Genomic DNA, 113,416 nt, shown 5'->3' on the forward strand with positions numbered 1-113,416 from the left:
CTCTTATCGTCTCTATTCAAGGAGATGGAACGGGATGGCGCACCGCCGCTCAGCGAGCCTCGGGGCGGAACCGCTATAATAACCGGCTGAAATATCAGCGCCGTCCGCTGGCACGGGCGGCCACGGCACACCCACGTATGCAACTGCTCACGATCGGAATCAATCACCACACGGCGCCCATCGCATTGCGCGAGCGCGTGGCGTTTCCGCTCGAACAGTTGAAGCCGGCGCTCGACGCCTTCCAAGGCTTGTGGCGGGGCCGCCCCTCGCTGGCGGCTCCCGAAGCCGCGATCCTATCCACCTGCAATCGCACCGAGCTCTACTGCGCCACGGACGACCGCACCGCGCGCGAATCCGCGCTGCAATGGCTGTCGAGCTACCACGGGCTGTCCGTGGACGAACTGGCGCCGCATGTGTATGCGCTGCCGCAATCGGAAGCGGTGCGGCACGCGTTCCGGGTCGCGTCGGGCCTGGACTCGATGGTCCTCGGTGAAACGCAGATTCTCGGGCAAATGAAGGATGCGGTGCGCTCGGCCTCCGAAGCCGGCGCGCTGGGCACCTATCTGAACCAGCTGTTCCAGCGCACGTTCGCCGTGGCGAAAGAGGTGCGCGGCAATACGGCCGTCGGCGCGCAGTCGGTATCGATGGCCGCGGCGGCCGTGCGGCTCGCCCAGCGCATTTTCGACAAGATTTCCAGCCAGCGGGTGCTATTCATCGGCGCGGGCGAAATGATCGAGCTTTGCGCGACGCATTTCGCCGCGCAAAGCCCGCGCGAGCTCGTCATCGCGAACCGTACGATCGAGCGAGGCGCCAAGCTGGCCGAGCGTCTGGGCGGTCAGGCGATGCCGCTGGCCGATTTGCCCGCGCGTATGCACGAGTTCGACATCATCGTTTCGTGCACCGCCTCGACGCTGCCGATCATCGGGCTCGGCGCCGGCGAGCGCGCCGTCAAGGCGCGCCGCCGCCGCCCGATCTTCATGGTCGATTTGGCGGTGCCGCGCGACATCGAGCCGGAAGTCTCCGAGCTACAAGACGTCTTCCTCTATACGGTCGACGATCTCGGTGCGATCGTGCGTGAAGGCAATGCCTCGCGCCAGGCCGCCGTCGCACAAGCCGAGGCGATCATCGAAACGCGCGTGCAAGGCTTCATGCAATGGCTCGACGCACGCAGCGTCGTACCCGTGATTCGCCACATGCACACGCAAGCCGACGCGCTGCGCCGCGTCGAACTCGATCGCGCGATGAAGATGCTTGCGCGCGGCGACGATCCGGCCGCGGTTTTGGAAGCGATGTCGCAAGCGTTGACGAACAAGCTGATCCACGGGCCGACCCACGCGCTCAACCGGGCGGGCAGCGATGAACGAGCGACGCTCGTCGAATTGCTGAGCGGTTTCTACGGGCACGCGAAGCCGTCCGATCCCTCGGATCGTTAGCGACGCTCCCCGCGTCCGCGCGCTTCGCGCCCTCCGCAGTCCGATCCTTTCACCTCTTTCCGGGGAGCCTCGCTCCGCACATGAAAACGAGCATGCAACACAAGCTCGACCAGCTGACGACGCGGCTGGCCGAACTGAACGATCTTCTCGCACGCGGCGACGTGACGGCCAATCTCGATCAGTACCGCAAGCTCACGCGCGAGCACGCCGAAATCGGTCCCGTCGTCGAGCACTACGCGCACTGGCGCCAGGCGCGCAGCGATGCGGCGACGGCGCAAGAGCTGATGGCGGACGCGTCGATGCGCGAGTTCGCCGAAGAGGAAGTGCGCGCCTCCCGCGACAAAATGGAGCGGTTCGAGGAGGACCTGCGCAAGATGCTGCTGCCGAAGGACCCGAACGACGACCGCAACATCTTCCTCGAAATTCGAGCGGGAACCGGCGGGGACGAATCGGCGCTGTTCGCGGGCGACCTGCTGCGCATGTATCTGCGCTACGCCGAGCGGCAGCGCTGGCAGGTGGAGATGATGTCGGCGAGCGAATCCGACCTCGGCGGCTACAAGGAAGTGATCGTGCGCATCGCGGGCCAAGGCGCCTACTCCCGGCTCAAATTCGAATCGGGCGGCCACCGCGTGCAGCGCGTTCCGGCCACCGAAACGCAGGGCCGCATCCATACGTCGGCCTGCACGGTCGCGGTCATGCCCGAGGCCGACGAGATCGGCGAGGTCGAGATCAATCCGGCCGACCTGCGCATCGACACGTTCCGCGCATCGGGGGCTGGCGGTCAGCACATCAACAAGACCGATTCGGCCGTGCGCGTGACGCACTTGCCGACAGGCATCGTCGTCGAATGCCAAGACGACCGCTCGCAACACAAGAACAAGGACCGTGCGCTGAAGGTGCTCGCCGCGCGCATCAAGGACAAGCAATATCACGAGCAGCACGCGAAGGAAGCGGCGACGCGCAAGAGCTTGATCGGCTCGGGCGACCGCTCCGAACGCATCCGCACATACAACTTCCCGCAAGGCCGGCTCACCGATCACCGGATCAATCTGACGCTGTACAAGCTCGACGCGATCATGGACGGGGATCTCGACGAACTCATCGCGGCGCTCGTCAGCGAGCATCAAGCCGAGTTGCTGGCCTCTCTCGGCGACGCGGAATGACGCGCCCCCACGCTTCGGCTCCGGCTCCGGCTGCACGAACGGCATGACGCTCGGCTCGATCACCCCGCCCGTCTCGACCGCCAGCGGCTTGCTGCGCGCGTCGCCGTTGCCGGCGCTCGAAGCGCGCGTCCTGCTCGGGCACGCGCTCGGCTGGCGACGCACCGAACTCATCACGCGCGGCGAGGAGCCGATCGGCGACGCCGCGCTCGCCCGCTACCGCGCGCTCGAGGCGCGGCGCATGGCGGGCGAGCCGATCGCCCAAATCGTCGGCGCGCGCGAGTTCTACGGGCTCACGTTCGAGGTGACGCCCGACGTGCTGATCCCCCGCCCCGAAACCGAACTGCTCGTCGAAACGGTGCTCGAGGCCATCGCGCCGATTCCGCATGCGCGGGTGCTCGACCTCGGCACGGGCAGCGGCGCGATCGCTGTCGCGATCGCATCGGCCCGGCCGGACGCCCGCGTCTGGGCGGTGGACCGCTCGCGGCAGGCGCTGGACGTCGCCGCGCGAAATGCCGCCCAGCTGCTCGACCCCGCTCGTCCGGGCGGACCGGTGCAGTGCCTGCTGGGCGATTGGTACGCCGGCCTCGCACCTACGCTGGCGGGGTCGTTCGACATGATCGTGAGCAATCCGCCCTACATCGCGGCCGGCGATCCGCATCTCGATGCAGGCGACCTGCGTTTCGAGCCGAGAGGCGCCCTCACCGACGAGGCCGATGGGCTCTCGGCCATCCGCACGATCGTCGCCGGCGCCGACGCATTCCTCTGCGCACACGGGCAGATCTGGATCGAGCATGGCTACAATCAAGCTGCGGCGGTTCGAGCCCAATTGAGCGCAGCCGGCTTCGCGAACGTCCGATCCCTGCGCGATCTGGCGGGAATCGACCGTGTAACAGGCGGTTCGCGCCATTCCTGTTAGTCCGATCCGCAACTAAGATCGATTGATGCACATTCCGTACTGATATGATCTATGTTCGCTCGCCACGGGCGGGCCGGCGCCTTGCGCCCCCATTCGAGTCACTCAAACGGAGCCCACGGTGAAGCGCGTCCTGCCCCATTTCGGCAAACGTTTGGCTGTTCGCGGGACCGACCTTCGTCCGGAGGATTCGGCCGAAGCGACGCAAAGCAAGCTCGCGCGCATCGCGCTCATCGAAGCGTCGGCGTTCGTCGCCCTGCTCGGTTGCGACGGCACCGTGCTGGAGAGCAACCGCAGCACGCTCGGGCAGGTATCGCTGCCGCGCGAAGCGCTCATCGGCGGCTCGCTCGCCGGCGCGTTTTGGCGTGAGGCGGAGCATCGCGATACGCGCGAAGCGCTGGAGCAGGCCGTCGTGCGCGCTGCCGCGGGCGAAACCGTGCGATTCGACCTGGCGCTGCCCGGCGCGAGCACGGACGATCGCCGCGAGATAGCCGACGCCACGCTGCGCCCCGTGCGGGATGACGAAGGCGAGATTGCTTTCGTCCTGTTCGAAGCGCGCGAGGCCACACAGCAGCGCCGCAACGAGGCCGCGCTGCGTGCCGCGAGCCAAGCGCACGCCAATCGCGGCAACGAAGCGTCGGCTCAATTGCAGCAGACCGAGCAGCGATTCCGGCTGCTCGTCGACAGCGTCGTCGACTACGCGATCTTCATGCTCGACGCCGACGGCTACGTCACGAGCTGGAACGCCGGCGCACAGCGGATCAAGGGCTATAGCGCCGAGGAAATCGTCGGCCAGCATTTCTCGCGCTTCTATACGGAGGAAGACCGCCGCAACGGCGTGCCGGGGCAGGTGCTGAAGAGCGCCGCTCGGACGGGCAAGTTCGAGGGCGAAGGATGGCGCGTGCGCAAGGACGGATCCCGGTTCTGGGCCAACGTGCTGCTCGATCCGATCATGGGCCCCGCGGGCGAGGTCATCGGCTTTGCGAAGGTCACGCGAGACCTCACCGAAAAGCGCAACATCGAAGCGCAACTGCGCCAGTCGCAAAAGATGGAAGCGATCGGCCAACTCACGGGCGGCATCGCCCACGATTTCAACAATCTGCTCCAAGTGGTGATCGGCAGTCTCGAAGGGCTCCAGCGTCGCGGCGGCGCCCTTCTGCAATCGCCGGCCGGGGCGGACCTTCAGCGCTTCGTGGACAACGCCCTGCGCGGCGCGGACCGCGCCGCGAACTTGACGCGGCGCTTGCTCGCGTTTTCGCGGCGGCAAACGCTCGACGCCAAACCGACCGATATCGGCAAGCTCGTCTCCGGCATGTCGGATCTGCTGCGCCGCACGCTCGGCGAGGCGATCGCGATCGAGACCGTCAATGCGGCCGAGCTCTGGCGCGTGTCGATCGACAGCAACCAGCTCGAAAGCGCCTTGTTGAATCTCGCCGTGAATGCCCGGGATGCGATGCCCTCGGGCGGCAAGCTCACGATCGAGACGGCCAACTGCAAGCTCGACGAAGCCTACGTCTCGCGCTTCGACGGCGTGGAGCCGGGCCCCTACGTGATGATCGCCGTGAGCGACACGGGCATGGGCATGACGAAGGAGGTGATCGAACGCGCCTTCGAGCCGTTTTTCACGACCAAGGAGGTCGGCCACGGCACGGGGCTCGGTCTGAGCCAGGTCTATGGCTTCGTCAAGCAATCGGGCGGACACGTACGGGTCTACAGCGAGGTGAACGAGGGTACGACGGTCAAGCTGTACCTGCCTCGCCTGGCGAGCGACACCGCGCAAGCCGAACGCACGGAGCGGCGGCCGGTACCGGCCAGCCGCGTCGGCGAAACGATTCTGGTGGTCGAAGACGACGAAAGCGTGCGTGCATCGACGAGCGAAATGCTGCGCGAACTCGGCTACCGCGTGGTCGTGGCGGCCGACGGCGCGAGCGCGCTGCGTCTCGTTGGCGAGCGCCCCGACATCCGTCTGCTGTTCACGGACGTCGGCTTGCCCGGCGGCATGAACGGACGCCAGCTCGCCGACGCCGCGCGCGCGACGCGCCCCGAGCTGCCCGTACTGTTCACGACGGGCTACGCGCGCAATGCCATCGTCCACCACGGTCGGCTCGATCCGGGCATCCACTTGCTGTCCAAACCGTTTACGTACGCCGAATTGGCGAACAAGCTGAGCCAGATGCTGACGGACGGGCCGGCGGGCCCGTAGACGCGGCATCGGCCCGCGCGGGAGAAATCCGCTATCATTTCGCTCTATCTTTTCCCGTTTCGCGCATCGCGAAGACACAAGGTCAGTCATGGATACGCAACAACGCATCAAGCAAATCGTCGATGAAAACGCCGTCGTCCTTTTCATGAAGGGCAATGCGCAGTTTCCGATGTGTGGATTTTCGGGCCGCGCCGTACAGATTCTGAAGGCGTGCGGCGTCGACCAATTCAAGACCGTGAACGTGCTCGAAGACGAAGAAGTGCGTCAGGGCCTCAAGGAATTCTCGAACTGGCCCACGATCCCGCAGCTTTACGTCAAGGGCGAATTCGTCGGCGGCTCGGACATCATGATGGAGATGTACCAATCGGGCGAACTGCAGCAGCTTTTCGCAGCGGCCTGACCGTGCATACGCGGCCGGCGTTTCGCTGGCGCGCCCGCTCCTCGTACTCCCCGCCATGTCCCCTGTCAGTGCGCCCTTGCGCCGGTTGATCGTCGCGATCACGGGCGCGACGGGCGCGATCTACGGCGTACGCCTGCTCGAGACGATCCGACGCATAGGCGGCGTCGAGTCCCATCTCGTCGTGTCCAGTTCAGGCTGGCTCAATGTTCAGCATGAGCTTGGGCTGACGAAGGACGATGTCCACCCGTTGGCCGATGTCGTGCATAACGTGCGCGACGTGGGCGCCAGTATCGCTTCCGGTTCGTTCTCGACCGACGGGATGATCGTCGCGCCCTGCTCGATGAAGACGCTGGCGAGTGTCGCGCACGGCATGTCCGACAATTTAATCGCCCGCGCGGCCGATGTGACGCTCAAGGAGCGGCGGCGTCTCGTGCTGCTCGTGCGCGAAACGCCTTTGAATCTGGCGCATCTGCGCAATATGACGGCCGTCACCGAAATGGGCGGCGTCGTTTTCCCTCCATTGCCGGCGTTTTACAACCGGCCGGCGTCGATCGACGAGATGGTCGACGATACGGTGGCGCGGGTGCTCGATATGTTCTCGCTAGGACCCGCGCAGGCTGCAGCATGGCCTGGGCTGCGCGGCGAAGCATGAGTGCGCGGGCCTACCGCGGATTCGCAACTGCCGTGAGACGGTTCGTTTCCTGAAAGCCGGTTTATCCCCCAGGGCCCCCGGTGTAGATTTGCGACAGCCGTTAGCGCTTTAGCGTTTCAGCGCTGACAGAAGTCTCATGCAGCCTCACCGGCAATCACTCGTTCCGGCCCTATCCATGTCCCGCTTACCTTCGCTCTTTCTCTCCCACGGCGCGCCGACGCTGCCGATCGACCCGTCGATGCCCTCGGGGGAATTCGCCGCACTGGCGGCGCAACTACCTCGCCCGCGCGCGATCTTGATGCTTTCCGCGCACTGGGGGACCGATCAGCCGGTCGCGAGCACGGCCGAAGCGCCAGAAACCATCCACGACTTCTACGGCTTCCCCCGCGCGCTGTACGAGCTGCGCTACCCCGCTCCAGGGGCGCCGGACCTCGCCCGCGAGGCGGCCTCGCTGCTGGGCGCCGCCGGCATCCCCGCCCAGACCCAGCCGCACGGCCTCGACCATGGCGCATGGGTGCCGCTGCTGCTGATGTTCCCGCAAGCGGACGTGCCCGTTGCGCAATTGTCGATTCAGCCCCATCGCGATCCCGCTCATCATTACGCGGTGGGCCGGGCGTTGCGCCCTTTGGCCGAGGACGGCGTGCTGATCGTCGGCTCGGGCCAGATCACGCACAACTTGCGCGCGGCCGACTTCGGCGCAAAGCCCGGCGATGCCGATCCGCGCGTGGCGGAGTTCACCGCTTGGTTCGAAGCGCGACTGGCCGAACGCGATATCGACGCCCTACTCGATTATCGGCGCCGCGCTCCGAACGCCGTGCAAATGCACCCGACGGACGAGCATTTGCTGCCCATTTTTTCGGCGCTCGGCGCGGCTAACGACGATTACTCGCTCGATATCCAATCGCTCGGCACGTTCCAACGCGCGCTGGCCATGACGAACTATGTTTTCGGCGAGCACGCAGCGCACGCCTGATCGACCCTGCGGCGCCGGGCTCGTGCGTCAATCGTGCGTCAAAACAAAGGCCCGTGCAGCGAAACGCCGAACGGGCCTTTGTTCATTGAAGGCGAAGGTGAAGGCGAGCGGCCGCGTGATGCGCCGCGCCGCCCCGTGCCGCCGACGCGTTAAACGCCGACGCCTTCGAGAATGTCTTCCTCGGATTCGCGCTCATCGAGGTAGCGCGTGCGGTACCCGGTGTGGACGCCCCAGTAGTAGAAAACGAGCGCGAACACCGCCACGACGAGCATGTCCCAGCCGTAGGGCAAGACGCCCATGCCGCCGAACTGCTTGCTGCCGATGATCGACAGCACCGCCATCGTGGGCAGATACGCGACGAGCCACCACGCCGCCTTCAAATCGCCGCCCCAGCCGCTCCAGCCCGACTTGCCTTGGTAGTAGAAGTACACCGGCAGCGCGACGACCATCAAGAGAATGATCTCCCCCGTGAGCGGCCACTTCGCCCAGTACAGAACGAGCGAGGCGCAGACGAACGCAAACGGCGCGACGATGCCCATCAACGGCAAACGCAGCGGACGCTCGACGTCGAGCGCCGTGCGGCGCAGCGCCATCAGGCTGACCGGACCCGTCAGGTACGAGATGACGGTCGCGACCGAGATCACGGCGGCCAGCGAACTCCAGCCGCGGAAGAAGAACATGAAGATGAACGAGACGATGAGGTTGAACCACATCGCGTTGCGCGGCACGCCGTAGAACGGGTGCACGTTGCCGAACATCTTCGGCAGCGTGTTGTTGCGCTCCATGGCGTAGATCATGCGCGTCGTCGTGGCCATGTACGTCGTGCCGGTGCCGCTCGGGCTGACGAAGGCATCGACGTAGAGCAGGATCGCGAGCCAGTTCAGGTTCAGCGCCAGGGCCAGCTCCGCGAACGGCGATGCGAAGTTGAAGTGGCTCCAGCCCTGGGCGATGTCGGCCGGATTGACGGCGCCGATGTAGGCCACTTGCAGCAGCACGTAAATCACGAGCGCGAGCAGGATCGACCCGATAACCGCGAACGGCACGCTCTTCGAAGGGTTACGCGCCTCGCCGGCCAAGTTCACCGGGCTTTGGAAGCCGTTGAAGCTGAAGACGATACCGCTCGTCGCGACGGCGGTGAACACGGCCGACCAGCCGTATGGGGCGAACTCGCTCGCGGTGCCGAAATTTTCGCTATGGAAGCCGGCCACCAAAAGGCCTGCGATCGTCAAGCCGGGAATGATGAACTTGAACACGGTGATGGCCGTGTTCGCCCGCGCGAACACCTTCACGCCCCAGTAGTTGAGCATGAAGTAGACGATGACCAGCAGCGCCGAAAGGAACAAGCCGGGTGGCGTCAACGAACCGTTGATGAACAGGTTGTGGGCCCACTCGTAGGGCCACGTGCTCATGTACTGGATGGACGCTTCGGCTTCGATCGGGATCACCGACACGATGGCGATCCAGTTCGCCCAGGCGCTGATGAAGCCGACGAGCGCGCCGTGCGAATAGCGCGCGTAGCGAACCATGCCGCCCGACTCGGGGAACATGGCGCCGAGTTCGGCATAGGTCAGGGCGATGGCGAGGATCACGACGGCGCCGATGATCCACGCGCACAGGGCCGCGGGCCCCGCGATCTTGGCCGCCTTCCAAGCGCCGAACAGCCAGCCGGAACCAATGATGGAACCCAAGCCGGTCAGCATCAGCGCGAACGGCCCGATGTTCCGTTGAATAGAACTTTTCACAACCTCTCCTTGGGGGGTGTCCAAACCACGCGCGCATGGGGGGACGCGCGCTGTTCTGCAAGAAACGTGCAACCGCCGCGGGTACCGCGGCGAGGGGGAGCCGCAACTAGGCGCAACCGCAACGCGCGGCGCGTAGTTTACCGGCTGCGTTCACTTTAATGGTGCGAAATGATTGCGAACCAAGAAAAAAATCGTCCAAAAATGCAAGGTTTGTAAGCGGGTGACCTGACAGAACAGCGGGGCCCCCTTGCTGCGGCGCGAAATTGTGTTGACCTCGCCGCCGTTTCGCCGTATAAAGATCGCGCAGGATTTCAAGCGGCGAGTGTGGATTGGTCTTTCGTAGTTCGCCCCCATCAGGTACTCCGGTTGTCCTATTACCCCTTCCTTGATTTTCGTGCACCCCCAGGCTTCGGCCTTTTTTATCTAGTTAGGAATTTGTAATATGGAAACCGGTACCGTCAAGTGGTTCAACGACGCTAAGGGCTTTGGCTTCATCACCCCCGATGGCGGCGGCGAGGATCTCTTCGCGCATTTCTCGGAAATTCGCGTCGAAGGCTTCAAGACGCTGCAAGAAAACCAGAAGGTGTCGTTCGAAGTGAAGACGGGCCCCAAGGGCAAGCAAGCCGCGAACATCAAGCCGCTGTAAAGCGCTGATCGCGATGACGCAAGCGTAGCCGCTTCGGGCGGCGCGCTTTGCGAACCAGAAAACCCCGCTAATGGCGGGGTTTTTGTTTTAGGTTCGCCGGCGCTAGGCGAACAAGCGCTGAGCGTGGATGCCGAGGCCTGCCGCGACGCTCGCGAGCCGGTCGCCGAATACGGGTCGCGCGCCGGGAAACGCCGCGCACAGCGCGTTCGTGAGAAAGCGCAGCCCGGTGGAGCCGCCCGTGAAGTAAAGCGCATCCACGTCGGCGGGCGCCACGCCGGCCGCCCTCGCCGTCTCCCGCGCCGCATCGGCGATGCGCCGCGTTTCCTCCGCGCCAGCGTCGATCAATTGCGCCTCGTCAAACGCGACGCGCAGATCGGCTTCGACATCGTCCAAATCGATCGACGTCTGCCCGCCGGCGGCCACGCCGATTTTCGCTTCCTCGGCACGGGCCGCGAGCGCGTGCCCAAGCCGACGTTCGACCACGCGCATCAGCCGCTCATGGTGCCGGACGTCGCGGTAAAGATGCCGCATCAGCGCGAGCTCGCCCACACGCTTGCCCGAGTAGATCGTGTTGATGAGGTGCCACGTCGCCAGATCGAAGTAGATACGGTTGGGCACCTCGCGCCCCTCGGGGTCGAGCGAGCGGTATCCGAGCTCGGGCAGAATCGTTTCCAGTTCCGTGCGCCGGTCGAAATCGGTCCCGGCCACGTGCACGCCATGGTGCGCGAGCACGTCGTCCTTACGCTCGAGACGGTGCATGCGCTGCGGCCCCACGCGCACGAGCGAGAAGTCCGATGTCCCGCCGCCGATATCGGCCACCAGCACAAGCGCCTCGTCGCTCAAGCGCGACTCGTAGTCGAACGCCGCGGCGATCGGCTCGAATTGGAAGTGGATGTCTTTCAAGCCCGCCGAGCGCGCCGCCGCGGCAAGCTGATTCTCGGCAAGCCGGTCGGCCTTTGGGTCGTCGTCGACGAAAAACACCGGACGGCCCAACACCGCGCGCTCGATCGAAGTGCCCGCGCACGCTTCGGCCTGCCGCTTCAAGAAACCCACGAAGATCGATATGACCTCGGTGTACTTGATGGCCGAGCCGTCGCCGAGGTCGGTCGCGGTTTCGGCCAGCGAGGAGCCCAGAATGCTCTTGAGCGAGCGCATCAATCGGCCGTCGAATCCGTCGATGTATTCGGCCAGCGCGGCGCGCCCGAAGGTGCGCGTATGTTCGTCGGTGTTGAAGAAGACGGCTGTCGGCAACGTCGTGTGCGCACCTTCTACGGGTGCGAGCACCATCGTCTCGCCGCGTGGCAAAGCCACGGCGGAGTTGGACGTACCGAAGTCGATCGCGCAATAAGGCATCGCTTGCATCGCAACTCGCTCTTGGGGATCTGAAGGGAGCGCTTTTTATCACGAACTGAGGGCGACGAGCAATCGGTGCGCCATTCGAGTCGCGCTCCGGGGATTTTACGCTGTCGTCTCGGGCACGAGATTTGCGCCGAAGCGTGCGCCCAAGACCCGCGTCCGCCCGTATTGATCAGGAGAAATCGCCCTATGAATTCGCCGCCGCGCTCGTCGCCGACGGACTTGTCGGCCGAGGAGCTCATCGAAACCGATCTGCCCTCGCGGCTCGATCGGCTTCCGTGGGGGCGCTTTCACACGCTCATCGTCGTGGCGCTAGGCGTCACCTGGCTGCTCGATGGATTAGAGGTGACGCTGGCCGGCGCCGTGGCCGGCGCGCTCAAGGCAAGCCCGGCGCTGCGTTTGTCCGACGCCGACATCGGCCTCGCGGGCAGCGCTTACATCGCCGGCGCCGTGCTCGGCGCGCTCGGTTTCGGTTGGCTCACCGATCGGCTGGGGCGGCGCAAGCTGTTCTTCGCGACGCTGGGCTTGTACCTCGTGGCCACGGCCGCTACCGCCCTGTCGTGGAACTTCGCGAGCTTCGCGGTGCTGCGCTTCTTGACCGGCGCGGGCATCGGCGGAGAATACGCGGCCATCAATTCGACAATTCAAGAATTCACGCCGCCGCGTGTGCGTGGATGGACCGATCTGGGCATCAACGGAACGTTCTGGGTGGGCGCCGCGCTGGGAGCGGGGGGCTCATTGGTGCTGCTCGACCCCCGGTTCGTCCCGGGCGACCTCGGATGGCGCGCCTGCTTCTTCATCGGCGCGGCGCTGGCGCTCGTCATCGTTTTCATGCGTGTTTGGGTACCCGAGAGCCCTCGCTGGCTACTCACCCACAATCAGCCGCACGTCGCAGGCAGCATCGTCGAACAGATCGAGGCGCGTTTCCGGCGGGCGGGCCAAGCGCCGTTGTCCGATGAAGTGAGGACGCTGCGCTTTACGCGCAGGGAAACCACGCCGCTCGCCGAGGTGTTCGAAGCGCTGTTCGTCACGCATCGCCGACGCTCGCTGGTCGGGCTCGCCCTGATGACGGCGCAGGCATTCTTCTACAACGCGATCTTCTTTACCTACGCGCTCGTCCTGACCGACTTTTACGGCGTGCCGAGCGGCAAGGTCGGCTGGTATCTCCTGCCGTTCGCCCTCGGCAATTTTCTTGGGCCGATCGTGCTCGGCCACGCATTCGACGCGATCGGGCGCCGCGTGATGATCACGCTCACCTATGCGCTCTCCGGCCTTTTGCTGATCGGCAGCGGCTATCTGTTCGCGCGCGGCATGCTGACCGTGGAAGAACAGACGGTCGCTTGGATGGTGATTTTCTTTTTCGCATCCGCGGCCGCGAGCTCAGCCTATTTGACCGTCAGCGAATCGTTTCCGCTCGAGATTCGCGCGCTTGCCATCGCGGTGTTCTATGCGGTCGGGACGGCGCTGGGGGGCATCGCGGGGCCGGCGCTTTTCGGCAGACTCATCGATACGCAGCAGCGCGCCGCCGTATTCGAAGGTTATCTCGTCGGGTCCGCGCTGATGCTGGCCGCGGCGGCGATCGCGGCGATTTGGGGCGTGGATGCGGAGCGCAAGCCGCTCGAGCACGTCGCGCTGCCGCTGTCGGCGCTGCGCGACGAGCCTTGAACCGGGGCCGGCGGGCCGGCTCCCCCAAGACGTTCGCCGAGCTCGTTACCCGCTGCGGCCGCTCGCTCAAGTCAAACGGCCGTGGCCGACACGCCGCCCACCGCCCCGCGCCGGTGAATCCGCAGCACGAGCACCGCGCCGATCAGACATAGCCCGCCCGAGATCATCGAGGCCACCGTGTACGTGCCAAGGCTAGAGCGCAGCAACCCGGCGCCGTACGCGGCGAATGCGGCGCCGAGCTGATGGCCGGCCACGACCCAGCCGAACACGACGGGCGCCGAATCCTTGCCGAAGACGTCGGTGGTCAAGCGCACCGTAGGCGGCACCGTCGCGATCCAATCGAGCCCGTAGAACACGGCGAACAGCGGCAACCCGAAGAAGTCGAAGCCGAACGCATAAGGCAGATAGATCAGCGACAGCCCGCGCAGACCGTAATACCAGAACAGCAGCACGCGGCTGTTGAAGCGGTCGGAGAGCCAGCCCGAAAGCGTCGTGCCGAACAGATCGAAGATCCCCATGGCGGCCAGCAGCGATGCGCCCTGCACTTCGCTGAGGCCGTAATCGCCGCACATCGCGATAAGGTGAGTGCCGACGTAGCCGTTCGTGCTGGCGCCGCAGATGAAGAAGCTGAAGAAAAGCAGCCAGAAATCGCGGTTCTTGCTGGCCGAGGCCAGCGTGCCGAACGCGATCGCGAGAGGATTCTGCGCCGCCTGCGTTTCGGCGCGCGGCGCATCATCGGGCTCGCCGTACGGACGCAATCCAACGCTCGCCGGCCGCTCCGGCAACAGGAACAGCACGAGCGGCAATACGAGAGCGGCCACGACCGCGACGATCAGCACCACGGGCCGCCACCCGTGGTGCTCGGCCACCGCCGCGAGCATCGGCAGGAACACGAGCTGGCCGGTGGCCGAACTGGCCGTCAGGATGCCCATGACGAGCCCGCGCCGCTGCGAGAACCAGCGGTTGACGACGGTGGCGGAGAGCGTGAGCGCCGCCACGCCGGTGGCCCCGCCCACCATCACGCCCCAAATGAGGATCATTTGCCATGGCGCCGTCATCATCGACGAAAGCGCCACGCCGCCGCCCATGACCGCCAGCGCCGTCATCAGGGTGGGCCGTACGCCGAAGCGCTGCATCGACGCGGCCGCGAACGGACCGGTGAGGCCGTAGAGCGCGATATTGACCGAAATAGCGAGCGAAATCGTTGCACGGCTCCACCCGAATTGATGTTCGAGGGGCACCATCATCACGCTCGGCGTCGCACGCGTCCCCGCCGCGGCCAGCAGCACCAGGAATACGACCGCCGCGACGACCCACCCGTAATGCGCGCGCCCGCTTATTGTTCTTGCAATCCAGTTCATCGGCACTCCCGTTGACGCGCGCACCGCTTGCGAACGCGCGTGGTAAGCGATTATGTCGGTGCACCGAGCGCCGTTTCCGCCCAATGCCCGCCGTTGTTGTGACCAACCTGTCACAAATCAGAGTTGCAATGCTAGTTACCGGTCAGTAACATGTCAAGTCGTACACCTTCGTAGGACCGGCGGGACCGGGCGTTCGCGCGTGGTTCATCGCCGTGTGCCGTATCCGGACACTTCACCATGACTGACCGACACACCGATGTTCCGCGCGCCCGAGGCTCCAGGGCGAAAGCAGCCGCCGCACGCACGCGCACGCATACCGCCGGCGCGACAGCCCAGCAATTGCTGCTGCGCGCGGCCGGTGAACTGTTCTATCAAGAAGGGGTGCGCGCGGTCGGCGTCGATGCGGTGGTCGAGCGGGCCGGCGTCAACAAGATGAGCCTATACCGGCAGTTCGCATCGAAGGACGAGCTCATCGTCGCCTACTTGGAGCAGGCGAACGACTGCTTTTTCAGCTACTTCGACCACAGCATCGACCAGCACCCCGGCCAGCCGGTGCGCCAAATCGCGCAATATTTCGAAGATCTGAGATATCGCGCCTCGCGCGAGGGGTATCGCGGCTGCCCGTTCGTGAATGTGGCCGCGGAATTTCCCGATCCGTCGCACCCGGCACGGCAGATCGTGGCGCGCAACAAAGCGCAGCTCATCGAGCGGCTCACGGCCCTCACGACGGCCGCGGGCGCGGACGATCCGGCGGCGCTCGCCGACGCGCTCGCCTTGCTGATCGAAGGCGTCTATGCGGCCAGTCAGACCTACGGCCCCGGGTGCGGGCCGATCCAATCGGCGCCGCGCGTCGCCGCGCAACTCGTGGCGAGCGCGTGCTCGCAAAATGCAGGCGCGTAAAATGCCCCCTTTGACGTGCGCCTCTACCCGCCGCCTCGCCGCCCGAACGCCTGACCCATCGCCATGCCCCAGCCTCGCGCCTCTGAGCAGCCCGAACCGATCGATCATGAAGCCGTGCTGGCCGCGACACGCCATTGGCTTGTGCGGGCGGTGATCGGGCTCAATCTCTGCCCGTTCGCAAAAGGCGTCCATACGAAGGACCAGATCCGGTACGTCGTCAGCGAAACGAGCGATGTCGAGGGCATGCTGGCGGCGCTCGAAACGGAGTTGCGCACGCTCGTCGACACCGATCCCGACTCGGTCGATACGACGCTCTTGATCTTTCCGCGGGCGTTCGCCGACTTCCTCGAATTCAACGACACGCTGTTTTTCGCCGAACGCCTACTCGCGCAAATGCGACTCACGGGCGAGCTGCAGATCGCGAGTTTCCATCCGCATTATCAATTCGCGGATACGGAGCCTGGCGACGTCGAAAACTACACGAACCGAGCGCCCTACCCCATCTTGCACCTGCTGCGCGAATCGAGCGTCGAGCGAGCCACGCAAGCGTTCCCCGATGCGGCCGAGATCTACGAGCGCAATCAAGAGACAATGCGCCGCCTGGGCCATGAAGGCTGGCGGGCATGGATGCGGGAACAAGCGCCGCGCGACTAGGCGGCGGGCGTGAAGAATCGCTCGCGCAACGCGTCGAGGCCGAAGGTGTCGAGCACTTCGGTCAGGCGCTCGGCGGGGCGCCGTCGGGGCAAGTCTTTGTACTGCGCGACGATGAGCTCGTTCTTCATCGAGTGCTCCCAGCCAACGAGTTCGGTCACCGACACCTGATAGCCATGCGCCTCGAGTTGCAAACAGCGAAGCACGTTCGTGATTTGACTGCCGAATTCGCGCGTATGGAGCGGATGCCGATAAATTTCAGTGAGCGCGCTGGCAAGCGATTTACCCTTGTTGCGCCGTAGCACGCCCGCCACCTCGGCCTGACAACACGGCACGAGCACGATATGCCGTGCGTGCTTTTCCAGGGCGAAGCGAATGGCGTCATCGGTGGCCGTATCGCAGGCGTGCAGCGCCGTCACGACGTCCACGGTATCGGGCAGCTTCGCGGAGTCGATGGAATCGGCCACGGATACGTTCAAAAACGACATCGCCTCGAAGCCGAGCCGGGCCGCCAGCGCCGTCGACTTCTCGACCAGTTCGGCGCGTGTCTCGATCCCGAAAATTCGAGATCCGGTATCGCGCGGTAATGCCTTGAAAAAAAGATCGTAGAGGATAAAACCAAGGTAGGACTTGCCCGCGCCGTGATCGACGAGCGTGACGCCCCCGCGATCGCGCATAACGTCCTCGAGCAGCGGCTCGATGAACTGAAACAGGTGGTAGACCTGCTTGAGCTTGCGACGGCTGTCTTGGTTCATCTTGCCGTCGCGCGTCAGGATATGCAGCTCCTTGAGCAGCTCGATCGATTGGTCGGGGCGAATATCGTAAGTCTTGGCGGACATAGTGGGACGGCTCCCAGACAAGTCGCCTCCAACGTGCGACAGCCTACAGAAGCCCAAGAACAATCGCGTCAGTTTACCGAAAAGCGCAACGACGCCGAAAAAGCGCGCGCGGGAACAGTTTATGCATCGACGCCCGGACGCGTTTTTCCGACATCCGACGCGCGGCGGCAAAACCCGGCGCCACACGGCGCCGCCGGCGCGAAGGAACGCTCGCAAGACCGTCGACGTTACGTAACGTTACGCCGCACGGTCGTCCCGAGCGCCCGAGAGGGGCCCGCAGGCGAAGTGGACGAAAGGACGAGGACGACAGCAATGGCTACGATACCCAACGGAGACGCCGAGCAGAAGTTTCAAGCGATGCTCGCCAACCTCCTTACGCCGCCGACGGGCTGGTCGGAAAAGCAGCAACTCGAACTCGAGATGGCGCGCGACATTTCCGTGGAAATGCTGCGCCTAGCCGAAACGATGCGCGACTCCGACGCCGGCCTCGAAGCGCTCCTCACCCTGCTCAAGTATGCGAAGGTGATGGACTTCATCCTCACGACGCTCGCGTCGCGCCGTGAGATCCGGCCGCAAACGCTGCGCGTGATCTTCAAGCTGGCCGGATTGAAGGTGGACGAAGCCTATCCGGGTTGAGGCGCCCGACCGACGTTCGTATCATTTCACTTCGCGCCGAGCCGCCATAGCGACGTCACCTCGGCCGCACGGGCCCGGTGCAGCGGATCGGACGGGTCCACGGCCTTCGGATGTACCGGCCGGATATCGTCCCGCGCGATCACTTTCAGCCCGGCCGCATCGATCATCGCCAGCAACGCGTCGCGCGAACGCAACCCCAAATGCTCGGCAAAATCCGACAAGATCAACCACCCTTCGCCGCGCGGCTCGAGATGCGCGGCCAAGCCGTCGAGAAATCCACGTAGCATCCCGCTCGCGGGATCGTACACGGCGCGCTCGATCGGCGAACTCGGCCGCGCGGGCAGCCATGGCGGATTGCATACGACGAGCGGGGCGCGGCCGGGCGGAAAGAGATCGGCCTCGATGACCTGAACCTGGCCGCTCAAGCCGAGTCGAGCGACGTTCTCCCTTGCACAGGCAAGCGCGCGTGCATCGGTGTCGGTCGCGACCACGCGCGCCACGCCGCGCTTGGCGAGCAACGCCGCCAGCACGCCCGTGCCCGCGCCGATATCGAAAGCGAGTGTGTGCGTAGGCAGCGGCGCGCGCGCGACGAGATCGACGTATTCGCCTCGCACCGGAGAGAACACGCCATAGTGGGGATGAATGCGCGCGCCGAGCGCGCCGATCTCGACGCCCTTTTTGCGCCATTCGTGTGCGCCGATGAGCCCGAGCAGCTCCCTTAGCGAAACGACGGACGCCTGCGCGCCCTGCGCCGCTTCGCCGTACACCTCGCGGCAAGCGTCCTTGACCTCGGGCGCGCGCCGCAATGCGATCGAATAGTCGGCCTCGAGCGGAATCAACAGCATGCCCAGCGTGCGCGCGCGTTGCGCCTGCGCCTGACGATGGGCGTTGAAAGCGTCGATCGGTGACGCGGGCTGCTTGCGGGGCTTGCGCTCGATCCTTCGCGTCATGGCCTGAAGCAGCTGCCGTGCGTTTTGAAAGTCGCCGCGCCAAAGCAGCGCGGTGCCCTCAGAGGCCAATCGATAGGCCGCATCGGCGCTCGTGCGGTCGTCCGCCGGCACGATGCGCTTGGGCGCCGGCACAGCGGCCTCCGAGCGCCAGCGCGCGCTGTGCTCGCCAGCGTCGTCGCGCCAAGTAACGGTGGGAAAAACGAATTGATTGGGATCGGTGGTCACGAAACGAAATGGAAAAAGCCCGGCGAACGGCGAGCGCCCGGCGCGCTCGCCCTCTCGTATTTTCTTACTTTCGCACGGCAAGCCGACACGATACCGCGCTTTTGCGCCGGCGCGGCGCGCACGGCGCTTTGCGGGGACTGCTGCGTCCGTCGGCCAATGCACCCGTCTGATCCCGCATGGACGATGTGCTCGTGCGCTGCAGCTAAGCCGCGTGTGCCCGGGGTCAAGCCGCTACACTGCGGCGCGGACCGCTTCGCTCGGATCTAGGTGGAATCGGCAGGGTCGAGCCCTGCAGCAAGAGACGCGTTGCCGCATCGGCGTCGAGCGGCTTGCTGAATAGAAAGCCCTGGGCATCGACGCAGCCGAGCCCCATGAGAAATGCGCGTTGCGCTTGCGTCTCGACCCCTTCCGCGATGACGGAAAGTTCGAAGGCTTTGGCCAGCGTGACGATGGCCGTCGCAATGGCGCCCGAATCGCCCGAACCGATCCCCCGGACGAAGGCTCGGTCGATCTTGATCCGATCGACTGGCAACGTGCGTAATTGCCCGAGGCTCGAGTAGCCCATGCCGAAGTCGTCGATGGCCACGCGCATTCCGATCCGGCGAAACTCCGCGAGCCGGCGCGCCGAGGCTTCGGGATTCTTCATCAGCGCCGTTTCCGTCACTTCGAGTTCCAACATCGTCGGGTCCATCCCCGTTTCGTCGATGATGCGCTGGAACGACCTCATGATGTCGGCGCGCTGCAATTGCAACGGCGAAACGTTCACCGAGATCGGAACCGCCTTGACTTGCAATTCGCGCCATAACGCAAATTGCTCGCAAGCCGCGCGCAGCACCCATTCGCCTAGCTGCGAAACAAGTCCCGACGCCTCCGCGACCGCGACGAAATCCACGGGACTCACGAATCCGTAATCCTCGTCGTGCCAGCGCGCGAGCGCTTCCACGCCGCGCACTTCGCCCGTGCGCATGTCCACCTGCGGCTGGTAGCTCAAATGCAACGCGCCGTTTTCGATTGCCTTTCTGAGACGCCCCGACAATTTGAGGCGCGCATCGGCATCGCTGCGCATACGATGCCGATAGAAGACGTACCCGTTGCGACCGCGGTTCTTGGCCGCGTACATCGCCATATCGGCCGCGCGAATCAGCGATTCCGCGTCGGCCCCGTCTTCGGGAAACACGCTGATGCCGATGCTCGCTCCGACGACGAGTTCGTGTTCGCCCACGACGATCGGCGCCGTAAGCGCCGCGAGCACGGCGTCGGCAAGTTGATGATGGCCGCCCGCGCCGCTGCGCGTTTCGCTGACGATGACGAACTCGTCGCCGCCGTATCGCGCAACCAGGTCGTCATGACCGGCGCAAGCCGCGAGCCGCGCGGCCACTTCGATCAGGAGCCGATCGCCCACGTTGTGCCCGAGTGCGTCGTTGACCGTCTTGAATGCGTCGAGATCGATGAACAGGACGTCGATGCCGTGCGCGCGCGTCATCACCGTTTGCAGCTTCGACGCAATCGACATGCGATTGGACAAGCCGGTGAGGCTGTCGCGCTCGCTAAGCTCGCGCAGCCGGCTCGAACGCTCCGTGAGCTTCATGTAGACGTCGTACGTCGTCTTCGCCAGCACGAGGGGATAGCCAAGGACGACGGGCACCCACGCATATGCGGTGTGGAGCGCCATCGTATGGGCGACTTGGGGCCCGAAGACGAGCACGCCCGCGCCGACGCCGAGCGCCGTCGCCAGGAGACCAGCGCCGAACAGCCGCCATCCCCCCGCGGCCATGTTGTCGATGGCGAACATCAGAAAGACGACGATCGTCGCGATCGGGGCGAAGTGCACGGCCGCGATGAACCAGCCGCCGTGGACCGAATCGATCATGAAGTTCCAGCGTTCGCGGGCGAGCGGCTCGGGCGCATTGCGCACATGCAGAAAAGCGAGATGTGGCCACAGGAAACAGACGGCGGCGACGGCCAACACGACCGACGTGCGCGCATGCTGCGACTGCAGCAATAGCAACAAGGGGAAGAAACCGGCGCCAAAGCCGAAAAGCCGCAGCACGTAGATGCGGCGCGCGAACCTGGCGCCCTTGCGCGAAGCATCCGAGCGATTCGCGGCAGGTACGGCGGCTAAACATGACGGCTCGTGTGGCATGCCCTGGCCCGTGCGTGCGCGACTGCCGCTGCGGCATTCGCGCGTCAAGAATAAGTGCTCGTACTAACGACTAACGGCCATTCGTCCTGAAAGTTTAGACAAATCTGCCCTTTTGGGCGAATCGGGCCAAGATGCGTGTCGCACGACTCGCCGTATCGCCGTTCTCTGGTTCTCACTGCGAAAGGCACACGACGGCGAGCCGTGCCGTCGGCGAACGAAGGTGCGATCAGCCGATGTTTTGCGTTCGTGCGGCATTTAGGAGTACGAACGGCTGATCGGGTCTACCACTCGCGCATCGGCAAACAGTGTGCCCGCGCTCGGCGACCATTGGCGCGGCCATGGGTGCGTCTACGCAGGGATCGTGCCTGGCTATGTCGGCAATCACCCCTAACATTTGATAGTCACGGCCGCCGCGCTGCCTGTCCAGGAAAATGCCGCGCCCGATGTGCGAAGACGCGCTTGCGCTGCTTGCTCCCCTCGTACCAATGACGCGCGTTGCCGAGCGTCCTAGAAGCCCGCCGCATCGAACCACGATGACGGCCGACGCGCCATGATCGGTCTAGCCGACCATCCGGCCCGCGAGCGGCGGCGGGCAACTCGAGGAGAGAAACGATCGTGATCGACACCACCAACGGCGTGAGACTCGCCGATGCACCTAAAATCGGAACGTATTGGGAAGGACAAGGCGGCGTCTATGCGGGGATCATGCCCGACTACGAGGGCACCCAGCCGCGCTTTCTGATTTTCGCCGAGGACGAGGCGGTCGATATCTCGTGGGGCCCCATGGGGACGACGGAGGATGGCGCGCACTCCCATGACTACGGCGCCGCCAACACACGCGATCTCGTCAACTGCCGCAAGCGTGCGCACGACCACGACGCGGCTCGCTTCGCCGCCGGTTACGAAAAGGACGGCCATAAAGACTTTTATCTGCCCGCTAGGCGCGAGCTGAATGTCGCGTACCAGACGATCCGCGAGTCGTTCGACGAAACCGATCTTTACTGGTCCAGTACCGAGGAATCGGCGCTGACGGCGCGGGTTCGCCACTTCGGCGATGCCGAACCCGACTACCTGTTCAAGCGCATGACGGCACGTGTTCGGCCGATGCGCAGCATGCCCGTCATGGAAGATGCACCCGCCGCCGGCTAAATGCCGTCGATTTAGCGCTCGAACGCGAGGCGCCGCTAGGGCGCCTCGCTGGTGCGTGCGAGGATCGAGGGGGAGCGTGGCGCCCCACGCTCCCTACTTCGGCAAGACTGGAATCATCCAAGTCAGCACGTGCTGCTGCAGGAACACGAGCACGCCGAGCAACAGGGTCAAGAAGACGCTATGCCAAAACGTGCGTGCAAAGACGACGCCTTCCTGCCCTTTTAGGTCGGTGGTCGAGACGCCCGTAGCGATGTTCTGCGGCGAGATCATCTTGCCCATCACGCCGCCCGACGAGTTCGTCGCGGCCATCAGCACCGGGTCGAATCCCAGCTGGCGAGCCGCGACCACCTGCAGATTGCCGAATAGCGCGTTGCCCGACGTATCGCTGCCCGACAAGAACACGGCAATCCACCCGAGCGTAGCCGACACGAGCGGGAACAGCGCGCCCGTGGAGGCGACACCGGTGCCGAGCGTGTAGCTCATGCCCGAGTAATTCAACAAGTACGCTAGGCCGACGATCATCATCACGGTGACGATGGCGATGCGCGTTTGCCGCCACGTGGCCCCGATGCAAGAGAAGAACTCGCCCACGCCCATCCGCGACCACGCAGCCGTGATGATGGCGGAGAGCAGGATCGCCGTACCAGTGCCGAGCGGCTGGAAGTCCCAAATCGCCGCATACGGCTTGTGATAAAGCGACACATACACGGCGTTGTGCAGCCCCGGCCACTTGATCTTCACATCGCCGATCATCGCAACATTCGCGTGCACCCAGAAGATGACGATCACCGAAACGACGAGCCACGGCAGCCAGCCGCCCCAGCCGGCCCGCTGGCGCGCAGCGCCCACGCCGACCATCGTGTCCGCGCCGCGCGCGATCGCGAACTGCGGGTCGGGCGCGGGGCGCCACACCTTCAGGAAGGCGATCGTCACGATCAGCGAAGTCAGCGACGACAGCACGTCGGTCAACTGATAGCTGAGATAGTTCGACGTGACGAACTGTGCAAGCGCGAAGCTGCCGCCCGACACGAGCAGCGCGGGCCACAGCTTGCCGATCGAGCGTACGCCGCCGTAGACCCCGACGACGTAGAACGGCAGCAGCAGCGCGAAGAACGGCAGTTGGCGGCCGACCATCGCGCCGAGCGTCACCGGAGGCAGCGACGTGACCGCGCCAAGCACCGTGATCGGCACGCCGAGCGCGCCGAACGCCACCGGCGCCGTGTTGAAGATCAACGTGAAGGTGAGCGCCTCGATCGCCGGAAAGCCTAGCGCGATCAACAGCGCGCTGGTAATGGCCACCGGGGTCCCGAAGCCGGAGATCCCTTCGAGCAAGCAGCCGAACGAGAATGCCACGACGAGCAGCACGAGCCGCCGGTCGTCGGGCAAGTGGTCGAGCATCCATTGCCGGAATTGATCGAACCGGCCGGTCTTCACCGCGATGTTATAGAGCAGCAACGCGTTGAAGACGATCCACATCACGGGAACGAGTGCGAGCGCCATGCCGGCGCCGACTGCGTCGAGAGCCAAGCCGGCGGGCATGCCCCACGCCGCGATCGCGATGATGAGACCGGTGATCAGGCCGGCCAGCGAAGCTTGCCATGCGGGCCGGCGCAACACGCCCAGCATGACGAGCGCGACCGCGATCGGCAGCGCCGCGACGACGAAAGATAGAAAAAGCGAATTGCCGACCGGTGTCAGCGGCTGCGCGAACACCGTTCCGGGCGGTAACGCCACGGTTGGATTCATGTGTTGTCTCCTAGATAATCGTTGTATTGCTCGGCTTGATATCGCCGGCAGGGGCTATCGCCAACCTTCGCGTCTATCGGTCCGACGCAGCCGGCGCACCGCCCTCCCCCCTAAAGGCGGCGCACCGGCCTTCCTCCTATCCTCCCGCCAAGTGACGCTTGAACTCGAGCCGGAATCGATGCAGCAACGGCTCGGTGTAGCCGCTCGGCTGCGTCTCACCTTCGAACGCAAGCGCGCATGCGGCCTTGAACGCGAACGAGGCGGCAAAATTCGGCGCCATCGGCCGGTAGTTCGGGTCGCCGGCGTTTTGCTGGTCGACGACCGCCGCCATGCGCTCGAACGTCTGCCGGACGAATTCGGGCGTCACGACGCCGTGGCGCAGCCAATTGGCGATGTGCTGACTCGAAATGCGCAGCGTCGCGCGATCCTCCATCAATCCAACGTCGTGAATGTCGGGCACCTTCGAGCAGCCGACGCCCTGCTCGATCCAGCGCACGACATAGCCGAGAATGCCTTGCGCGTTGTTTTCGACTTCGCGGGCGATGTCGTCAAGGGACCATTGCGCCTGCTCGACCACGGGCACGGTCAGCAGGCCGTCGAGCAGCGCATCGCGCTCGAGCGCGTAGTCGATCCGCTCCAGCTGCTGCTGAACGGCCTGAACGTCCACCTCGTGATAATGCAACGCGTGCAGCGTCGCGGCTGTGGGCGAGGGCACCCATGCGGTATTGGCGCCGGCGCGAAGCTGCGCGCCATTTTGCTCGAGCATCGCATGCATGAGATCGGGCATGGCCCACATGCCTTTGCCGATTTGCGCGCGCCCGCGCAGCCCGCAGGCGAGGCCGACCAGCACGTTGTTGCGCTCGTAGGCGGCGATCCACGCCGAACTTTTCATGTCGCCCTTGCGCAGCATCGGCCCGGCTTGCATCGCCGAGTGCATTTCGTCGCCCGTGCGATCGAGAAAGCCCGTGTTGATGAAGGCGACGCGTCCCGAAGCTGCCGCAATCGAGGCCGCGAGGTTCACGCTCGTGCGCCGCTCTTCGTCCATGATGCCCATCTTGATCGTCTGCGCCGGCAACCCGTAAAGGCTTTCGACGCGGCTGAAGAGTTCGTCGGCGAACGCGGCCTCGGCCGGCCCGTGCATCTTCGGCTTGACGATATAGACGGCGCCCGTGCGCGAATTGCGCCGGTTCTGACGGTCGTGCAGCGCGCACAAGGTCGTGACGACGGCGTCGAGGATGCCCTCGGGAATTTCATGGCCGTCGTGGTCGAGCACCGCGCCGGACGTCATCAGGTGACCGACGTTGCGCACGAACAGCAGCGAGCGCCCGTGCAGCGTCAGGGTGCTCCCGTCCGCCGCGCGGTAGACGCGGTCGTCGTTCAGCCGCCGCGTGAAAGTCTTGCCGTTCTTGGCGACCTCCTCCACGAGCGTGCCTTGCATGAGCCCAAGCCAATTGCGGTAGAGGGCGACCTTGTCCTGCGCATCGACGGCCGCGACCGAATCCTCGCAGTCGATGATCGTCGTGACGGCCGCCTCGAGCACCACGTCGTTCACGTGCGCGGCGTCCGTTTTGCCGATCGGCGCGTTCGCATCGATCTGAATCTCGATGTGCAGGCCGTTTTGCTTCAGCAGGACAGCGGACGGCGCATCCGGCTCGCCTTGATAGCCGACGAACTGCGCGGGCGTCGCAAGGCTCGCTTCCCCGGTCTTTGTACGAACGATGAGGCGTCCGTCCTGCACGGCATAGCCCGTCGCATCGCGGTGCGATGCCCCCGCGAGCGGCACGGTGCGGTCGAGAAACGCGCGCGCGTAGTCGATGACGCGCGCCCCGCGCACGGCGTTGTAGCCGCCTGCGCGCGCGGCGCCGTCATCCTCCGGCAGCGCATCGGTGCCGTACAGCGCGTCGTAAAGGCTGCCCCACCGCGCATTGGCGGCGTTCAGCGCGTAGCGCGCGTTCGACAGCGGCACGACGAGCTGCGGGCCGGCTTGCTCGGCGATTTCACTGTCGACGCCCGCCGTGCTGACTTTGACGCCGTTCGGGGCCGCGACGAGATAGCCGATCTCTTCGAGAAATGCCCGATAGGCGCGCAGATCGCGCACGGGGCCGGGGTGCGAACGGTGCCATTCGTCGAGCGCCGTTTGCAGCCGGTCGCGCTCGGCGAGCAGAGCGCGGTTCTTGGGCGCGAGGTCTCGCACAATAGCGGCGAACCCTTGCCAAAACGCTTGCGCGTCGACGCCGGTGCCGGGCAGCGCCTCGCGCTCGATGAATTGGCTGAGCGCCGTGTCGACGCGCAGCCCGTGGTGGTCGGTCATGTTCATGATGCGGTGCCTGCGGTTATCGTTGCCTGGGTTTCATGGGTTGCCTAAGCTTCACGGGTTGCGTTGGCTGCATTGCGAGGTGCGTGCCTAGGGGCTCACGCCCCGATGCTGTGGGCGCCGGCCTTAGCCACTTGCGCATCTTGCTCCGATTTGACGCCCGACACGCCGACGGCGCCGACGACGTGCCCATCGACGAGCACCGGCACGGCGCCCTCCAGGGTGCCGGCGAGCGGCGCGCTCAGAAACGCCGTGCGGCCGCCGTTGATCATATCCTCGTAGGCTTTCGACTCGCGCCGGCCCAGCGCCGAGGTGCGCGCCTTTTCGGTTGCGATGTAGGCGCTCGCGGGCGAGGCGCCGTCGAGCCGAACGAGCGCGAGCGGATGGCCGCCGTCGTCGACGACCGAGATCACGACCGCCCAGCCATGCTTCTGCGCTTCAGCGCGCGCGGCGGCGACGATCTTGTCGATTTCTTCCAATCCAAGTACAGGTTTCGTTTGCATCGTGAGATCTCTCGAGGTCGAAAATGGTGAAAGCGTCAAGCGCCGAGCAGCCTGTCGACGAGTTCGATCCAATGCCGCACCGGCGTACGGCCTGCGCCGTTCAGATGTGCTTGGCACCCGATATTGGCCGTGACGATCACGTCGGGCTGACCCGCCTCCAGGGCGTCGAGCTTGTTGTCTCGAAGCTGTCGCGCGAGCATCGGCTCGGTAATCGAATACGTCCCCGCCGAACCACAGCATAGATGCGAATCGGCCACGGGGGTAAGCTCGAAACCGAATCGCATCATCAGCGATTCGATAGCTCCGCCTAGCTTCTGAGCATGCTGCAGCGTGCACGGGCAGTGCACGGCCACGCGCCGCGACTCGCTTTTGTGCAAAGCGTCAAGCGGTTCGCGATCGATCACTTCGACGAGGTCGCGCGCAAGCGCGCTGATGCGTTCGGCCTTTTCCGCATAGGCGGGATCGTGCCGCAGCAAGTGCCCGTATTCCTTGACGAACGCGCCGCAGCCACTGGCCGTGAGGACGATCGCTTCCGCGCCCGCCGCCACGGCGGGCCACCAGGCGTCGATGTTGCGCCGGGCGCGCGCAAGTCCGTCGTCCTGCGCATTCAAGTGGTACTCGGTCGCACCGCAACAGCCGGCCCGCTCGGCGGGCACGACGCTGATGCCCAGCCGGTCTAACACGCGGGCCGCAGCGGCATTGGTGTTCGGCGAGAGCGCCGGTTGCACGCATCCTTCGAGCATCAGTACGCGCCGCGTGTGCCGCGGCGCGGGACGAGCCCCGGCGGCGGGCGGCGCGGCCGCCGGGATTTTTTCGCGCAGGCTGGGCGGCAGCATGGGACGCAGCAAACGCCCCGCGCCGAGCAACGGCCCGAACCGGTGCGGCTCCGGCACGACGCGCCGCAATGCGCCACGGAGCAAGCGCTGCGCCGCCGGCCTCGGTGCGCGCCGCTCCACCTCCGCGCGACCAATGTCGAGCAGCGAGTGGTAGCGCACGCCCGACGGACACGTCGTTTCGCAGTTGCGGCAACTGAGGCAGCGATCCAAGTGCGCTTGCGTCTTGTCCGTCACCGGCGCGCCTTCGAGCACCTGCTTGATCAGGTAGATGCGTCCGCGCGGCCCATCGAGCTCGTTTCCGAGCAGTTGATAGGTCGGGCAGGTGGCGTTGCAAAAGCCGCAGTGCACGCAAGCGCGCAAGATCGATTCGGCTTCGTCCGCGCGGGGCAATGCGCGGGCTTGTTCGCTAAGAGAGGTTTGCATCGATCGAAGATTCGTCGGCGCCGACGGCGCTTAAAGCGCCGCGTAAAGGCGGCCCGGGTTGAAGATGCCCAGTGGATCGAGCTGCGCTTTCAGTCGCTGGTGCAAGCGCAGCAAAGGATCGGGCAGCGGGTGAAAAGGATCGCTCGTGAGGCTCGGCGCGAAACAGGTCGCGTGCCCGCCCAGGCCGGCGGCCATCTCACGCACGGCCGCGGCGCTCGCCTCGGTCTTGATCCACCGCTGAGCGCCGCCCCAGTCGAGCAGCGCGTCGCCCGGCATAGGCGCGAGCGGCGCGCCGACGGCTACCGACACACGCCAGAGCGGCCGAGGATCGCTAAAAAACGGCAGCGACCTTTCGCGCAGCGCCCGCCAGAACGAGCCGTCCCCTCGCTCTCCGCCGAGCGCCGCCTGCGCGGCGCGGATCGAGCCCTCGCCGCCTTCGAGCCGAAGGTGCAGGACGCCGCCCGCATGACAGGCGCCTGTCACCGGCAAGCCGGCGTCGCGCCATTGCACGAGTTTGCGCACCATGTCGTCGGCGGACATTTCCAGGGCGATGTCCAGTACGGCGCGAGGCTTGGGCAATACCTTCAGCGACACCTCCGTAATAAGCCCGAGACAGCCGAAGCTGCCGGCAAGCAACCGCGAAACGTCGTAGCCGGCGACGTTCTTCATCACCTCGCCGCCGAACCGCAGGTGCTTGCCCTGCCCCGTCACCACGCGGCAACCGAGAACGAAGTCGCGGACAGCACCCGCCCATGGTCGACGCGGCCCCGAAAGCCCCGCGGCGACCATGCCCCCGACGGTTGCGTCACCGTCGAATGCGGGCGATTCGCAAGGCAGCATCTGCCCCGCCTCGTCGAGCACGGCATCGAGTTCAGCGAGCGTCGTGCCGGCGCGCACCGTCACGACGAGCTCGGTCGGGTCGTAGCTGACGATGCCGCAATGAGCGCGCGTATCGAGCGAGCGAGCCTCGATGGGGCGCCCGAGAAACGCCTTCGTATCCCCGCCGCGAATGCGCAGCGGCGTGCGGGCGGCGATTGCCTCGCGTACTTGTTCGATCAACGCGGCGCTTCGATCGGCCGGCTCGAAAACACGTGGCATCAGAAGCGCTCCAGATGCGGAAACGAGAGTTGGCCGTGGTGAATATGCATGGCGCCGAACTCGGCGCAACGATGCAGCGTCGGAATGTTTTTCCCGGGGTTGAGCAATCCCGACGGATCGAACGCCGCCTTCACGGAATGAAAAAACGCGATCTCGTCGGGCGTGAACTGCACGCACATTTGGTTGATCTTCTCGCGCCCCACGCCGTGCTCGCCCGTAATGCTTCCGCCTACTTCCACACATAGCTCGAGAATCTTGCCCCCGAGCGCTTCGGCCCGATCGAGCTCGCCGGGCCGATTTGCGTCGAACAGAATCAGCGGATGCATGTTGCCGTCGCCCGCGTGAAAGACGTTCGCGACCTGCAACCCATATTCTTCGCCGAGGGCCGCGATCCCCCGCAGAACGTGCGCCAGCTGGCGACGCGGGATGGTGCCGTCCATGCAGTAGTAATCGGGCGAAATGCGCCCCACGGCCGGGAATGCGTTCTTGCGCCCAGCCCAAAAGCGTAGGCGCTGCGCTTCGTCGTCGGCGACGCGCACCTCGGAGCAGCCGGCTTGCGCGAGCAGCGCGCGAACGCGCGCAATGTCCTCGTCGACGTCGCTCTCCACACCATCGAGTTCGCAGAGCAAGATCGCTTGCGCGTCGACCGGATAGCCTGCATGGATGAAGTCCTCGGCCGCGCGGATCGCGAGGTTGTCCATCATCTCGAGCCCGCCCGGGATGATGCCCGCGCCGATGATGCCCGCCACCGCATGGCCGGCCTTTTCGACGTCGTCGAAGCTCGCCATCAGCACTTTCGCGCACTGCGGCTTGGGCAGCAATTTGACCGTGACCTCGACGACGATGCCCAGCATACCTTCGGAGCCGGTCAACAGCGCGAGTAGGTCGAACCCCGGACTGTCGAGCGATTCGCCGCCGAACGCGAGCCACTCGCCGTCGATCGTGAGCACATCCGCTTTCAGGATGTTGTGCACCGTCAGACCGTATTTCAAGCAGTGCACGCCGCCCGCGTTCTCGGCCACGTTGCCGCCGATCGAGCAAGCGATCTGCGACGACGGGTCGGGTGCGTAATAAAGCCCGTGCGGCGCGGCCGCTTGCGAGATCGCCAGGTTGCGCACACCCGGCTGCACGCGCGCCGTGCCGGCGATGGGATCGAGCGAGAGGATGCGGTTGAACTTCGCCATCACGAGCAAGATGCCCTTCTCGAGCGGCATGGCCCCGCCGGAGAGCCCCGTACCGGCGCCGCGCGCAACCACCGGCACGCCGCGTGCGGCCGCGAGCTTGAGCACGTCGCGCACTTGTTCGACGGTGCTCGGCAAAACAACGCAAAGCGGCACGCTGCGGTAGGCCGCTAGCCCGTCGCATTCGAACGGTCGCAGATCTTCGGCTTCGTGCAGGACTTCCAATTCGGGGGACAACGCCTGCAGCGCTGCGATCAGCGCACCGCGATCGACCGGCATGAGTTCGCCGTCGATCGTTTCGTCATATGTGAAGCTCATCCGCGGTTCCTTCTGCAAACGGTGCATCGCGAACATGCGGCGGCAGGTTCGCGGCTGACGCGATTGTTCATGGCCCGCGGCCCTCTGTCCATGTACCCGGATAGAGGTCAGACCAGTTTTTGATAAGGGTTTTCCACCCCCTGCCTGCGAATGCCAGCAAAGGCTGCGAGAAAGAAGCTAAGCTAGCGCCATGACGCAATGATTCAAAGTGGTCTGACCAGCATGAATGACGATCTTTTGACGCCCGGGCGCCATGTCGCCGACGCCGTTGCCGAGCGCATCGAACGGCTCATCGTCGACGGCGTGTTCAAGGAGGGGCAAGCGTTGCCTTCCGAGCGCCGCTTGACGGAAAAGCTCGGCGTCTCCCGCGCGGCCCTGCGCGAAGGGCTTCAGCTGCTGCGTGCGCGCCGCGTCATCGAAACGCAGCATGGTCGCGGTTCGTTCGTGGCCCGGTTGACTCCACGCGAGCAAACGATGCCGATGATGCATTTGCTGGCCTCGCAGCCGCGTACGCTATACGACTTGTTCGAAGTGCGTGGCATGCTCGAAGCCGAATCGGCGCGCCTAGCGGCGCTGCGCGGCACGCCGGCGGATTTCCTGCTGATCACGCGCCGGTATGAAGAGATGGTTCATGCGGAAAGCGAGAGCAAGGATCCGGCAACGCTCGCTCGGCTCGACTATGCATTCCATTTGGCGATTTGCGAGGCCTCGCACAACCCCGTGCTCGTGCATACGCTTCGCTCGCTGACCGATCTGCTGCTCAGTTCGGTCTTCGCATCGGTCAACAATCTGTATCACCGAGCGCCGCATAAACGCCAGATCGACCGGCAACATGCGCGGCTCTACAACGCCGTCGTGGGGCGACTACCCGAACAAGCGCGTCGCGCCGCCAGCGAGCATATCCGCAGCAACGTCGAAGGCTTGCGCGAAATCGAACAGGAAGAGCAGCGGCTCGTGCGCTCGACGCTGCGTTTGGAAGGGTGGGCTTAAGCGGAAATACGAAGCGAACGAAGGCAAGCGCTCAGCCGGTCTGAACCACGCTCGAGCCGGCCGCTTCGACGGCGTCGACACCCCACCGATGCGACGACACGAGCTGGCCCGCGCCGTCGGCCGCGTTCCACCAGATCACGCGCAAGAGCGGCGCCCGTTGAGCGATATGGATCGCCTGCACCGGATCGCTTTCGACGAAATGCGTGCACGCCAGCGCCAGCGCCGCCTGCGCTTTGTATGCGGCCACTTCGTGGGGCCTGTCGCCGTGGCGCGAGGGATCGCGCATCACGAGCTGCGGACGATCGAAGCCATGGCGGACGAGCCAATCCGCAGTACGCGAGCGATCCATCTCGGGCCGGCCGGTGACGATCGCCTTGGCCCGCTCGATGTCGACGCCGGGCAGCCGCTCGAACGGAACGAGCGCGTCGCGTTCCGCCAGCGCCGCGGCCAAGTCGGCCTCGTAGTGCGACGACGGTACGTCGGGCAAGAGAATGCCATCCAAATCGATCGCATAGACGGCGAACTCATGGTCTTCGCCGATGAGACCGTGCGTGCCCGCGCGAGTGCGCCGCCAGGCGTCGCGGTAGGCATCGGTGTAGGCGTGGCGCTCCCACGGGAACAACACGAAGTAGCCGCGTGCATCGAGCCCGTAGTCCGGGTGAATGCGGCTGAGATCGTCGAAGCCGGCCACGAGCGTCTTCACCTCGAGGCCGTGGGCGAGCAGGAACGCGATGCAATCGTCGAGCGTGTTTCCGGCGCCTGCGATGTCCTCGCATACGAGCACTTTGCTGCCCGGGGGCGGCAGAGGAATCGACGAATCCCATGCGACCGCTCGCGTGGCGCGTTCGTAGCGCAGGAACGCGGCCGGAACGCCAACCGCGTGCGAAACCATCAGCGCGAGCGGCCCGCCTCCGCGCAGGATGCCGACGGCGCACGCGAACCCTTCCCCGGCCAACTCCGGCTGCAGCGAGGCGATCCATTGATCGATTTGATCGTAGGTCAGGGCGAGTATGGGCTTTTGCATCGGAAAACGGCAACGAAGGGCGCGGCAAAATGGGCGCGGAGCACGCCATTATTGCCAATCGGCACCGCGTCGTCCATCGATGGCGAACTGGGCCGCCCGCAAGCGTTACCCGGGCGGGCGCTCGTCGAGAGCAAAATCGAACGCCGCCAATGCGTGCAACCGCGTGGTGTCGAGGACCGGCAGCGGGCTATCGCGCTCGCTTATCAGCAAGCCGATTTCGGTGCAGCCGAGCACGACGGCCTGCGCACCGCGCGCCGCCAGCGAATGGATGACTTCGACATATGCGTGGCGTGACGCATCGCTGATGATGCCCGCGCAAAGCTCCTCGTAAATGACGCGGTGGACGAGATCGCGTTGCGCCTCGTCCGGCGTGAACATCTCTACCCCGAAGCGCTCGCGAACGTAGTCGACGAGAAACGGCTCGCGCATCGTGAAGCCGGTGCCTAGCAGGCCCACGCGCCGCCAGCCGCCGCGCAGGCACGCTTGACCAAGCGAATCGCCGATGTGCAGAAACGGGGTCGAGACGCTGGAGGCGACCGCATCGGCCACCTTGTGCATCGTATTCGTGCACAGCACGATGCAGTCGGCGCCGCCCGCTTGAAGGCGCCTCGCGGCGTTCTGCAGGACCTGCGCGGCGTCGTTCCACCGGTTCTCCCGCTGCGCCGCTTCGATCGGGCCGAAGTCGACGCTGTACATCAGGATTTGCATCGAGCGCAGCGGGCCCAACCGCTCGCGCGCCGCTTCGTTTAGGATTCGATAGTATTCGGCGGAAGACTCCCAGCTCATGCCGCCGATCAAGCCGATCGTTCGCATCGTCGATGCCTCCTGACATTCGTTTTCATGTGTCCGGATGTTGCCTTCGACGTGCCGCTCCGTATATCGAGAAATTTCACCGTGGACGCTCATCCCGGCGATCTCGCCGGCCCACCCACCGAAGCGCCCCATGTCGTCGTGGGCGGAGGCATCGCGCTGCAATTGTTGCCGCGCGCGCCGTACAGTGCGCGCGACCCGGCGCATGCACCGTCGATCGGTGTCGCGCTCGAGCGGCAAACAGGTGTCCATTCGATCGCGTCGGACCGGCGCGAGGCGTACGATCGCTGGCCCGGCACGCTGGCGGTCACCCCGGCCGGGATGGATGTGTTCTCGGAATCGGCCCGCGGCGGCGAATACCTCGTCCTGCGGCTCATGGGGACGGATCTCGAGGTCATGCCCGGCCAGGCGGTTGGCCAAACGCGAGTTTGCATCGCCGGCGCACGGGAAGCGTTCGCGCTGGCGCGCGCGCTGCGACGGCTGCTCGTCGCACCGGTCCGCGACGACGCAAGACTGGCCGACCTCGCCTGGCGCCTCGTCTCGCGCGCCCTTGCGCCGGCCAGCGGCCAAACGGCGTACGAAGGCCGCGATCGGCAGCGCTACGGCGGCGTCCTCGACCGCATCGCCGACGAATTCGGCCAGCCCCTCGCCGTGGACGAATTGGCCGCCATGACCGGCCAATCGACCCTCGCGTTCCTGCGCGGCTTCACGGCGGCGATCGGCATGACCCCGCACGCTTATCTCACCGAGCACCGGCTACAGGCGGCGCGCAGCCTGCTTGCCGCCTCCCGCCTGCCCTTGGCCGACATCGCCCTGGCCTGCGGCTTCTCCCACCAGTCGCATTTCGGCGCCGCGTTCAAACGCGCGTTCGCCCTGACGCCGGCGCACTATCGCCGCCTGCACCGAGGCCCCTCGGGCGCGGCGTGCCAACGCGCGTAGGAAAACGCTGACAGACCCACCGGCGCGGACGACACGATGTTCCGACGCCGCTGATTGGTATCGCTAACAATCTGAACAATACTCTCATCCAACGCATGCACCACGCCGCGCGACTTGCGAGGCGGCCGAAACCACCGGCGTGCGACCCGATTTCCCAGTTGCGGAGGCAAGAGTGAACGATCGCGAAGTGCTCGAAACGGTACGAGAGATCAACCTGTCGTATCTGTTGCTCGCAAAGCACATGCTCAACGAAGACTATGCGGAGGGCTTGTTCAAGCTCGGCCTGTCGTCGCAGTTGGCCGATCTGCTCCACACGCTGACGCCCGCGCAAACCATCAAGTTCGCGCAGTCGGAAGAGCTCGTGTGCGACTTCCGCTTCAACGATGCGGCTATGCTGACCGCTCTGACGTCGATGGAGAAAGGTCTCGACGCCACGGCCACGCACGCGGCGATTTTGCTCGCCGCCCAGCCTGCCAAGCAATTCGCCTAATAGGGAGCCAGCCATGCCGAAGACGAGCCTGATCGAAGAAGCGCAAGAAGTCTCCCGCGCCGTCGCGTTGATCGAACTGGGCGCCCGCATGCAGGTGCTCGAGTCCGAACTCTCGCTTTCGCGCGAGCGCCTCATTCGCCTCTATCGCGAAGTCAAGGAAGAATCGCCGCCGAAGGGCATGCTGCCCTCCTCCGCCGACTGGTACATGACGTGGCAGGCCAATATTCACGCGTCGCTGTTCTACCACACGTACTCGTTCCTGAAGCAGGAAGCCCGCTGCTCGCACGTCGATTCGCTGACCAAGGGCTATCGCCTGTACCGCGAGCACTGCACGAACGCCGGCCTCGACGTTCATCTCGACTTGACGCGCGCATGGACGCTCGTGCGCTTCTTCAACGGCGGGATCTTGGACATGCATGAATGCTGCCGCTGCAGGGGCAAGTTCGTGTCCTACAAGCATGATCTGCCGCGCGCCAAGGCCTGCGTCATGTGCCAGCCGCCGTCGCGCGCCGGCAAGAAAGCCAAGACGCTGAATTGAGCTGACGCCGGCGTTAGGGTTCCCGTACGGGTGCCCATACGGGGTCAGCTTCCCCTTACCTCGCAGGTAATCGATTTCGCTCCGCCTTCCTTCTACGATGCCATCAACGCATCGACAACCGAAGGAGAAAGCGACATGCCGATCATCGCCGCAAACGACGGAACGCAACTTTATTGGCGCCAATGGGGCAGCGGCGCTCCGATGCTGTTCGTCAGCGCGCTCGGCTGCGGCAGCGCGATGTGGGACTACCAATTCGCCGAATTCGGCGACAACGGCGTGCGCTGCATCGCTCTGGACCGCCGGGGACACGGCCGCTCCGACCAACCCGCGCGCGGCTACGATTTCGATACGTTCGCCGACGACTTGGCGAAGCTTATCGAATCGCTCGACTTGAAGGACATCACGCTCGTATCGCACTCGATGGGCAGCGGAGACGTCGTACGCTATTTGAGCCGGCACGGCGGCAAGCGGGTGGCGCGCGTCATCCTGATCGCGCCCACGACACCAATGTTGCTCCAGACCGATGACAACCCCGGCGGCATACCGCGCGAGCGGTTCGAAGCGCTGTGGGCGCTGTGGCGACGCGACTATCCGAGCTGGGTGGCGAGTGCGCTGCCGCCGTTTTTCGTGCCCGAAACGTCGCCGGCCATGATGCGCTGGGGCGCGACGATCCTACAAGCTCCCGTTCCTGTCGCGCTGGCATGCAGCCGAGTGCTCGTCGAAGCGGACTTCAGAGCCGAAATGCGGCAGATCGACGTGCCGACCATGATCGTTCAAGGCGACCGCGACTGCTCGGTGCCGCTCGAAGTGGGCGGGTTGCGCAGCGCGGAGTTGATTGCCGGCAGCACCCTCAAGATCTATCCGGGTGCGCCGCACGGGTTGCTCTACACGCATATGGAAGCGCTGCACGCGGACATGTGGGCGTTCATGCGAGGTACGCATCGTCCAGATCCGAGCACGCGGCGCGCCTCAGAAAGCCGAATACCAGCAGGGCCGATAGCACGGTGATGCCTGCCAGAACGTGCAACAGCGAGTGAAATGCGTCGCCATAGAGCCGAGCCAGTTCGGCTCGCGGCGCATGAGTCAGCACGCTTGCCGCCCCGGCCAAATCGCCCATCGCGAGCCGATTGGATGCCTGACCGATCCGCGCCGCATCGCCGCCCGACGGAAAGGCGCCGCGCAGATTCGCGTCGATGAATCCCGCCAGCAATGTCGTGACGACCGCCAACGCGATTCCCTCGCCGGCCACGCGCGTGGTGTTGAAGATGCCGGCCGCCATCCCGGCTCGCTCCTTCGGCACGACGCTCACGGCGAGCCCGTCCATCAGGCCCCACGGAAGACTCACGCCCAGCCCGATGACGAACATCGCGGCCGGCAAGCTGCCGGAGAATGGAGCTGGCGCACACTGCGCAAGCCAAAGGTGGCCGCAAGCGCACAGCAGCAGACCGATGCCGGCGATGACGCCAGGCGACACCCAGCCCACCAAACGGCCGGCAATCAGCGGCACGACTAGCATCGGCGCGGACATAGCGAACATCATTCGCCCGGTTGCTACACTGTCGAGCCCGTCGATACCGATCAAGCGAACCGGCATCAATACGAGCAGTACGACGTAGCAATACGCCGGCGCGGCCGCGACGAATTGCACGCCGATGAAGCGCGGATAGCGAAACAACGAGAGATCGAGCATCGGGCGCGTTGCACGCAGTTCGACAACGGCGAACGCAGCCGCCGCGAGGGTCGATGCGGCTAATGGAACGAGCACAGCCGCGCTCCCCCACCCGCGGTCGGACACGCGCAACACCGCGTAGGTGAATAAAGCCAATGCGCAGGCGAAGGTCGCGGCGCCAGGCCAGTCGACGCTTGTCGCGCCAGGGTCGCGGGTTTCCCGCATGCATTTCGCACCCGACACCGAGGCCGCGAGCATAACGAGGGCTGTGCTAACGAACACGGCACGCCAGCCGATGTGCGCAATGAGCCCGCCGGCAAGAATCGGCCCGAATGCGAGCCCCACGCCGAACGTCGTGCCGAGCAGGCTGAACGCACGATTGCGCGCGTCGCCCTCGAACTCTTGGGCAAGGGCGGCGGCGCCGGCAGAAAGTGCAGCCGCGCCGGCCATGCCTTGCAGCACACGAGCGAGGTCGACTGCGATGATCGACCCAGCAAGCGCCGCGATGACCGACGATAGGGTGAAGCCAAGCGTGCCGACCAGAAAAATGCGCTTGCGCCCGAAGCGATCGGCCAACGTCCCCGCCACGAGCATGCAACTGCCGAATGCCAGCATGAACGCGTTCGTCACCCACTCTAGGGCGAGCGGGGAGCCGCCGAGCGCGGATGCGATCGTGGGCAGCGCTAGAGCCGGGCCCGTGAAGCTGACCGGCATCGCGAGCGCCGCCAGACAAACCGCGCAAAGCACCAAGCGCTTCTGCGTTACGTCGAGTGCTTTTGCGTCGGTGGTATTTGGCATGGCGCGAATCCCTTGAGAGATGGTAGGTCGAAGGTGTGCCGGAATGTTAAAAGTGCGCCGACCATGTTTAAATGAGCCCGCTTTCCGGACTCTCAGGAAAATCATTCCTTAATCGACCATTTCGATGGAAACGCTCAGTGGGCTCCTCGTCTTCATCCGCGCGGCGGAAATGCGCAGCTTCGTCGCCGCGGGCCGCGCGCTCGGCATCTCGGCGTCCGCGGTCGGTAAGAGCATCGCGAAGTTGGAAAAGAATCTCGGCGTTCGACTGTTTCATCGAACCACTCGCAAGATCAGTCTCACCGATGAAGGCTCGATTTTTTTCGACCGCTGCCGGCAAGCGTTGCAGGATATCGAGGATGCACAGGCGCAGCTGTCGACCGCGAGCGCCGTGCCGCGTGGACGGTTGCGCGTCAGCGTGCCCGCGGTCGGCTATCGGTTCGTGCTGCCGGTTCTTGCCGAGTTTCGCTCGCGCTATCCGGCGATCGAACTCGACTTGGACTTCAGCGACCGTCTCGTCGATGTAGTCGAAGAAGGTTTCGATGTCGTCATTCGCGGGGGCGAGCCCCTCGATTCACGCTTAAAGGCAAAGCCGCTCGGCCCATACCGGCTCGTCGTTTGCGCGTCGCCTGCCTACTTCGCGCGGCGCGGCATGCCGAAAGTAGCAGACGATCTTGCGGAGCACGCGTGTCTGCGCTTCAGATTCGCTTCGAGCGGGAAGCTGCAAGAGTGGCTGATAGACGGCGAATCCGCGCTACGCGGCACGCAAACGAGCGCGCCGCTCATCTTCAACAACGCAGAGGCCGTCTTGTCGGCGGCCGTGGAGGGGCTCGGCATCGCGTACATCCCTGATTTCCTGTGCCGCGACGCGATTACGGAAGGACGACTGCAACCCGCGTTGACCCTGTCGAAAACAACCGAAGGCGTGTTCCGTGCGCTATGGCCGGCGAGCCGTCACATGCTGCCGCGCTTGCGCGTATTCGTCGATTTTCTGGGTGAGCGGCTTGGCGAGCCCGCACCGTTTGCATCGTCTCCGGCGATATAAGCTTGCAGCCCGCGCACGAGCGCGTCGAATGCGGCCGTACAACGGGGACTGCTGCGCAGATCCTCGTGCATCACGACCCACGTCTGGAACTTGAGCGCCACGACGTCGGGCAACACGCGCACGAGCGCATCGCGCCGCGCAAGGCCCGATTGGCAAAAACCGATCCCGCAACCCGCGCGAATCAGCGCAAGTTGCGCGAGATCGCTGTCCGTTCGTAGCGCGAATGCTTCGCGCCGCCACATCGGCAGCTTCTTGCCGGCCTCACGCAGGAACGGCGTCAATTGATCGAAGCCGATGAGCGGGTGGCTAGCCAGTTCGGCGAGGGTCGCGGGGTTGCCGCACGCGGCCGCGTAGTCCGCATGCGCGTATAGCCCAAGTTCGATGTCGCCCGCCTTGCGCGCAATCAGCGCCTCTTGCGCAGGCGTGGCCATGCGCACGGCAATATCGACCTCGCGCTGCAGTACGTCCTGAATGCGATTGGTCGGCACGAGTTCGACGATGAGCGCCGGGTGCGCGCGCCGCAGCTCGGCAATCACGGGCGGCAGCACTTCAACGCCGATGATGTCGCTGGCCGATACGCGCACGACCCCTCTCACCCCTGCCCCATGACTCGCGGCCGCGCGCGCCAGGGCTGCCGCCGTGCTCTGCAGAGACTGCGCATAGCCACGCAGCGACAGTGCGGCCTCGGTGGGCAGCAGTCCCGACTGCGAGCGGGTAAACAGCGTTTGACCGAAAGCAGTCTCGAGCGCGGCCACGTGACGGCCCGCCGTCGGCTGCGTGATGCCGAGCGCTCGGGCCGCACCCGAGAGCGAGCCTTCCGTCAGCACGGCAAGAAACGTTCGATACAGTTCCCAACTCAAATCGGTAGCCATACATAAATGTATAGCCTATCGATCACGTTCGACAATTCCTTATTAGCGGGGAGCGCCACACAATGCCGCCATCGGCATGCACATTCCCAGGAGAAGATGGATGGAAACCACGCAGAACGTACAGGTAGGGCGGGCGTTGATCCTTGGCGCGACGGGCGGCATCGGCGGCGAGCTTGCGCGGCAATTGCGCGATGCGGGGTGGGAGGTCCGAGCTCTGGCACGCACTCTTGACGCTGCCGAAGTCGAGCGCGACGGCATCGTCTGGCTTCGCGGCGACGCGATGGATCGTCGATCGGTCGTCGATGCCGCTCGGGGCTGCGGCGTCATCGTTCACGCAGTCAATCCGCCCGGATACCGCCGTTGGTCGGAACTCGTGTTGCCGATGATCGACAACACCATCGCCGCCGCAGCAGCGACCGGGGCGACGGTCGTCTTGCCCGGCACCGTCTACAACTACGGCGGCGATGCGTTTCCCGTTCTGCGGGAAGACTCGCCGCAGCGGCCGACTACGCGTAAAGGCGCGATCAGGGTGGAACTCGAGCGACGACTGGAGGCCGCGACGGCGCAAGGCGTGCGTACGATCGTCGTGCGCGCCGGGGACTTTTTCGGGCCGCGCGCCGGCAACAGTTGGTTCGCGCAGGGCCTTATCCAGCCGGGGCGGATGGTGCAGACCGTTCGCGTCCCCGGTCGGCCGGGCGTGGGCCATCAATGGTCGTATGTACCCGACGTCGCGCGAACCATGGTTGAGCTTATCGAACGCAGGCATACGCTCGCCGCGTTCGCGAGCTTCCATATGCGCGGCCACTGGGATGCGGACGGGACACAGATGGCGCATGCGATTCAAGCGGTCGCGCAGCGGCACGGCCTGCATCCGCGCCTGCGGCGCTTTCCTTGGTGGCTCGCTCGGTTGGCCTCGCCGTTCGTTCCGACTCTGCGCGAGTTGATGGAGATGCGCTATCTCTGGCGCGTGCCGGTGAGTATGAGCAACGCTCGACTGGAAACCGAGATCGGCCGCGAACCGCACACGCCGCTCGACGCGGCCGTCGAAGCGACGTTGAAAGGACTCGGCTGTTTGCCGCAGACGCCAAACGGCGCGCATTTTTGAATCCCCATGTGTATTGAACAAACGTCGATACATTGAGATACAAACGCCCGCGCAGCTTTGCGTATAAAGGCAAGCACCGAAGCCTGACCGATACGGCCGGACGCCTTTCACCATTGCTGTACGGAGAACAACATGGACAAACCTGTCGACCCTCGACGTCGTCGTCTTCTCGGCACCGCTATCGCGGGCCTGAGCCTCGCGGCCTTGTGGCCCGAGCGCGTGAAGGCGCTCGTTTCGGTGAGCGGGTACCTGATCGGCAGTCATGCCGCCAACAAAAAGCCGCTGCCGCCAAAAGCCGAATTCGCTTGGTGGTATCAGTTCTACTTCTCGACCGAACGCGGCGCGCAAGGCTATGCGAACGGCGCGCCGCATCCCGAGCCCGCCGCTTACGCCAAGAAGTTCGTCGGAGAGTATCTGCACCGCACGATCGGCGGCGGCGTCGGCCACAATCTGCCGCAAGAAGCGCCGAAGGCGTTCGCGGATGCGATACTCCAGGTCGTATCGCTGTAGAGTGCGTTCTTGCCCGCGCCAGCCCAAACTCGCATGAATCGATCGCCCGTTTCCCAACATCGTCACGGGCCTTCTACGTCGCATCAGGTTTCCAACGGAGAGCATCATGAGTGAATGGTTCAATGGCTCATGCCACTGCGGTACGGTCAAATTCAAGGTGTTCACGGCCCTCTCGCCGGCCGGCCGCTGCAACTGCAGTCTGTGCCGCCGCAAAGGCGCGTTGATGTCGCCCGCGTTCCCCGCCGAGCAGCTCGAAATCGTCAGCGGCAAAGACGATCTCACGCTTTACCAGTTCAACACCCGCGTGGCGAAGCACTATTTCTGCCGCCATTGCGGCATCTATCCGTTCCATCAAACCCGCAGCAATCCCACGCATTGGCGCGTGAATCTCGGCTGCCTCGACGGCGTCGATGTCTACGGGCTCGAATCGGCGGTCTACGACGGCGCAAGCATGTCGGTGGTGGACAACGCATGAAACGCGTCTTGGCGGTCGCGCTGTTCATCATGGCGGGAGTTGCCGCCGAAGTGCGCCATCCGCTCAAGTGCGATTTGATCGCCGGGTCGTCGGCGCAAATGCGGCGAAGGCGCCGTTGACGGAGCATCCATGGACAGGATCGACCATGTGCTGGTCGTCGATGACGATCGCGACATTCGCGAATTGATCGCGGACTATCTCGAGAAGAACGGCATGCGCGTATCGGTCGCCGCCAACGGCCGCGACATGCGCGCGGTGCTCGAAAGCGGGCCGCCGGACATCATCGTGCTCGACCTGATGCTGCCGGGCGAGGACGGCCTCGTGCTCTGCCGCGATCTCCGCGCCAGCCGACATCGCAGCGTACCTGTACTGATGCTCACGGCGCGCGGCGAGGAAACCGATCGCATCGTCGGCCTGGAAATGGGCGCGGACGATTATTTGGCGAAGCCGTTCGCCGTGCGGGAATTGCTCGCGCGCATCAAGGCGGTCCTGCGCCGAGCGCGGATGCTTCCGCCTGGCATGCAAGTGAGCGAGTCGGCCCACGTGCTGGCGTTCGGCGATTGGCGGCTCGACACCGTTGCGAGGCACCTGCTCGACGCGGAGGGGACCGTCGTCGCGTTGAGCGGCGCCGAATACCGGCTGCTGCGCGTATTTCTCGACCATCCGCAGCGAGTGCTCACGCGCGACCAGTTGCTGAGCCTCACGCAGGGCCGCCAAGCCGACGCGTTCGATCGTTCGATCGACCTTCTGGTGAGCCGCGTCAGGCAGCGGCTGCGCGACGAAGCGCGCGAGCCGCGCTACATCAAGACACTGCGCAACGAGGGGTATGTGTTTTCAGCGGCCGTCACCGTCATACAGGATCCGTCGTGATCGGCCGAGCCTTGCATTGGCGCCTGCCTCGCACGTTGTATGCGCGCGTTGCGCTGATCCTCGTCATTGGTCTCGCGCTCACACAGGGTGCGAGTTTCTGGCTGACGCTGACAGAGCGCGACAACGCCACGACCGACGTGATGATGGGCTACGTCGAGCGGGAAGTGGCCAGCTCGGTCGCCTTGCTCGACCACCTTCCCGCCAGCGAGCGAGCGGATTGGCTGCCGCGTCTCGCGCGCCGAACGTACCGCTTCATTCTCGGCCCCGGCGAAACCGGCGCGCCGCCCGACGCGCGGCTCTCCGCACGCATGGCGGAGTCGATCGAGGCGGGTATCGGGCGCAAGTACCCAGTCAGCGTCAACACGATCCCCGACTCGCGCGAGCACCTGCAGGTTCACTTAAAGCTCACGGACGGTGCGCCGCTGACAATCGACGTCTTGCCCATGTCGTCGATCCCGATCTCTCCGTGGCTGCCGTTTACGCTCGCGCTGCAATTGGCGGTGATCGTCGCATGCTCGTGGCTTGCAGTACGCCTTGCCACGCGCCCTCTGCAGCAGTTGGCGAAAGCAGCCGACGCGCTCGGCCCCGATTTGAAGGGCGAACGCCTGCCGGAGAAGGGACCGTCGGAGGTGGCGCGAGCGGCGCGTGCATTCAATTCGATGCAGGAACGCATCGCGGGCTATATGGCGGAGCGCATTCAGATCTTGGCAGCCATTTCTCACGATTTGCAGACACCGATTACGCGAATGAGGCTGCGCGTCGAGACGATGGATGACCAAGTTCAAGGGGCGCGACTGCAACGCGACCTTGCGGAGATGGAAACGCTGGTCAAGGAAGGGCTCGCGTATGCGCGCACGATGCACGGCGTGAATGAAGACATCCATCGTACCGACCTGCATGCGTTGCTGGAAAGCTTGGTTTATGACTACGTCGATACGGGCGCGGCGGTATCGCTCGATGCGCATGAATCGGTGACGATCGCGACGAGGCCTAATGCATTGCGGCGTTTGATCGGCAATCTCGTCGACAACGCGCTGAAGTTTGCCGGACAAGCGGCCATTGAGATGCGTCACGATCATGTAAATCACGTCGTGATCTCGGTGCTCGATCGGGGCCCCGGCATTTCGCCGGAGGCGCTGGAAGCGGTGTTTGAACCCTTCTACCGCGAGGAAACCTCGCGCAATCGCGCCACCGGCGGAACCGGCCTCGGTCTCGCCATCGCGCGGCAGCTTGCCCTCGCGCTCAACGCTACGCTCACGCTCGAGAACCGAGAGGGTGGCGGCCTAGAAGCCCGTGTCGTGCTGAACGCGGCTTAACCGCCTTCAATCAAGGCGGACATCGCTTCTTCGTTTCTTCGCTCACGCGGCTTCGGTGAAATCGCACCGTCGAGAACTGAAGTTCTCATAAGCAAATAAACAACGACGCCTTTTTTTATTTTATTTCCCGATTAAACATCTCCGCGTGCGAGCACGGATGACTGCGCACAACGTCGAATGAACGATTGACGAGGGCGATCATGATTGAGACGAAATTCGGGCGGACAATCGATCACCGGTCGCGGCGCGCGGCCACGCTGTTCGCACCGTCGGCATGCGCCGCGGCGGCGCTGACTTTATGCGCCCATGCCACGCTAGCGTTGGGCGCGGGCGCACTCCCACAAGGTGGACAGTTCGTGGCGGGCGCCGGCGCGATCGCCGGCAACGCGACCTCCGTGACGGTCAACCAAAGCTCGAGTCGAGGCATCATCGATTGGGGCAGTTTCTCGATCGACGCGGGCCAACGCGTGACGTTCAACAACGGCAACGGTGCGACGCTGAACCGCGTCACCGGGGGCGCCCCTTCGCAGATTCTCGGCACGCTCACCGGTACCGGCAGCGTCTATCTCGTCAATCCGCAGGGCGTGCTCATCGGCAAGTCGGGCATCGTATCGACCGGGGGACGGTTCGTTGCATCCACGCTTGATACCGACGATACGTTGTTCATGCTCGTCGACAATTTTCAATTTACCGGAGCGTCCAACGGCAAGGTCGTCAACCTGGGACGAATCGAATCGAAAAACGGCGACGTGTTTTTGATCGCCCGCTCGCAAGTGGAAAACGCGGGAGACATTCACGCGCCGAATGGCACGGTGGAACTCGCGGCTGCCCAGCAGATGCTGCTTGCGACCGACCAGCACAACAAGCAGGTGTACGTGCAGATGCCTAGCGGCGGCACCGTCATCAATCGAGGCGCGATCGAAGCCGCGCAGGTCAGCTTGCAAGCGGCGGACGGCAACGTGTACGCCTTGTCGGGCAATCACACGGCCATCCGCGCCACCGGTACGGCCACGCGCGACGGGCATATATGGCTCGTCGCCGACCGAGGCTGGGTGCGGCTTGGCGGGCGGCTCGACGCAAAGAACGCGGATAGCAGCGGCGGAACCGTGGACACTGAGGCAGGCACGATTGTGTTTTGCCATTGCATCCCGACCGTGTCGGCCGGTATATGGAACATCATCACGCCCAGCATCGCGATCGGCAGCCGCGAAGCCACCGTGCTGACACGAAACCTCAATGCGGGAACGTCGATCAACGTCCAGGCGACGGCCGACGAAGGGCGCAGCGGCGATATCGCGATTGGCTCGAACATCGGGTGGACCGGCCCGGCCTCGCTGGGATTGAACGCTTATCGCTCGGTGCGCGTGAACGACGGCGTCACGATCAAGAACGCGGGCAGCGGCAATCTCACGCTGCATGCCGATTCGACGGCGATCGACAACGGCGGCAGCGTCACGAATCAAGGCACGATCGACTGGTCGAAGAGCACGGGCATCGTCAACGTGCTCTATGACATGAACGGGACCTATGCGGCCGGTGCGATGCTCGGAAATACGTCATGGACGCCGCCCGCAAATAGTGGGCTGCTGACGCAAATCACAGCCTATCGCCTTGTCAATTCAGCAGACGACCTGCGAAGCGTGGCGCAAGACCTGTTTGCAAACTATGCGCTTGGACGCGATGTCGAGTTCGCGGGCGGGAGCCTGCGGCCGATCGGCGATCTCGTTCAACCGTACGCGGGGCAGTTCGACGGATTCGGACATGTGATCGACGGCGCGGTGATCGCATTCGACCCGGCGGGCGGACCATCAGGCGTTTTCGGCGCGATCGATACGAATAGCGTGGTGCGCAACCTCGGCGTCACGAATTCGTACAACGCCGCCGCAGCCAATTCGTTCGCCGAAGGCGGCCTGCTGGCCGGCGTCAACTTCGGTACGATCTTCCGTGCCTATTCCACCGGCGCGGTGGGCGCGATTGGGCCGGGCCGCACGTCATCCAATGGCGGGCTCGTGGGCGAGAACGGCAACGGTGCACTCATTGCGCAATCGTGGAGCAGCGCCAACGTGGCCGGATTCGACTACGCGGGCGGACTAGTGGGCGCCAACATCGGGACGATCAAGCAGTCGTATGCGACGGGCAGCGTCAGCCCGCTGGCGAGCTCCACGTTTGTTGGTGGGCTGGCCGGGGCGAGCCCGATCGACGGCATGTCGTCGATCATCGAATCGTTTGCCTCGGGGCCGGTAGCGGGCTGGCAAGGCAGTGGAATTTCACTGCCGCCTGGCGCCATTACTGCTGTCAGCAATGGCACTGCCCTCAACAACTACTGGAACATGGATGCGACGGGCCTCACGTTCGGTGGCATCGGCATTCCATCGACCGGTGGCCTGACGGCCGCGCAGATGCGCGACGCGACGAGCTTCGTGGGGTGGGACTTCTGCCCGAATGGCGTATGGGCCATGCCCGATGGCGCGACGCATCCTGTATTGAAGTGGCAGGTGGAGAAGCCGGCGGCACTTTGAACGCACGTCTGATCGGCAGCTAGTAGGCTAGCAGCAGGGGCCCTGACGACTTCTTTGTGTCCGAATTGCGAGCGGCATTCGCGCGGGGCGGCTTTTCCCTCCTATGATCGTGAGCTTTTCCGACTAACAAGCTCGCATGCAACACCAAACGTTTCGCATCGCCTATGACGGCCCGGCGCTCGACTCGAACGAGATGGACGTCAGGGAACTTGCCCCAGCGCTCCACGCCCTGGGCGACCTACTCGAACACGCGAACCGGGTCGTCAACGGCGAAACGTCGAAGGTGGCCGTGAACGTCAAAAGTCCGTTCCGAACAGGCAGTTTTGGAATCGACCTCACGCTGTACCAATCGATTTCCTCGAGTACGATCGACTTTTTCTCCACTAGGGAAGTCCAGGCTGTAGGCCTGCTATTGGCCTACCTTGGCCTCAATGCGCGGGAATGCGTGGCCGCCACGCGAAAAGGGTTGATCCACGTCCTGAAGTGGCTGCGCGGGCGGCCCATTTCGCGCGTTCACGCGACAGACGACGCAGCGGTTATCGCAGTCGAAACGGAATCGATCGAGATCGACCTCACGGTTCTTGCACTGTTCAGAGATGTGAAAACCCGCCAAGCGCTCGAGGGACTGATCACTCGACCGTTGTGCCGACCGGGCGTCGACTCGTTCTCCTGCGGCGCGGAAGGTGACGTTTTTGAGACCGTGAGCAAGTCGGAGGCGTATTGCTTCATCGTTCCGGACGAAGGGGACGAGGACTTGGGCGAAACGACGTTCACCGAAACGGTTCAAATCGTTCGATTGGAATTCAATCAAGAAAACAAATGGCGTTTCACCAATGGTGATCACACCTTCTACGCGCCGATTCTCGATGAAGCGTTTCTACGAAAGATCGCCAATAACGAAGCTTCGTTTTCGCGCGGCGACGTCCTTCAGGTAGTCGTGCGTCAGCGACAGAGCATGAGCGGCGAGCACATCAAGTCGGCGTACTTCATCGACAAGGTGGTGGAGCATCGGGCTGCCTATCGGCAGATGCGTCTGCCATTCGTTGATAGCTCGGATGGAGCAGTCGGCGCTTTGCGCGCTCGGAGGTGATTTGGCGCCGCAGGCCGCGAGCGCGGGCAACATCGGCCAGCGCCCTAGCGATGAACGCGGCATCATGCCAGCGACGCGCCTCGATTCACGCGTCACGATACTGCCTGCTTGGCGCTCGGCGAATCGGTCGGTAACCGCGAGCAGAGGGCCGGGCCTTTGGGCTGTAGCCCCGGCATCATGCCGACGACAAAGTCGATGAACGCTCTCACCTTGGCGGGAACGTGGTTCCGGCTGGGATAGTAGACGTAGAGCGGAAACGTCTCGTCGGGCCAGTCCGTCAGAAGTGGCTCCAGCGTGCCGGCGCGCAGATGAGCGTCGATTCCAAGTTCGATCACCTGAGCGATCCCGTAACCTGCGAGGCACGCTCCGAGCTTGGTTCCCGCATCCGTGACTGTGAGGTTTCCGCTGACGGCGACCTTCAACTTCTCGTCGCCCCGCCAGAACTCCCAGTCGAAGGGTCTGCCGGTAGCCGGATCAATAGCGAGGATGCATTCATGGCCATCGTCCACGAGATCCTGCGGCGATCTCGGCCGACCGCGTCGCGCGAGGTAAGACGGCGCGGCCACAGTCACGATTCGCGGACTATATAGCCTGCGACACACCAACGTGGAGACGGATGGCGGTCCGAACCGTATGGCGAGATCGAATCCGTCGCTCACCAAGTCGGAGAGGTCGTTCCGCGTCTCCAGCTTCAGTTGAAGCGCGGGATGATCGTTCAAGAACTGGGACAACTCCGGCGCCAACACAAGACGGGCGAACGCCGCATCGCACGCCACACGGAGTGTTCCCTTGACGACCGAAGTCTGGTCCGAGGCCCCGACCGTCGCCTCTTCGATCCCTTCCAGCAACGGCAGCACCTTCGACAATAGCTCATGCCCGGCGTCCGTCACTTCGACGTGCCGGCTCGTGCGATGCACGAGCTTTGCGCGGAGCCGATCCTCCAATCGTTGGATAGCGCGACTCACCGCGGGCTGGGTCTTACCCAGACGCGATGCGGCCCGGCCGAAGCTCTTCGTCTCGGCTAGCGCTGCAAGTGCAAGCAAGCCGCTAACGAGCCCCCCATCGAGATCGTCCATGATCGATGTCTTCCTGTAATGGCTGCGATGACCGGTTCGCACTATTCGAGCGCGGGAGGATCGTCCATTGTACGAGCCGTTCAACCACTGAGGACATCGAGCAATGAATCAGACCCAGGCCGTACTCGCTTTAATCGACGACTATTTCAATTTGGCTTACGAGCCGAAGAGCCGTGACTTCAATAAGGTCTTTCACCCGCGCTGTCTCGTGCAATGGGTTCACGAAGGTCAGTTGCAAACCCTGTCGGCGCCGGAATACGCGGCGCTCATCAACGGAAGACCGAGCCCTCAATCAACAGGTGCGCCCAGAGAAGAGGCAGTCCTGTCCATGGAGAACATCTCGGACGGCCTTTCAACGGCAACGGTAAGAGTGCGGATCGGAAATAGGCTCTTCAACGATCATTTCGTGCTGCATAAGGTGGAGGGTAGCTGGCTGATCGCAACCAAAGCGTCCACCGTCGTGCGGACGTTCGACTGAAGAGAGAAGCGTAGGTGGTGCAGAAACACGAAGGGGTTACGCAAACATCGCGTAACCCCTCGTCAGATATGGTGCCGGCTGCAGGACTCGAACCCGCCACCTGATGATTACAAATCAACTGCTCTACCAGATGAGCTAAGCCGGCGTAAGACCGCGATTCTACTTCATTTCACGACCTTGAGGTGGCCTTTCCCGCCGCCGCCTTTGCCGCCATCGTCATCGCTTCTCGGGGCGCGCTCCGCATCGCTGCTCGCGGCCGGTGCGCTCGCATCGCCGTCCGACGGCGAAGCTTCGGATTCCAATACATCGGCATCCTGTACTTCGCTCTCCGCCACCGGCCCGCCGGTTTGCGCGGCGCCCGTCGCGGGCTCGACCGGAAAGGCCATGCCCTGCCCGTTCTCGCGCGCATAGATCGCCAGCACATTGGCTACCTGCACTTCGATCTTATGCACCTTGCCTGAGAAGCGCGCGCTGAACTCGATCCACTCGTTGCCCATCTGCAGCTGGCTCGTCGCCTCGAAGCTGATGTTCAGCACGATCTCGTCGTTATGCACGAACTGACGCGGCACGCGCGTCTGGTTGTCCACACGCACGGCGATGTGCGGCGTATAACCGTTGTCGGTGCACCATTCGTACAACGCACGCAGCAAATAAGGCTTAGTCGAAATTTCTTGCATCAACTGTCCTCGTACAGAATCCGGCGCGCCGCCCGCGAACGCCATGCGTGCGGGCGGGCGACCGAACCCGATTTACCGGCGCATCACCTTTTCCGAGGGCGTCAGCGCCTCGATATACGCCGGGCGGCTGAAGATACGCTCGGCGTACTTCATCAGCGGCGCGGCATTCTTCGACAACTCGATGCCGTAGTGATCCAGACGCCACAAGAGCGGCGCGATCGCCACGTCCAGCATCGAGAACTCTTCGCCCAGCATGTACTTGTTCTTCAAGAAGATAGGCGCCAATTGCGTCAACCGATCGCGAATCGCGAGACGCGCTTTCTCGTGGTTCTTCTCCGCGGCCTTGCCCTTCTCGTTCTCGAGCGTGCCGACGTGAACGAACAACTCCTTTTCGAAGTTGAGCAGGAACAGGCGCGCACGCGCACGCTGCACCGGATCGGCCGGCATCAGCTGCGGATGCGGGAAGCGCTCGTCGATGTACTCGTTGATGATGTTCGATTCGTACAAAATCAAGTCGCGCTCGACCAGAATCGGCACCTGCCCGTACGGATTCATCACGGCGATGTCTTCCGGCTTGTTGAACAGGTCGACGTCGCGGATCTCGAAGTCCATGCCCTTTTCGAACAACACCAGCCGGCAACGCTGGGAAAACGGGCAAGTTGTGCCGGAATACAAAACCATCATGTCTAAAGTTTCCTCAAAAAGCTGAAGGGCCAGCACGCCGGAGCGCCCGCTCGTTGGAGCGAACCCTCCCTTGCACCGGCCCCACACCGTGTCACGGCGTGTTTATTTGACGTCCTTCCAGTAAGCCGCGTTGAGCCGCCAGGCGAAAAACGACAGTACGCCCAGGAAGATCAGCACCCACACGCCAAGCTGTCGGCGCGTCTGCTGGGTCGGCTCGGACATCCAAGTCAAGTACGCGACCAGATCGGCCACGGCAGAATCATAATCTACCCGGGACATCGTCCCAGGTTTTACGACTTGGAAGCCCGCGAACTCATGCGTCTTCTCGCCCGTCTCCTTGTCCGTCACGTCCTCGAATTTCGCTGTGCGCTCGCCCTGCAATTGCCACAGCACGTTCGGCATGCCGACGTTGTTGAACACCATGTTGTTCCAGCCCGTAGGCCGCGTGTCGTCGCGGTAGAAGCTGCGCAGGTACGTGTACAACCAGTCGCTGCCGCGCGCACGCGCTTCGACCGACAAATCGGGCGGCGCCACGCCGAACCACGCCTTTGCGTCGTCCGGCTTCAGCGCCACCGACATGGTGCCGCCTACCTTGTCGGTCGTGAACAGCAGGTTCTGCTCGATTTCCTTCTGCGAAATGCCGATCTGCTCGAGCGCGCTGTACCGCATCAGGTTCGCACTATGGCAGTTCAGGCAATAGTTTACAAACAATTGCGCTCCATGCTGCAAAGAAGCGATGTTGTGCATGTTGTCGGGCGCACGGTCGAGCGGAAAACCTTCCTCCGCATGCGCCGATCCGAGCGCCGCCGCCAACGTCAGAATGCTCGCCCCGCCGATCCGCGCGAGTTTGCTCAGCCAAGTCTTCATATCGTATTGTCCTCGCTCGCGATTAATGGGGCTTGAATCGAACGCGCTCGGGCGGCTGCTTGAAGGTGCCGAGCCGCGTCCAAAACGGCATGCCCAGGAAGAACGCGAAGTAGATCAGCGCGCAAATCTGGGCGATCAACGTCGCCGCCGGCGAAGGCGGTTTCGTCCCCAAAAAGGCAAGCGTCAGGAACGCCAGCACGAAAATTCCGTAGAAAACCTTGTGGAAGAACGGCCGGTATCGGATCGACTTGACGGGACTGCGGTCGAGCCAAGGCAGGAAGAACAGCGAAATCACCGCCGAGCCCATCACCACGACACCCCAGAACTTCGCTTCGGTGAACGCCATGAAGACGATCACGAGCGCAGCCAGAACGGGCAAGCCGATGCGCCACTTGCCGCGGGCTCGGGCGAGCGCCAGCAAACCGAGCAGGCCGATGACGATCATCAGCACGATCTTGAACGGGTCCGTCGTCGCACGCAGCATCGCGTAGAACGCCGTGAAGTACCAGACCGGCGCGATTTCGGGCGGCGTCTGCAGCGGGTTCGCGGGGATGAAGTTGTTCGATTCGAGGAAGTATCCGCCCATCTCCGGCGCGAAGAAAATGATCGCCGCAAAAACGATCAAGAACACGCATACGCCGAAGAAGTCGTGCACCGAATAGAACGGATGGAACGGGATGCCGTCGAGCGGCTTGCCGTCCGGGTCCTTCTTCGCCTTGATCTCGATCCCGTCGGGGTTGTTCGACCCGACTTCGTGCAGCGCGACGATATGCACGAACACGAGCCCAAGCAGCACGAGCGGAATCGCGATCACGTGGAACGCGAAGAAGCGGTTCAGCGTGATGTCGGACACGACGTAATCGCCGCGAATCCACAGCGACAGATCCGGGCCGACGAACGGGATGGCCGAGAACAAGTTCACGATGACCTGCGCGCCCCAATACGACATCTGCCCCCAAGGCAGCAGGTAGCCGAAAAACGCCTCGGCCATGAGGCACAGAAAGATCGCACAGCCGAAGATCCAGACGAGTTCGCGCGGCTTGCGATACGAGCCGTACATCAGCCCGCGGAACATGTGCAGGTAGACGACGACGAAGAACATCGACGCGCCCGTCGAGTGCATGTACCGAATCAGCCAGCCCCAGGGCACTTCGCGCATGATGTACTCGACCGACGCGAAGGCGAGCTGCGAATCGGGCTTGTAGTTCATCGTCAGGAAGATGCCCGTGACGATCTGGTTCACGAGCACGAGCAGCGCGAGCGAGCCGAAGAAATACCAGAAGTTGAAGTTCTTCGGCGCGTAATACTCGGACAAATGCGCTTTCCATGTCGACGTCATCGGGAAGCGCCGGTCGATCCATCCGGCCAAGCCCGTCGATTCCACTTGGTTTTCCGTTGTCGCCATTTACGCCTCTCCTTGCTCGTCTTTACCGATCACGACGGTGCTGCCGTTGTTCGTGAACATGTAGCGGGGAACGTCGAGGTTCTGCGGCGCGGGCTTGTTCTTGAAGACTCGGCCGTCGAGATCGTAGGTGGAGCCGTGGCAGGGGCACAAAAAGCCGCCCGGCCAGTTGTCCGGCAGGTTCGGTTGCGGCCCCGGCGTGAAGCGCGAGGTGGGCGAGCAGCCCAGATGCGTACAGACGGCCACGACGACGAGGATGTTCTTGTGATCGGCCCGCGACCGGTATTCGTTGTTGCAGTACTCGGGCAACGGCATGGTGAACGGGTTCTTCGACTTCGGATCGGCCACCTCGCCGTCGGCCTTCTTGACCTCGGCGAGCATGTCGTCGGTTCGATTCAGAATCCAGACGGGCTTGCCGCGCCAGGAGACGGTCATCATCTCGCCGGGCTTCAAACCGCTGATGTCGACTTCGACGGGCGCGCCGCCCGCCTTGGCTTTCGCCGATGGCTCTAAGGAGTCCACGAAAGGTACGACAGCGGCTACGCCTCCAAAGCCGCCCATTACGGACGTCGCAATCAGCCAGGTACGGCGGCTGCCGTCGACGCGTTCCTCTTCTTTATCTCGCATCACACGCCCCACTTCTAAGTTGGATATTCCGTCACCGCTTTTTGCACACCGCCGCTAGTTTGCGCGAATGGAGTCGGCATTTACAAGAGCCGTCCGACAAAAACCGTGCGAAGCGTTGATTCTTAAGGGTTTCCCCGTATCCGACGGGCGGTATTTCGTCTCCGTTTCTCGTTAAGTATTTGCTGTATCGGCATGGTCGTTGCCGAAACGCGGTTTCGCATCAGCCAAAATGCAAAAAATCGTCCGCTGCAATGCGGAAATTGCGGCGTTGCATCAAACCGGATTATCGATATCGATAAATAGATGTTCGACGTCGAAGCGCTCTGACAGATGCGCGCCAAGCGCCTGAACGCCGTACCGCTCCGTCGCATGATGCCCCGCAGCAAGGAAGGCGACGCCGCTTTCCAGGGCGATATGCGTGGTCGGCTCGGAGATCTCGCCGGTGAGGTAGACGTCCGCGCCGGCGTCGATGGCCGCTTCGAAGTAGTTCTGCGCGCCGCCCGTGCACCAGGCGATGCGGCGCAGCTCCGTATCCAGATCGCCCAGGATCATCGGCGCGCGGGCGAGCGTTTGCTCCACCTGTGCGGCGAAGTGCGCCAGCGTGATCGGCATCGGCAGCGTGGTTATCCAGCCCAGCCCGTCCGGGCCGAAGCGCGAATCGCCGATCAGCCCCAGCCGCGCGCCCAACTGGGCGTTGTTGCCGACTTCGGGGTGGTCGTCGAGCGGCAGATGGTAGGCGAACAGGCTCATCTCGTTGTCGAAGAGCTGCTTGAGCCGGCGGTACTTGCGGCCGGTGATCGGCGATGTTTCGTTCCGCCAGAAATAGCCGTGGTGAACAAGGACGGCGTCGGCGCCCCACTGCGCGGCCGCCTCGAGAAACGCGAGCGACGCCGTCACGCCCGTTGCGATCTTGTCGACGCGCCGCCGGCCTTCGACTTGCAGGCCATTCGGGCAGTAGTCCTTGAAACGCCCGATATCGAGCATGTCGTTCAAGTACAATTCAAGTTCGATCCGATCCATAGAAACCTCGATTCTTCAAATGCTTAGACGCTTCTGGCTGCTGTTCGCCCAAGCGGTGACGGTGCTGCTCGCACTCATGTTCATCGTGGTCACGCTCAAACCCCAGTGGCTGCAGCGGCAAGGGCAATTCGGCAAGCAGCTCGCCTCCCCGATCGTGGCGCTGCGGGAAGTCGCGCCCGGCTCCGGCTCGGGGCCGTCCACGGCCTCGTATGCCGACGCGGCGCAAAAGGCGATGCCGGCCGTCGTCAACGTGTTCTCGGGCAAGGGCGGGGCGCAGCCGCCGAATCCGCACGCAAAGGACCCGCTTTTTCGTTACTTCTTCGGCAATCCTAAGAATCCGCAACAGCAGCAACCGCAAGACGAACCGGCGACGAACCTCGGCTCGGGCGTCATCGTGAGTCCAGAAGGCTACATTCTAACGAACGAACATGTCGTGGACGGGGCAGACGAGATCGAGGTCGCGCTGCCCGACGGCCGCCGCACGAACGCGAAGGTCATCGGCGTCGATCCGGAAACCGATCTCGCCGTCCTGAAAATCGGCATCCCGAACCTGCCGACCATCACGCTCGGAAGGATGGACCAGGCCCGCGTCGGCGACGTCGTGCTGGCCATCGGCAATCCGTTCGGCGTCGGTCAAACGGTCACCATGGGCATTATCAGCGCACTCGGGCGCAACCATCTCGGCATCAACACGTTCGAGAACTTCATTCAGACCGACGCCCCGATCAATCCGGGCAACTCGGGCGGCGCGCTCGTCGATGTCAAAGGCAACCTGCTCGGAATCAATACGGCCATCTACTCGCGCTCGGGCGGCTCGCTCGGCATCGGGTTCGCCATCCCCGTTTCGACGGCGCGCAGCGTACTGGAAAGCATCATTACGACGGGATCGGTCACGCGCGGGTGGATCGGCGTCGAGCCGCAGGACGTCACGCCCGCCATCGCGGAATCGTTCGGGCTGGAGCAGCGCGGCACGATCGTCGCGGGCGTGCTGCAAGGCGGCCCCGCGGATAAAGCCGGCATCAAGCCGGGCGACGTCCTGCTCGACGTGAACGGCGAGGAGATCACCGACACCACGCGCCTCTTGAACGTGATCGCGCAGATCAAGCCCGGCACGCAGGCCAAGGTGAAGCTCATGCGCAAGAAGAAGGAGATGGACGTCGTCATCACGATCGGCAAGCGCCCGCCGCCGCCGAAGCAGGCCAACACCGAGGACGACAACAGCGACGCGCAGCAGGAGGAGTAAGCGGGGCGAGACGTGAGTCAAGCCTAGCGGGCAGCCTAGCGCGGCGGCGCTAGCCCGCCACGCCTTCTTCGTCGGCGACGGGAAGATCCTTGCCCACGATCAAGCGAGCCGCGATGATGCCGGCTTCGTAGAGAATGATGAGCGGCAGCGCGAGGATCAGCTGCGAAAAGACGTCGGGCGGCGTGACGACCGCCGCGACGATGAACGCGCCCACGACCACATAGGGCCGGATGCTGCGCAGCTTCTTGATCGTCAGCACCTTCATGCGCACGAGCAGCACGACGATGATCGGCACCTCGAACGTCACCCCGAACGCTAGAAACATCGACAGCACGAAGCTCAAGTAGTTGTCGATGTCGGTCGACATCTGCACGTCGAGCGGCGCGTTGTAGTGCGCCATGACGCGAAAGATCGTCGGGAAGACCACGAAATAGGCAAACGCCATCCCACAGAGAAACAGCACGTAGCTGCTGCCCACGAGCGGCGTGACGAGCTTCTTCTCGTGCTGATACAGCCCCGGCGCGACGAATGCCCAGATTTGATAGAGCACGATCGGCAGCGCGATGACGAGCGCGACGAGCATCGTCACCTTCACGGGCACGAAGAACGAGCCCGTGACGTCCGTCACGATCATCCGCCCGCCCTTGGGCAGATTTTCCATCAACGGCCGCGCGAGCAGCTTGAAGATGTCCGTCGCCCAATACACGAGCGACAGAAAGACGACGATGACGGCAATGCCCGCTTTGATGATGCGGTCGCGCAGCTCGACGAGATGCGAGATGAACGACTCTTCTGTGCCTTCGTTTTGATTGTGCTGGGGGTCGCTCACGCCGGCCCTCTCAAGGAGATCGACGCGCGCCGCGCCGATGGATCGGAAGATGGGAACTGTCGATGACGTGCATGGACGATGGGATCAAAGGAAGCGCCGCGGCTTGCGCAAGCTCTCGGGCGTATAGCGCGCCACGCGCGCCGCGCCCGATTGCACGTGCGAGCGTCGGGCCGTCGCGCGCTTGTACCACACCGGGGCCGCCGAGCGTTTGACACGCCAGCTGACGCGCTTGACGGACGGTCCCGCCGAAACGCCGCGCCACCTCGACGGCGTCGGACTCGCCACGGCGCCCGCATCGCTCGCGGCGTCTTCCGCAGCAGCGCCGCCCGCAATACTCGGCGAGACGGAACTGCCCGCGCGGAATGCATCGTTCAGTTCCGTCTCATGCTTGCGCAGGTTATCGTGGATGGTGTTTTCGACGTTGCGCGCGGCCGATTCGAATTCCGTCTTCATCCGACGCAATTCGTCCAGTTCGATCTCGCGCGTCACCTCGGCCTTCACGTCGTTGATGTAGCGCTGCGCGCGGCCAAAGAGCGCGCCGGCCGTCCGCGCGACGCGCGGCAACCGCTCCGGCCCCAGCACAACGAGCGCCACGACACCGATCAGCGCCATCTTCGTCAATCCGAGATCGAGCATGTCAGAGGCCTAGTCGTCCGTTGCGTCCGTTATCGATTGTCCGCGGCACTGCCGTGCGCGCGTATGAATGGCCATGACTGTCCGTACCGTTTCGTCCGCGCACCGCACCGCAGCTTGCCGGGCGTGTGCGCGGGGCGTTTAGCGGTAGTCGTTCGAGCGAGTTTTTTCCTTCGCCTCGACGTCGATCGTGCCCGAGCGCGGCAACTCGCGCCGCTCGGCCTCGGCCGGCGTGGTGGACGAGGGGGTGTCGGCATCTTTGACCCCTTCCTTGAACCCCTTCACCGCGCTGCCCAGATCGCTGCCGATGCTGCGTAGACGCTTCGTGCCGAACACGAGCGCGACGATCAAAAGCACGATCAACCAGTGCCAAATGCTGAATGAACCCATGAGACCCTCCCGAGCCTAACTGCCACGCTGCGTGGCGGCAAACAATACCGGCCTTGCGACCGTAATCGGGGCGCATGCGCCCCCGTCGATCGATGCGAAACGGGTAACGTCGCGCCTTCAGCCCATCCGCTTCCATGGCCGCGGACCCGCGAGAATGTGCGCATGCAAGTGGTAGACCTCCTGCCCGCCGCCCGGCCCCGTATTGATGACCGTTCGGAACCCCGTATCGCCGCCGGTGTACGCGCAACCGAGCTGCTCGGCCAGTCGCGCCACCAGAATCATCATTTTACCAAGCAGAGGCGCATCGCTTTCGGTGCAATTGGACAGCGTTTCCACGTGTTTTCGTGGAATGACGAGCACGTGCGTATCGGCAGCCGGGTGAATGTCCTTGAAGGCGACGAACTCTTCGTCCTCGTGCACTTTCGTGCTCGGAATCTCGCCCGAGGCGATCTTGCAAAAAAGGCAGTTGTCGTGGCTCATGGTGTTCCTGGTTTCGAATCGGGTGCGCGGCGCGATCAGATCCACGCGCGCGGGTCCAGCGGCTTGTCGTCGTAGAGGTACAGCCAGCCCTTCACGATACGGTACAGCATCCAAATGAAAACGGCCGCGAGAACGGGGATACCGATGAGGACGAACATGAGCACACCGCCGATGATATAGCCCGCGAGGCCCATCCAAAATGTTCGAATCAACCATTGCAGGTGCTGTTCATACGGCGTGCCGACGGCGTCGTCGCGCTTCAGGTAAGCAACGATAACGCCCACGAGGATGGAGACGCCACCCGTGAACAAATGGAGGGCATACAACGCATAAAGGATATGCGTGAGCATGCGCAGATCGCGCCCCCGCCCGGCTTCCGGCAAAGCGTACGAGGCGGGCTCACCCGGCCGTTGGTCCATTGCGTTCTCCCTGCACAATTGGCGTGGTCGATCCTTGCGGCATGGCGCGTTCGAGCGCCACGCCGGCTCAGCCGCCGTTTTCTTCGCGCTCGCGACGCTTTCTGAGCGCCTTTTCCTCGATGCCCGACATGCCTTCTCGCCGCTCGAGCTCCGCGATGACGTCCGCGGGGCTCAAATCGTAGTGAGACAGCATGACCAGGCAGTGAAACCAGAGATCGGCGACCTCGCCCACGAGCGCCGACGGCGCCCCGCCCTGGCGGACATCCTTCGCCGCGAGCACGACTTCGGTGGCCTCTTCGCCGATCTTCTTGAGCACCGCGTCGTCGCCCTTGTGGAACAGGCGAGAAACGTACGAAGCCTCGGGATCGCCGCCCTTGCGGCTGTCGATCACGGCAGCCAGCCGGAGCAGCGTGTCTTCGAGCGTCGATGCGGCGCTCGCTTGCGTGGATTGCGTCATCGGTAGATCTGTTCGGGGTCTTTCAGCACGGGATCGACGGCGACCCACTCGCCTTCGTCGACCGTACCTTCGAATTTCTGGAAAAAGCAGGAATGGCGACCGGTATGGCAAGCGATACCCGACACCTGCTCGACTTTGAGCAGCACGACATCTTCGTCGCAATCGAGCCGCACTTCATGGACGCGCTGTACGTGGCCCGACTCTTCGCCCTTGAACCACAAGCGCTGGCGGGAGCGCGAGAAATACACGGCGCGCCCCGTCTCGATCGTCTTGGCGAGCGCCTCGCGATTCATCCAGGCGAACATGAGCACATCTCCCGTGCTCGCCTCTTGCGCGATGACGGGCACGAGGCCGTTCGCATCCCATTGGACCTTGTCGAGCCAAGGTGTGTCTGCAGGAGCCGTCATCATTGCCTCACCGCGATGCCGCGCTCGGCCATGAAGCGCTTCGCTTCGCGCACCGTGTGCTCGCCATAGTGAAAGATGCTGGCGGCCAGCACCGCATCGGCATGACCGTCGAGAATGCCGTCGGCCAGATCCTTCAGCGAGCCGACGCCGCCCGAGGCGATCACGGGCACGGGTACGGCGTCCGACACCGCGCGCGTGAGCGCCAGATCGAACCCGCTCTTCGTGCCGTCGCGGTCCATGCTCGTCAGCAGGATCTCGCCCGCGCCGTAGTCGGCCATTTGCTTGGCCCACTCTACGACGTCGAGACCGGTTGCCTTGCGCCCGCCGTGCGTAAAGACTTCCCAGCGCGCCGGCTCGCCCTCGCCCGATACGCGTTTCGCATCGATCGCCACGACGATGCACTGCGAGCCGTACTTTTGCGCGGCCTCGCGCACGAGTTCGGGCCGTGCAACGGCCGATGAATTCATGCTGACTTTGTCCGCGCCGGCGTTGAGCAGCCGCCGCACGTCCTCGACCGCACGCACGCCCCCGCCGACCGTCAGCGGGATGAAGACCTGCGCCGCCACGGCTTCGATGATCGGGAGGATCAAGTCACGCTGATCGGAGGTGGCCGTGATGTCGAGGAACGTCAACTCGTCGGCGCCTTGTTCGTCATACCGGCGCGCGATTTCGACCGGATCGCCGGCATCGCGCAGCTCGACGAAATTGACGCCTTTGACGACGCGGCCGGCGGTCACGTCCAGGCAGGGAATGATGCGTTTAGCTAGAGCCATGTTGGTGCAAATGCCGCTAAATGAGCCGCTTGCTCGGAAGCAGGCGGCGTGAAGCCGTGGCGCTTTCGGGCGCGTTGGCCGCAAACGGCCGCTGCGCCGAAAACCGGCCGAGCGCCGCGCGGCGCGCCGCCGGCGGCGCCATGCCCGTGACGCTTGTCAGGCGTCGTCCGATTCGCGCAGCGCGTCGGCACGCGTTTGCGCCGCGGCGAAATCGAGATCGCCCGAATAAATCGCCCGCCCGCAGATCACGCCCTCGATGCCTTCGTCCTCGACCTCGCACAGCGCGTCGATGTCGGCCAGGTTCGAGAGCCCGCCGCTCGCGATCACGGGAATCTTGACGGCCCGCGCGAGGCGCACCGTCGCTTCGATGTTGATGCCTTGCAGCATCCCGTCGCGGCCGATGTCCGTGTAGATGATCGACTCGCAGCCGTAATCCTCGAACTTCTGCGCCAGGTCGACGACTTCGTGCCCGGTCAGCTTGCTCCAGCCGTCGGTCGCGACCTTGCCGTCCTTCGCATCGAGGCCCACGATGATATGCCCGCCGAAGGCCGTGCAGGCGTCCTGCAGGAAGCCGGGGTTCTTCACCGCGGCCGTGCCGATGATGACGTAGGACAAGCCGTCGTCGAGGTAGCGCTCGATCGTTTCGAGATCGCGAATGCCGCCGCCGAGCTGCACGGGGATTTCGCTGCCGACCGCTTCGATGATCGCGCGGATCGCTTCCTCGTTTTTCGGCTTGCCGGCGAACGCACCGTTGAGATCGACGAGATGCAGCCGCCGCGCGCCGCGCTCGACCCAATGCCGGGCCATTGCCGCGGGATCCTCGGAAAATATCGTCGCCTGGTCCATATCGCCTTGTTTAAGGCGCACACACTGACCGTCCTTGAGGTCGATGGCGGGAATCAGCAGCATAGCAATCGCGTGAAGTCTGGAAGGTTGAATGTCGGCAGCCGCTCTCGCCGGGCGCGCAAATGCGCCCGACCTCGAGAAGCCGTGTCGCTTAGTTTAGTACAAGTCTTTGGGCTCTCCGCTCGCGCGTCGTCCCGATCGGACGCAATTTGCGAACGCGCATGCCCAGTTCATGGGTTCCAGTCGACGAAATTGCGGTACACGCGCAGCCCCGAGTCGGCGCTCTTTTCCGGGTGAAACTGCGTCGCGAAGACGTTTTCGCGCGCCACCGCCGACGTGAAGATCGTGCCGTAATCGGTTTCCCCGACGGTGTGCTCCGGGTTTTCAGGAACCACGTAGTAGCTATGAACGAAATAGAAGAACGCGCCGTCGGGCACGCCGGCCCACAGCGGGTGCGCTCGGGTTTGCCGCACGCGGTTCCAGCCCATCTGGGGCACCTTGAAGCGCGAGCCGTCGTCCTGCAGCCGCCCTTCGAGCTGAAAACGAACGACCTTGCCCGGCATGAGGGCGAGGCCCGGCGTCGAGCCCTCCTCGCTCCAGTCGAACAGCATCTGCTCGCCCACGCACACGCCCATCAGCGGCTTATCGCGCGCCGCTTCCAGCACGGCCTCCTGCAGCCCCGATTCGCCCAGGCAACGCATGCAGTCGGGCATCGCGCCCTGGCCGGGCAGCACGATGCGCTCGGCCGCGCGAATCCCTTCGGGGCGATCGACGATCGCCACGTCCGCTTCCGGTGCGGCCTTGCGCAGCGCCTGATACACCGAGCGCAGGTTGCCCATGCCGTAATCCACAATCGCAATCTTTTTCATCGCAAACAGCGCGTTTAGCGCAAGTTAGGCAGCAATGCCTTCAATCCATCGACGATGAACTCCACCGCCAGCGCCGACAACATCAAACCCATGAGCCGCGTGCCGATATTGATACCCGTCTGGCCGACCCAGCGGGCGATCGGCTCGGCCATCCGGAGCGCCCCGAAGCAGATGACCGCGATCACCGCACCGATCGCGACGAGCCCGATCCGGTCATACCAGCGGTGCGCGTTCGCCGCATAGACGATCACCGTGCTGATCGTGCCGGGGCCGGTCAAGAGCGGAATCGCGAGCGGCACGACCGCGATGCTGTTCTTCTGCTCGGCCTCGTCGCGCTCCTCGGCCGTGGCGCGCGCGTTGCCGACCTGCGCATTCAGCATGTTCACGGCCATCAGCAGCATGATGATCCCGCCGCCGACTTCGAGCGAACCCACCGAAATCCCGAAAAAGCTGATGATCTGCTGACCGAGCAACGTCGTGATCGCGATCACGCAAAACACCGAGATCGAGGCGATGCGGATCGTGCGGCGGCGTTCCACGTCGGACTGCTCCGACGTGAGGCTCAAGAAGAACGGCACCGCGCCGACGGGGTTGATCAGCGCCAGCAGTGAAATGAACGATTTGAGAAGATCCATCGCAAGCCGGCGCCCGCATGCGGCGCGCCGGTCCGTCGGTCCAGCCGTTTTTGTTAGAGACTGCCCTTGGTGGACGGAATCTGCCCCGCCGCACGCTCGTCGAGCTCCACGGCCATGCGCAGCGCACGGCCGAACGCCTTGAACACCGTTTCCAGCTGATGGTGCGCGTTCAGCCCGCGCAGATTGTCGACGTGCAGCGTCACGCCCGCATGATTGACGAAGCCGCGGAAAAATTCGATCGACAAGTCGACGTCGAACGTCCCGATCCGCGCCCGCGTGAACGGCACGTGAAATTCGAGCCCCGGCCGCCCGGAGAAATCGATCACCACGCGGGAGAGCGCTTCGTCCAGCGGAACGTAGGCATGACCGTAACGGCGAATGCCTTTCTTATCGCCGATCGCCTTGGCCACCGCCATCCCGAGCGTGATGCCCGTGTCCTCGACGGTGTGATGATCGTCGATATGCAGGTCGCCTTGCGCCTCGATGTCCAGATCGAACAGCCCGTGACGGGCTATCTGATCGAGCATGTGGTCGAGAAACGGCACACCGGTGGCCAGCTTTTGCCGGCCGGTGCCGTCCAAATCGATCTTCACACGGATCTTCGTTTCGCTGGTATCGCGAAAGACTTCCGCTACGCGCATGGAAAACCTCGAATCAAAACTTCTTTATTTCAGCGCAAGCTCGAGCGCCGCCAGCATTTGTGCGTTTTCATCGGGCGCACCGACCGTCAAACGCAGGCAATTGACCAACAATGGGTGCATTTTACCCACGTTTTTGACCAAAACCTTGGCATTTAACAGCGCCGCGAACGCGGCATCGGCGTCGGGCAGGCGCACGAGCAGGAAATTGGCCGAACTCGGGAACACGGTCGTGCCCGGCAAAGCCTTCAACGCGGCCGCCAATTTGGCGCGTTCGGCGCGCAATTGCGCCGCCTGCGCCTCGAGCACATCGACATGATCGAGCATGAATTGCGCGGCCGCCTGCGTCAGCACGTTCGTGTTGTACGGCGGACGCACCTTGTCGAATTCCTTGAGCCACGCCGGCGCCCCGGCCAGGTAGCCGAGCCGAATCCCGGCCAGGCCGAGCTTCGACACCGTCCGCATGACCACGACGTTATCGTAGTCGAGCACGCGGCCGATCCAGCTCTGCTGCGCGAAAGGCTGGTACGCCTCGTCGATGACGACGAGGCCGCCCGCGGCCGCGGCGACGATGCGCTCGATGTCGGCGTCCGGGTACAGCGTGCCCGTCGGGTTGTTCGGGTAGGCCAAGTAGATGATCGCGGGCTTGTGCTCGGCGATCGCGGCCAACATCGCATCGAGGTCGAGCGTGAGGTCTTCCCGATGCGGCACGCCGACGAACTCCAGCTGCGCGAATTTCGCCGACATTTGGTACATGACGAAGCCCGGCACGGGGGCGAGCAGCTTCGCCCCCGGCTTCGCGCACGCGACGGCGATCATGCTGATGATTTCGTCGGAGCCGTTGCCGAGCAGCAGATCGGCGCCGGCGGGCACGCCCATCACCTGCTTGAGCTTGTTCACGAGCGCGGCCGGGCGCGGCTCGGGGTAGCGGTTGAGCGCGACGCCGGCCAGCACTTCGCCAAGCTGCGCCGCGAGCGGCGCGGGCAGCGTGAAGGGGTTCTCCATTGCGTCGAGCTTCAAGTAGCCCGTCGCGTCGGCGACCGCGTAGGTCGTCATCGACAGCACGTCGGGACGAATGATGTCTTCGGGTTTCGTCATCTCGGTAGGCCTGGTAGTCAAGCGTGAGCGTCGTCGGTTCAACCGTTTTGCTTCATTCGATATTCCGCGCTGCGCGCATGCGCCGGCAATCCTTCGCCGTAAGCCAGTTCGGCCGCGATCTCGCCGAGCGTCTGCGCCCCCTCGGCGCTCACTTCGATCACGCTCGAGCGCTTGAAGAAATCGTACACGCCGAGCGGCGACGAAAAACGCGCCGTGCGCGAGGTCGGCAGCACGTGGTTCGGGCCGGCGCAGTAGTCGCCCAGGCTCTCGCTCGTGTACCGGCCGAGGAAGATCGCGCCGGCATGACGAATTTCCTTGGCCCATTGATGCGGGTCGAGCGCCGAAATTTCCAGGTGCTCGGGCGCGATTTGATTGGCGATCGCACACGCTTCGGACATATCGCGCACCTTGACGAGCGCGCCGCGATCGACGAGCGACCGCTCGATCACGTCCCGTCGCGGCATCGTCGGCAGAAGCTCGGCGATCGCGTCTTCCACGCGTGCGATGAACGCCTCGTCGGGGCACAGCAGGATCGACTGGGCCAGCTCGTCGTGCTCGGCTTGCGAGAAGAGGTCCATCGCCACCCAGCGCGGATCGGTCGTGCCGTCGCAGAGCACGAGGATTTCGGAAGGGCCCGCGATCATGTCGATGCCGACCGTGCCGAATACGCGCCGCTTGGCCGCCGCGACGTACGCGTTGCCGGGGCCGCAGATCTTGTCGACGGCCGGCACCGTCGGCGTGCCGTACGCGAGGGCGCCGATTGCCTGCGCGCCGCCGATCGTGAACACGCGATCGACGCCGCCGAGCAGCGCCGCCGCGAGCACGAGCGGGTTGCGTACGCCGTCCGGCGTCGGCACGACCATCACGATCTCGCGCACGCCGGCCACGCGCGCCGGAATGGCGTTCATCAGCACCGACGACGGATAAGCCGCCTTCCCGCCGGGCACGTAGATGCCGGCGCGGTCGAGCGGCGTCACCTTCTGGCCGAGCACCGTGCCGTCCGATTCCGTGTACTGCCAGCTGTGGCTGCCGCACTCGATCTTCTGCTTCTCATGATAGGCGCGCACGCGCGCCGCGGCGGCTTCGAGCGCCGCGCGCCGCTTGGGCTCGAGGCCTTCGAGGGCTGCCTCGAGCTCGCTCGCGGGCAGCTCCAGCGCCGCGACGCTCCCGGCCGACAAGCGGTCGAAGCGGTTCGTGTACTCGAGGACGGCTTCGTCGCCGCGCGCTTTCACGTCGGCCAGAATTTGCGCGACCGAGCGTTCGATCGCTTCGTCCTCGCTCGCCTCGAACGCGAGTACGGCGGCGAGCGCCGCACTGAAATCGGCGGCGCTCGAATCGAGTTTGCGAATCGTCAGTGACATGCTGGTATCCGTTTCGGTAATGCGCTTGCCGGGGCGGCGCGCTCGATCATCGAGGCGCGGCGGGCCCGGATCGCGTCAGACGCTCGGCGCCGTGGGCTTACGCGAGGCCTGCTCGAATGCGTCGAGCAGCGGCTTGAGCGCCTCGCGCTTGAGCTTGAGCGCCGCTTGGTTCACCACGAGGCGCGACGAAATCTGCATGATCTCCTCGACCTCGACGAGGTTGTTCGCGCGCAGCGTACCACCCGAGCTGACGAGGTCGACGATCGCATCGGCCAAGCCCACGAGCGGCGCGAGTTCCATCGACCCGTACAGCTTGATCAGATCGACGTGCACGCCCTTGGCCGCGAAGTGCTCGCGCGCGGTCTGCACGTACTTCGTCGCCACGCGCAGGCGCGCGCCTTGACGCACGGCATTGGCATAGTCGAAACCGGCCGCGACGGCCACCGACATCCGGCAGCGCGCGATGTCCAAATCGATCGGTTGATACAAGCCGGAGCCGCCGTGCTCGAGCAGCACGTCCTTCCCGGCCACGCCGAAATCGGCCGCGCCGTATTCGACATAGGTCGGCACGTCGGTGGCCCGCACGATGATGACGCGCACATTCGGCGCGCTCGTCGGCAATATCAGCTTGCGCGACGTTTCCGGATCTTCCGAGACGTGCACGCCGGCCGCGGCCAAGAGCGGCATCGTTTCCTCGAAGATCCGCCCTTTGGACAGCGCGAGCGTGAGGGGCGTCGTGGTGGTCGTGCTCATGCGCGTTTCTCCGATGCGGCGGCCGCGGTCTTCTCGGATACGCGGCGGACACGCGCGCCGATGCCCGTCAACTTTTCTTCCATGCGGTCATAGCCGCGATCGAGGTGATAGATGCGGTCGACGAGCGTTTCGCCGTCGGCCGTGAGCCCGGCAATGACGAGACTGGCCGATGCGCGCAGATCGGTGGCCATCACCGTCGCGCCGGACAGCCGCGGCACGCCGGTCACGAGCGCGGTGTTGCCGTCGATCGTGATATGCGCCCCCAGACGATTCAGTTCCTGCACGTGCATGAAGCGATTTTCGAAGATCGTCTCGACCACCTGCGAGGTGCCTTCGGCAACCGCGTTCAGCGCCATGAATTGCGCCTGCATGTCGGTCGGGAACGCTGGATATTCCGAGGTGCGCAAGGAGACGGCCGCCGGGCGCCGCGCCATCCGCACGCGAATCCAATCGTCGCCCTCCTCGATCGTCACGCCGGCCTCGCGCAGCTTCATCGTGACGGCCTCGAGCGTGATCGGCCGCACGCGGCGCAACGTCACGTCGCCGCCGGCCGCGGCCACCGCGCACAAGAACGTCCCGGCTTCGATGCGGTCGGGAATCACGGCGTGATGCGCGCCGTGCAGCTTGTCGACACCCTGGATCACCAGGCGGTCGGTGCCGATGCCGTCGATCTTCGCACCCATGCGCACGAGCAGCTGAGCGAGATCGCCGACTTCGGGCTCGCGCGCCGCGTTTTCAAGCACGGTCTCGCCGTCGGCCAGCACGGCCGCCATCAACAGATTTTCCGTGCCGGTGACGGTGATCATGTCGGTCATGATGCGCGCGCCTTTCAAGCGCGTGGCGCGCGCCTCGATGTAGCCGTGCTCGATGTCGATCTCCGCCCCCATCGCCTGCAGGCCCTTGATGTGCTGATCGACCGGACGCGCACCGATTGCGCAGCCGCCCGGCAGCGACACCTTCGCGTGACCGAAGCGGGCGAGCAGCGGACCGAGCACGAGGATCGACGCACGCATCGTCTTGACGAGTTCATACGGCGCGACCGGATTGTCGACGGCCGCCGCGTCGAGCGTGAGCTGCGCGTCGGATCGCGTTTTGCGCACGCCCATCTGCGCGAGCAGCTTGAGCGTCGTGCGCACGTCCTGCAAGTCGGGCACGTTGTCCAAATGGAGCGGATCGGCCGTCAAGAGGCTCGCGCAAAGAATCGGCAACGCCGCGTTCTTCGCGCCCGAGATGCCCACTTCGCCGGCCAGAGGCCGACCGCCTTCGATCACGAGCTTGTCCATGCTGATTTGCCCCGCTCGGGCCTCCGTGGCGGCGCCGCTGCCGGCGTCGCGTGAATCCTGTGTAATGCGCACGCTTAATATCTCGATTTATCCGTTCTGCCATTCCGACGGCGTGAGCGTCTTCATGCTCAACGCGTGGATTTCCTGCCGCATGCGGTCGCCGAGCGCCGCATAGACGAGTTGATGGCGCTGAATCAAGCGCTTGCCTTCGAACGCGTCGGAGACGATCGTCGCGAAAAAGTGCTGGCCGTCGCCTTCGACTTCGAGATGCCGGCAGCTCAAGCCGCCTTCGATGTATTGCTTGACGTGTTCCGGGGTCGGCAACATGGTGGACGCTCCTTCTTCCGATTCAATAGCGCAGCTTGTAGCCGGACGCGAGCAAGCGCATCGCGAGCGCGGCCATGAGCGCGAAAAATCCGCCGACGACAGCCAGGCTGGCCAGAGGGTCGATGTCGGACACTCCGAAAAAGCCGTAGCGAAAGCCATCGATCATGTAGAAAAACGGGTTCAACCGCGACACGTGGCGCCACAGATCGGGCAGCGTGTGCGTCGAATAAAACACGCCCGAGAGGAACGTGAGCGGCATGATCAAGAAGTTCTGAAACGCCGCGAGCTGATCGAACTTTTCGGCCCAAATGCCGGCGATGAGGCCGAGCGTGCCGAGAATCGCCGACCCGAGCACCGCGAACGCGAGAATGTAGAGCGGCGCCGAGAAGCTGACCGGAATGAACCAGATCGTGACGACGAACACACCTAAGCCGACGGCGAGCCCACGCACGACCGCCGCCAGGACGTAGGCGCCGTACATCTCCCAGTACGTGAGGGGCGGCAGCAGCACGAAAACGAGGTTGCCCGTGATCTTCGATTGGATCAGCGACGACGAGCTGTTCGCGAAGGCATTCTGCAACACGCTCATCATGACCAGCCCCGGGATCAGGAAGCTGGTGTACTCGACGCCCGGATAGACTTCGACGTGCCCGCGCAGCGCGTGCCCGAAGATCGTCAAATAGAGCAGCGCCGTGATGACGGGCGCCAACACCGTTTGGAACGACACCTTCCAAAAGCGCAGGATTTCCTTGTAGAACAGGGTTCGGAAGCCGCTCATGCCAGCCCCTCGACGAGTTCCGGGGCGTTCATCAACTGAACGAAGACGTCCTCGAGATCGGCCTTGCGCACGTCGATCTCATCGAATGTACAGCCCGCCGCCCGGCATTGCGCGAGAATGCGCTCGACATCGTCATAGCTCGACAGTCGCAGCAGATGCTGGCGCGCGCCCGGCGCAGCCGGCTCGATTTCGAGCGCACGCAGTTCGACCGGCAACACCCCTTGCGCGAAGCGCACGAACAGCTGCATGCCGGCGAAGCGCTGCAGCAGTGCGCTCGTGCGATCGAGCGCGACCACCTCGCCGCGCCGTAGCATCGCGATGCGGTCGCACAGCGATTCGGCTTCTTCCAAGTAGTGCGTCGTCAACACGATGGTGTGCCCCTCGCGATTCAGACGGGAAATGAACTTCCACAGCGTTTGGCGCAGTTCCACGTCGACGCCGGCCGTCGGCTCGTCGAGCACGATGACGGGCGGGCGATGCACGAGCGCCTGGGCAACCAGCACGCGCCGCTTCATCCCGCCCGAGAGCGCGCGCATATTCGCATCGGCCTTCTCCGACAAATCGAGATTGGCCATCACCTCGTCGATCCAATCGTCGTTGCGATGCAGACCGTAGTAGCCCGACTGAATGCGCAGCGATTCGCGCACGGTGAAGAAGGGATCGAATACGAGCTCCTGCGGAACGACGCCCAGCGCGCGTCGCGCCTGCCGGAAATCGGCCACGACGTCGTGCCCCCGTACGGACACACTGCCTTCATCGGCGCGCGCAAGCCCCGCGAGAATGCTGATGAGGGTCGTCTTGCCCGCGCCATTGGGGCCGAGCAGGCCAAAAAATTCGCCTTCCTCGACCGTCAAGCTGACGCCCTTGAGCGCTTGCAGCGCGTTGTAGCGCTTCTTGACGTTGCGGATTTCTATCGCTGACATGGATGTGCGCGGCCTTTGTCGACGGCGCGCCTTTGTTTAGACGTGAACCGTGCCCGATCGCGAACACGGACGGGCTTGCGCGCTTCACCGCGCCGGCGGCGAAACGCCGCGCCGATCCCATCGATCGGCTACCCGGAAAAACGGTTGATTATAGGCTAAGTCGGGATCGGCCACCGGGGTCCGGCAAGCGGCGCCCCCGCGGCGCGAGGACGGCCGCTCGGGCCGCTGCGGATCAGAGGGGTATGGAAACGCCGGCGGCCCCGGAGGAATGCTGCGCCGCAAACAGCGCGTCGATACCGTACACCTGCGCGAGGCTGGCGAGGCCGGCCGGCACGTTGAGAATCTCGAGCGGTCGGCCTTTCGCCCGCGCCGCGCGACGCCAGGCCAGCAGCACGGCCAGCGCCGACGAATCGAATTGCCCGAGCGGCGCGCAATCGACCGCCGTCGCGCCCGCGTCGATGCGAGCGAGCCCCGCCGCGAGCGCGGTCGAGGCGCTCGCGAGCGTGAGCGTCGCGCCCACAGCGAAGCGGCTCGTGTCAAAGCTCATGACGGTTGCTTGCCCGCGGCGAGTTGCTCGTTGCGTTGCGTGAGGAACTGCAGCAGCCCCGACACGCCGCCCTGGTTGATCTTTTCGGCGAACTGCTGCTGGTACGCCTGGATCAGCCACGCGCCGGCCACGTTCAAGTCATAGACGCGCCAGCCTTGCGCCGTCTTGTACAAACGGTAGTCGAGTTCGACGGGCTGGCCATTGTTGATGACCGACGAGCGCACGACGACGTCGTTCGCATCGGGATCCGCGCGGAACGGCTTGAACTGAACCGTTTGGTCGCGCACTTGCGAAAGCGCGCCCGAATAGGTGCGGATCAGCAGCATCTTGAACTGCTCCACCATTTGCTCCTGCTGCTGCGGCGTAGCCGTACGCCAAGCGCGGCCCATCGCAAGCTGCGTCGTGCGGCGGAAATCGGTGTACGGCAGGATCTTTTCGTTGACGACCTGCGTGATCCGATTGATGTCGCCGCTCTTGATGCTGGGGTCGCTCTTGATCTGGTCGAGCACCTGGCCCGTCACCGTTTTAATCATGCCGTCGGGCGAGTTCGTGTCGACGGTTTGCGCAAAGCTGCCGCCGCTGAAAGCGATCAACGAGGAAAACAACGCCATCCAAAAGAATTTTTTCATCATCGTTCCTTAAATTTCGAGGAGCCGGGGTTCGAGCACACCATGCCACGCAAGTTCGAGGCCGGTCCCACATCGGGCGGCAACATTCGTATCGAATCGTTACCGCCCCGCCTTCGTCTGTTCGCTCAGCGCGGCAGATGAAGCGACGGCAAGCCGCCGTGCGGCGGCGGGACATATTGCTGGCCCGGAACCGTCTGACTTTCGTCCTTCGAGCCGCCCGACGGCGCAACCGCGCCAGCGGCAGGCGCCGATGCGGGTGTCGCGGCGGAGCCGGACGCCGCTGCCGCCGGTGCGGAAGCCGCCGCCGCACCCGAGGTGTCGGCGGGCGCCGAGCCGTCGTCGTATTTCGGCAACGAATCATCGTAGTTCGGCACCGAATCGGCGCCATCCGCCCCCGAAATCAGGAAACGGCGGCGCTGCAGATAGGCGTTTCGAATGAACGAGTACTTGTCGATCGCGGCTGCCGACAACACGTCTACCGTCGTCAGCAGGTTTGCGCGCGTGTTGACGAGATTTACGCCGTACAGCGCCCAGCTTACATTCGACGGCTCGACATAGCTAAGCGGATTGCCGTAGTAGTCGACGATGAGCCCCGTCGCATCGCGCACCGTGCTCGGTCCAAGCAGCGGCAGCACGAGGTAGGGCCCGGACGGCACGCCGTAGTGCCCGAGCGTCACGCCGAAGTCGGCCGAGTGCTTGGGCAGCTTCGCCAGCGTCGCGACGTCGAACAAGCCGCCCACGCCGAATACGGTATTGATCACGACGCGCATGATGTCGCCCACGCCGTCGGCCACCTTCATCTCGACGATCTCGTTGGCCGCGATATAGACATCCCCGATGTTCGAGAAGAAGTTCGTCACGCTCGCGCGCACGGGCTGCGGCACCGCCCACTTATAGCCCTTGGCGACGGGCTTGAGCGCGTAGGCATCGACGGTGTCGTTGAATTTGAAGACGGTCCGGTTCAGGCCCTCGAGCGGATCGCCCGGTGTCGGCGTCTGTACGGACGCACAGCCGGCCAAAGCCGCAACGGCCAGGGCAAGCGTCACGTTTGTGGCGCGCGTGGTTCGCATTATTGTTCTCCGTTGACTCACACTAACTCTTTTGAAGCGATCAGCCGCCGCTGCTCGCCGCCGCCGGTGCGCTGGCCGCCGGCGCACTCGGCGCACTCGGCACACTCGGCGCGGGTGCGCTCGGCGCCGGCGCGGCTTTCGAGCCCCCCGCGTCGGCCGCCTTGCTGTAAAGGAACGTGCTGATCAGGTTTTCGAGCACGATGGCCGACTGCGTCATCGAAATCGTATCGCCGGCCTTGAGCATCTGATCGTCGCCGCCGGCCTCGAGGCCGATGTACTGTTCGCCGAGCAAGCCCGAGGTCAGGATCTTCGCCGACGTATCTTTCGGAAACGGGTATTGCTTGTCGATGTCGATGGTGACGAGCGCTTGGTAGGTATTCGTATCGAATCCGATCGAGCTCACGCGGCCCACGACGACGCCCGCGCTCTTGACGGGCGCGCGTACCTTCAGCCCGCCGATGTTGTCGAACTTGAGCTTGACCGGATAGGTCGGCTGGAACGACAGCGAGCTCATGTTGCCGACCTTGAGCGCCAGAAACAGCACGGCGATCAACCCCAGCAGCACGAACAAGCCGACCCAAAAGTCGAGAACAGTCTTTTTCATCGTCATTCCAAAAGACAACACAGAGTGAATTGCCGAACAGGGGCCGCGCGCGGCGGCTCGCCTCAACTGAACATCAGCGCCGTCAGCAGGAAATCGAGCCCGAGAACGGCGAGCGAAGCGTAGACGACCGTGCGCGTGGTCGCACGCGACACGCCTTCCGGCGTGGGCTTCGCTTCGTAGCCTTGAAACAGCGCGATGAACGTCACCGCGAAACCGAACACGACGCTCTTGATGACGCCGTTGCCGACGTCGCTCCAGACATCCACGCCCGCCTGCATCTGCGCCCAAAACGCGCCCGCGTCGACGCCGATCAGCCGCACGCCGACGACATACCCGCCGAGCACGCCCACCGCGCTGAAAATCGCCGCCAGCATCGGCATGGCGATGATGCCCGCCCACATGCGCGGCGCAAGCACCGTGGCGATCGGATCGACCGCCATCATCTCGAGCGCCGTCAACTGCTCGCCGGCCTTCATGAGGCCAATCTCGGCCGTGAGCGACGTGCCGGCTCGGCCCGCGAACAGCAGCGCGGTGACGACCGGCCCGAGTTCGCGCACGAGCGAGAGCGCGACGAGCAGCCCGAGCGCCTGCTCGGAGCCGTAGCGATTGAGCGTGTAATAGCCCTGCAAGCCGAGCACGAAGCCGACGAACAAACCCGACACCGCGATGATGACGAACGAATAGTTGCCGACGAACAGCACCTGCTTGATGACGAGCCCCGGCCGCCGCAGCAACCCTAGACCTTCAAGCACGACTCGCAAGAACATGCGCGTCGCATAGCCTGTGCGCAGAATGCGGCCGATCACCCAATGTCCGAGCGCGCTGATCATGCCCCTTCCCCCAAGCCGAAATCGGCCGCGAGCGTATCGCGCGCCGGATAGTGGAAGCGGAACGGGCCGTCGGGCGCTCCATCGATGAATTGCCGCACGGTCGGGTCGACCGACTCTCGCAGCTGCGCCGGCGTGCCTTGGGCAAGCACGGAACCGTTGGCGAGGAAATACACGTAATCGGCGATCGCGAACGATTCGGGCACGTCGTGCGTGACGAGAATCGACGTGGCGCCGAGCGCCTGGTTCAACGTGCGAATCAAGTTGGCCGTGATGCCCATCGAAATCGGATCGAGGCCGGCGAACGGCTCGTCGTACATGATGAGCTCGGGATCCAGCGCGATTGCCCGCGCGAGCGCCACGCGCCGGGCCATCCCGCCCGAAATCTGCGATGGCGCGAGATCGCGCGCGCCGCGCAGCCCGACGGCGTTCAATTTCATGAGAACCAGGTCGCGAATGAGCGCCTCGGGCAGATCGGTGTGCTCGCGCAGCGCGAACGCGACGTTCTCGAACACCGACATATCGGTAAACAGCGCGCCGAACTGAAACAACATGCCCATCTTGCGGCGCAGGGTGAACAGGCCCTCGCGCGTTTGCTTGCCGATGTCTTGGCCCGCGAACAGGACTTCGCCCCGGCGCGCCCGTTCCAGGCCGCCGATCAAGCGCAACACCGTCGTCTTGCCGCCGCCGGAGCCGCCCATGACGGCCACCACCTGGCCGCGCTCGAAGCGCATGTTCAGATTCGAGAGGACGAGGCGGTCCGCGTCGTAACCGAAGTCGACGTTGCGAAGCTCGAGAATGGGCTCGGAGGATGAAGGCGGCACGAAGCGGACTTTCCTTTTACGCGTTTACGCGGAAGCGGAATTATAGGGCCTCAGCCGCAACGCTGTCGTGACGCGGTCGTTACCGGCCGTGCAACGCTGCGTTGTCAGGACGCAAACACCCGCTGCAAGGCCGCCACGGCGCGCGCCGGATCGGGCGCCGCGGTCACGGCGCTCACGAGCGCCGCGCTGCCCACGCCCGTGGCCAGCACGGAAGGCAGCCGGGCGAGATCGATGCCGCCGATCGCGACGAGCGGCACATGGGCGCCGAGCAACCGCACGTACCGTTCGAGTCGCGCGAGCCCCTGTGGCGCCGTGGCCACACTCTTCGTTTCTGTCGGGAAAACGGCTCCGAACGCGAGGTAGCTGGGCCGAAAATGCATCGCCCTCAACATTTCGTAGTATCCATGCGTCGACAGGCCCAGCCGCATTCCCGATGCGGCGATCGCAGCCAGGTCGGCCGTCTCCAGGTCTTCCTGCCCCAGATGGACCCCATAGGCGCCGGCTTGCGCCGCCTCGCGCCAGTGATCGTTGATGAAGACGCAAGCGTCATGGCGGCGGCCAGCGGCGACGGCCTGCTCGATTTCGGCGCGAAGACGGTCGGGCGGCGCATCTTTGACCCGCAACTGTACGGTCTTCACGCCGAACTCCAGCACGCGTTCGACCCATTGCGCGCTCGGCAGGACGGGATAGAGGCCCAGCCGCGAAGGGCACGAGGGGAAAGGCAGCGCCGGCGCGGGCGGCAACCCGGCTGCGCGCGGAAAATGCGACAGATCGATCGGCCAGGCATCCTCGCCGCGCATCTCGTCGCCGTCGCGCCAGGCGAGCGCGAGCACCAGCGCGTCGCACGGCTCGAAGCCGCAATCGAGGAACGCGGCGAGCGCCGGCAGCCAATCCTCGGCGAGCGAGCCTTGCAACTCGAGCGCATGGCGCGCGCCGGCAGCCGTCGTCAGTGTCGTCCCAGCAGGCCCGGCCTCGATCACGTCAGCGCCCGCGGCGCGCCAAGCGAGCGCGCTCTCCGGATCGGCCTGCGCCCCGATGATGACGATCAGATCGCCCGAGCGGATCGTATCGGGCGCGGTCAAGCAGATGCGCCGCGCATCGCGCGCCGGCGGCCAATCGCCGAGCCGGGCGCGAATGCGCTCGGCCGCTTCGAGCAGTTCATCGGCAGGCGGCCAAAAGCGGTCCGTGTTGCCCAACGCCAGCGTCCTCATGCTTCGCTCCATGCGACGGGCGCCGTCGCAATTCGGCGATTGAGCCCTCGCGGGCGTTCGTCACGCAAATTATCGCCGGCAATGGAGCACTTCATGCGCGGTCCTGATGCCAGAACGGCATGCCCACCACCGGCGTGCTTGCCTGTGCGCTTTCGCGCTGAGCCATCGGACCGGCGACGTACCCGCCCCGGCCCGCTTCGACCGCCTGCGCGAAGGCGCGCGCCATGTCGGCCGGAAACGTCGCTTGGGAGACCGCCGTATTGAGCAACACCCCGTCGAAGCCCCACTCCATGACTTGGCACGCGTGCGACGGCAGCCCGAGCCCGGCGTCGACGATCAGCGGCACGTCCGGCAAACGGTCGCGCAACACCCGCAAGCCATACGGATTGATCACCCCCTTGCCCGTGCCGATCGGCGCCCCCCAGGGCATTAGCGCTTCGCACCCGGCATCGAGCAGCCGCCGGCCGATCACGAGATCCTCGGTGCAGTAAGGCAGAACCTTGAAGCCGTCCTTGATCAGCCGCTCGGCCGCCTCGATCAAACCGATCGGGTCGGGCTGCAGCGTGTAGTCGTCGCCGATCAGCTCGAGCTTGATCCAATCGGTTTCGAACACTTCTCGCGCCATGTGCGCCGTCGTGATGGCCTCAGCCACACTCTGGCAGCCTGCCGTGTTGGGCAAGAGCGGGACGCCTCGCGCTTTCAGCAGGTCGAAAAAACCGGCCTCGGCCGTCTGTTCTGTCATCTGCCGGCGCAGCGCGACCGTCACCATCCCGGGCCGCGCGGCGTCGATCGAATCGGCCAGCGACCGCAAGGACGGATACCGCGACGTGCCGAGCAGCACGCGGCTTGCAAAGGCGACGCCGTAGAGCGTCAGTGCGTCGGCGTCGGCCGCGGCCAAGTCGAGAGGAGAAGCGGTGGTCATCGGATGTCCTGTGAAGCGCGAATACGGTATTCAGTGTTGCTCGAAAGCATGAAACGTCGAATCGGGCCGCTTGCGTGAAACGGGCGAGCAAGTCGTCGGCCCGCTCGCCGTGTCGCGCTTGCGGCTCACGCGGGGCGCCTCGCCGTCAGCCGCCCGCGACGGGATGCACGACGTCGACCTTGTCGCCCGCACTCAAGGTTCGCGCCGCATGCTGGCCGCGCGCGACGAATTCGCCGTTCACGGCCACGGCGAACGGCGGGCGAGCGCCGAAGGCCGAAAGCGCATCGGCGAGCGTCGCGTGCTCGGGCAGCGACAGCGGTTTTTGATTGACTTGAATGTCCATGATCTGCATTACGTTTCGCGTTGGATCGCGTTCAATCGCGTTTAGTCGCGTTTAACAATGACGGAGACGCTCGGCGACGCGCCTACGCCCCCATGGCCGATGCGCGCTGCGGTTGCGGCGCGGCGCCGTGAAGCATCTCGGGCCACGGCGACGCTTCGCGCCGCGCCGCGAAACCATCGGCGTCGCCCACTTCACCGGCCAGCAGCGCGCAGGCGAGATCGGCCGCCGCCTTCGAAACTTCGGGCGCGATCATATAGCCGTGACGGTACAACCCGTTGACGCGCAACGTTCGGGCGCCGTCCCACATGATCGCCGGGCGATGATCGGGCAGCGTCGGGCGGCACTGCGTGTTGAGCTCGAGAATGCGTGCTTCGCCGAACCCGGGATGGACCGCGAACGCCGCGCTCAACAACTCCAGCGCCGAGCGGACGCTAACGGGCGACATGTCCTCGCCTTCGATCTCGGTGGCGCCGACAACGTATACGTCGTCCTGCTTCGGCGCGAGGTAGATCGGATAGCGCGGATGAAGCAAGCGCACCGGGCGTGACAGGCCGATGCCCGGCGCCTTGATGCGCGCCACTTCGCCGCGAATGCCGCGCAGCGAGGGCAGCGCCGGCTTCGCACCGAGGCCCCGGCAATCGATCGTCACACTCGCCCGCGGCAAGGCGCGCTCGTCGACGCTCGTATTCCAATGCACCGCCACGCCGCGCTCTGCAAGACCGGCCGCCAATGCTTGCAACACCTGACGGTTGTCGAGCTGTCCCTCGCGCGGCAACAGCCAGCCGGCGCCGAAGCGGCCGGCAAGCGCCGGCTCGGCCGCGGCGATCGACTTGCCGTCGAGCGCCGCGAGACCGCCGTCGGCGAGCAAAGCGGCCGGCGCATTGGCGCGCATCCGGCGCTCGAACAGCGAGGCTTCCGCGCGATCGGCCGGGTGCCACACCACGAGGGTGCCGTTGCGCTGAAAGAAAACGGGTTCGGGCAATTGCGCGAGGATGCGCGGCCATTCATCGAGCGAGGCCGCGCCGAGACCGACGATGAGCGGCTCGGCAACGGCCGCCTCGGCGAGCGGAGCAAGCATTGCCGCGGCGACCCACGCGGCCGATGCAGCGCCCGCGGCGTCGCCGCGCTCGTAGAGCGCCACGCGATGGTCGGCCTCGGCAAGCCGCCAGGCAACGAGCCGGCCGCACAGCCCCCCGCCGAGCACGGCGAAATCGGGCGGGGCGGCGTCACGCGCGGCGCCGGTTGAAACGACTGAAGAATGTGCGGTCATCGGATCGATCCTTTCCGTACGAGGTTGCGAATCGCAACCACACGTACCTGAGGACGAAACCGGCCGGTGGGGCCGGCCGGGCGCACGGTGTCCGCAAAATCGAGGACCGGGCCCGGCGGGGAAGGACGGCCGGCCAATGCGGCGCCCAACGCAAAGCGTTCCCGAAACTTCCCGCGCCGGTATTACCCGGATCGGGTGCGAAGGGTCTCTCTCAGCCTCGCGGCGATACGGCTAGACCGCCGTACTGCCCACCTGCAACGTGCGAAGCACCCCTGTTTCGTCGTCGGCCATTAGACCATAAAAGCGAGATAGGCCGCAAACGCGAGCGGCCCATGCCGCACAACTAGCGAACCCTATTTCGGCCACGCGCCGGCCGACAAGAAGGGGGAGCGCCGCATCCTCTGGCAGAATGTCCGATCAGCGCGGTGGGATCGGCGAAACACGCACGCACCGCATCGCGCGGCAGGACACGCGGCGGATATTGGCAATCCCGTCGTTAAGACTCCTTTAAGAGGTTCACGCAACAATTTCGCGGCGAAACGCGCGCGGTGCGTTACTTCGGCGCATGCGAACGTGCCGTCGACTGGCGCACTTCGATTCACCTGATTCGCCTGATCCAGAAACATCGTTCGGAAAATCTATGACCGCGTCCCTTACTCCCGTCCCCGAGCGCACCGATACGCCGGCTCAGCCCTTCGCGACGTCCGCGTGGGGGCTCATCAAGCCGTACTGGGTTTCCGAGGACTGGAAGGCCGCATGGGGCCTCTTGGTGGCGATCGTCGCACTGAACCTCATCATCGTTGCGCTCAATGTGTGGTTCAACCAGTGGAACGCGAAGTTCTACAACGCACTGCAAGCCAAGGATGTCCCGCAGTTCTGGCACCAACTCATGCTGTTTACGATCGCCGCGTTCGTCTTGATCGCCTTGGCCGTCTATCGCGTCTATTTGCGGCAGATGCTGGAATTCAGGTGGCGCCAATGGCTCACCACCCGATATCTACGGGCATGGTTAGGGGAAGTCGCGTTCTATCGCATCGAACGCGACCGGCTCGCCGACAACCCCGACCAGCGGATCAGCGACGACTTGCAGACTTTCGCTTCGAACACGCTCGCGCTTTCGCTTGGACTCTTATCGACGGTCGTGACGCTCTTTTCTTTCATCACGATCCTTTGGACGATCTCGGGCCCGCTGGTGCTGCACTTCACCGGCTCGACCTGGACCATCCCCGGCTATATGGTATGGGCGGCCGCGATCTATGCCGTCGGCGGCTCTTTCGTGATTCACAAGGTGGGGCGCTCACTCGTTTCGATCAACTATCAACAACAGCGGGTGGAAGCCGATTTCCGGTTCGGGCTCATTCGCATCCGCGAAAACTCGGAGCAAATCGCGCTGTACAACGGCGTGCGGACCGAGCACGAAAACGCCCAGCACATATTCACGCGTATCCGCGACAACTGGTGGCGCATCATGACGTACACGCGGCGCCTGAACGTCGTGACGAATTTTTATGCGCAGGCCGCCATCGTCTTCCCGTTTTTCGTCGCGGCGCCTCGTTACTTCGCCGGTGCATTCACTCTCGGCACCTTGATGCAAATCGCGGATGCCTTCGGCACGGTCAGCGGTTCGTTTTCGTGGTTCATCGACAATTACTCCGCCCTCGTCTCGTGGCGCGCCACGGTCAACCGTCTGCGCGAATTCACGCGCGTCATCCAAAGCACGCATCTGCGCGAATCGGTCTCGCCCGCCACCGAGCACGGCGGCATCAACTTGCACTACGTCGATTCGGATTCGCTCGCGACGAATGATCTGCGGCTCGCGCTGCCCAACGGGGCGCCGCTCGCGTCGATCGAAAACATCATCGTCAAACCCGGTTCGCGGTGGCTCGTGCGAGGGGCATCGGGCTCGGGCAAAAGCACGCTGCTGCGGGCATTCGCCGGGCTGTGGCCGTTCGGCGACGGCGCCATCGACGCACCGGTCGGCGCCCGCACGATGTTCGTGCCGCAGCAAAGCTATCTTCCGATCGGCACGCTCAAGGCCGCGCTCGCCTATCCCTCCGCGGCCGATACGTTCTCCGACGAACTCTGCCGCGAGGCGCTGCGCACTTGCCGGCTCGAAGACTACGCCGACCGCCTGGACGAGTCGGCTCACTGGACGCGCGTGCTCTCCCCCGGCGAGCAGCAGCGCCTCGCTTGTGCGCGCATTCTGCTGCACAAGCCCGACTTTCTGTTCCTCGACGAAGCGACGAGTGCGCTCGACCCGGCCAACGAAGCCAACGTCTATCGACTGCTCACCGAACGGCTGCCGGCCACGGCCATCGTCAGTGTCGCGCATCGCGAGTCGCTCGTTGCGTTGCATCAGCACGTGCTCGACATCACGAGGACAGAGGAACGGGCCGCAGCCTAACGGCGTCGCACCGCCAAGCGCCTCCGGCTCTCCTTTTGCATCGGCCGCGAGGCAAGCGCGGCGATGACCCTCGCGCGGCAGTACGCCCGGGGGTTTTCACGCGCCGCGGGATCAAGGTCAACCCGGCGGCACCGCCACCGATGCAAGCGCTCGATAGCGGGCCCCGTGACGGGCCAGCGTGCTCGAATAGAGCGTCAGCGTGTCGAAGCGTGGGATGACTTGGAGCACCGCCGCACCGGGCGGAGAAGCCGGTATCGAGGCCGGCGACGAAACGGCGGGGGAACGCCCCCGCCGATCGGCCGCCTCGCGAGCGGGCCGCGCCGTCCGGGCGAAACGCGCCAGCGTGATATGCGGTCGAAAAGGCCGGTGATCGTCGATCGGCAATTGAAGCGCGGCGACCAGCGCCCGCACGCGCGCTTCCAAATCGCCGAGGCCGTCGCCCGCGTTGAAAGGTACAACCACCAGCCGCGGGTGCGTCGGGCTCGGCCAGTACTGCGCATGCTCGGCGCGCTGCGCGGGCAGCGGCGCCACGACCGAACTCAATTGCGCCGCGAGCCGCGCACCCTTTTCCGGGGGTACGCTGCCGAGAAACGCTACGGTCATATGCAGCTGATCGATGCCGACGCGGCGCGCCGCCGCGCTGACGACGGGCATCGCCGCCAGGGCATCGCGCGTGGCCGCATCGGGCGACAGCGCAATGAAACAGCGATGCCAGTCGTCATCAACGATCTCGGGCGGCGCCATGCGATCTTGCGATCAAACGATCAGCGGGGCAACTCCGAGTTGCCCATCAAGTACGCATCGACGGCGCGCGCGCACTGCCGGCCTTCGCGGATCGCCCAAACGACGAGCGACTGACCGCGCCGCATGTCGCCCGCGGTGAACACCTTATCGACGGACGTGTAGTACGCGCGCTCGCCTTCGGTCGACGCGCGCACGTTGCCGCGGGCGTCCTTGTCGACGCGAAAGGCGTCGAGCACGGGCGAAGCCGGCTGCGTGAAGCCCATCGCGAGCAGCACGAGATCGGCCTTCATCTCGAACTCGGAGCCCGGCACTTCCTGCATCTTGCCGTCCTTCCACTCGACCCGCGCGGCGATGAGCTTTTCGACCTTGCCGTTTTTGCCTTCGAAGCGCTTCGTCGCAACCGACCAATCGCGGCTGCAGCCTTCCTCGTGCGACGACGAGGTGCGCAGCTTGATCGGCCAATAGGGCCAAACGAGCGGCTTGTTCTCTTCTTCGGGAGGCTGCGGCAGCAGCTCGAACTGCGTGACGCTTTTCGCGCCGTGGCGATTGGACGTGCCGACGCAATCCGAACCCGTGTCCCCGCCGCCGATCACGACAACGTGCTTGCCCTTCGCGAGCAATTGATCGGCGAGCTTGTCGCCCGCGTTGACCTTGTTCTGCTGCGGCAGGAACTCCATCGCGTAATGGATGCCGGCCAGCTCGCGCCCCGGCACGGGCAGGTCGCGCGGCGTCTCGGAGCCGCCCGCGATGACCACCGCGTCGAACTGCTCCTTGAGCGCCTCGGGCGCGATCGTTTCCTTGGCCGTGTTGCCGATGTAGGCAGGCAGCGGGTCGTTGCCGACGAACACGTTCGCGCGGAACGTGACGCCTTCGGCTTCCATTTGACGCATGCGCCGATCGATCAGCCACTTTTCGAGCTTGAAGTCCGGAATGCCGTAGCGCAAAAGCCCGCCGATCCGGTCGTTCTTTTCGAACACGGTCACGTCGTGACCGGCGCGCGCGAGCTGTTGCGCGGCAGCGAGTCCGGCCGGGCCGGAGCCGACCACGGCAACCTTTTTGCCGGTCTTCTTCTTGGGCGGTTGCGGGGCCACCCAGCCTTCGCTCCAAGCCTTGTCGATGATCGCGTGCTCGATCGACTTGATGCCGACGGGGTCGGCGTTGATGCCGAGCGTGCAGGCCGCCTCGCACGGAGCCGGACAAATGCGGCCCGTGAACTCGGGGAAATTGTTCGTCGAATGAAGCACCTCGATGGCGCGCTGCCAATCTTGGTGATAAACGAGGTCGTTGAAATCGGGAATGATGTTGTTGACCGGGCAGCCGTTGTTGCAAAACGGAATGCCGCAATCCATGCAGCGCGCGCCTTGAACCTTCGCGTCCTCGTCGGACAGTGCGAGAACGAATTCCTTGTAGTGCTTCAAGCGTGCGAGCGGGGCCTCGTACGACTCGTGGCGGCGCTCAAACTCGAGAAAACCGGTTGCCTTGCCCATGGGATGCTCTTCTTTCCAAAATCGTCGGTATCGGGGGGGGCCGGCGAGGCCGCGCGCTCGTATCGATGTCGATCGAGACGCGGCGAGCTTCGCCGGCCGCTCGGGTCAGGTCGGGGCGCGCGCCGTGCCGGCGCAGCGCCTCTCGTGCGTCGGCCGCTTACGCAGCCATCGCCTCCTTGGCGGCCTTCTTGGCGGCCAACTCGCCGAGCGCACGCTTGTACTCGGTCGGGAAGACCTTGACGAACTGACGGCGCGACGCGTCCCAGTTCTCGAGCAGCGCCTTGGCGCGCGGCGACCCGGTGAACTGGAAGTGCCGCTCGACGAGGCCCTTGAGCAGCGCTTCGTCGGTCGTGTCCATGTGCCAGAGCCCGCGATCGACCGTACGCTCTTGCTCGGCCTGCTGCAGCACAGGCTCGAGCGCGACCATCGCCTTGTTGCACTTGCTGGCGAACGTGCCGTCGGCGTCGTAGATGAATGCCACGCCGCCCGACATGCCAGCCGCGAAGTTGCGGCCGGTCTCGCCGAGCACGACGACGGTGCCGCCCGTCATGTACTCGCAGCCGTGATCGCCCGTGCCCTCGACGACGGCGCTCGCCCCCGAGTTGCGCACGCAGAAGCGCTCGCCCGCCACGCCGCGCAGATACGCTTCGCCTTCGAGCGCGCCGTACATCACCGTGTTGCCGCAGATGATGTTCTCCTCGGACTTGCCGCGGAAGTCGTTCGTCGGGCGGATGATGATGCGCCCGCCCGAGAGCCCCTTGCCGACATAATCGTTGCCGTCGCCGACGAGATCGAGCGTCACGCCGCGCGCGAGGAACGCGCCAAAGCTTTGGCCCGCCGTGCCCTTCAGTTGAATATGGATGGCATCGTCGTCGAGCCCATCATGGCCGTGTTTCTTGGCGATCACGCCCGAGAGCATCGCGCCGACGCTGCGGTTCACGTTGCGCACCGGCTGAATGAACGAAACGTGCTCGCCGTTTTCGATCGCCGCGCGCGCTTTTTCGATCAGCGTGTGATCGAGCGCCCGCGCGAGGCCGTGATCCTGCTCTTCGACGTGCTTGCGTGCGACGTCGTTCGGCACCTTCGGCTGATAGAACACGTTCGTGAAATCGAGCCCCTTGGCCTTCCAGTGCTCGACGCCCTTCTTCGTGTCGAGCAAGTCGGCGCGGCCGATCAGATCTTCGAACTTGCGGATGCCCAGCTGCGCCATGATTTCGCGCACTTCCTCGGCCACGAAGAAGAAGTAGTTCACGACATGTTCCGGCTGGCCTTGGAACTTGGCGCGCAGCACGGGATCTTGCGTCGCGACGCCGACCGGGCAGGTGTTCAAGTGGCACTTGCGCATCATGATGCAGCCTTCGACGACCAGCGGAGCCGTCGCGAAGCCGAACTCGTCGGCGCCGAGCAGCGCGCCGATCACGACGTCCCGGCCCGTCTTCATCTGACCGTCGGCCTGCACGCGGATACGGCCGCGCAGGCGGTTCAGCACGAGCGTCTGCTGCGTTTCGGCCAGGCCGAGTTCCCACGGCGTGCCCGCGTGCTTGACCGAAGACAGCGGCGACGCGCCCGTGCCGCCGTCATGACCGGCGATCACCACGTGATCGGCCTTCGCCTTCGCGACGCCGGCCGCTACCGTGCCCACGCCCACCTCGGAGACGAGCTTCACCGAAATGCTCGACGCGGGGTTCACGTTCTTCAGATCGTGAATGAGCTGAGCCAAGTCCTCGATCGAATAGATGTCGTGGTGCGGCGGCGGCGAGATGAGACCGACGCCCGGCACCGAATAACGCAGCTTGCCGATGTATTCGGACACTTTGTGTCCCGGCAATTGGCCGCCTTCGCCGGGCTTCGCACCCTGCGCCATCTTGATCTGGATCTGATCGGCCGACGCGAGATACTCGGCCGTCACGCCGAAGCGGCCCGAGGCCACTTGCTTGATCTTCGAGCGCAGCGAATCGCCGTCCTTGAGGGGGATGTCGCGCACGATTTCATTTCCGATCACCGAAGCCAGCGTGTCGCCGTTCTTGATCGGGATGCCGCGCAACTCGTTGCGATAACGGTTTTCATCCTCGCCGCCCTCGCCCGTGTTCGACTTGCCGCCGATACGGTTCATCGCGATCGCGAGCGTCGCGTGCGCCTCGGTGCTGATCGAGCCAAGCGACATCGCACCCGTGGCGAAACGCTTGACGATCTCCTTGGCCGATTCCACTTCGTCGAGCGGAATCGCCTTGGTGGGCTCGACCTTGAATTCGAACAGGCCGCGGAACGTCATGTGACGGCGCGTCTGATCGTTGATCAGGTGCGCGTACTCCTTGTAGGTCTGATACGAATTGCTGCGTGTCGAATGCTGAAGCTTGGCGATCGCGTCGGGCGTCCACATGTGGTCTTCGCCGCGCACGCGATACGCGTACTCGCCGCCCGCGTCGAGCATATTGGCCAGGACCGGGTTGTCGCCGAATGCTTCCTTGTGCAGGCGAATAGCTTCCTCGGCCACGTCGAACAGGCCGATGCCGCCGACCTTCGAGGCCGTGCCCTTGAAGTATTTTTCGACCAAGTCGCTCGCCAGGCCGACCGCTTCGAAAATCTGCGCGCCCGTGTACGACATGTAGGTCGAAATGCCCATCTTCGACATGACCTTCTGCAGGCCCTTGCCGATCGCCTTCGTGAAGTTGTAGACGGCCTTTTCGGGCGAGAGATCGCCCTTGAGCCCTTGCGCCATCTGCGCGAGCGTTTCCATCGCGAGATACGGATGAACGGCTTCCGCGCCGTAGCCGGCGAGCAGCGCGAAGTGATGGACTTCACGCGCGGAGCCCGTCTCGACGACGAGGCCCGTGCTCGTGCGCAGCCCGTGCGAGACGAGGTGCGTGTGGATCGCGGCCGTGGCGAGCAGCGCCGGGACGGCGACGTTGTCGCGGTCGGTGCGGCGATCGGACACGATCAGCATGTTGTAGCCTGACCGGACGGCGTCGACGGCCTCGGCGCACAGCGACGCGAGTCGCGCTTCGATACCTTCCTTGCCCCACGCGACCGGATAGCAGATGTTCAGTTCGTAGGAGCTGAACTTGCCGCCCGTGTACTGGTCGATCGCGCGGATCTTCGCGATGTCCTTGAAATCGAGCACCGGCTGCGACACTTCGAGCCGCATCGGCGGGTTGATGTTGTTCGTGTCGAGCAGGTTCGGCTTCGGGCCGACGAACGAGACGAGCGACATCACCATGTTCTCGCGGATCGGATCGATCGGCGGGTTCGTGACCTGGGCGAACAACTGCTTGAAGTAGTGATAGAGCGTCTTGTTCTTGTTCGACATGACGGCGAGCGGCGAGTCGTTGCCCATCGAGCCGATCGCTTCCTCGCCCTGCTGCGCCATCGGCGCCATCAAGAACTTCACGTCTTCCTGCGTATAGCCGAACGCCTGCTGGCGATCGAGCAGCGCGGCCGCCTCGCGACGCTCGGTCGCGACGTCCTCGGCCTTCGGCTCGATCTCGTCGAGCTTGATGCGCACGGCGTCGATCCAGCTCTTGTACGGCTTGGCGTTCGACAGGTTGTCCTTCAGTTCCTTGTCGCCGATGATGCGGCCGTGCTCCATGTCGATGAGGAACATCTTGCCCGGCTGCAGGCGCCACTTCTTGACGATCTTCGACTCGGGAATCGGCAGCACGCCCGATTCCGACGCCATGATCACAAGGTCGTCGTCGGTGATGATATAGCGCGCGGGACGCAGACCGTTACGGTCGAGCGTTGCACCGATCTGACGGCCGTCGGTGAAGGCGATCGCGGCGGGGCCGTCCCAGGGCTCCATCATGGCGGCGTGATATTCGTAGAACGCGCGGCGGTTCTCGTCCATCAGCGTGTGCTGCTCCCACGCCTCCGGAATCATCATCATCATCGCGTGCACGAGCGGATAGCCCGCCATGACGAGCAGCTCGAGACAGTTGTCGAACGACGCGGTATCGGACTGGCCCGGGTAGATCAGCGGCCACAGCTTGGGCAGATCGTCGCCTAGCACGGCGCTCGCGATCGCGCCGGTGCGGGCGTTGAGCCAATTGACGTTGCCCTTGACCGTATTGATTTCGCCGTTGTGCGCGATCATCCGATACGGGTGCGCGAGTTCCCAGGCGGGGAACGTGTTCGTGGAGAAGCGCTGGTGCACCAGCGCGAGCGCAGAGACGACGCGCTCGTCTTGCAGATCGCGATAATAGACGCCCACTTGCCCGGCCAGCAGCAGCCCCTTGTAGACGACCGTGCGCGCCGACATCGACGGCACGAAGTACTCCTTGCCGTGCTTGAGCTTGAGCGCCTGAATGCGGTGGCTCGCCGTCTTGCGGATGACGTAGAGCTTGCGCTCGAGCGCGTCCGTCACCATGATGTCGCGGCCGCGGCCGATGAAGATCTGGCGGATGACCGGCTCGGTCGCCTTGACGGCCGGGGAAATCGGCATCGCGTGGTCGACCGGCACGTCGCGCCAGCCCAGCACGACCTGGCCTTCGGCCTTCACCGTCCGTTCGAGCTCCTGCTCGCAGGCGAGACGCGATGCGTGCTCTTTCGGCAGAAAGATCATGCCCACGCCGTACTCGCCTGCCGGCGGCAGCGTCACGCCTTGGCGGGCCATTTCCTCGCGGTAGAACGCATCGGGAATCTGAATCAGGATGCCCGCGCCGTCGCCCATCAGCGGATCGGCGCCGACGGCGCCCCGGTGATCGAGGTTCTCCAGAATCTTCAGCCCTTGCTGAATGATGTCGTGACTCTTCTGGCCCTTGATATGCGCGACAAAGCCTACGCCGCAGGCGTCATGCTCGTTGCTGGGGTCGTACAGACCTTGGGCGGCGGGTACCGAGCGGATCGGTTCGTGGTCGTTCATGGGAGACACCGTGTATCAGAGGGCCTGGCGGCCGTTCGCATTGGGCTAATGGCTAGTCGCGGATGACCGGGGGGTGGGGAGGCGCCGCGGCGGCGGATCGGGCTTATGGCCCTCGGCACCCGCCGGAAATCGGAATATACGCGACGAATCAATGGAATAGCAAACAAAACGTGATGATCTGTCACCATTAAATCAGATGCGCCGACATGGTGCCTGTTTAATAGGGCCGCATCATAATTGTGCAAATAAAAGCGGCACCGTTCGGATGCCGCGCTTTCCGACGAGCGAGCGCGGCCACGCGGGCGTTTTACCACCCTTCGTGGCCGGCTTCGGCCTGCGCTACTGCTGGGACGAGTGAGGCGAGTGCGGCGCCTGCGCCGATTCGCGCACCTTTTTGGGGCGCCCGCGCGGCAAGGGCGACACGCGCCGGTTTGCCTCCCGCGCCGCCCACTCGCGGTACGAGTCGCCGCCGAGCACCCACCCTTTCAGCGTGGCCTGTTGCAATTCGTTGGCCTCGCGCTCATCGAGCGGCTGTTCGCACAACTCCTTGTACGCGCGCTGCCGCTCGAACGGCGTGTTGCCGAGCGACCAGTACAGCGGGTGGTCGGTGACGAGGCTATCCACCGTGAGCCCGATGTGGTGCCGGTAGCTCGACCAGCGGTAGTCTTCCGCCGCGCTCACGAGTTGTGCTCGCACCGGGCACATCTCGATAACGCGGCTGGCGAGCAAGAAGTAGCGCTCGCCCTCGATCACCGTCGCGCGGTACCGCCCCTCCCAGAGCGTGCCGCGCCGCGAGTACCGGCGATTGAAATGCGCGACGTAGCGCCTGCCCACGGCCTGCATGGCCTTGGGCAAGCTCGTCTCGTCACTCGGGGTGACGAGCAGTTGCACTGCGCCGGGCATGAGGACATAGGCGTGAACGTCGAGGTGGTGGTCGCGCGAAGCGGCTTTCAAGCAATCGACGAACAGCTCGTAATCCTGCTCGTCGACGAAGGCGGGCTGCTGATCGAGTCCGCGCAGGATGACGTGCTGCGGCTGTTTTGGGACGTAAAGACGTGCGAGCCGTGCCATGCTGGATTCCGTTTAGTACGTTGGTGATTACCCCAAGGGACGATGCGTCGCTTCGAGCATTCGCGAAGACGCGCGTGGCGTTGAGCTGACACTTGCCACGCTTAGGGAGAATGCTCTAGCGCGCGCGCTTGGTTTGTTTGAAACCTTCTACTCATAATAGGCGGGCCTTTCATGGAGGAGCACATTAATGAAATTAAAACAGGCCATCACAGGGGCCGTGGCGGCGCTTGCTTGCGCACAAGCGGCTCATGCCCAAACGGCCGGGACTTTTTACGTATCGTCGGGGTGGTTTCATTTCGCACCTCAAAGCGATAGCGACCCGCTCGAAGTCTTGAGCGTCGGCGGCACGACCCTGAACAGCTACCAGGCGAATACCGGCGCGCGCATCGATCAGTCCGACACACTCGGATTGAGCGTTGGCTACTTCGTCACCGACCACATCTCCACTGAGTTGGAACTCGGTATCCCGCCGAAGTTCGACATCGACGGCAGCGGACAACTCGCGGCGTTCGGCAAGCTCGGCAGCGCGAAGCTCTGGTCGCCGGCGCTCCTGTTCAAATGGAACTTCATGAGCCCGACGGACAAGTTCCGTCCGTATGTCGGCTTGGGCGTCACACGGGTCTGGTTCACGAACGCACAGATCACGAACGGCGCCTTCGAGCAAAACGTTCTGCACGGTCCGACCTCCGTCTCGACGGATCGTTCCTGGGCGCCTGTGTTCAATGCAGGCTTCAACTACTCGTTCAATAAGCATTGGTTCGCCGGCCTGTCGATTTCCTACATCCCGGTGAGCGTGACTGCCAACTTGACGTCGACGAACGCCGGACCCTTCGGCTTGACGGTTCAATCGCAAGCAAAGATCAGGCTCAACCCGATCGTCACCTTCGCGAAGGTCGGCTACGCCTTCTAAGCCTAGGCGGAAATTCGACGCGTGCCTATACGCCGCCGCCCTCATGCGGCGGCGTTGTAATTTCAACCGTCGAGATGTCCCTCCGATCACCTTTCTACGCGGTTCTCATCACATGGAATCCGGGGCGGCCGTTTACGCCGTGGCACAGAGCGCGCCTCGATTTCGCCTCTTCGCGTCGGTCTTCGTCGGGCGGCGGGCGCCCTGCCAACGGCCGTGGGCCGTGTCTCGCCCCGGCTCGCGAGGCGCAACGAGACGGCTCGGCAGCGCGCCCGGCACTGCGGATGACGGCGAGCGGATGCCCGGCATCCAGGCCACTGGCATCGAAGTTGCGGCGATAGGGTTCTTCCCCGCATCGGATTCGCGGGTTCGTTCTTCCCGTTATTACTTACTGACGGAGCGACCATGACCGCACTACCGAATACGCGAGACGCGCTCGAAACCTCGTGGAACAGCGCCGGCCGCCATGCACGCCGCATGGCGCGGCACAGCCGGCATGCCGCCGAGGACATCGGCAGCGAAATGCGCGAACTGCTCTCGGAACTCGAACAAACGCTGGCCGACGGCACGCAGGCCGATGCCGCCGTTCTGCGCGATCAGATGAAAAAACGCCTCGATGCCGCCCGCGCGCGGATGGATGGCGCGCGCGAAACGATTCGCGGCCGCGCCGTGGCGACCCTCACCGACGCTCAAGGCTATATTCGCGAGAACCCGTGGGAAACGATGGCCGTCGTCGGCGGCGTCGCGTTGCTGACGGGGTGGCTGCTCGCCCGCGCTCGCTGAGGTAACGCGGCCATCGGCCGCGGTCGCTTAGGCCAGAAAGTCCGCGCCGATCAGATCGATGCGGTCGGTACAGATCGCATCGACGCCCCACTGCGCGAGCAGGCGCGCGCGCTCCGGGTCGTTCACGGTGTAGGCCAGAATGCGCAGCCCAGCCGCCTTGATTTGCGAGACAAGCAGCGCGTCGAGCTTGCGATGGTCCGCGTGCAGAGAGACGCAGGCAAGGGCTTCGGTCTGGGCACGCCAATCAGCGGGTACCGCGCCAAACAGCAACCCGCGCGGCAGCTCCGGCTGTGCAGCGCGGGCCGCCGTCAGCGCGTCGAAAGAAAACGACGACAGCAACGGTGCAACGTCGGCGCCCTGCCACAACCGCGCCGCCTCTTGCGCGACGAGCCGGCCTGTCGCCGCATCGCGCCCCGGGCACGGCTTTATCTCGATATTCGCAGCGAGGCCTAGCGCCTCGCATCGCTCTCGCACTTGGGCGAGCGTGGGCATGGGCTCGCCCGCGAAGCGCTTGTCGTACCAACTTCCGGCATCGAGCGCCGCAAGCTCCGCATACGGCTTGCCGGCCGCGGCTCCGTGGCCATTGGACGTCCGGTCCACGGTGTCGTCGTGCAGCAGGAACACGACATCGTCGGCCGAAAGCTTCGCGTCGAATTCGATCATCGTGAGGCCCATCCGGGCCCCGGTGTCGATCGCCGCGAGGGTGTTTTCGGGGGCCAGCGAACCGCCGCCGCGATGGGCGACGATACGGGGATATCGCCAATCTGGCGTTGTGGTGTGAGTCGTCATGGCTGCTCCGATTCGGCCGTCGGACGGGCAACGCCCGCGCGCATCGGCCCGTCGTTCAAAACGCGCGTTTGCCCGTTGCCGGATCGAAAAAGTGAATATGCTCGAGGGGCAACGCGGCCGGCACGACATCGCCCCGCTGCGGGCGGTCCGCGTGCGCGAGCCGCACCGTCACGTCGTGCGCGCCCCAGCGGCCGTGCGCGAGGTTGTCCGCGCCGAGCAACTCGCACGAGTCGACCGCCAGCGGCGTTGGCTCGCAGCCGCCGCGCGGCGTCATGTGCTCGGGACGAATGCCCAGAATCCACTCCCGTCCGCCGGCAATCTCGCGTCCCACGCCGGGTGCCCCGGCCACCGTCAGCCGCGGCCCGCCGCCCGAGACCTCGAACGTCGCGCCGTCTTCGCTGAGCGTGCCCGAAAGCAAGTTCATGGCGGGCGACCCGATGAAGCTGGCCACGAACACGGTCGCGGGGCGCTCGTACACTTCGGTCGGCGCGCCGATCTGCTCCGCGTGTCCGCGATTCATGACGATCACGCGCTGCGCGAGCGTCATCGCCTCGATCTGATCGTGCGTCACGTACAAACTCGTCGTCGCGAGCCGCGCATGCAGACGCTGGATCTCGAGGCGCATTTGCACTCGCAGCTTCGCGTCGAGATTCGAGAGCGGCTCGTCGAACAGAAAGACCGACGGCTCGCGCACGATCGCTCGACCCATGGCCACGCGCTGCCGCTGCCCGCCCGAGAGCTCTCTCGGCTTGCGCGCGAGCAGCGGATCGAGTTCGAGAATCTTGGCCGCGGCGGCCACGCGTGCATCGATCGTTTCGCGCGCGATGCCGCGAATCTTGAGCCCGTAGGACATGTTTTCCTTCACGCTCATATGCGGATAGAGCGCGTAATTCTGGAACACCATCGCGATGTCGCGGTCCTTCGGCTCGAGCGCATTGACGACGCGCTCCCCAATCGATATCTCCCCCTCCGAGACGCTCTCGAGCCCCGCGACCATGCGCAACAGCGTCGATTTTCCGCAACCGGAAGGGCCGACCAGCACGACGAATTCTCCGTCGGCCACGTCGACGTCGATACCGTGCAAAACGAACTGCTTGCCGTCGTACGTCTTACGCACCCGCTTTAGCGTTAGCCCTGACATGCTCAATGATCCCTTTCAATTATTTTTCAGCATCGACGAGGCCGCGCACGAACCAGCGCTGCATCGCGATCACGACGACGAGCGGCGGCAACATGGCGAGTAGCGTCGCCGCCATTACGAGATGCCACGCCGTTGCGGTGTCCCCGCTTGCGATCATCGCTTTGATGCCCACCACCGCGGTCGTCAGCGATTGCTCGTTCGTGATCAAAATGGGCCAAAGGTATTGATTCCAGCCGTAGATGAACGTGATGACGAAAAGCGCCGCGATGTTCGTCTTCGACAGCGGCAGCACGACGTCGAAGAAGAACCGCAACGCGCTCGCGCCGTCGATCCGCGCGGCATCCATCAATTCGTCGGGCAGCGTGAGGAAGAACTGGCGAAACAGAAACGTTGCAGTCGCCGAGGCGATGAGGGGCAAGGTCAGCCCCGCGTAGGTGTTCGTCAGGTGCATCGACGAAACGACCTGCACCGTCGGAAATATCCGCACTTCCACCGGCAGCATCAGCGTGATGAAGATGAGCCAAAACGCCGTATTGCGAAGCGGAAAACGAAAGAAGACGATGGCGTACGCGGAAATGATCGACACGGCGATCTTGCCCACGGCGATCGCGAGCGCCATGACGAAGCTGTTGAGCAGCATGCGCCCGAACGGGCTCGCCGCGTTGCCGCTGCCCTGCGACCAGACGGTGGCGATGTTTTGGAATAGATGCGTGCTCGGCACGAGCGACAGCGGCACGGTGAAGACCTCGTGCTCGCTCATCGTCGCCGCGCAAAAAGCCACATAGACGGGAAACGCGACGATCACGACGCCGAGAATGAGCACGGCGTGGCAGAAGAGATCGAAGCCCTTGCGATTTTCGATCATGCGTATTGCACCCTGCGTTCGATGAACCGGAACTGGATCACCGTCAGGCCGACGACGATCGCCATCAGCACGACGGACTGCGCGCCCGAGCTGCCGATGTCGAGGCCTTGAAACCCTTCGGCGAAGATCTTGTAGATCAGCGTTTTCGTCGCTTGCGCGGGGCCGCCGCCGGTCGCAGCGTCGATCACGGGGAACGTATCGAAGAACGCGTAGACCACATTGACGACGAACAGAAAAAACGTCGTGGGCGAGAGCAGCGGCAGCGCGATGCCGAAGAAGCGCCGCACCGGCCCTGCCCCGTCGATCGCCGCCGCTTCGATCAGCGAGCGCGGAATGGCCTGCAGCCCGGCATAAAAAAAGAGGAAGTTGTAGCTCACTTGCTTCCAAACCGAAGCAAGCACGACGAGCGTCATCGCTTGGGCGCCGTTCAGGGCATGGTTCCACACGATGCCGCCCTTGGCCAGCGCATAGGTCACGAGGCCAATGCTCGGGTTGAACAAGAACGCCCACAGCACGGCCGCGATGGCGGGCGCGACGGCATACGGCCAAATCAAGAGCGTGCGATACGCCTTCGCACCGCGCGTCACGCGATCGGCGCAGGTCGCAAGCAGCAAAGAGACGACGAGCCCCGACACCGTGACGAGCGCGCTGAAGACGAGCGTCGTCTTGAACGAATCGAGATAGAGCGGATCGGCGAACAGATGAGCGAAGTTGGCGAATCCGACGAATTCGCTCGACGTGCCGAATGCGTCCTGAGTTTGCGTCGATTGCCAAAGCGCGACGCCGGCAGGCCAAAGAAAAAACAACCCGGTAATGACGAGTTGCGGCGCGACCAGCAGGTACGGCAGCGCGCTCGCGGCGAAACGGGAACGTTCGTGCATGAGTGGTCAGTCGATCAATGCCCTGCGCCGCCGCTCGATCGACTCAAACCGATCGGGCGGCGGCGCATGGTGGGTGGCGAACGCCTTGCTCAAACGAGCCGCTCGGCCGCCGTGAACGGCACGCCGAGCTGCGAGCCCGAGAACGTGGCAACCAAGGCCCGCCCCGCGTTTACTGCGCCGATTGCTCGAAGCGACGCAGCAACTCGTCGCCACGATCGACGGCTGAATCGAGCGCGGCCTGCGGCGTCTTCTTCTGCGCCCATACCTGCTCGAGCTCCTCGTCGACGACCGTGCGGATCTGAGGCATGTTGCCGAGCCGCAGGCCCTTGGTATAAGGCAGCGGCGGCTTGTTCAACATCTGCTTGATCGCCGTATCCGCGCCCGGGTTCTTCTCGTAGAAGCCTTGCTTGCGCGCCAGGTCATAGGCTGCGGTCGTCACCGGCAAATAACCCGTATCTTCGTGCCACTTGGCCGCGACGGCCGGCGAGGACAGATACGCCAGGAACTTCGCCACGCCCTTATAGACGGCCGGATCCTTGCCCGCCAGGACCCACAGGCTCGCCCCGCCGATGATGGCGTTTTGCGGCGCGCCCTTCACGTTGGCGTCGTACGGCATCATGCCGGTGCCGAAGTCGAACTTGGCATATTTGCGAATCGTGGCGAGCGAGCCCGACGAATTGGTCAGGATGCCGCAATCGCCGCTGTAGAACTTCGAGACGGCTTCATCCTTGCGGCCCACGTAGGTGAACGTGCCCTGCTTGGCCATATCTTGCAAGAACTTGATATGAGCCACCTGTTGCGGCTTGTTGAATTCGAGCTTCGCGTTCAGGCCGTCGAAACCGTTATTCTCGGAAGCGAACGGCAGACCGTGCCAAGCGCTGTAGTTTTCGAGCTGAATCCAACCTTGCCAGCCGGTGGTGAAGCCGCAGCTCAAACCCGAGGCCTTCAGCTTCTCGGCATCGGCGCGCACTTCGTCCCACGTCTTCGGCGGCTGGTTCGGATCGAGTCCGGCCTTTTTGAAGGCGTCCTTGTTGTAATAAAGGACGGGGGTCGAACTGTTGAACGGCATCGACACGAGTTCGTTCGTCTTGGCATCGCTGTAATAACTGGCGATGGTCGGCACGAAAGCTTTTTGGTCGAGCGGCATACCCGCCTGCTTGAAGACTTCGGAGACCGGAACGACAGCCTTCTTCGCCGCCATCATCGTGGCCGTGCCGACCTCATAAACCTGGAGGATCGCCGGCGCGTTGCCGCTACGATACGCGGCAATGCCGGCCGCGAGCGTCTGGTCGTAGGTACCCTTGAAGACCGGCACGATCTTGTAGTCGCTCTGCGATTTGTTGAAATCGTTGGCGATGTCGTTCACGCGCTCGCCGAGCGCTGCCTCCATCGCGTGCCAAAATTGAATCTCCGTCGCGGCCAGCGCCGCATGGCTCGCGCCGACGAGCAGCACTCCCCCGACCACAAGCGAGCGAACCAGCGTCCTGCATCCGTTCATTTAGTTCTCCTAAGGTTGACATGTGCCCGCCCGGCATGAATTTCCCACCCCGTGGGAATAAGCCATGCAGCCGGCCCGGGCCAGTAGTCTAGTTATCGTTGATGACAAACAAACGTTGGTACTCTTTCAACGCATACCGGTCCGTCATTCCGGCAATGTAATGCGCGATGAGGCGAGGCTGCGCCGCTTCGTCCTCGGCCAGATAGGCCGGAGGCAGCAGGCGCGGGTCTTCGCTGAATGCTTCGAACAGCCCGCCGATGACACGCCGCGCCTTGCTCGCCATGCGCATCACGCGGTAATGCCGATACAAGTTCTTGAACAGAAACCGCTTCAACTGTGCCGCCTGCGCCGCTACGGCGCCGCTGTGAGCCACCAGGGCCGGCGCCGCGCGGACCGCATCCAGCGACTGCGGAGCATGGACGGCGAGGTTGCGCCGCGTCTCGTCGATGAGATCGACGATCAGCGTATTGATCATCCTGCGCACCGTCTCGTGCACGATGCGGCGCCCGTCTAACTGCGAATGCTCCCGCATAGCATCCTCGTAGTGAGTTTGCCAGAGCTCGACTTGCGACAGTTGCTCGATCGTCAGCAGCCCCGAGCGCAAGCCATCGTCGACATCGTGATTGTTATAGGCGATTTCATCGGCGATGTTGGCGATTTGTGCCTCTAGTGACGGACGCTTGCCGCTCAGAAAGCGTTCGCCGAGATCGCCGAGCCTCGAAGCATTCTCGCGCGAACAATGCTTCAGGATGCCTTCGCGCGTTTCGAAGCAGAGATTCAGGCCGTTGAAGCCGCCGTAGTGCTCCTCGAGTTCGTCCACGACCGCCAGGCTCTGCAGGTTGTGCTCGAAGCCGCCGTGCTCGCGCATGCATTCGTTCAATGCGTCTTGGCCGGCATGACCGAACGGCGTATGTCCGAGATCGTGCGCAAGCGAAATCGCTTCGACGAGATCCTCGTTTACGCGGAGATTGCGCGCAACGGAGCGGGCGATCTGCGCCACCTCCAGGCTATGCGTGAGCCGCGTGCGAAACAAGTCGCCCTCGTGATTGACGAAGACTTGCGTTTTGTATTCGAGGCGCCGAAAAGCCGTTGAATGAACAATGCGATCACGGTCGCGTTGAAACTCGGTTCGCGCCGAAGGCGGCGCTTCCGGAAAGCGGCGGCCGCGGGAATTCGCCGAGTGCGCGGCGTAAGGAGCGAGATGCGCCTCGAGCATGGCGGCCGTCGGCGGACTGGCCAGCGCCGCGTGCAGCGTGCCGCTCGCCGATGCGCCTAATGCCGAGTCCTGCGCCGGGTCCGCTCTGTCGCCCATCGTTTTCCCTCCCGCAATGTCTGTCGCGCGGCACACCGCGCGGCTGGGTTCGCTCGATTCAAACGCACGCGGCGAGCGTCGCGCGCAGTGCGTCCTCCGGTACGTCGGTCACGAGCGTCTGGCCGAGCGCCTTGAGCAGGACGAACTTGATCGCCCCCGCTTCCGCTTTCTTATCCACCTTCATCAACTCGATATAGCGCGTATCGCTCAACGCCGGCGCCCGCGACGGCAGCCGAGCGGCTCCGATCAGGGCGACGAGGCGCTTGCGCACCGCTTCGTCGAGGTATCCCAAGCGAGCGGACAGATCGGCGGCCATGACCATGCCGCACCCGACGGCCTCGCCGTGCAGCCATTCGCCATAGCCGAGCCCCGCCTCGATCGCGTGACCGAAGGTATGGCCAAAATTCAGAATGGCGCGTAGGCCGCCTTCGCGCTCATCCGCCGCGACGACCGATGCCTTGACCTCGCAAGAGCGCTTGACGGCGTGCGCCAGCGCATCGGGATCGCGGCCATTGAGGGCCGCGATATTCGCCTCGAGCCACTCGAAGAACGCGCCGTCGGCGATCGCGGCGGTCTTGATGACTTCGGCAATGCCGGCCGCGAGTTCGCGCTCGGGCAGCGTGCGCAGCGTGCCGATGTCGGCGATAACGGCTTGCGGCTGATGGAACGCACCGATCATGTTCTTGCCGAGCGGGTGGTTGATGCCCGTCTTGCCGCCGACCGACGAGTCGACTTGCGAAAGCAGCGTCGTGGGCACCTGAATGAACGGCACCCCGCGCATGTAGCAGGCCGCCGCGAAGCCGGTCATATCGCCGACGACGCCGCCGCCAAGCGCGATCAGCGTCGTCTTCCGATCGGCCTTTGCGCCGAGCAGCGTATCGAAAATGCGGTTCAGCGTTTCCCAGTGCTTGAAGCTTTCGCCGTCGGGCAGCACGACGGTCGACACCTGCTTGCCGAGGGGGGCGAGCGCCGCTCGCAGCGCCTCGCCGTACAGCGGCTCCACGGTTTCATTCGTAACGATCGTCACCGCCGCGCCCGCGATGTGCGGCGCGAACAGTTCGGTGCGGGCGATCAGATCGGCTCCGATGCGGATCGGGTAGGAGCGTTCGCCGAGATCGACGTTGACGGTAATCATGACTGTGTCTGCTTGGTGATGCCGGCCATCTCGAGTTGCATGAGCACCATGTTTACGAGCCCATTGACCGATGGCCGCCCTGTTTCGACGATGAAATGCGCGCACTCCCGGTAGAGCGGATCGCGCTCGTTGTACAACGCCTCGAGCTTCGCTTTCGGATCGTCCGTTTGCAGGAGCGGACGATTCTTGTCCTTGCGCGTGCGCAGCCAAAGGTCGTGCGGATTCGCTCGAAGATATACGACAAGCCCGCGATCGTGGAGAAATGCGCGATTTTCCGGACGCAATACCGCTCCGCCCCCCGTCGCGAGCACGATCGCATCGCGCGCCGTGAATTCGGCGATGACCTGCGCCTCGCGCTCGCGAAACCCGGTCTCGCCTTCCATCTCGAAGATGACGGGAATGCGCGCGCCCGTGCGAGCCTCGATCTCGTGGTCGCTGTCGAAGAACGGGCGCCCGAGCCGGCGCGCCACGGCGCGGCCCACGGTGGTTTTGCCTGCCCCCATGAGCCCCACGAAGAAAATGTTGGTGTTGGCGCCCCGCTCTTGCAACGTATCCTCTGTTCAATCGGCTGTGGTTCGTGGCGCAGCTTACTGGCAAAGCCGCCGCCTTGTCGAGTACGGCGACTCGGGCGCGCCGCCCCGCCGGGCCGGCCGGTCAATCGATCGCGACGACGCGCGGCGTGATGAAGACGACGAGCTCGCTGCGCTGCTCGCGCACCGCCCGATGACGAAACAGCGCGCCCAGCAGCGGTATTTTGCCTAACAGCGGCACGCGCGTCACATCGTCTCGATCTTCGCTCTCGTAGATCCCGCCGATCGAAACGGTTCCGCCGTCCTCCACCTCGACGCGGGTGCGCACATGTTTGGTGTCGATCGCGGGGCCACCCGCGGTCGCCTTGCCCACGCTGTCCTTCGCAATATCGAGATCGAGGATCACGCGCCCCGCCGGCGTAATGCGCGGCTCCACCTCCAGCTTGAGGCTGGCGCGCCGAAACTGCACGCCCGAGACGCCGTTGCGGACCTTGGCCTGATAAGGCAATTCGGTGCCCTGTTCGACGAGGGCCCTCGTCCGATCGGCCGTCACGACGCGCGGGCTCGACACGATCTGCCCCCTGCCCAGCGCCTCGAGCGCCGAAAGCTCCGCCGTGACGAGACGCGTGGCACCCGCGGCAAATAGCGTGAGCCCGGCCGTCGCCGCCTCGAAGCCGGCGATCGCGCGGGCCGACAGGTCATGCACGACGCCTTGCTCCCCGCCGACGAGGCCCCTTGCCGGCGCACCCGCGGTGTCGGCCGCACCGCCTGCCGAGCGCATCGACAAGCGCGCCCCCAATTCACGTGAAAACCCTCGCGCTCCCTCGACGATACGCGCTTCGATCAGCACCTGGCGGTTCGGCTTGTCGATCGCGGCGATGAGCTGCGCCACCTGCTCGAGCCTCGCGGCAAGGTCGGTGACGAACAGCAGATTCGTGCGCGCATCGGCCATCGCCGCGCCGCGTTTGGAAAGCACACGCTGCGCGCCGGCCGCCGTCAGCAGTCGCTGCACCTCCTCCGCGCGCGGATAGTTGAGCGCGAAGGTACGACTCGCGAGCGGCTCGAGATCGGCTGCGCGGGCGTGCGCCTCGAACCGTTGACGCTCGCGGGCCGCCAACTCGGCGAGCGGCGCAACCCAGATCACGTTCCCGCGCCTCGACATGGCGAGGCCCTGCATGTCGAGCAACGCATCGAACGCAATGCGCCAAGGCACACCGTTCAGATTCAGCGAAACGCGCCCGCGCGCCCGCTCGCTTGCGATGATGTTCAAGCCCGTGAAGCGTGAAAACGCATCGAGCACATCGACGAGCTCCGCATTCTTGAACCGCATCGTGAGGGGCTGGCCGCTCGCGGATGCATCGCCCGCGCCCCTTTCGGCCGAGCTGCCTTCGCTCAATCTGCCGGCCGGCGCCAGCGGCACCGGCGGCCCCTCGAGCTCGAACGCGACCGCCCGGCCCGAAGATCGGGCCGCTTGCGAGCGACTGGGATCGTCGCCGAGCATGGACGAAGGCGCATCGGCGCTCCCCCGGGCCGCGCGCTCATTGTCAGCCAGGCCATCCTGTCCTTCCGATGGCTCCTGCGCCGCATCGCCGGATTCGTCATCCGAATTGTCGCCAAGCGGCGGCAGGCCGACGCTCGGCCACGGCGACGAGCGTTGCTCCCCGGGGCCTTGCGCCGCCATGGCCGGCGGCAAGGGGGGCAGTGGGGCGACGGGTTGCGCCACCGCGCTCGCCGTGACAAACGATACGATCGCCCGGACTGCCCACGCGGCTGCGCGGGTAGCGGGCCGGGCCCGCTTGGCCGGGATCATCGGCCATTCTCCGGCCATGAAAGGCGACGCACGCCGCCCTGGCCCGAAAGCGTCACACCGAATGTGTCGATACTGACGATCTTTTCGGCGCCCAACATCTGCCCGGGTGTGGCGAGCGCCGCTTGCACGCCGCTCGCACGCTCGAAAAGCGCGAGCGCTTGCCGGCCTCCTTGCAAGAGGCCCACGAGCCGCGCAGCCGATGCCTCCGGCGACGAGAAAGCATCGCCGACGTGAAACGGATCCCCTGGGGGCCCTCCAGCATCGGCATTGGAGGCGCCCGTTGCGAGCGTGAGCCGCGCGGACGACCGGTCGAGCACGTTCAGCGTCGCTTCGAACGCCAGACCGTCAGGCTCGCGCTTGATATCCAAGGCGCGCGGCACGACGAGCACCGGCAGCGCCGAGAGCCCCTGCACGAAGGCGTAAAGGCCCGCGAAATCCGTGCGCCCCTCGAGGCGCAGCGCCCGCTCGGCCGTTTCGCCCTGACGGCCCCGCCCCGCGGCCGCTCGAGCCGCGGGTTCGAGCACGCGCAGCTTTACGCCCGTGCGGGCCGCGAGATCGACCACGGCCTGCCACTCGCCGCCTGGCGGCCGCACCGCCGCGCGGGGCGAGACGCGTGCCGCGCCAACGGCCTCGCGCAACCTGGGTAAGCCCGAGAGTTTGATGCGACTCTCGTGCACTCGCCGCTCCAGCGCTTGAATCTCGGCCGCACGCTCGGTCCGGCTGCCGGCGTCGAGAACACGCCACGCGAAGGTCGCGAGCGCGAACGCGGCAGCGGCCAGCGCCGCGCACGCCATTAGCCTGCGCTTTACGGTCCACGTCCGTGCTGGCGAGCGAAAGCGGGAGATCGCGCGAATCAGCCGCCTAACCGCGGCGCGACGTTTGGACGCCCGCCCCGAGCGGCCGGAACCGCGAACCGGCTGTGCCGCGCTCATCGATCACTCCTTTCGCGGCGCTTTCGACTCTCGAGCACGACCTGGCGAGAAGGTGACGGCCGCGGCGCCTGCGTGGATGCGCCGCGCCAGCGCAGACGAACGGTGGCCTCAACGGCGGTTTCGCCTTGGCGGGCGGCGGGCGCGGCAAGGGATTTGAGTTCGACCGTCTCCGCCGACTCAAGCCCAGGCATGCGCTGAAGTCGCTCGACCCACGAAGCGCACGCGACCGTATCGGCGGCTCGCACTTGCAATTCGACGCCTTCGTCCGAACGCCGCAGCCTGCTAAGCGCCACGCCCGACTGCGCTTCGCCACCGAGCGCGTGGAGCAGCGAGTGCAACTCGGCGATCGGCCGTGCGCGCAGTTGCGCTTGCGCAGCCGCCGCCTTGGCGGTTTCATCGGCTCGCTCCAACCGCGCCAATTCGGCCAGCGGCGACGACATCAGCGACATTTCCCGTTCGAGCTGCGCGCGGCGACCGCTCATTCGCTCGTCCTTCGCCGCAACCGCGGCCCAACCGAATGCCACGACCGAACCGGCGAATACGGCCACCGCGCCCTCTGTCACATAGCGTCGGCAGCGCTCACGAACGCCAGCCTGGCGATGCGGGCCGGTATTGGCCGCGCAGGCGACGCGCCGGGCGCTATCGCGCCCACGGCACCGCGGGCGCGACACGGTGGCCGTCGAAGCCATCGCGCTCGTCGTGCTCATTGCGTCACCTCGCGCAATGCCAGCCCGAAAGCGACCGCATAGGCCGCGCCGTGCTTCCAGCCTTCGAGGTCGGTCAGTGCGCCCGGCCTGCAGCCAAACGGCGCGCATTCGAACGGCGCGGCGCTGCACCCCAGGCGCTCGCCGATGTCCGCCAAAGTCAGCCCGATACGCTCGAGCAACGCCACGTCGCCGCCTACGAGCGCCGCGTGAAGGCCTTCGCCCCCGGCCAGAAGCCGCAGAGCCGCGTCGAGATCGGGATGCTCGCCACCCGGGAATCGAATGGCCGCTTCGACCAAACGATCGGCGATGCGCCACCCGAAAACGCCGCCGTATCCGGCCCATATCGCGCCATATCGCTGCACTGCCGTTCGCGTATGCTCGCCGGTATGGACGAGGGCGCGCAAAGCAGCCAGCGGCTCGCACTCCACCGAGGCGAGCGCAATGTGCGCCGCGGCGGCGGCTTCGACGCGCGATTGCAAAAGCGGGTGCGACGCCCCTGCTCGCGCTTCGCCGGCATCGTGGCCGCACAGTTGCCCGGCCAAGTCGAAAAGGAAGGGCTCGCCCTCACCGATCTCGCACGAAGAGGCCGCCTTCCGATCGGAACGCGAGCGCGTCGCCGTCATGGCGGATAACGAGATGGACGCCGCGTCGCCCGGCACCGCCATCGAAAAAGGCATGCCTCGCATGGGAAGCTGTCGCGGCCAGCGGGCGCAGAGCGACGCCAGCGCTTCGGTCACGAGTGCGCGCTCGACGATGTGCACGCCCGACATCGCCCCCGCAGGTAGGGGCGCCGCGCCGATCCATTCGACGCGAACGGGATGTGCCCCACGGCGTTTGCGACTGGCGATGACGAGCCGCACCTCGCGTGCGCTCACATCGATGCCGGCCGCGAAGCGGCGCGCGGCGGACAGCAGTTTCCTTCTCATCAGCATGGTATTTCCCCACAGCAGCCGGGCCGTCGACATGAGCGGCCTAAACGACTTGCTGTGGTGAAATTGTGCGAACTGCGGCCGCGAGCCGGAATTCGGCCGGATGGCCAACGCGCCGCGGGCACGCCCCGCCACTCGCTGCGTGCGGCTTAGCCGTTCGGCCATCCGGGCGCCGCGCGTTGCGCCGCTATAATCGCGGCCAACGCACGTCAGCTTCGCTATGGATTCACGCCCGCCCTCGCCTCCTCCGTCCACGCCGCCTTCCCCCGCGCCCGCAGTGCCAAAGCGCCGCCGTTGGATGACCAGGCTCGTCCTCTGGTTCGCCGGCGCGATGGCGACGGCGGCCACGGGCGTCGCATTGCTGTTGCTGTACGCGCTGGTCGTCGCGAGCCCGCGTCTGCCCACGCTCGACGCGCTCACCGACTATCGGCCGAAAGTGCCGCTGCGCATCTATACCGCCGATCACCTCCTGATCGGCGAATTTGGCAAGGAACGGCGCGACGTCGTGCGCATCGGCGACGTCCCGCCATTTTTGAAGCAAGCGGTCCTCGCCATCGAGGACGCGCGGTTTTACGATCACGGCGGGGTGGATCTGGCCGGCGTCTTGCGGGCGGGCGTCGCGGCCATGACGAACGGACGCGCTACACAAGGCGCGAGCACGATCACGATGCAGGTAGCGCGAAACTTCTTTCTGTCGAGCGAGAAGACCTATACGCGAAAAATCTACGAGATGTTGCTCGCGTACAAGATCGAGCGCGAGCTGACGAAAGATCAGATTCTCGAGGTCTACATGAATCAGATCTATCTCGGGCAGCGCGCTTACGGCTTCGCGTCGGCGGCCCGCGTCTATTTCGGCAAGGACATCAAGCACATCACGCTGGCCGAAGCGGCGATGCTAGCCGGCTTGCCCAAGGCGCCTTCGGCATACAACCCCGTCGTCAATCCCGCCCGCGCCAAGCTTCGTCAACAGTACATCCTGCAGCGGATGCTCGCGCTGCGCGACATCACGCGCGCGCAATACGATGCCGCGGTCGCCGAGCCGCTCGCGCTCGCCGGCACGCCCGCGCAGCAGTTCAGCGTGCATGCGGAGTACGTTGCCGAAATGGTCCGTCAGGCAATGGTGGCGCAATACGGCGAGGACGCTTACACGCGCGGGCTGAACGTCGTCACGACGATCGATTCCGGCAGCCAGGACACGGCATATCGGGCGCTGCGCGGCGGCCTTTCGAACTACGACGCCCGGCACGGCTATCGCGGCCCCGAAGGGTACGTCGCCTTGCCAACCGATGCCGATAACGATGCGCGCGCGAGCGCCATCGCCGCGGCGCTCGATGCGCATCCGGACAACGGCGAAATCGCGGCGGGCGTCGTCACCTCGGCCGACGCGCGCGAGGTGCAAGCGGTCCTGTCCGATGGCGCGGCAATCAAGGTCGACGGCGAAGGGCTGCGTTTCGCGGCGGCTGCGCTTTCTCCGCGCGCGCCGGCCGCAAGCCGCATTCGCGCGGGCGCCATCGTGCGCCTCGTCAAGGACGGCGCGGGTGCTTGGTCGATCGTTCAGTTGCCGCAAGTTGAAGGCGCGTTCATCTCGATCGTGCCGCAGGACGGCGCGATCCGCGCGCTCGTCGGCGGCTTCGATTTCAGCAAGAACAAGTTCAACCATGTCACCCAAGCATGGCGACAGCCGGGCTCCAGCTTCAAGCCGTTCATCTATTCGGCATCGCTCGACAAAGGCCTGGGGCCGGCGACGATCATCAACGACGCCCCGCTCTATTTCAGCGCCGCGGAAACGGGCGGCCAGCCCTGGGAGCCGAAAAACTACGGCGGCCGCTTCGACGGCCCGATGACGATGCGCACGGCGCTGCAGAAATCGCGCAATCTCGTGTCCATCCGCATTCTCGCGCGCATCGGGACGCACTATGCGCAGCAGTACATCACGCGTTTCGGGTTCGACGCCGATAAACATCCCGCGTATCTGCCGATGGCGCTGGGCGCCGGCCTCGTCACGCCGCTGCAGATGGCGGGCGCGTACTCCGTCTTCGCCAACGGCGGCTATCGCATCAATCCTTACTTGATTTCGGAAGTGACGAATCAGGAGGGCGTCGTGCTGGCGCGTGCACAGCCGATCGTCGCGGAGCGCGACGCGCCGCGCGCCATCGACGCGCGCAACGATTACGTCATGAACAGCCTGCTGCAAAGCGTCGCGCAGCACGGCACGGGCGCGAAGTCGAACGAGTTGGGTCGCAAGGATCTCGCGGGCAAGACAGGCACGACGAACGACTCCCGCGACGCCTGGTTCGCCGGCTACCAGCACACCCTCGCCGCGATCGCATGGATCGGCTACGATGCGCCGCGCAGCTTGGGCGACCGCGAAACGGGCGGCGGCGTGGCCCTGCCTGTCTGGATGGACTATATGCGGCAAGCGTTGAAAGGCGTGCCCGAATACGAGATGCCGATGCCTGGCGACGTCGTGTCGATAGGCGGCGAGTTGTATTTCGACACCTTCCTACCCGGTCAAGGCTTCGTGCACGCAGTGGGAATCAGCGAGGCAGCCTTGCATGCCGGAATGGCCTCGGGCGAGGCCACGCACGCCGAAGAATCGACCGGCGCGGCGCCAACCTTGGAGGCGGCGCCGCAGGTCGAGCCCGAAGCCGCCGCGCAATCACGTGCAAGGTAATGAGCGCGGTGGGTCGACAGCACCCGTGGCGCACGCCCAAGTATCAAGCCGAAAAATCGACAGGCTCGCCGGCTTGTTGCGTGGCGTAGTCGGACAGGGCTTCGAAAAACTCGCGGGCATTGCGCGTGTCGACCCACTGGCCGTCCACGAACTTGAAGTGAAAACCGCCCATCTTCGCGGCGATCCAGATTTCTTGCATCGGCGGCTGCAGATTCACGATGATCTTCGAGCCGTTCTCGAATTCGAGTGTCAGCACGTTGCCGTTGCGCTCGAACTCGATGTCGGCGTCGCTATCGTCGGAGGCTTGCTCGATGCGCGCGAGAACGGCCTCGGCGCGGGTAAGGTAGTCGCTGTCGCTCATGCTAAACTCCGCCGGTTGAACACATCACAGCTCATAGGGTCCTAGAGACAGTCATGCGAGTCGTTTTCAGGATGAGCGCGATTGTAGCGGCTTTGGCCGTTGCGACAAGCGCGGCGCTAACGGGCTGCGGTCAGCGCGGGCCGCTTTATCTGCCGACCGTGCCGCCGCCGCCTGAAAAACCCGCCCTGCGCGCCGAGCCGCCGGTGTCGGGCGAGCAGCCCGATTCGCAGGCATCCGGCTCTTCGGGCGCGTCCACAGCCGCCCCGCTCACGCTGTCGCCGGCGCAGTCCCTCGGCGCCTCGCCACGCGCTCCGCGCGCAACGCCCGAACCTGGCGCTGCATCTAGCCCCGCCCCCGACCAATAACGCAGGACTTTCGCATGTCTCACTCCGCCTTCGCCTACGTCGATGGCGTGCTGCACGCCGAAGGCGTCAGCGCCGTCACGCTCGCCGAGCAGTTCGGCACGCCGCTGTTCGTCTACTCGCGCGCCGCATTGACGCAGGCGTACCAAGCTTATGCGCAAGCCTGCGCAGGCCACCGCGCAACGGTGCACGTTGCTGTCAAAGCAAACAGCAATCTCGGCGTGCTCAATGTCTTCGCGCGCCTGGGCGCCGGCTTCGACATCGTGTCGGGCGGCGAGTTGGCACGTGTCCTCGCGGCTGGCGGCCAAGCCAAGGACACCGTGTTCTCGGGCGTCGGCAAAACCATCGCCGAAATGCGCGAGGCGCTGCAAGCCGGTGTGAAGTGCTTCAACGTCGAATCGATTTCCGAACTCGATCGGCTCAACGCCGTCGCGGGGGAGCTTGGGAAGAAGGCGCCTATCTCGCTGCGCGTCAATCCGGACGTCGACCCGAAGACTCACCCGTACATCTCGACCGGCCTCAAGGCGAACAAGTTCGGCGTCGCATTCGACGAGGCGCGTTCGGCGTATAGCACGGCCGCCGCGCTCGAGCACTTGGAAGTCGTCGGCATCGATTGCCACATCGGCTCGCAGATCACCGAAATCGCCCCCTACCTGGACGCGCTCGACAAATTGCTCGACCTGGTCGAACAACTCGAAGGCGATGGCGTGCCGATCCGCCATATCGATGTCGGGGGCGGTCTCGGCATCACGTACTCGACGGAGACGCCTCCCGACACGAGCCAATTCGTGCGCGCGCTGCTCGAACGCATCGAAGCTCGCGGCCATGGCCACCGCGAAGTGTTCTTCGAGCCTGGACGCTCGGTCACCGGCAACGCAGGCATCTTGCTGACGCGTGTCGAATTCCTGAAACCGGGCACGGAGAAGAATTTCGCCATCGTCGACGCCGCGATGAACGATCTCGCGCGGCCTGCCATGTACCAGGCTTATCACGCAATCGAGCCTGTTTCTTTGCGTTCGAACACCCCGCAGGTGTACGACATCGTCGGCCCGGTTTGCGAGAGCGGCGACTGGCTCGGGCGCGACCGCTCGCTGGCGCTGGAGCCGAACGACCTTCTCGCCATCCGGTCGGCGGGCGCCTATTCGTTCGTCATGAGCTCGAACTACAACACGCGTCCGCGTGCGGCCGAGGTGGTCGTGGACGGCGATCGCGCTTATCTCGTACGTGCGCGGGAGACGGTGCGCGAGTTGTTCGCGGGCGAATCGGTCCTTCCGGGCTGAACCTGCGTCTATTGAACGGACGCGGCGGTCGAACAGCTACCGGCGGCCATTCCCGCATCGGGCGGCACCGCCGGCCCGGGCCGACAGCCCGATGCGGCAAAACCCGGCAACCAGCCGGGTTGCATCGGCGTCATGCCCCTGCGCGCGCCGCGAACCACTTGGCCCGCGCCCAAGCCGCCACACGCCAGCCCAGCAGCACCACGACGATCGCACCGTAGAGCTTCGGCAAGATCAGGTCGTGCTTCCCCGCTTTCATCCACCAAAAGTGCAGAATCGCTAGCGCGGCGATGGCATAGATCGAGCGATGAAGCGTCAGCCAGCGCCGTCCCAGCTTACGGGCGGCCGCGCGCGGCGACGTGGCCGCGAGCGGAATCAAGAGAACGAACGCTGCGAACCCAACCGTGATGAACGGACGCTTTCCGATGTCCTTCAGTATCTCGGCGACGGCGAACCATTTGTCGAACCAAATGTACGTCGTGAAATGCAGCGTCGCATAAAAGAACGCATACAGGCCGAGCATCCGTCGAAACCGCAGCAGCGCATTGACGCCGGTAAGGCGTCGCACGGGCGTCACCGCCAACGTGATGCACAGGAAGACGAGTGTCCAAAGTCCGGTCGAGCGGGTAATGAACTCGATCGGATTCGCACCGAGCCGATCGGTGAAGCCAAAGAAAACGATCCGTGCGAGCGGATACAGCGCGGCGATGAAGGCAGCGATTTTCGCAGGCGCCATCCACCGTTCGACGCCGCTGCGAGGACGGGCCGCGCTGGCCGAGGCGCGTATCGGACGGCTCGTGCCGCCCACTGGGCGCGCATCGCCGCCCGAAAGCGACTGCGTCTGGGGAGACGGTGACATGAAAGGCGCTCCTCAACTCAAAAGTATTTGCGCAGGTCCATCCCTTGATACATGGATGCGACGAGGCTACCGTAGCCATTGAACATCAGGGTTTTGCGTTTCGGCGTAAAGAACCCGTCTTCGCCGATCCGCCGCTCGGTGGCCTGGCTCCAGCGCGGGTGGTCCACATTCGGGTTCACGTTCGAATAAAATCCGTATTCGTTCGACGCGTAGGTATTCCAGCTGGTCGGCGGCTGCTTTTCGACGAAGCGAATTTTCACAAGCGATTTCGCACTCTTGAACCCGTACTTCCACGGCACGACCACGCGAACCGGCGCGCCGTTCTGATTCGGCAGCACCTGCCCGTAGACGCCGACGGTCAACAGCGTCAGCGGGTTCATCGCCTCGTCCATCCGCAGCCCTTCGGAATACGGCCATTCGAGGATCGGTTCGCTAATGCCGGGCATCTGCGAAGCGTCGGCCAGCGTGATGAATTGGACGAACTTCGCGTTGCCCGTAGGCTGCGCGCGCTTCACGAGCTCGGAGAGCGAATAGCCTACCCACGGGATCACCATCGACCAGCCTTCGACGCAACGATGCCGGTACACGCGCTCCTCGAGCGGCGCGAGCTTCAGCAGTTCGTCGATGTCGTAGACCTTCGGGTTCTTCACCTCGCCTTCAACGCTGATCCGCCATGGGTGCGGCCGCAACGTGCCCGCGTTGTGCGCCGGATCGCTCTTGTCGGTACCGAACTCGTAGAAGTTGTTGTAGGTCGTCACGTCCTTGTACGGCGTGACTTTCTCTGCCACGACGAACTTCGCGTTCGTGGCGGCCGCGAGCTTTTGCGCTTTCGGGTCTGGCGACGCGTAGGCGCCGAACGCCGCGTGGCTCAGCCCGAGCGTGCCACCCGCCATCGCGAGTCCCGCCACGCCGGCCGCCTGCAAAACGCGCCGCCGATTCTCGAACATCGCGCGAGGCGTAATCTCGCTGGAGGCGATGTCCTCGCCGGAAAGTACGATTTGCTGCTCTCGTTTGATCCACACGATGCTGCTCCTCAACGAAAAACCGGGCCACTGTGCCCCCCCCGGACCGGGGCAAGTCCGTTTCGGGCCCGCTCGGTCTATATACCGCCGCCGACGCCATTCGGATGCATTCAACTACCTGACACCGCTCAAGTGGCTTAGATGCGATACCGATCGGGTCCCGATTCGGGCTCGCCCACCGCTGCGCAGCCCGTACAAAACGCAAAAAACCGCCGATGGTCGACCATGCGGCGGTTTCTAGGGGCAAGGGCGATCGAGATCGACGCCGGGTGCGACACCTACAGCTTGCCGTAGCTATGCAGACCGGACAAGAACATGTTGACGCCCAGGAAGGCAAAGGTGGTGACGAGCAGGCCCGTCAGGGCCCACCAGGCCGCCGCCGAGCCGCGCAAGCCTTTCATCAGACGCATGTGCAGCCAAGCTGCATAGTTGAGCCAGACGATCAGCGCCCAGGTTTCCTTCGGATCCCAACTCCAGTAACCGCCCCAAGCTTGGGCTGCCCACAGCGCACCCAATATCGTCGCCACCGTAAAAAAGGCGAAACCGACAGCGATCGACTTGTACATGACGTCGTCGAGTACGACGAGCGACGGCAGGCGGTCGCTCAGAATCCCTCGCTCGCTGAGCAGGTAAGCCACGCCAACCATGGCCGACAGCGCGAAGGAGCCATAGCCGATGAAGTTGGCCGGAACGTGGATTTTCATCCACCAGCTTTGCAGCGCGGGCACGAGCGGCTGGATCTGCTGCGCATCGCGCGCGACCGAGTACCACATGAGGAAGCCGACAGCGGCGCTGATGACGAGGAGCACGAACGCGCCGAGCGCGCGCGTGGCGTAGTGCTGCTCGTAGTAGAGATAGAACAGCGCCGTGATCAAACAAAACAGCACGAACACTTCATAGAGGTTCGAGATCGGAATGTGACCGACGTCGGCGCCGATCAGGTACGACTCGTACCAGCGCACCATCATTCCGGTGAATCCCATCAGCACGGCAAACCAGGTCAGCTTCGAGCCGATGGCGCCGCCCGACGGCGAACGCGAAAGCAGGCCAATCCAGTAGAAGAGCGTCGCCAACACGAACAGCGCGCACATCCAAAGAATGGCCGATTGGCTAGACAGGAAGTACTTGAGGAAGAACGCGGAATCGGCTCGAGCCAGATCGCCTTGGTAAATCTGCAGCGAAAGCAGCGAGAGCGCCGCGATGCCGATCGCCAAGAGCCGAGCCGGCTTCCAGCGCCAGCCCAGTACGATAAGCGCGGGCACCGAGCAGACGAGCACGAGCTTGTCGTAGTAGTTCATGAACGCGTGGTAGCGCGTCAGCGCGAAGCCGGCGCCGCCCGCCACGGCCAGAGCGAACAACCAATCGAACGGCCGCAGGCGGCGCAGGAACGAGCGCTCGTCCAAGGCGCCGGACTGCGGCTGGACGGCCGGTTGGGAGCGGGAAGCGTGTGTCAAATCCATGATGATTACCGAGTGTCAGTCTTGCGAGCCGGAGGACGATTCGATCGTCTCTCTAGCGCTCGGAGGTTCGGTGCGCGGATGCGCCCCGTCGTTGGGCGAAGTCGCGGCAACCTGCGCCGGCGCGCCGAGCGTGGCGCCGACGGCGTCGCGCACCGTCGCGAATTCTTTGTCGAAGTCGAGCGTCTTGCGCGCCGTCGACATCGCCATGACCACGGACGTGCCCGTGGGCCCGTCTTTCAGCCAGAACCATAGCCGCCGCTCACGCACGTAGAACATCGAAAAAATGCCGGCAACGAGCAGCAGGCTGCCAAGATACACCAGTTTCGCGCCCGGCGCGCGCGTCAACTGGAACACCGACGCTTGCACCTGTTTGAACGAATCAAGCTGCAAGTAAACGGGAGATCCATACAAGAAGCTGTCGGAAAGCGCGTTGATCGAGTTTTGGACGAAACGGCTAGCGCTCGCCGTAGGCTGTACATCGGGCTCGCCCGCTTGCTCTCGCGCAAGCTGCCACAAGTCCCACGTCGAGCCTTCCAGCATCCGCAGCAACAGCGATGCCGCTTTCTCCTGCTCGCCCTTCGGCACCGAACGATCGATGAAGGTCGCGATCGACTGAAACCCGCCGGGCGACTGTCCGGGCGCCACATTGGCCGCGCCGGCGTCCGCGCCCGCGAATAGGGTCAAGACACGCGCGGCGCTTTCCTCGAGATGCGCGCGAAGATCGGCGTTCGAATCGGCAATCGAGCGTTGCGCGAAGCGATGAGCGGCTTGCGCGCGCAGGGTGGGATTGTCGAGCGCGGCGCGCAACAGCATCCACTCTTTCAGGCTGCCTTGCTCGTCGGCGGGGATGCGCAGGTAGCGGAATGGGTCGTTCGGCGTCGTCCGCATGCCGGCGAGGAAAAACCGGGCGCCATCGACGTCGACTGGCAGCATGTAGTTGTTGAATTCGCGCGCCTGGCCATCGGTGCCGCGAATCTTGTATTGCACCGACGGACCGACGTTGTGCAAGTCCATCGACTTGGACGATTTCGCGCCCGAACCGAGCCGCTCGTCGAACGCCTCCTTGAGCGACTGGTGGGCCGCCACGCCGCGGGCGTCCTTCTGCCCGTTGCCGTTCGTGAGGTCTTCGACGTTGATCGCACGAAAATCGGCTAGCTCGACCGTTTGACCTTTCACGCCCGGCATCGACGCCGAAAGCGGAGCAGAGGAGCCGATTGCGCCGCTAAAAGGCATCGTCTTCGTCGAATCGCCGGTCATCGGCCATGCCGTCATCGACATTTGCGAGCCACCGTCTTGGAAGCTCGATTGGTAGATCGAGACGCCGTCGTACTCGAACGGCTTGTTGACCTCGATGCGAGCGGGTGTGCGCTTGCCCGTCTCATGATCGATCACGACGATGTCGCTGGCGAACAGCTTCGGCATGCCGGTCGAGTAGTAGTCGACGATGAACTTCTCGAGCTCGATCGAGAACGGCAAATCCTGAATGAGCGAGCCGTTCGGCTGATTGAGGATGGCGGTCGAAACGTGCTGCCCTTCGGGCACCCACGCATAGCCACGGAAAGTGGGATTGGACGGCGAGAGCCGATGCGTCGGCGCGATTTCGTTGATCACCGCGCTCGTCGAGATCGGCGATTTTCCGAACAACCACATCTGAAACTTGATCGGAAGATTGCTATCCATGAGGCCGCCGAGACAAATCACGACGATGGCCAGGTGCGCAAAGATATAGCCGATCTTGGCGAGCGCTCCGCGCTTCGCGGCGACGAGCGTCGCGCCCTCGGACTCGCGCACGACATAGCGGTAGCCGAGCTTGCCCGCGAGGGTGGACACGCGGGCGGCGGTTTCAGCGCGCGCGCTGGAGGCGGCGTATTCGGCTTTGTGATGAAAGGCGCGCAGACTGCCCTCGCGCACCTTGTCTTTCCAGCTCTTCATGTCCGCGACCATCTTCGGCGCGTTGCGCACGACGCACAGCGAGATCGATACGATCAAGAAGCCGAGGATCAGCATGAACCACCACGCGCTGTAGACCGTGAAGAGGCCAAGCGCGCGGAAGATGTCGGCCCAGAACGGACCGAATTGGTTGACGTAGTTGGGGTACGGATCGTCTTGCGTGAGGACCGTGCCGACGATGCTGGCAATCGCGAGAACGACGAGCAGCGCGATCGCGAAGCGCATCGAACTCAGCAGCTCCAGCGCGCTCTTGAGGACTCGCCTGTCCGACTTCAACTCATAACCCGAGGTGGTGACGCCCATTCAAACTCCTGTGGAGCAGAGCCACCGCGTGTAGTGGTCACCCTGGTCCCGTGCAAGCGATACAACAAAAAAGGGTGAGGGCCAGCCGCCGGAGGCGGTGACGCTCCCACCCTTTTCTTGTCTTCTTCTAGCCGGCAGGCCCGGCTTCTCGTTCGTTTCCGGTCGCGCTCAGTGCAAGCCGGCGATGTAATCGGCGACCGCCTTGATCTCGCTGTCCGAAAGCCGCGCCGCGATGCCGTGCATCGCATCGTTGTTGTTGCGTGCGCCGGGACCCTGCTGAAACGCATGCAGTTGGGCGACCGTATAGTCGGCCCACTGCCCCGACAACCGCGGGTATTGCACCGGGATGCCCATCCCGGTCGGCCCGTGGCAGCCTGCGCACGCGGGCACGTTCTTCTCGGCGATACCGCCGCGGAAGATCTTTTGCCCCATCGGCACGGTGGCCGCATCGTGCGCTACGCCGGGCTTCATCGCCTGCGATGCGAAGTATGCCGCGACATTGACCATGTCCTGATCGGACAGCGCCGCCGCCATGCCGGCCATGATCGGGTTGACGCGCGCGGCCGTCTTCGCGCCAGCTTGCACCTTGAAATCCTTCAGCTGCTTGACGAGATACGCCTCGTGCTGCCCAGCCAACTTCGGAAACGAGCCGCTCGCGCTGTTGCCGTC

General features: G+C 64.5%; 108 protein-coding genes, 1 tRNA gene, 1 pseudogene and 1 riboswitch (1 of these 111 cut by a window edge). Of the genes and pseudogenes, 35 read left to right on the top strand and 75 right to left on the bottom strand.

Annotation, left to right across the window (positions count from 1 at the left end):
- Positions 1–137: 137 nt before the first annotated feature.
- The 7 genes from hemA to ACTHNR_RS03045 all read left to right on the top strand — a co-directional run bounded on the left by hemA (position 138) and on the right by ACTHNR_RS03045 (position 7,737).
- On the top strand, positions 138–1,433 hold the full coding sequence (gene hemA, locus ACTHNR_RS03015) for a glutamyl-tRNA reductase (protein WP_440545978.1): 1,296 nt from the start codon (positions 138–140) through the stop codon (positions 1,431–1,433).
- Between the two features lie 80 nt (positions 1,434–1,513).
- The gene (prfA, locus tag ACTHNR_RS03020; RefSeq protein WP_440545979.1) at positions 1,514–2,596 is read left to right on the top strand and encodes a peptide chain release factor 1; all 1,083 of its coding nucleotides are present in this window, start codon (positions 1,514–1,516) and stop codon (positions 2,594–2,596) included.
- Between the two features lie 43 nt (positions 2,597–2,639).
- Complete coding sequence (gene prmC / locus ACTHNR_RS03025) at positions 2,640–3,512, top strand: peptide chain release factor N(5)-glutamine methyltransferase (RefSeq protein ID WP_440545980.1); 873 nt, start codon at positions 2,640–2,642, stop codon at positions 3,510–3,512.
- A gap of 118 nt (positions 3,513–3,630) precedes the next feature.
- Entirely contained in the window at positions 3,631–5,712 is a 2,082-nt protein-coding gene (locus ACTHNR_RS03030) for a PAS domain S-box protein (RefSeq protein WP_440545981.1), read from the top strand.
- Positions 5,713–5,800: 88 nt separating this feature from the next.
- Entirely contained in the window at positions 5,801–6,112 is a 312-nt protein-coding gene (gene grxD / locus ACTHNR_RS03035; RefSeq protein ID WP_440545982.1) for a Grx4 family monothiol glutaredoxin, read from the top strand.
- A gap of 55 nt (positions 6,113–6,167) precedes the next feature.
- Positions 6,168–6,764 (top strand): UbiX family flavin prenyltransferase, encoded by a 597-nt coding sequence (locus ACTHNR_RS03040; protein ID WP_440545983.1) that lies wholly within the window; start codon positions 6,168–6,170, stop codon positions 6,762–6,764.
- Positions 6,765–6,939: 175 nt separating this feature from the next.
- The gene (locus ACTHNR_RS03045) at positions 6,940–7,737 is read left to right on the top strand and encodes a DODA-type extradiol aromatic ring-opening family dioxygenase (RefSeq protein WP_440545984.1); all 798 of its coding nucleotides are present in this window, start codon (positions 6,940–6,942) and stop codon (positions 7,735–7,737) included.
- Between the two features lie 149 nt (positions 7,738–7,886).
- Here ACTHNR_RS03045 and ACTHNR_RS03050 read toward each other — a convergent pair whose 3' ends face one another.
- Complete coding sequence (locus ACTHNR_RS03050; protein WP_440545985.1) at positions 7,887–9,479, bottom strand: APC family permease; 1,593 nt, start codon at positions 9,477–9,479, stop codon at positions 7,887–7,889.
- 442 nt (positions 9,480–9,921) lie between these two features.
- Here ACTHNR_RS03050 and ACTHNR_RS03055 point away from each other — a divergent pair, with 442 nt between their 5' ends.
- A complete protein-coding gene (locus ACTHNR_RS03055; protein ID WP_102610995.1) occupies positions 9,922–10,125 on the top strand; it encodes a cold-shock protein in 204 nt (67 codons plus the stop codon).
- Between the two features lie 102 nt (positions 10,126–10,227).
- On the opposite strand, the gene ACTHNR_RS03060 is transcribed toward ACTHNR_RS03055, so the two are convergent.
- Positions 10,228–11,478: an Hsp70 family protein gene (locus ACTHNR_RS03060; RefSeq protein WP_440546090.1), complete on the bottom strand. Its 1,251-nt coding sequence runs from the start codon at positions 11,476–11,478 to the stop codon at positions 10,228–10,230.
- Between the two features lie 192 nt (positions 11,479–11,670).
- On the opposite strand from ACTHNR_RS03060, the gene ACTHNR_RS03065 reads away from it, so the two are divergent.
- Positions 11,671–13,146 (top strand): MFS transporter, encoded by a 1,476-nt coding sequence (locus ACTHNR_RS03065; RefSeq protein WP_440545986.1) that lies wholly within the window; start codon positions 11,671–11,673, stop codon positions 13,144–13,146.
- 71 nt (positions 13,147–13,217) lie between these two features.
- Here the strand turns inward: ACTHNR_RS03065 and ACTHNR_RS03070 are convergent, their stop codons facing one another.
- Positions 13,218–14,507 carry an MFS transporter gene (locus tag ACTHNR_RS03070; RefSeq protein WP_440545987.1) on the bottom strand — a complete coding sequence of 430 codons (1,290 nt, stop codon included), beginning with the start codon at positions 14,505–14,507 and terminating at the stop codon, positions 13,218–13,220.
- Positions 14,508–14,744: 237 nt separating this feature from the next.
- On the opposite strand from ACTHNR_RS03070, the gene ACTHNR_RS03075 reads away from it, so the two are divergent.
- On the top strand, positions 14,745–15,407 hold the full coding sequence (locus tag ACTHNR_RS03075; protein ID WP_440545988.1) for a TetR/AcrR family transcriptional regulator: 663 nt from the start codon (positions 14,745–14,747) through the stop codon (positions 15,405–15,407).
- A 63-nt stretch (positions 15,408–15,470) separates the two neighbouring features.
- Complete coding sequence (locus ACTHNR_RS03080; RefSeq protein ID WP_440545989.1) at positions 15,471–16,061, top strand: DUF1415 domain-containing protein; 591 nt, start codon at positions 15,471–15,473, stop codon at positions 16,059–16,061.
- On the opposite strand, the gene ACTHNR_RS03085 is transcribed toward ACTHNR_RS03080, so the two are convergent.
- Positions 16,058–16,897: a class I SAM-dependent methyltransferase gene (locus ACTHNR_RS03085; RefSeq protein WP_440545990.1), complete on the bottom strand. Its 840-nt coding sequence runs from the start codon at positions 16,895–16,897 to the stop codon at positions 16,058–16,060. The two genes, ACTHNR_RS03080 and ACTHNR_RS03085, sit on opposite strands and share 4 nt — an antisense overlap.
- Before the next feature lie 312 nt (positions 16,898–17,209).
- On the opposite strand from ACTHNR_RS03085, the gene ACTHNR_RS03090 reads away from it, so the two are divergent.
- Positions 17,210–17,533, top strand: a complete 324-nt coding sequence (locus ACTHNR_RS03090) for a DNA-binding protein (RefSeq protein ID WP_440545991.1) — start codon at positions 17,210–17,212, stop codon at positions 17,531–17,533.
- A 26-nt stretch (positions 17,534–17,559) separates the two neighbouring features.
- Here ACTHNR_RS03090 and ACTHNR_RS03095 read toward each other — a convergent pair whose 3' ends face one another.
- Both ACTHNR_RS03095 and ACTHNR_RS03100 read right to left on the bottom strand, forming a co-directional pair.
- Entirely contained in the window at positions 17,560–18,708 is a 1,149-nt protein-coding gene (locus tag ACTHNR_RS03095) for a methyltransferase (RefSeq protein ID WP_440545992.1), read from the bottom strand.
- Between the two features lie 223 nt (positions 18,709–18,931).
- A complete protein-coding gene (locus ACTHNR_RS03100) occupies positions 18,932–20,851 on the bottom strand; it encodes a putative bifunctional diguanylate cyclase/phosphodiesterase (RefSeq protein ID WP_440545993.1) in 1,920 nt (639 codons plus the stop codon).
- Positions 20,852–21,466: 615 nt separating this feature from the next.
- On the opposite strand from ACTHNR_RS03100, the gene ACTHNR_RS03105 reads away from it, so the two are divergent.
- A complete protein-coding gene (locus tag ACTHNR_RS03105) occupies positions 21,467–22,000 on the top strand; it encodes a hypothetical protein (RefSeq protein WP_440545994.1) in 534 nt (177 codons plus the stop codon).
- Positions 22,001–22,093: 93 nt separating this feature from the next.
- Here ACTHNR_RS03105 and ACTHNR_RS03110 read toward each other — a convergent pair whose 3' ends face one another.
- The 6 genes from ACTHNR_RS03110 to glcD all read right to left on the bottom strand — a co-directional run bounded on the left by ACTHNR_RS03110 (position 22,094) and on the right by glcD (position 30,419).
- Complete coding sequence (locus ACTHNR_RS03110) at positions 22,094–23,746, bottom strand: L-lactate permease (RefSeq protein ID WP_440545995.1); 1,653 nt, start codon at positions 23,744–23,746, stop codon at positions 22,094–22,096.
- A 136-nt stretch (positions 23,747–23,882) separates the two neighbouring features.
- Complete coding sequence (locus tag ACTHNR_RS03115; RefSeq protein WP_440546092.1) at positions 23,883–26,057, bottom strand: malate synthase G; 2,175 nt, start codon at positions 26,055–26,057, stop codon at positions 23,883–23,885.
- A gap of 101 nt (positions 26,058–26,158) precedes the next feature.
- Positions 26,159–26,563 (bottom strand): heme-binding protein, encoded by a 405-nt coding sequence (locus tag ACTHNR_RS03120; protein WP_440545996.1) that lies wholly within the window; start codon positions 26,561–26,563, stop codon positions 26,159–26,161.
- Positions 26,564–26,598: 35 nt separating this feature from the next.
- The gene (gene glcF / locus ACTHNR_RS03125) at positions 26,599–27,822 is read right to left on the bottom strand and encodes a glycolate oxidase subunit GlcF (protein ID WP_440545997.1); all 1,224 of its coding nucleotides are present in this window, start codon (positions 27,820–27,822) and stop codon (positions 26,599–26,601) included.
- A gap of 30 nt (positions 27,823–27,852) precedes the next feature.
- Positions 27,853–28,920: a glycolate oxidase subunit GlcE gene (glcE, locus tag ACTHNR_RS03130; protein ID WP_440545998.1), complete on the bottom strand. Its 1,068-nt coding sequence runs from the start codon at positions 28,918–28,920 to the stop codon at positions 27,853–27,855.
- The gene (glcD, locus tag ACTHNR_RS03135; protein ID WP_440545999.1) at positions 28,920–30,419 is read right to left on the bottom strand and encodes a glycolate oxidase subunit GlcD; all 1,500 of its coding nucleotides are present in this window, start codon (positions 30,417–30,419) and stop codon (positions 28,920–28,922) included. The genes glcE and glcD overlap by 1 nt, the downstream gene beginning before the upstream one ends.
- Before the next feature lie 222 nt (positions 30,420–30,641).
- Between glcD and glcC the strand changes: the two genes are divergently transcribed.
- Positions 30,642–31,409 (top strand): transcriptional regulator GlcC, encoded by a 768-nt coding sequence (gene glcC, locus ACTHNR_RS03140; RefSeq protein ID WP_440546001.1) that lies wholly within the window; start codon positions 30,642–30,644, stop codon positions 31,407–31,409.
- 31 nt (positions 31,410–31,440) lie between these two features.
- Here glcC and ACTHNR_RS03145 read toward each other — a convergent pair whose 3' ends face one another.
- Positions 31,441–32,433 carry a phosphoribosyltransferase gene (locus ACTHNR_RS03145; RefSeq protein ID WP_440546002.1) on the bottom strand — a complete coding sequence of 331 codons (993 nt, stop codon included), beginning with the start codon at positions 32,431–32,433 and terminating at the stop codon, positions 31,441–31,443.
- Between the two features lie 105 nt (positions 32,434–32,538).
- Positions 32,539–33,246 carry an aspartate/glutamate racemase family protein gene (locus ACTHNR_RS03150; RefSeq protein ID WP_440546003.1) on the bottom strand — a complete coding sequence of 236 codons (708 nt, stop codon included), beginning with the start codon at positions 33,244–33,246 and terminating at the stop codon, positions 32,539–32,541.
- A gap of 81 nt (positions 33,247–33,327) precedes the next feature.
- Between ACTHNR_RS03150 and ACTHNR_RS03155 the strand changes: the two genes are divergently transcribed.
- The 4 genes from ACTHNR_RS03155 to ACTHNR_RS03170 all read left to right on the top strand — a co-directional run bounded on the left by ACTHNR_RS03155 (position 33,328) and on the right by ACTHNR_RS03170 (position 36,218).
- Positions 33,328–34,182, top strand: a complete 855-nt coding sequence (locus ACTHNR_RS03155; protein WP_440546004.1) for a helix-turn-helix domain-containing protein — start codon at positions 33,328–33,330, stop codon at positions 34,180–34,182.
- A gap of 172 nt (positions 34,183–34,354) precedes the next feature.
- Complete coding sequence (gene flhD, locus ACTHNR_RS03160) at positions 34,355–34,672, top strand: flagellar transcriptional regulator FlhD (RefSeq protein WP_440546005.1); 318 nt, start codon at positions 34,355–34,357, stop codon at positions 34,670–34,672.
- 13 nt (positions 34,673–34,685) lie between these two features.
- Positions 34,686–35,210, top strand: coding sequence for a flagellar transcriptional regulator FlhC (gene flhC, locus ACTHNR_RS03165; protein ID WP_440546007.1), 525 nt, complete (start codon positions 34,686–34,688; stop codon positions 35,208–35,210).
- A 135-nt stretch (positions 35,211–35,345) separates the two neighbouring features.
- Complete coding sequence (locus ACTHNR_RS03170; RefSeq protein ID WP_440546009.1) at positions 35,346–36,218, top strand: alpha/beta fold hydrolase; 873 nt, start codon at positions 35,346–35,348, stop codon at positions 36,216–36,218.
- On the opposite strand, the gene ACTHNR_RS03175 is transcribed toward ACTHNR_RS03170, so the two are convergent.
- A complete protein-coding gene (locus ACTHNR_RS03175; RefSeq protein ID WP_440546010.1) occupies positions 36,136–37,677 on the bottom strand; it encodes an MFS transporter in 1,542 nt (513 codons plus the stop codon). The two genes, ACTHNR_RS03170 and ACTHNR_RS03175, sit on opposite strands and share 83 nt — an antisense overlap.
- Before the next feature lie 124 nt (positions 37,678–37,801).
- On the opposite strand from ACTHNR_RS03175, the gene ACTHNR_RS03180 reads away from it, so the two are divergent.
- Positions 37,802–38,719, top strand: coding sequence for a LysR family transcriptional regulator (locus tag ACTHNR_RS03180; RefSeq protein ID WP_440546012.1), 918 nt, complete (start codon positions 37,802–37,804; stop codon positions 38,717–38,719).
- Here ACTHNR_RS03180 and ACTHNR_RS03185 read toward each other — a convergent pair.
- On the bottom strand, positions 38,629–39,591 hold the full coding sequence (locus ACTHNR_RS03185) for a LysR family transcriptional regulator (protein WP_440546013.1): 963 nt from the start codon (positions 39,589–39,591) through the stop codon (positions 38,629–38,631). The two genes, ACTHNR_RS03180 and ACTHNR_RS03185, sit on opposite strands and share 91 nt — an antisense overlap.
- A gap of 100 nt (positions 39,592–39,691) precedes the next feature.
- Here ACTHNR_RS03185 and ACTHNR_RS03190 point away from each other — a divergent pair, with 100 nt between their 5' ends.
- The 8 genes and pseudogenes from ACTHNR_RS03190 (at position 39,692) to ACTHNR_RS03225 (ending at position 47,476) form a co-directional block, all read left to right on the top strand.
- Complete coding sequence (locus tag ACTHNR_RS03190) at positions 39,692–40,696, top strand: NAD-dependent epimerase/dehydratase family protein (protein ID WP_440546014.1); 1,005 nt, start codon at positions 39,692–39,694, stop codon at positions 40,694–40,696.
- Positions 40,697–40,891: 195 nt separating this feature from the next.
- A pseudogene (locus tag ACTHNR_RS03195) lies at positions 40,892–41,206 on the top strand (alpha/beta fold hydrolase); the annotation flags it as partial.
- 106 nt (positions 41,207–41,312) lie between these two features.
- A complete protein-coding gene (locus tag ACTHNR_RS03200; protein WP_440546016.1) occupies positions 41,313–41,681 on the top strand; it encodes a GFA family protein in 369 nt (122 codons plus the stop codon).
- On the top strand, positions 41,678–41,800 hold the full coding sequence (locus ACTHNR_RS03205) for a hypothetical protein (RefSeq protein WP_440546017.1): 123 nt from the start codon (positions 41,678–41,680) through the stop codon (positions 41,798–41,800). Before ACTHNR_RS03200 ends, ACTHNR_RS03205 begins: the two co-directional genes overlap by 4 nt.
- Positions 41,801–41,810: 10 nt before the next feature.
- Complete coding sequence (locus ACTHNR_RS03210) at positions 41,811–42,551, top strand: response regulator (protein ID WP_440546018.1); 741 nt, start codon at positions 41,811–41,813, stop codon at positions 42,549–42,551.
- Entirely contained in the window at positions 42,548–43,867 is a 1,320-nt protein-coding gene (locus ACTHNR_RS03215; protein ID WP_440546019.1) for an ATP-binding protein, read from the top strand. The genes ACTHNR_RS03210 and ACTHNR_RS03215 overlap by 4 nt, the downstream gene beginning before the upstream one ends.
- A 200-nt stretch (positions 43,868–44,067) precedes the next feature.
- Complete coding sequence (locus ACTHNR_RS03220) at positions 44,068–46,386, top strand: two-partner secretion domain-containing protein (RefSeq protein WP_440546020.1); 2,319 nt, start codon at positions 44,068–44,070, stop codon at positions 46,384–46,386.
- A gap of 283 nt (positions 46,387–46,669) precedes the next feature.
- Positions 46,670–47,476, top strand: coding sequence for a hypothetical protein (locus ACTHNR_RS03225; protein ID WP_440546022.1), 807 nt, complete (start codon positions 46,670–46,672; stop codon positions 47,474–47,476).
- A gap of 92 nt (positions 47,477–47,568) precedes the next feature.
- Here the strand turns inward: ACTHNR_RS03225 and ACTHNR_RS03230 are convergent, their stop codons facing one another.
- Entirely contained in the window at positions 47,569–48,552 is a 984-nt protein-coding gene (locus ACTHNR_RS03230) for a LysR family transcriptional regulator (RefSeq protein ID WP_440546023.1), read from the bottom strand.
- Positions 48,553–48,655: 103 nt separating this feature from the next.
- Between ACTHNR_RS03230 and ACTHNR_RS03235 the strand changes: the two genes are divergently transcribed.
- Positions 48,656–49,030 (top strand): nuclear transport factor 2 family protein, encoded by a 375-nt coding sequence (locus ACTHNR_RS03235; RefSeq protein ID WP_440546024.1) that lies wholly within the window; start codon positions 48,656–48,658, stop codon positions 49,028–49,030.
- Between the two features lie 69 nt (positions 49,031–49,099).
- On the opposite strand, the gene ACTHNR_RS03240 is transcribed toward ACTHNR_RS03235, so the two are convergent.
- From ACTHNR_RS03240 to ACTHNR_RS03270, 7 genes are all read right to left on the bottom strand, one after another.
- Positions 49,100–49,175 (bottom strand) — tRNA-Thr (locus ACTHNR_RS03240).
- A 19-nt stretch (positions 49,176–49,194) separates the two neighbouring features.
- Entirely contained in the window at positions 49,195–49,707 is a 513-nt protein-coding gene (locus ACTHNR_RS03245; protein WP_440546025.1) for a ClpXP protease specificity-enhancing factor, read from the bottom strand.
- A gap of 72 nt (positions 49,708–49,779) precedes the next feature.
- Positions 49,780–50,391, bottom strand: a complete 612-nt coding sequence (locus ACTHNR_RS03250; RefSeq protein ID WP_006052302.1) for a glutathione S-transferase N-terminal domain-containing protein — start codon at positions 50,389–50,391, stop codon at positions 49,780–49,782.
- A 102-nt stretch (positions 50,392–50,493) separates the two neighbouring features.
- Positions 50,494–51,258 carry a cytochrome c1 gene (locus ACTHNR_RS03255; RefSeq protein WP_440546026.1) on the bottom strand — a complete coding sequence of 255 codons (765 nt, stop codon included), beginning with the start codon at positions 51,256–51,258 and terminating at the stop codon, positions 50,494–50,496.
- Between the two features lie 22 nt (positions 51,259–51,280).
- The gene (locus ACTHNR_RS03260; protein ID WP_440546028.1) at positions 51,281–52,663 is read right to left on the bottom strand and encodes a cytochrome b; all 1,383 of its coding nucleotides are present in this window, start codon (positions 52,661–52,663) and stop codon (positions 51,281–51,283) included.
- Positions 52,664–53,287, bottom strand: coding sequence for a ubiquinol-cytochrome c reductase iron-sulfur subunit (gene petA, locus ACTHNR_RS03265; protein WP_440546029.1), 624 nt, complete (start codon positions 53,285–53,287; stop codon positions 52,664–52,666).
- Between the two features lie 273 nt (positions 53,288–53,560).
- The gene (locus tag ACTHNR_RS03270; RefSeq protein WP_440546030.1) at positions 53,561–54,307 is read right to left on the bottom strand and encodes a Nif3-like dinuclear metal center hexameric protein; all 747 of its coding nucleotides are present in this window, start codon (positions 54,305–54,307) and stop codon (positions 53,561–53,563) included.
- A 19-nt stretch (positions 54,308–54,326) separates the two neighbouring features.
- Between ACTHNR_RS03270 and ACTHNR_RS03275 the strand changes: the two genes are divergently transcribed.
- Positions 54,327–55,550: a Do family serine endopeptidase gene (locus ACTHNR_RS03275; RefSeq protein ID WP_440546031.1), complete on the top strand. Its 1,224-nt coding sequence runs from the start codon at positions 54,327–54,329 to the stop codon at positions 55,548–55,550.
- 49 nt (positions 55,551–55,599) lie between these two features.
- Here ACTHNR_RS03275 and tatC read toward each other — a convergent pair whose 3' ends face one another.
- The 29 genes from tatC to ACTHNR_RS03420 form a co-directional block, all read right to left on the bottom strand.
- The gene (tatC, locus tag ACTHNR_RS03280; RefSeq protein WP_440546032.1) at positions 55,600–56,379 is read right to left on the bottom strand and encodes a twin-arginine translocase subunit TatC; all 780 of its coding nucleotides are present in this window, start codon (positions 56,377–56,379) and stop codon (positions 55,600–55,602) included.
- 84 nt (positions 56,380–56,463) lie between these two features.
- Positions 56,464–57,015 (bottom strand): Sec-independent protein translocase protein TatB, encoded by a 552-nt coding sequence (gene tatB, locus ACTHNR_RS03285; RefSeq protein ID WP_440546033.1) that lies wholly within the window; start codon positions 57,013–57,015, stop codon positions 56,464–56,466.
- Positions 57,016–57,153: 138 nt separating this feature from the next.
- The gene (tatA, locus tag ACTHNR_RS03290) at positions 57,154–57,402 is read right to left on the bottom strand and encodes a Sec-independent protein translocase subunit TatA (protein WP_440546034.1); all 249 of its coding nucleotides are present in this window, start codon (positions 57,400–57,402) and stop codon (positions 57,154–57,156) included.
- 117 nt (positions 57,403–57,519) lie between these two features.
- Positions 57,520–57,882, bottom strand: coding sequence for a histidine triad nucleotide-binding protein (locus ACTHNR_RS03295; RefSeq protein ID WP_440546036.1), 363 nt, complete (start codon positions 57,880–57,882; stop codon positions 57,520–57,522).
- Between the two features lie 35 nt (positions 57,883–57,917).
- Positions 57,918–58,301 carry a DUF4870 family protein gene (locus ACTHNR_RS03300; protein WP_440546037.1) on the bottom strand — a complete coding sequence of 128 codons (384 nt, stop codon included), beginning with the start codon at positions 58,299–58,301 and terminating at the stop codon, positions 57,918–57,920.
- A gap of 67 nt (positions 58,302–58,368) precedes the next feature.
- On the bottom strand, positions 58,369–58,758 hold the full coding sequence (locus ACTHNR_RS03305; RefSeq protein WP_440546038.1) for a phosphoribosyl-ATP diphosphatase: 390 nt from the start codon (positions 58,756–58,758) through the stop codon (positions 58,369–58,371).
- Positions 58,755–59,165, bottom strand: a complete 411-nt coding sequence (gene hisI / locus ACTHNR_RS03310) for a phosphoribosyl-AMP cyclohydrolase (RefSeq protein ID WP_440546094.1) — start codon at positions 59,163–59,165, stop codon at positions 58,755–58,757. The genes ACTHNR_RS03305 and hisI overlap by 4 nt, the downstream gene beginning before the upstream one ends.
- The gene (hisF, locus tag ACTHNR_RS03315) at positions 59,165–59,938 is read right to left on the bottom strand and encodes an imidazole glycerol phosphate synthase subunit HisF (protein ID WP_440546039.1); all 774 of its coding nucleotides are present in this window, start codon (positions 59,936–59,938) and stop codon (positions 59,165–59,167) included. Before hisF ends, hisI begins: the two co-directional genes overlap by 1 nt.
- A gap of 156 nt (positions 59,939–60,094) precedes the next feature.
- A complete protein-coding gene (gene hisA / locus ACTHNR_RS03320; RefSeq protein ID WP_440546040.1) occupies positions 60,095–60,847 on the bottom strand; it encodes a 1-(5-phosphoribosyl)-5-[(5-phosphoribosylamino)methylideneamino]imidazole-4-carboxamide isomerase in 753 nt (250 codons plus the stop codon).
- Positions 60,848–61,014: 167 nt separating this feature from the next.
- Positions 61,015–61,653, bottom strand: a complete 639-nt coding sequence (hisH, locus tag ACTHNR_RS03325) for an imidazole glycerol phosphate synthase subunit HisH (protein WP_440546041.1) — start codon at positions 61,651–61,653, stop codon at positions 61,015–61,017.
- A gap of 14 nt (positions 61,654–61,667) precedes the next feature.
- The gene (locus ACTHNR_RS03330; protein ID WP_440546042.1) at positions 61,668–62,288 is read right to left on the bottom strand and encodes a YchE family NAAT transporter; all 621 of its coding nucleotides are present in this window, start codon (positions 62,286–62,288) and stop codon (positions 61,668–61,670) included.
- A gap of 53 nt (positions 62,289–62,341) precedes the next feature.
- Positions 62,342–62,929, bottom strand: a complete 588-nt coding sequence (gene hisB / locus ACTHNR_RS03335; RefSeq protein WP_440546043.1) for an imidazoleglycerol-phosphate dehydratase HisB — start codon at positions 62,927–62,929, stop codon at positions 62,342–62,344.
- Positions 62,930–62,953: 24 nt separating this feature from the next.
- Complete coding sequence (gene hisC / locus ACTHNR_RS03340; protein WP_440546044.1) at positions 62,954–64,024, bottom strand: histidinol-phosphate transaminase; 1,071 nt, start codon at positions 64,022–64,024, stop codon at positions 62,954–62,956.
- Between the two features lie 38 nt (positions 64,025–64,062).
- Complete coding sequence (hisD, locus tag ACTHNR_RS03345) at positions 64,063–65,385, bottom strand: histidinol dehydrogenase (RefSeq protein WP_440546045.1); 1,323 nt, start codon at positions 65,383–65,385, stop codon at positions 64,063–64,065.
- Positions 65,386–65,460: 75 nt separating this feature from the next.
- Complete coding sequence (gene hisG / locus ACTHNR_RS03350; RefSeq protein ID WP_440546046.1) at positions 65,461–66,138, bottom strand: ATP phosphoribosyltransferase; 678 nt, start codon at positions 66,136–66,138, stop codon at positions 65,461–65,463.
- Positions 66,135–67,421 carry a UDP-N-acetylglucosamine 1-carboxyvinyltransferase gene (gene murA / locus ACTHNR_RS03355; RefSeq protein WP_440546095.1) on the bottom strand — a complete coding sequence of 429 codons (1,287 nt, stop codon included), beginning with the start codon at positions 67,419–67,421 and terminating at the stop codon, positions 66,135–66,137. The genes hisG and murA overlap by 4 nt, the downstream gene beginning before the upstream one ends.
- A gap of 87 nt (positions 67,422–67,508) precedes the next feature.
- Entirely contained in the window at positions 67,509–67,748 is a 240-nt protein-coding gene (locus tag ACTHNR_RS03360) for a BolA family protein (RefSeq protein ID WP_440546047.1), read from the bottom strand.
- Between the two features lie 22 nt (positions 67,749–67,770).
- On the bottom strand, positions 67,771–68,526 hold the full coding sequence (locus ACTHNR_RS03365; protein ID WP_440546048.1) for an ABC transporter permease: 756 nt from the start codon (positions 68,524–68,526) through the stop codon (positions 67,771–67,773).
- Positions 68,523–69,449: an ABC transporter ATP-binding protein gene (locus ACTHNR_RS03370; protein ID WP_440546049.1), complete on the bottom strand. Its 927-nt coding sequence runs from the start codon at positions 69,447–69,449 to the stop codon at positions 68,523–68,525. Before ACTHNR_RS03370 ends, ACTHNR_RS03365 begins: the two co-directional genes overlap by 4 nt.
- 232 nt (positions 69,450–69,681) lie before the next feature.
- A complete protein-coding gene (locus tag ACTHNR_RS03375; protein WP_440546050.1) occupies positions 69,682–69,996 on the bottom strand; it encodes an STAS domain-containing protein in 315 nt (104 codons plus the stop codon).
- Complete coding sequence (locus ACTHNR_RS03380) at positions 69,993–70,625, bottom strand: MlaC/ttg2D family ABC transporter substrate-binding protein (protein WP_440546096.1); 633 nt, start codon at positions 70,623–70,625, stop codon at positions 69,993–69,995. Before ACTHNR_RS03380 ends, ACTHNR_RS03375 begins: the two co-directional genes overlap by 4 nt.
- A 125-nt stretch (positions 70,626–70,750) precedes the next feature.
- Positions 70,751–71,695 (bottom strand): MlaA family lipoprotein, encoded by a 945-nt coding sequence (locus tag ACTHNR_RS03385; RefSeq protein ID WP_440546051.1) that lies wholly within the window; start codon positions 71,693–71,695, stop codon positions 70,751–70,753.
- 40 nt (positions 71,696–71,735) lie between these two features.
- Positions 71,736–72,305 (bottom strand): outer membrane lipid asymmetry maintenance protein MlaD, encoded by a 570-nt coding sequence (gene mlaD / locus ACTHNR_RS03390; protein WP_440546052.1) that lies wholly within the window; start codon positions 72,303–72,305, stop codon positions 71,736–71,738.
- A 56-nt stretch (positions 72,306–72,361) separates the two neighbouring features.
- Complete coding sequence (mlaE, locus tag ACTHNR_RS03395; protein ID WP_440546053.1) at positions 72,362–73,129, bottom strand: lipid asymmetry maintenance ABC transporter permease subunit MlaE; 768 nt, start codon at positions 73,127–73,129, stop codon at positions 72,362–72,364.
- Entirely contained in the window at positions 73,126–73,950 is an 825-nt protein-coding gene (locus ACTHNR_RS03400) for an ABC transporter ATP-binding protein (RefSeq protein ID WP_440546054.1), read from the bottom strand. The genes mlaE and ACTHNR_RS03400 overlap by 4 nt, the downstream gene beginning before the upstream one ends.
- 104 nt (positions 73,951–74,054) lie before the next feature.
- Positions 74,055–75,161, bottom strand: a complete 1,107-nt coding sequence (gene thiE / locus ACTHNR_RS03405) for a thiamine phosphate synthase (protein WP_440546055.1) — start codon at positions 75,159–75,161, stop codon at positions 74,055–74,057.
- 91 nt (positions 75,162–75,252) lie between these two features.
- On the bottom strand, positions 75,253–76,083 hold the full coding sequence (locus ACTHNR_RS03410; protein ID WP_440546056.1) for a thiazole synthase: 831 nt from the start codon (positions 76,081–76,083) through the stop codon (positions 75,253–75,255).
- 145 nt (positions 76,084–76,228) lie between these two features.
- Positions 76,229–76,426, bottom strand: coding sequence for a sulfur carrier protein ThiS (thiS, locus tag ACTHNR_RS03415; RefSeq protein ID WP_440546097.1), 198 nt, complete (start codon positions 76,424–76,426; stop codon positions 76,229–76,231).
- Positions 76,427–76,508: 82 nt separating this feature from the next.
- Positions 76,509–77,696: an FAD-dependent oxidoreductase gene (locus ACTHNR_RS03420; protein WP_440546057.1), complete on the bottom strand. Its 1,188-nt coding sequence runs from the start codon at positions 77,694–77,696 to the stop codon at positions 76,509–76,511.
- Positions 77,697–77,847: 151 nt separating this feature from the next.
- Positions 77,848–77,980: riboswitch (TPP riboswitch) on the bottom strand.
- 356 nt (positions 77,981–78,336) lie between these two features.
- Here ACTHNR_RS03420 and ACTHNR_RS03425 point away from each other — a divergent pair.
- Positions 78,337–80,100, top strand: a complete 1,764-nt coding sequence (locus ACTHNR_RS03425; RefSeq protein WP_440546058.1) for an ABC transporter ATP-binding protein/permease — start codon at positions 78,337–78,339, stop codon at positions 80,098–80,100.
- Positions 80,101–80,217: 117 nt separating this feature from the next.
- On the opposite strand, the gene thpR is transcribed toward ACTHNR_RS03425, so the two are convergent.
- From thpR to ACTHNR_RS03445, 4 genes are all read right to left on the bottom strand, one after another.
- Positions 80,218–80,844 (bottom strand): RNA 2',3'-cyclic phosphodiesterase, encoded by a 627-nt coding sequence (gene thpR, locus ACTHNR_RS03430; protein WP_440546059.1) that lies wholly within the window; start codon positions 80,842–80,844, stop codon positions 80,218–80,220.
- Between the two features lie 20 nt (positions 80,845–80,864).
- Positions 80,865–82,331 carry a glutamate synthase subunit beta gene (locus ACTHNR_RS03435; protein WP_440546060.1) on the bottom strand — a complete coding sequence of 489 codons (1,467 nt, stop codon included), beginning with the start codon at positions 82,329–82,331 and terminating at the stop codon, positions 80,865–80,867.
- 157 nt (positions 82,332–82,488) lie between these two features.
- Positions 82,489–87,189 (bottom strand): glutamate synthase-related protein, encoded by a 4,701-nt coding sequence (locus ACTHNR_RS03440; RefSeq protein WP_440546061.1) that lies wholly within the window; start codon positions 87,187–87,189, stop codon positions 82,489–82,491.
- Positions 87,190–87,528: 339 nt separating this feature from the next.
- A complete protein-coding gene (locus ACTHNR_RS03445; protein ID WP_440546062.1) occupies positions 87,529–88,260 on the bottom strand; it encodes a transposase in 732 nt (243 codons plus the stop codon).
- 187 nt (positions 88,261–88,447) lie between these two features.
- On the opposite strand from ACTHNR_RS03445, the gene ACTHNR_RS03450 reads away from it, so the two are divergent.
- Both ACTHNR_RS03450 and ACTHNR_RS03455 read left to right on the top strand, forming a co-directional pair.
- On the top strand, positions 88,448–89,170 hold the full coding sequence (locus ACTHNR_RS03450; RefSeq protein WP_440546063.1) for an OmpW/AlkL family protein: 723 nt from the start codon (positions 88,448–88,450) through the stop codon (positions 89,168–89,170).
- A gap of 402 nt (positions 89,171–89,572) precedes the next feature.
- The gene (locus ACTHNR_RS03455; RefSeq protein WP_440546064.1) at positions 89,573–89,950 is read left to right on the top strand and encodes a DUF883 family protein; all 378 of its coding nucleotides are present in this window, start codon (positions 89,573–89,575) and stop codon (positions 89,948–89,950) included.
- Positions 89,951–89,977: 27 nt separating this feature from the next.
- Here ACTHNR_RS03455 and ugpQ read toward each other — a convergent pair whose 3' ends face one another.
- The 12 genes from ugpQ to ACTHNR_RS03515 form a co-directional block, all read right to left on the bottom strand.
- A complete protein-coding gene (gene ugpQ / locus ACTHNR_RS03460) occupies positions 89,978–90,739 on the bottom strand; it encodes a glycerophosphodiester phosphodiesterase (RefSeq protein WP_440546065.1) in 762 nt (253 codons plus the stop codon).
- A 55-nt stretch (positions 90,740–90,794) separates the two neighbouring features.
- The gene (locus ACTHNR_RS03465; RefSeq protein ID WP_440546066.1) at positions 90,795–91,880 is read right to left on the bottom strand and encodes a sn-glycerol-3-phosphate import ATP-binding protein UgpC; all 1,086 of its coding nucleotides are present in this window, start codon (positions 91,878–91,880) and stop codon (positions 90,795–90,797) included.
- A 19-nt stretch (positions 91,881–91,899) separates the two neighbouring features.
- On the bottom strand, positions 91,900–92,745 hold the full coding sequence (gene ugpE / locus ACTHNR_RS03470) for a sn-glycerol-3-phosphate ABC transporter permease UgpE (RefSeq protein WP_440546067.1): 846 nt from the start codon (positions 92,743–92,745) through the stop codon (positions 91,900–91,902).
- On the bottom strand, positions 92,742–93,626 hold the full coding sequence (gene ugpA, locus ACTHNR_RS03475; protein ID WP_440546068.1) for a sn-glycerol-3-phosphate ABC transporter permease UgpA: 885 nt from the start codon (positions 93,624–93,626) through the stop codon (positions 92,742–92,744). Before ugpA ends, ugpE begins: the two co-directional genes overlap by 4 nt.
- A 169-nt stretch (positions 93,627–93,795) precedes the next feature.
- Positions 93,796–95,124: a sn-glycerol-3-phosphate ABC transporter substrate-binding protein UgpB gene (gene ugpB, locus ACTHNR_RS03480; protein WP_440546069.1), complete on the bottom strand. Its 1,329-nt coding sequence runs from the start codon at positions 95,122–95,124 to the stop codon at positions 93,796–93,798.
- A gap of 88 nt (positions 95,125–95,212) precedes the next feature.
- Complete coding sequence (locus ACTHNR_RS03485; protein WP_440546070.1) at positions 95,213–96,436, bottom strand: deoxyguanosinetriphosphate triphosphohydrolase; 1,224 nt, start codon at positions 96,434–96,436, stop codon at positions 95,213–95,215.
- A 58-nt stretch (positions 96,437–96,494) separates the two neighbouring features.
- Positions 96,495–97,571: a 3-dehydroquinate synthase gene (gene aroB, locus ACTHNR_RS03490; protein WP_440546071.1), complete on the bottom strand. Its 1,077-nt coding sequence runs from the start codon at positions 97,569–97,571 to the stop codon at positions 96,495–96,497.
- Positions 97,568–98,074 (bottom strand): shikimate kinase, encoded by a 507-nt coding sequence (locus ACTHNR_RS03495; RefSeq protein WP_440546098.1) that lies wholly within the window; start codon positions 98,072–98,074, stop codon positions 97,568–97,570. The genes aroB and ACTHNR_RS03495 overlap by 4 nt, the downstream gene beginning before the upstream one ends.
- A gap of 151 nt (positions 98,075–98,225) precedes the next feature.
- Positions 98,226–99,911, bottom strand: a complete 1,686-nt coding sequence (locus tag ACTHNR_RS03500) for a type IV pilus secretin PilQ (protein ID WP_440546072.1) — start codon at positions 99,909–99,911, stop codon at positions 98,226–98,228.
- Positions 99,908–100,843: a hypothetical protein gene (locus tag ACTHNR_RS03505; RefSeq protein WP_440546074.1), complete on the bottom strand. Its 936-nt coding sequence runs from the start codon at positions 100,841–100,843 to the stop codon at positions 99,908–99,910. The genes ACTHNR_RS03500 and ACTHNR_RS03505 overlap by 4 nt, the downstream gene beginning before the upstream one ends.
- Entirely contained in the window at positions 100,840–101,550 is a 711-nt protein-coding gene (locus tag ACTHNR_RS03510; protein ID WP_440546075.1) for a hypothetical protein, read from the bottom strand. Before ACTHNR_RS03510 ends, ACTHNR_RS03505 begins: the two co-directional genes overlap by 4 nt.
- Positions 101,547–102,482, bottom strand: coding sequence for a hypothetical protein (locus ACTHNR_RS03515; RefSeq protein WP_440546076.1), 936 nt, complete (start codon positions 102,480–102,482; stop codon positions 101,547–101,549). Before ACTHNR_RS03515 ends, ACTHNR_RS03510 begins: the two co-directional genes overlap by 4 nt.
- Positions 102,483–102,699: 217 nt before the next feature.
- Between ACTHNR_RS03515 and ACTHNR_RS03520 the strand changes: the two genes are divergently transcribed.
- Positions 102,700–105,153 (top strand): penicillin-binding protein 1A, encoded by a 2,454-nt coding sequence (locus ACTHNR_RS03520; RefSeq protein WP_440546077.1) that lies wholly within the window; start codon positions 102,700–102,702, stop codon positions 105,151–105,153.
- A gap of 43 nt (positions 105,154–105,196) precedes the next feature.
- Here ACTHNR_RS03520 and cyaY read toward each other — a convergent pair whose 3' ends face one another.
- Positions 105,197–105,514, bottom strand: coding sequence for an iron donor protein CyaY (cyaY, locus tag ACTHNR_RS03525; protein ID WP_440546078.1), 318 nt, complete (start codon positions 105,512–105,514; stop codon positions 105,197–105,199).
- Between the two features lie 53 nt (positions 105,515–105,567).
- On the opposite strand from cyaY, the gene lptM reads away from it, so the two are divergent.
- Both lptM and lysA read left to right on the top strand, forming a co-directional pair.
- Positions 105,568–105,879, top strand: coding sequence for an LPS translocon maturation chaperone LptM (gene lptM / locus ACTHNR_RS03530; protein WP_440546079.1), 312 nt, complete (start codon positions 105,568–105,570; stop codon positions 105,877–105,879).
- 14 nt (positions 105,880–105,893) lie between these two features.
- Positions 105,894–107,156 carry a diaminopimelate decarboxylase gene (lysA, locus tag ACTHNR_RS03535; RefSeq protein WP_440546080.1) on the top strand — a complete coding sequence of 421 codons (1,263 nt, stop codon included), beginning with the start codon at positions 105,894–105,896 and terminating at the stop codon, positions 107,154–107,156.
- A gap of 130 nt (positions 107,157–107,286) precedes the next feature.
- Here the strand turns inward: lysA and msrQ are convergent, their stop codons facing one another.
- The 5 genes from msrQ to ACTHNR_RS03560 form a co-directional block, all read right to left on the bottom strand.
- Positions 107,287–108,012, bottom strand: a complete 726-nt coding sequence (gene msrQ, locus ACTHNR_RS03540) for a protein-methionine-sulfoxide reductase heme-binding subunit MsrQ (RefSeq protein ID WP_440546082.1) — start codon at positions 108,010–108,012, stop codon at positions 107,287–107,289.
- Between the two features lie 17 nt (positions 108,013–108,029).
- Positions 108,030–109,034: a protein-methionine-sulfoxide reductase catalytic subunit MsrP gene (gene msrP, locus ACTHNR_RS03545; protein WP_440546083.1), complete on the bottom strand. Its 1,005-nt coding sequence runs from the start codon at positions 109,032–109,034 to the stop codon at positions 108,030–108,032.
- Positions 109,035–109,312: 278 nt separating this feature from the next.
- Positions 109,313–110,494, bottom strand: a complete 1,182-nt coding sequence (gene ccsB / locus ACTHNR_RS03550) for a c-type cytochrome biogenesis protein CcsB (RefSeq protein WP_440546084.1) — start codon at positions 110,492–110,494, stop codon at positions 109,313–109,315.
- Positions 110,495–110,509: 15 nt separating this feature from the next.
- Positions 110,510–112,747 carry a cytochrome c biogenesis protein ResB gene (locus ACTHNR_RS03555; RefSeq protein WP_440546085.1) on the bottom strand — a complete coding sequence of 746 codons (2,238 nt, stop codon included), beginning with the start codon at positions 112,745–112,747 and terminating at the stop codon, positions 110,510–110,512.
- Positions 112,748–112,915: 168 nt separating this feature from the next.
- A protein-coding gene (locus ACTHNR_RS03560) for a c-type cytochrome (protein WP_440546086.1) crosses the window boundary here: on the bottom strand, positions 112,916–113,416 show its 3' portion. It continues 159 nt past the right edge of the window; the window shows 501 of its 660 coding nt (coding positions 160–660); its start codon lies beyond the right edge, outside the window — the gene reads right to left on this strand; its stop codon occupies positions 112,916–112,918.

Source organism: Trinickia sp., assembly GCF_051954495.1.
Lineage (GTDB): Bacteria > Pseudomonadota > Gammaproteobacteria > Burkholderiales > Burkholderiaceae > Trinickia.

Coding starts and splice junctions, on each gene's coding strand:
- hemA (WP_440545978.1), top strand. CDS start 138: ATGCAACTGCTCACGATCGGAATCAATCACCACACGGCGCCCATCGCA.
- prfA (WP_440545979.1), top strand. CDS start 1,514: ATGAAAACGAGCATGCAACACAAGCTCGACCAGCTGACGACGCGGCTG.
- prmC (WP_440545980.1), top strand. CDS start 2,640: ATGACGCTCGGCTCGATCACCCCGCCCGTCTCGACCGCCAGCGGCTTG.
- grxD (WP_440545982.1), top strand. CDS start 5,801: ATGGATACGCAACAACGCATCAAGCAAATCGTCGATGAAAACGCCGTC.
- ACTHNR_RS03040 (WP_440545983.1), top strand. CDS start 6,168: ATGTCCCCTGTCAGTGCGCCCTTGCGCCGGTTGATCGTCGCGATCACG.
- ACTHNR_RS03045 (WP_440545984.1), top strand. CDS start 6,940: ATGTCCCGCTTACCTTCGCTCTTTCTCTCCCACGGCGCGCCGACGCTG.
- ACTHNR_RS03055 (WP_102610995.1), top strand. CDS start 9,922: ATGGAAACCGGTACCGTCAAGTGGTTCAACGACGCTAAGGGCTTTGGC.
- ACTHNR_RS03060 (WP_440546090.1), bottom strand. CDS start 11,478: ATGCCTTATTGCGCGATCGACTTCGGTACGTCCAACTCCGCCGTGGCT.
- ACTHNR_RS03065 (WP_440545986.1), top strand. CDS start 11,671: ATGAATTCGCCGCCGCGCTCGTCGCCGACGGACTTGTCGGCCGAGGAG.
- ACTHNR_RS03070 (WP_440545987.1), bottom strand. CDS start 14,507: ATGAACTGGATTGCAAGAACAATAAGCGGGCGCGCGCATTACGGGTGG.
- ACTHNR_RS03075 (WP_440545988.1), top strand. CDS start 14,745: ATGACTGACCGACACACCGATGTTCCGCGCGCCCGAGGCTCCAGGGCG.
- ACTHNR_RS03080 (WP_440545989.1), top strand. CDS start 15,471: ATGCCCCAGCCTCGCGCCTCTGAGCAGCCCGAACCGATCGATCATGAA.
- ACTHNR_RS03085 (WP_440545990.1), bottom strand. CDS start 16,897: ATGTCCGCCAAGACTTACGATATTCGCCCCGACCAATCGATCGAGCTG.
- ACTHNR_RS03090 (WP_440545991.1), top strand. CDS start 17,210: ATGGCTACGATACCCAACGGAGACGCCGAGCAGAAGTTTCAAGCGATG.
- ACTHNR_RS03100 (WP_440545993.1), bottom strand. CDS start 20,851: ATGCCACACGAGCCGTCATGTTTAGCCGCCGTACCTGCCGCGAATCGC.
- ACTHNR_RS03110 (WP_440545995.1), bottom strand. CDS start 23,746: ATGAATCCAACCGTGGCGTTACCGCCCGGAACGGTGTTCGCGCAGCCG.
- ACTHNR_RS03115 (WP_440546092.1), bottom strand. CDS start 26,057: ATGACCGACCACCACGGGCTGCGCGTCGACACGGCGCTCAGCCAATTC.
- ACTHNR_RS03120 (WP_440545996.1), bottom strand. CDS start 26,563: ATGCAAACGAAACCTGTACTTGGATTGGAAGAAATCGACAAGATCGTC.
- glcF (WP_440545997.1), bottom strand. CDS start 27,822: ATGCAAACCTCTCTTAGCGAACAAGCCCGCGCATTGCCCCGCGCGGAC.
- glcE (WP_440545998.1), bottom strand. CDS start 28,920: ATGCCACGTGTTTTCGAGCCGGCCGATCGAAGCGCCGCGTTGATCGAA.
- glcD (WP_440545999.1), bottom strand. CDS start 30,419: ATGAGCTTCACATATGACGAAACGATCGACGGCGAACTCATGCCGGTC.
- glcC (WP_440546001.1), top strand. CDS start 30,642: ATGAATGACGATCTTTTGACGCCCGGGCGCCATGTCGCCGACGCCGTT.
- ACTHNR_RS03145 (WP_440546002.1), bottom strand. CDS start 32,433: ATGCAAAAGCCCATACTCGCCCTGACCTACGATCAAATCGATCAATGG.
- ACTHNR_RS03150 (WP_440546003.1), bottom strand. CDS start 33,246: ATGCGAACGATCGGCTTGATCGGCGGCATGAGCTGGGAGTCTTCCGCC.
- flhC (WP_440546007.1), top strand. CDS start 34,686: ATGCCGAAGACGAGCCTGATCGAAGAAGCGCAAGAAGTCTCCCGCGCC.
- ACTHNR_RS03170 (WP_440546009.1), top strand. CDS start 35,346: ATGCCGATCATCGCCGCAAACGACGGAACGCAACTTTATTGGCGCCAA.
- ACTHNR_RS03175 (WP_440546010.1), bottom strand. CDS start 37,677: ATGCCAAATACCACCGACGCAAAAGCACTCGACGTAACGCAGAAGCGC.
- ACTHNR_RS03180 (WP_440546012.1), top strand. CDS start 37,802: ATGGAAACGCTCAGTGGGCTCCTCGTCTTCATCCGCGCGGCGGAAATG.
- ACTHNR_RS03185 (WP_440546013.1), bottom strand. CDS start 39,591: ATGGCTACCGATTTGAGTTGGGAACTGTATCGAACGTTTCTTGCCGTG.
- ACTHNR_RS03190 (WP_440546014.1), top strand. CDS start 39,692: ATGGAAACCACGCAGAACGTACAGGTAGGGCGGGCGTTGATCCTTGGC.
- ACTHNR_RS03200 (WP_440546016.1), top strand. CDS start 41,313: ATGAGTGAATGGTTCAATGGCTCATGCCACTGCGGTACGGTCAAATTC.
- ACTHNR_RS03205 (WP_440546017.1), top strand. CDS start 41,678: ATGAAACGCGTCTTGGCGGTCGCGCTGTTCATCATGGCGGGAGTTGCC.
- ACTHNR_RS03210 (WP_440546018.1), top strand. CDS start 41,811: ATGGACAGGATCGACCATGTGCTGGTCGTCGATGACGATCGCGACATT.
- ACTHNR_RS03220 (WP_440546020.1), top strand. CDS start 44,068: ATGATTGAGACGAAATTCGGGCGGACAATCGATCACCGGTCGCGGCGC.
- ACTHNR_RS03230 (WP_440546023.1), bottom strand. CDS start 48,552: ATGGACGATCTCGATGGGGGGCTCGTTAGCGGCTTGCTTGCACTTGCA.
- ACTHNR_RS03235 (WP_440546024.1), top strand. CDS start 48,656: ATGAATCAGACCCAGGCCGTACTCGCTTTAATCGACGACTATTTCAAT.
- ACTHNR_RS03245 (WP_440546025.1), bottom strand. CDS start 49,707: ATGCAAGAAATTTCGACTAAGCCTTATTTGCTGCGTGCGTTGTACGAA.
- ACTHNR_RS03250 (WP_006052302.1), bottom strand. CDS start 50,391: ATGATGGTTTTGTATTCCGGCACAACTTGCCCGTTTTCCCAGCGTTGC.
- ACTHNR_RS03255 (WP_440546026.1), bottom strand. CDS start 51,258: ATGAAGACTTGGCTGAGCAAACTCGCGCGGATCGGCGGGGCGAGCATT.
- ACTHNR_RS03260 (WP_440546028.1), bottom strand. CDS start 52,663: ATGGCGACAACGGAAAACCAAGTGGAATCGACGGGCTTGGCCGGATGG.
- petA (WP_440546029.1), bottom strand. CDS start 53,287: ATGCGAGATAAAGAAGAGGAACGCGTCGACGGCAGCCGCCGTACCTGG.
- ACTHNR_RS03270 (WP_440546030.1), bottom strand. CDS start 54,307: ATGGATCGGATCGAACTTGAATTGTACTTGAACGACATGCTCGATATC.
- ACTHNR_RS03275 (WP_440546031.1), top strand. CDS start 54,327: ATGCTTAGACGCTTCTGGCTGCTGTTCGCCCAAGCGGTGACGGTGCTG.
- tatB (WP_440546033.1), bottom strand. CDS start 57,015: ATGCTCGATCTCGGATTGACGAAGATGGCGCTGATCGGTGTCGTGGCG.
- tatA (WP_440546034.1), bottom strand. CDS start 57,402: ATGGGTTCATTCAGCATTTGGCACTGGTTGATCGTGCTTTTGATCGTC.
- ACTHNR_RS03295 (WP_440546036.1), bottom strand. CDS start 57,882: ATGAGCCACGACAACTGCCTTTTTTGCAAGATCGCCTCGGGCGAGATT.
- ACTHNR_RS03300 (WP_440546037.1), bottom strand. CDS start 58,301: ATGGACCAACGGCCGGGTGAGCCCGCCTCGTACGCTTTGCCGGAAGCC.
- ACTHNR_RS03305 (WP_440546038.1), bottom strand. CDS start 58,758: ATGACGCAATCCACGCAAGCGAGCGCCGCATCGACGCTCGAAGACACG.
- hisI (WP_440546094.1), bottom strand. CDS start 59,165: ATGACGGCTCCTGCAGACACACCTTGGCTCGACAAGGTCCAATGGGAT.
- hisF (WP_440546039.1), bottom strand. CDS start 59,938: ATGGCTCTAGCTAAACGCATCATTCCCTGCCTGGACGTGACCGCCGGC.
- hisA (WP_440546040.1), bottom strand. CDS start 60,847: ATGCTGCTGATTCCCGCCATCGACCTCAAGGACGGTCAGTGTGTGCGC.
- hisH (WP_440546041.1), bottom strand. CDS start 61,653: ATGAAAAAGATTGCGATTGTGGATTACGGCATGGGCAACCTGCGCTCG.
- ACTHNR_RS03330 (WP_440546042.1), bottom strand. CDS start 62,288: ATGGATCTTCTCAAATCGTTCATTTCACTGCTGGCGCTGATCAACCCC.
- hisB (WP_440546043.1), bottom strand. CDS start 62,929: ATGCGCGTAGCGGAAGTCTTTCGCGATACCAGCGAAACGAAGATCCGT.
- hisC (WP_440546044.1), bottom strand. CDS start 64,024: ATGACGAAACCCGAAGACATCATTCGTCCCGACGTGCTGTCGATGACG.
- hisD (WP_440546045.1), bottom strand. CDS start 65,385: ATGTCACTGACGATTCGCAAACTCGATTCGAGCGCCGCCGATTTCAGT.
- hisG (WP_440546046.1), bottom strand. CDS start 66,138: ATGAGCACGACCACCACGACGCCCCTCACGCTCGCGCTGTCCAAAGGG.
- murA (WP_440546095.1), bottom strand. CDS start 67,421: ATGGACAAGCTCGTGATCGAAGGCGGTCGGCCTCTGGCCGGCGAAGTG.
- ACTHNR_RS03360 (WP_440546047.1), bottom strand. CDS start 67,748: ATGTTGCCGACCCCGGAACACGTCAAGCAATACATCGAAGGCGGCTTG.
- ACTHNR_RS03365 (WP_440546048.1), bottom strand. CDS start 68,526: ATGAGCGGCTTCCGAACCCTGTTCTACAAGGAAATCCTGCGCTTTTGG.
- ACTHNR_RS03370 (WP_440546049.1), bottom strand. CDS start 69,449: ATGTCAGCGATAGAAATCCGCAACGTCAAGAAGCGCTACAACGCGCTG.
- ACTHNR_RS03375 (WP_440546050.1), bottom strand. CDS start 69,996: ATGAGCTTTGACACGAGCCGCTTCGCTGTGGGCGCGACGCTCACGCTC.
- ACTHNR_RS03380 (WP_440546096.1), bottom strand. CDS start 70,625: ATGAAAAAATTCTTTTGGATGGCGTTGTTTTCCTCGTTGATCGCTTTC.
- ACTHNR_RS03385 (WP_440546051.1), bottom strand. CDS start 71,695: ATGCGAACCACGCGCGCCACAAACGTGACGCTTGCCCTGGCCGTTGCG.
- mlaD (WP_440546052.1), bottom strand. CDS start 72,305: ATGACGATGAAAAAGACTGTTCTCGACTTTTGGGTCGGCTTGTTCGTG.
- mlaE (WP_440546053.1), bottom strand. CDS start 73,129: ATGATCAGCGCGCTCGGACATTGGGTGATCGGCCGCATTCTGCGCACA.
- thiE (WP_440546055.1), bottom strand. CDS start 75,161: ATGAGGACGCTGGCGTTGGGCAACACGGACCGCTTTTGGCCGCCTGCC.
- ACTHNR_RS03410 (WP_440546056.1), bottom strand. CDS start 76,083: ATGACCACCGCTTCTCCTCTCGACTTGGCCGCGGCCGACGCCGACGCA.
- thiS (WP_440546097.1), bottom strand. CDS start 76,426: ATGGACATTCAAGTCAATCAAAAACCGCTGTCGCTGCCCGAGCACGCG.
- ACTHNR_RS03420 (WP_440546057.1), bottom strand. CDS start 77,696: ATGACCGCACATTCTTCAGTCGTTTCAACCGGCGCCGCGCGTGACGCC.
- ACTHNR_RS03425 (WP_440546058.1), top strand. CDS start 78,337: ATGACCGCGTCCCTTACTCCCGTCCCCGAGCGCACCGATACGCCGGCT.
- thpR (WP_440546059.1), bottom strand. CDS start 80,844: ATGGCGCCGCCCGAGATCGTTGATGACGACTGGCATCGCTGTTTCATT.
- ACTHNR_RS03435 (WP_440546060.1), bottom strand. CDS start 82,331: ATGGGCAAGGCAACCGGTTTTCTCGAGTTTGAGCGCCGCCACGAGTCG.
- ACTHNR_RS03440 (WP_440546061.1), bottom strand. CDS start 87,189: ATGAACGACCACGAACCGATCCGCTCGGTACCCGCCGCCCAAGGTCTG.
- ACTHNR_RS03445 (WP_440546062.1), bottom strand. CDS start 88,260: ATGGCACGGCTCGCACGTCTTTACGTCCCAAAACAGCCGCAGCACGTC.
- ACTHNR_RS03450 (WP_440546063.1), top strand. CDS start 88,448: ATGAAATTAAAACAGGCCATCACAGGGGCCGTGGCGGCGCTTGCTTGC.
- ACTHNR_RS03455 (WP_440546064.1), top strand. CDS start 89,573: ATGACCGCACTACCGAATACGCGAGACGCGCTCGAAACCTCGTGGAAC.
- ugpQ (WP_440546065.1), bottom strand. CDS start 90,739: ATGACGACTCACACCACAACGCCAGATTGGCGATATCCCCGTATCGTC.
- ACTHNR_RS03465 (WP_440546066.1), bottom strand. CDS start 91,880: ATGTCAGGGCTAACGCTAAAGCGGGTGCGTAAGACGTACGACGGCAAG.
- ugpE (WP_440546067.1), bottom strand. CDS start 92,745: ATGATCGAAAATCGCAAGGGCTTCGATCTCTTCTGCCACGCCGTGCTC.
- ugpA (WP_440546068.1), bottom strand. CDS start 93,626: ATGCACGAACGTTCCCGTTTCGCCGCGAGCGCGCTGCCGTACCTGCTG.
- ugpB (WP_440546069.1), bottom strand. CDS start 95,124: ATGAACGGATGCAGGACGCTGGTTCGCTCGCTTGTGGTCGGGGGAGTG.
- ACTHNR_RS03485 (WP_440546070.1), bottom strand. CDS start 96,436: ATGGGCGACAGAGCGGACCCGGCGCAGGACTCGGCATTAGGCGCATCG.
- aroB (WP_440546071.1), bottom strand. CDS start 97,571: ATGATTACCGTCAACGTCGATCTCGGCGAACGCTCCTACCCGATCCGC.
- ACTHNR_RS03495 (WP_440546098.1), bottom strand. CDS start 98,074: ATGGGGGCAGGCAAAACCACCGTGGGCCGCGCCGTGGCGCGCCGGCTC.
- ACTHNR_RS03500 (WP_440546072.1), bottom strand. CDS start 99,911: ATGATCCCGGCCAAGCGGGCCCGGCCCGCTACCCGCGCAGCCGCGTGG.
- ACTHNR_RS03505 (WP_440546074.1), bottom strand. CDS start 100,843: ATGAGCGCGGCACAGCCGGTTCGCGGTTCCGGCCGCTCGGGGCGGGCG.
- ACTHNR_RS03510 (WP_440546075.1), bottom strand. CDS start 101,550: ATGAGCACGACGAGCGCGATGGCTTCGACGGCCACCGTGTCGCGCCCG.
- ACTHNR_RS03515 (WP_440546076.1), bottom strand. CDS start 102,482: ATGCTGATGAGAAGGAAACTGCTGTCCGCCGCGCGCCGCTTCGCGGCC.
- ACTHNR_RS03520 (WP_440546077.1), top strand. CDS start 102,700: ATGGATTCACGCCCGCCCTCGCCTCCTCCGTCCACGCCGCCTTCCCCC.
- cyaY (WP_440546078.1), bottom strand. CDS start 105,514: ATGAGCGACAGCGACTACCTTACCCGCGCCGAGGCCGTTCTCGCGCGC.
- lptM (WP_440546079.1), top strand. CDS start 105,568: ATGCGAGTCGTTTTCAGGATGAGCGCGATTGTAGCGGCTTTGGCCGTT.
- lysA (WP_440546080.1), top strand. CDS start 105,894: ATGTCTCACTCCGCCTTCGCCTACGTCGATGGCGTGCTGCACGCCGAA.
- msrQ (WP_440546082.1), bottom strand. CDS start 108,012: ATGTCACCGTCTCCCCAGACGCAGTCGCTTTCGGGCGGCGATGCGCGC.
- ccsB (WP_440546084.1), bottom strand. CDS start 110,494: ATGGATTTGACACACGCTTCCCGCTCCCAACCGGCCGTCCAGCCGCAG.
- ACTHNR_RS03555 (WP_440546085.1), bottom strand. CDS start 112,747: ATGGGCGTCACCACCTCGGGTTATGAGTTGAAGTCGGACAGGCGAGTC.